Raw genomic sequence first — 115,343 nt, 5'->3', positions numbered from 1 at the left:
CCGGGGCTCAGAATCTGGCGGCCCCGCACCCGGAAGGTGCGCCCGGCCACATCGGCCGTTACGGTAGTGTTTGAGACTTCACAATCGGGGTAAAACGCGGCCAGAAAGCGGCGCGTGATGATGTCGTACACCTGCTGCTCGGTGCCGTGCAGGCTATTGGCACTAGCTCCGGTCGGGATGATGGCGTGGTGGTCCGTCACCTTCTGGTTGTTGAACACCTTGGTGCTCTTGCGGATTTTGCCGCCCGCCAGCAGCGGGGCCGCCAGGGCCGCGTGCACTCCGCCCAGCCCACGCAGGATGCCGGGAATTTTGGGGTACTGGTCGTCGGGCAGGAAGGTGGTGTCCACGCGGGGGTAGCTCACCACTTTCTTCTCGTAAAGGCCCTGCACGGTTTTGAGCGTGTCCTCGGCCGAGAGGCCCAACTGGTTGTTGCACTGCACCTGCAGGGAGGTCAGGTCGAACAGCGCGGGCGGACTCTCCAGCGCCTTCTTGATTTCCACGTTCGTCACCGTGAGGGGCTGGCCGGTTACCTGGACCAGGGCCGCGTCGGCTTCCTCCTGGGTCACGAAGTAGCCGCGGGCCTTCAGGCGGGCTTTTTCGTCGGGCTCGTCGTCGTCCTTGCCTTTTTTCACCACGGCCACGTGGCTGAACATGGTGCCGCGGTACTCGGTGCGCAGCACCCAGTAGGGCTCGGGCCGGAAGTTCTGGATTTCGTGGTGCCGGTCTACCAGCAGGGCCAGCGTGGGCGTCTGCACCCGCCCGATGCTGAGCACCTGCCGCTGCCCGGGTGCGTACTTGAGCGTGAACAAGCGGGTGGCGTTCAGGCCCAGCAGCCAGTCGCCCACGGCGCGGCTTTTGCCGGCCTGGTAGAGTGAGTCGAACTCCGAGCCCTCGCGCAGGTTCTGGAAGCCCTGGCGGATGGCTTCTTCGGTGAGGGAGGAAATCCAGAGGCGCTTGGTGGGCTTGCGGTACTTGGCTTCCAGCAGCACCCAGCGCTGAATCACCTCCCCCTCCTGCCCGGCGTCGCCGCAGTTAATAACTTCCTCGGCCGAGGCCAGCAGGTTTTTAATCACGTTGAACTGCCGCACTACGCCGTCGTCGCGGCGCATGAGCTTGATGCCGAACGTATCGGGCAACATGGGCAAATCGTGAATGCTCCAGCGCTTCCACTCGGGGCGGTAGTCCTCAGGCTCGCGCAGCTGGCAGAAGTGGCCGAACGTCCAGGTTACCTGGTAGCCGTTGCCCTCGAAGTAGCCGTCCATTTTGCGGTTGGCACCCAGCACCTGGGCAATTTCGCGGGCCACGCTGGGCTTTTCGGCAATGCAAACTTTCACTCGTTGTTTCTCTCAAGTGGATGATACTACTGGAATAAAGCCAGTGGAGAATCAACAAAGATACAGCGCAGAAAGGTCGGAATGCAGCGAGGATATGCCCTACCGTGCAGCAGTTTTGGGCACCATCCGCACCGTAGCTACGCACCGAAACCCTAGCCAGGATTGCGGACCTTGATACAACTGCCGGGAACGCACCGTAATCTGCCGCACCGACGACCGAAACGAGCCACCTTTTGCTACTCCTTTGACTGCCGTTAGCTCAGCCACGTTGCCAATAATGTTGTACAGTTTGTTTGCAGTTGGCGGATGATTGTAGATGTATTCCGTGAAAAACTGCCGATACGCGGCACAGAAGAATGGCTGGCCATTCTTCTCTGAAATGAAGTTTTCCAGCAACGTGTAGGGAAGCCGAAATACAGCCTTACCCTTGGGTAAAACCAGAGCAGTCAGGCAGGAATCCAAGGCCTTTTCCTTGCGCAGTTGCAGAGGTTTGAAGCTGGATTTGGAAGACGGTGGCACCAGCTGTAACGGTTCAGTACCGATTGGCAAGCCACCAGCCGCAGCCTGCTCCCATTCGGCTTCCGTGGGCAGGCGATATTCGGCCAATACAGTGAAATTGCGCAGCTCCGGGTACTTCCGCTGGAACTCCGCTGACTGGAAATAGCCAGCGTTGACCATGTTGCTCCGCCAACGGCAATACGCTACAGCCTGCTCGTAACTCACGCCTACTAATGGGTAGTACCGAAAGCCTGGGTACCTGAAATAGTAAGCCGTGAATGGGCCTGATGCGTGGCCATCAATTTCTCTGTCATTTGTATCCCACACGGTAGAATCAGGAATTTGACTTCTATAGAAAGCATCCGAGGAATCTTGCCGAATATGATGCAAATATTCCAGCCTGTGAATATTGGCTAGCTCTGCCTCATCCATATAGAGGTTATCGGATACCGGTACACATCCTGGAGGCTCAGGCAATATCCTTGATTTACGCTGGGCCTCCGCCCAAATTGAAGACAGCAAGCATAATAGTACTACTGACAAACTACGCATTAACATACTTCGAATAAGAATAAACACGCAATCCATAACCGCCTACGGAATCAACAAAGATAACGGGGAGAAAAGTCCGGTGCACTGGACCCTTCTCCCCGTTAATTGGCGCCAGGGCCCGTTGTAGCCGCGCTACTGCTTCACCGTTTCAGGAGCAATGCGAGTGGGCGTTTGCTGGCCGCTGACGATACCGGCGGCGGCCCGGGCAATGCCGGTAATAACGGCCGTCATGTTGGGCAGGTCCAGGGTTTCCACCTCATCATCCACGGAGTGATACTTCTTATCAGTCGGAATCTGGTCGGTGCTGATGGTGTGGGCCGGTACGCCCAGACGGGCCAGAGTGGCGTTATCGGAGCGATAGAACAGGTTTTGCTCGGGATAAGGGTCGGGCTCAAAGCGGAACACCGTGCCCTTGGCATTGTCCTGGAGCATTTTGCCGAAGTCGGAGCGGTCAAAACCGGTGATAAAGGCCGTGTTGGGACCAAACTTGGCCTGCTTGCCAATCATTTCAATATTGAACATGGCCACCACGTTTTTGGGGTCAAGCTGCTTGGAAAAATGACGCGCCCCAAAGCCCCCGATTTCCTCAGCCGTGAAGGCCACGAACACCAGCGGGCGGGCGTTGTCATTCTTTTTCTTGAAATGCTCAGCCAGGGCTACCACGGCGGTAGTACCGCTGGCGTCGTCGTCGGCACCGTTGGCAATGGAGTCGCCGGCCACGGCGGGCAGGAAGCCCAGGTGGTCGTAGTGCCCACTGAACACTACCTGCTCGGCGGTGCGGGCGGCATCCTTACCGGGCAGTACGCCCACCACGTTGCGCAGCTCCACGGTGCGGATGGTGGTAGTGGCGGCCACCTGAAACTTGAGAGGCATAGCTGCTGGCGGAGCCAGAATGAGCAGGGTGGTAAACGGCGCCGGCTTTTCGGCCCGCAACCCGCCGCGCTTTACATAGCCTGCCACCCGGTTGAAAGCGGCCGCCTGCACGGGGTCAATCAATACGATGGTATTTTCCTTAGGATCTAGCAGCGGGCGGATTTCCTTCATCAGGTTGTCCTGGGGGCCGATGGTTACCACCCGGGCCGCCGGCTCGTCGGCCTCCGTCCAGTTCAGATGGGGCTGGCCGGAAATCAGCAGCAGCTTATCGGGGGCTACCTTGGTGCCGTTAATGGACACGAAGGCAGCCGCGGTGCGGGCCTCGTAGGCCGGAAATGGCTGCATAAAGCTTGATAGGCCCGGCAGTGGCTCCAGGCCAATACGCTGGAACTCGGCGGCCAGAAACTCAGCGGCTTTAACGCTACCGGGCTTGCCAGTGGCACGGCCCTGCATATCGTCAGCAGCCAGGGCGCGCACAACCCGCTCTACCGTAGCCGCCGATACGCCGGAAGCAGCGGATGAAACAGTAGCCGGTTTTTTCTGAGCGTAAGCGTAAGCACTAAATAGAGCGAGGAACAGAACGAAGGGGGGGAATTTTCGCATACCGCAAAATAACCATTTTGTTCTGTACGCGGTACAATTTGCGTGCCCATTCGGCACCTGTTTTCGCAGGTGCTTCTGTTTATTACTTTTCGCACGTCCTATGCGCTCCATATTTGCCGTACTCCTGGGTTTGGCCGCCTGCCAAACCACCGCTCCTACTACCGAAAATTCCGGAACAGCAGCAGCGCCTGCTACTCCAGCCGCCGAGCTCCGGGCAACCAAATGGGTGCTCCACTCGCTCAACAGTCAGCCAGTTGCGCCCTCTGCTACTCAGCAGCCCTACCTACAGCTTTCTGCCACGGAGGCCCAGGCAGAGGGACTGGGTGGTTGCAACCGGTTTCGGGGGCCCGCTGAAGTAGCGGCTCCTAATCAGCTGCGCTTTGGACCACTATTAAGCACCAAAATGGCCTGCCCCGATCTGGCCACCGAATCCGGTTTTATGGGTGCGTTGCAGGCTACCCGGACCTACCGCATCAGCGGCGACACGCTACGCTTGTATTCGGAAACGGGCACTACTCCTGCTGCCGAGCTGCACCGCAGCCGCTAGCTTGCCAGAAAAAGATCAGGGGCCGCTTCCCTCAAAGAGAAACGGCCCCTGGCTTGTGCAAGGGAGTTGTCTATTTCGCGTCGACGGTGGCCAATACAGCCACCCATTCTTCTTCTGCCTTAGCTGAGCTTGCACCCGGAGCCGCTTTCAATGCCTGAGCCAGCTCGGGGGCGGCTGCCTGCATAGCTTTCAGCGTCAGCTTCACCGGCACCAGTCGTGCATCCGGACGCAGCAGGAAATAGTTGCTCTTGTCATCAATCTGGTCATATTGCTCGCCACTGCTATACGGGCCCTGGTAATTGGCCTTGCGCAGCTGCTTGATGTGGCGCTTAAGCAAGGTGTACTTGCCACTGTGCAGCACCTCCACATATTCTGAGCGGAGGGCGGCCTCCGGTGCTTCCAGAAACCGCCGAAACGTGCGCAACCGTATTCCGGTAGCGTTTATGGCAGGTTCCTCCAGCTGGAAGCTGGCCAGTTTCCGGTCGTCCAGCAGCAGCGAGTCCCGACGGTTCAGCGGCAGCATCATTAGCCGATGGTTCAGCACATCGTATTTAAGCGGCACCGGCGCCATAGGTACTCCGTTGGTCATTTGCAGGCGGCCCGGCAGCCAGCGTTTATCCAGGTAGGGCGAACCAATGGTGCCGTAGGCCCCACTCCGTGGCACCACGGTGGCGGCGCCAGTGGTAAGCGCATCCAGATTTGCCTGCGCAGCGGCCCCCACCTGTCCGATAGGTGCCTGCTGAGCTTGGGCTGTAGCGGCCAGCAGGATAGCTAGCCCACTCAACGAAATACGAATAGTCATCACAAGAAAAAGTAGTTTCTGATCTAAACTATCACTTTCCGGTCAGAATTCAGTAGTGTCAGCTCAGGGTGAGCACCAGATCATCGGCGTTTACCAAGCTGCCTTCGCCCAGACTTACGGCCTGCACGGTGGTATCGTCGGGGGCGGTGATGGTGGTTTCCATCTTCATGGCCTCAATGATGAACAGCGGCTCGTTTTTGCGCACCTGCTGGCCGCTTTCTACCAGCACTTTCGAGAGCATACCCTGGAGCGGAGCGCCCAGTTGGCGGGGGTTGCTTTTGTCGGCTTTGGGGTTGAGCACCCGCTTCACTTCTACCGACGTGTCGCGGATTTCCAGGTTGCGGGTCTGTCCGTTGAGAGTGAAGAAGATGGTGCGGCAGCCATCTTCGTTTACCGGCCCGATGCTCTGCAGGCCCACAATGATGCTCTTGCCCCGGGCAATGTCGATGATGGTTTCCTCGCCAGGCTGCAGGCCGTAGTAGAACACCCGCGTAGGCACCACCGCTACGTCGCCGTACTCTTCGCGGTGCTGCCAGTACTGCTCGAACACCTTGGGGTACAGCAGCCACGACAGCACGTCGGTGAACTTGCCGCGGCGCCCGAATTTCTGCTCGAATTTCCCTTCTTCGGCCTCGAAATCAACGGGAGCCAAGTGCTCGTTGGGCCGGTCGGTAAAGGGCTGCTCGTCCTTGAGAATCACCTGCTGTACCTCCCGGGGCCAGCCGCCTTCGGGCTGCCCGATGTCGCCGCGGAACAGCTCCCGCACCGACTCGGGGAAGTTGAGCGTGTGGCCCTTCTCCAGCACGTCGCGGGTGGTGAGGTTGTTGCTGACCAGGAACAGGGCCATGTCCCCCACCACTTTCGACGAGGGCGTCACCTTCACAATATCTCCGAACAGCTGGTTGACCTCGGCAAAGGTGGTTTTCACAGTTTCAAACTTATCCAGCAGGCCCAGCGAAGCCGCCTGGGGCCGCAGGTTGGAGTACTGCCCGCCCGGAATTTCGTGCTGGAACACCTCCGAGGTGCCCGCCTTCAGCCCCGACTCGAAGGGGTAGTAATACTCGCGCACGGTTTCCCAGTAGTTGCTGAACTCGTTAAGCGACTCCTGGTTGAACTCCCGGTGGCGCTCCTGCCCGCGCAGCATCTCTACCACGGCGTTGAAGTTGGGCTGGGATGTAAGGCCCGACAGGGCACCCAGGGCCACGTCAATTACGTCCACGCCGGCTTCCACGGCCTTCAGGTAGGTAGCGGGCTGCAGGGAGCTGGTGTCGTGGGTGTGCAGGTGAATGGGCAGCTTGATGGTGTCGCGCAGGGCGGTTATCAGCTCAGTGGCGGCGTAGGGCTTGAGCAGCCCGGCCATGTCCTTGATGCACAGAATGTGGGCCCCGGCATCCTCAATCTGCCGGGCCAGGCGCAGGTAGTAGTTGAGGTTGTACTTCTGGTTGCGCCTGGGGTCCAGGATGTCGCCGGTGTAGCAGATGCAGGCCTCGGCCAGCCGGTCGGTGCGGTTACGCACGAACCCGATGCAGGCCTCCATGCCCTTCATCCAATTCAGCGAGTCGAAGATGCGGAACACGTCGATGCCGGTTTCGGCGGCCTGCTCCACAAACCGCTCCGTCAGGTTGTCGGGGTAGGCTTTGTAGCCCACGCCGTTGGCCCCCCGAATCAGCATCTGCAGCAAAATATTGGGCACGGCGGCCCGCAGCTTGGCCAGCCGCTCCCAAGGGTCTTCGTGCAGGAAACGCAAAGCCACATCAAACGTAGCTCCACCCCAGCATTCCAACGAGAAAGTTTGGGGGTGCTGATGAGCGTACCGCTCGGCCACCTTCAACATATCAAAAGTGCGCATGCGGGTAGCCAGCAGGCTCTGGTGGGCATCGCGCAGCGTCGTGTCGGTGTAATGAATCTGCGGGTCGGCGCGCAGCCACTTGGCAAATTCGTCGGGGCCCAGCTCGGTAAGTTTGTCCTTGGTGCCGGGCGGCGGGGGCGTGCTGGGGTCGAAGTGCGGGAGGCGGGGCTTGCGCAGCTCCCGCTTGGGGTCCAGGAGGCCGCGCACGTCGGGGTTGCCGTTCACAATCACGTCGCCCAGGAAGCTGAGCACCTTGGTGGCCCGGTCCTGGCGGGGCTTGAACTTGAACAGCTCCTGGTGGTCTTTGATGAAGTCCACGTTGGCCTCGCCGGCCATGAACACCGGGTGGGCAATGATGTTCTGCAAAAACTGAATGTTGGTGCTCACCCCGCGCACCCGGAACTCGTCGAGGGTGCGGGCCATCTTCTGGGCTGCGCCTTCCAGCGTGGGCGCGTGGGCCGACACTTTCACCAGAAGGGAGTCAAAGAATGGCGACACCTTCACCCCGGTATACACCGAGCCCTGGTCGAGCCGGATGCCGAAGCCGCCCGCCGAGCGGTAGGCCGTAATAGTGCCATAGTCGGGCTTGAAATCCTGCTCAGGGTCCTCGGTGGTAATGCGGCACTGGATGGCGTAGCCCATCTTTAGCGGCGTACTATCCGGCCCCAGCCCGATTTCGGCGTCTTGGAGGCGGCGGCCGTCGGCAATATGCAGCTGGGTTTTGATGAGGTCCACGCCGGTTATCATCTCCGTCACGGTGTGCTCCACCTGAATGCGCGGGTTCACCTCAATAAAGTAGATGCGGTCCTGCTCGGGGTTCACCAGGAATTCCACGGTGCCCACGTTGTTGTAGTTCACGGCCCGGCCCAGGCGCAGGGCGTACTCGTACAGCAGGTGGCGCAGGTGGTCAGGCAGGTGCAGCGACGGGGCTACTTCCACCACTTTCTGGTAACGGCGCTGCACCGAGCAGTCCCGCTCATACAGGTGGGTGAGGCCGCCGTGGTTGTCGGCCACCAGTTGCACCTCAATGTGCTTGGGCCGCTCCACAAACTTCTCCAGAAACACGGTATCATCTCCGAAGGCTTTGAGGGCCTCATTGCGGGCCTCAAAAAAGCCGCGCTCCAGCTGCTCATCGTCCCGAATTACGCGCATACCGCGCCCCCCGCCCCCACTGGCCGCCTTCAGCATCACGGGGTAGCCGATGCGGTGGGCTTCCTCCAGGGCCACGTTGAGGTCGGTCAGGTCCTGTTCACTGCTCTCGATGATGGGCACCTGGCACTCCACAGCCACCCGCTTGGCGGCCACCTTGTCGCCGAGGGCTTCCATCACCTCGGGGCGCGGCCCCACGAAAATGAGGCCTTCCTCGCGGCAGCGCCGGGCCAGGGTGGCGTTTTCGCTCAGGAAGCCGTAACCGGGGTGAATGGCGTCGGCCCCGTTCTCCTTGGCCGTACGGATGATGCTTTCAATATCGAGGTAGGGCTTGAGCGGCTCATCGTCGCGGCCCACTTGGTAGGCTTCGTCGGCTTTGTAGCGGTGCAGCGAATACCGGTCTTCGTAGGTGTAGATGGCAACCGTTTGAATGCCCAACTCGGTGGCGGCACGCAGCACGCGAATGGCAATTTCGCCCCGGTTGGCGACCAGCAGTTTGCGGATGTTCATCAGTTTCAGGAGAAGAGGAAAAGTGGAACAGAGAGGCGGTGCAAGCTACGCAACGGGGCGGGATTCGTTAGCGAATTTTTGCTGAAAGATATTTTTTCGCAGAAAACAAGGTTTGTAAAAAGTTGATGATAGGGCGGTTGTAGAGACGCGACACTTCGCGTCTTATCGTTGCTGAGGTTGTTTATGCAGAGCGGATTAGGCTTTTTCTGGAGGGTGGCAGGAGTAGCGGCGTCGCACGAAGGGAAGTCCAGGCAAGGCTGTTCAACGGGAAGACGCGAAGTGTCGCGTCTCTACACTCAGTTTTCCTGGTTGATGAGGTTGACGACCAGCTTCACCATCACGTCCTTATCCTCAGGCTTGCTCTCGGCAATAAGGAGGGTGAGAGCTACCAGGGCGTTGTCGGCAAGGCGGCGGGAGCCGTCGGGTTTGTAGAGGCAGTGATTTTTGTCCATGAACCACACAAACAGGAAGGCTGCAATGCGCTTGTTCCCATCCGAGAAGGAGTGGTTCTTTACCACGAAATAGAGCAGGTTGGCTGCCTTTTCTTCCGCGCTGGGGTACAGTTCTACGCCGTCAAAGCTCTGGTAAATGGTGCGTACCGAGCTTTGAAACGACTCATCTTTTTCTCGCCCAAACAGCACGCTGCCGCCGAATTGTCGGCGCAGGCCGTCCACGGCTTGCAGGGCGGCTTCGTAGGTTAGCTCGAAGGGCGTATCGGGCGTGGTACCGGTAATGCGCAGGCGCTGATGGTCGTACTGGTCGAGCACGTCGAGGGCGCGGGCGTAGTCGCTGAGCACGCGCAACAGGGCGGTGGTCTGGTCGGGTGTTAGCTCCTGGTTTTCGAGTAGCTCGCCTTGCAGCCGCAATAGGCGTTTTAACTCTGTGAAGTGGCGGGCGTCTTCGCGCAGGCGCTTCTCATTCAGCGCGTAGCCCTGCACCAGATACTGCCGCAGCACCCCAGTGGCCCACTGCCGGAACTGCGTGCCCTGCCGGGAGTTCACGCGGTAGCCCACGGAGATGATAACGTCGAGGTTGTAGTAGTCGGCCGGGCGGCCGTCCTTCTTTTTCTTACCTCCCGGACTTCTATGCATTTTTTGCATAGAAGTCGTTTCCAGCTTCTCAGCCGCGAAAACAGGAAAGTCAACAGCACTTCGCACGCAGTCGGATTCGACCAACTCACCTGTTTGAAAAATTGTGCGCAAGTGGCGGCTGATTACACTTTGGTCACGACCAAACAGCGCCACCATCTGGGCCTGGGTGAGCCAGAGGGTTTCGTTTTGCAGCTGCACTTCCAGCTGCGCATGGCCGTTGGCGGACTGATAAAGCAAAATATCCTGGGTAGGCTCCATAAAGGAAATAACGGGGTAAAACGAGCAGCAACTCAGCAATATGCAGAATCAGCCCCGGGAAGCCAAGCCGACTTCGGAACTGGCTACGAAACCCAATGCCCAAAACTTTCCCGGCAAAGTTCAGTTGTGATGCCACCTGCTCACCTCTCAACCTCATGCATGGAATTCGCCGATAAGAACATCCTTATTGTGGGCGCTTCTTCGGGCATTGGTCTGGCCACGGCCCGGCTGCTGCACACGCTCAATGCCCACCTCTTCACCGCCTCCCGCCACCACTCGCCCGAGCTGGCCGAATTGGGCACCACCTTCGTGGAGCTGGACGTAACCCAGCCCGTAGGCACGGTCCTCGACGGCCTGCCGGAGGTGCTGCACGGCGTGGTGTACTGCCCCGGCTCCATCAAGCTGCGGCCTTTTGAGCGGATTCCGGCGGAGGACTTTCGGGCTGATTTGGAGCTGAATGTGCTGGGCGCGGTGCAGGTGCTGCAAGCCTGCATGAAGCGGCTGAAGAAAGCTAACGGCGCGTCGGTGGTGCTGTTCAGCACCGTGGCGGCCGATACGGGCATGGCCTTTCACGCCAGTATTGCCACCGCCAAAGCCGCCGTGGAGGGCCTCACCCGCGCCCTGGCTGCCGAGTACGCCGCCAGCGGTGTTCGGGTAAACTGCGTGGCCCCATCCCTCACCAACACGCCCCTGGCCGCCGCCCTGCTCAATACCCCCGAAAAAGCCGAAGCCAGTGCCAAGCGCCACCCACTCCAGCGCATCGGCGAGCCGCAGGACTTGGCCTACATGACCTCTTTCCTCCTCTCCGACCATGGCTCCTTCGTCACGGGCCAGGTACTGCCCGTAGATGGGGGTATGGGGCGGTTGAAATGAGTTCTTAGACCGTAAGAAGTGATAAGTGAGACTATCTGCTGGCGACGAAAAGTCTAGCAGAACGTAGTCTCACTTCTCATGTCCCCCCTTCTCACTTCTATACCATGAAAATCACGCTCTTCTGGCACCGGCGCGACCTGCGCCTGCACGATAACGCCGGCCTAGCGGCGGCTTTGCAAAGCGGCTACCCGGTGGTGCCACTGTTTATTTATGACCGGGAAATTCTGGATTTGCTACCCAGCCGCCGTGACGCCCGCGTTACGTTTATCTACGACCAGGTAGAGCGGCTGGGGCAGGAAACAGCGCAGGCCGGCGGCAATTTTCTGGCGTTCTACGGCCGGCCGCTGGGAGTTTTCGAGCAACTCCTGACGCAGTATGAAGTAGCCGCCATCTACACCAACGAGGACTACGAGCCCTACGCCGCGGAGCGCGACACAGCCGTGGCGGCACTGGCCCAGCGGCACAGCGCCACCTTTCAGGCCCTGAAAGACCAGGTAATTTTTGCCAAAAACGAGCTACTGGGTAAAAGCGGCAAGCCGGCGCGTACGTTCGGTTCCTACCGCAAAGCCTGGCTGGAGAAGCTGCAAGACTCGGATTTGCAGCCGCATCCGTCGAAGGAGCTGTTCACTGCCGAGCGGCTGGCACGGCTGCCGGAGGCCCCAGCCCGCCCCACGTTGGCCGCAATGGGCTTCGAGGAGTTTCGCCAGGAGGTGCCCGCCAACGAACTGCCGGCCGAGGCGCTGGTGCGCAACTACCATCTCACCCGCAATACTCCCGGCCGCGTGGACAGCAGCACGCGCCGCTCGGTACACCTGCGCTTCGGCACCCTGAGCGTGCGGGAGCTCATGCGCCAGGCCCAGGCCCTCAACCCCAAGCTGCTGGCCGAGCTCATCTGGCGCGACTATTTCATGATGCTGCTCTGGCACTACCCTATCACGGCCACCGAAAGCTTCGAGCCCCGTCTGCGCCAGGTACCTTACCGCAACAATGAGGCAGAATTTACCGCTTGGTGCGAGGGCCGCACCGGCTACCCACTGGTAGATGCCGGCATGCGCGAGTTAAATGCCACCGGCTACCTGCCCAACCGGGCCCGCATTGCGGCGGCTGGTTTTCTGGTAAAGCACCTGCTCATCGACTGGCGCTGGGGCGACCGGTACTTTGCCGACAAGCTCCTCGACTACGATATGAGCCAGAACGTGGGCAACTGGCAGTGGATGGCCGGCATCGGCGTAGTAGCCGCGCCCTGGTTCCGTGTGTACAGCCCTCAAAGCCAGCTGGAGAGCTACGACCCCGACTACACCTATGTGAAGCGCTGGGTGCCCGAGTTTGGTACCGCTACTTACCCTGCCCCTATCGTAGACCATAAGTTTGCCCGCCAGCGGGCCATTGACACGTTGCGGGCCGCCTACCGGGCCGCGGCGGAGTAGGTTTCACGCAGGGTCTCGCAGTGGGTGGCGCAGGGTCTCGCAGTGGACCGTTGAACGACACTGCGAGACCCTACGCCACCCACTGCGAAACCCTGCGTGAAATACCATTGTTATACCTGCACTATGGAACAGCAACCACCCGTGGCCCCCGAAACGGCCGCCTCGCCGAAAGCCCGCATCAAGCAAGCCTACCTCGACTACGTGCTGCGCAAAGGCCATCCGCCGATATCGGTGTTCAAGCTCACGCAGAAGCTGGGCCTGGCCGAGAAGGAATTCTATGCCAGCTACGCCAATTTTGAGGCCATCGACCGGGAAATCTGGGCCGACTTTGGCCGCGAGGCCCGCGCTACAGCAGCCTGTGAGCCAGTGTGGGAAGAGTACGGTAGCCGCGAAAAGTTGCTGGGTTACTACTATACCTTACTCGAAATCCTGAAGCGCAACCGTAGCTACGCCCTGCAGAGTCTGCGCCGTTCCTTGCACCGTATGCCCGGCCTTTCACCCCGCGTCCTCGACGATTTCCGCCAGGAGTTTGAGGTATTTGTGGCTGAGCTATTGCGCGAAGGCCGGCGCACGGAGGAGGTAGCCAGCCGCCATTTCCTGCAGGATGGCTATCCGCGTTTTTTCTGGCAGCAGCAGCTGTTCCTGCTCGGCTTCTTCGCCAAAGATGATACCGTGGATTTTGAGCGCACCGACGCCGCCGTTGAAAAAGCCGTCACCCTGAGCTTCGATCTGGTAGGCCGCAACACGCTGGATTCGGCCGTGGATTTTGTGCGGTTTCTGGTGCGGTGGTAAGTAGGATAAAGGATGAGGGATAAAGGATTGATTAAAAAACACAAGCTTCTATTCTCAGACTACAGAAGGCCGACGGGCTGCGTGCAAATGGGCACAAAGCTGGCAAGTTGTTAATGGTTTGCCAATTACTGGGTCTCCCTCAGCCTTTTATCCCTAATCCTTCTTCCCTTCCATGTCCGATTCCACTCCCAAGCCACTTTCCTCCCTGCCCACCACCAAAGTGGCCCGCGCCGCGCGTTTCGCCAAAACCAGCCTTAACGTGGGAGCTAACTACGTGAAGCACTACGCCAAGCGGGCCGTGGGCGCCGAAAGCTCTGCCGCCGACCTGCACGCCGCCAATGCTGCGGAACTCTACGGTACGCTCAGTGAAATGAAAGGCTCGGTGCTGAAAGTGGCTCAGATGCTGGCCATGGAAAAGAACATCCTGCCCACGGCCTACGCCGACCAGTTTGCCCAGGCCCAGTACCAGACGCCGCCGCTGTCGGGCCCGCTGGTGGTGAAGACGTTTCGAGAGGCGTTTGGCAAGTCGCCGTTTGAAGTATTCGATGCGTTTGACATTGAAGCCCGGCAAGCGGCCAGCATTGGGCAAGTGCATTTCGCTCGAAAAGGCGGTAAAGAGCTGGCCGTGAAGGTGCAATACCCCGGCGTGGCCGACAGCATCCGCTCCGATATCCGGCTGGTGAAGCCTATTGCCCTGCGCGTGCTGGGCCTTGATGAAGCCACCGTGCGGCCCTACCTGCTGGAAGTGGAAACGCGCCTGCTCGAAGAAACCGACTACGCCCTGGAGCTGCGCCGCGGCCAGCAGATTGCCCAAGCCTGCGCCGGACTGGCCCATTTGCAGTTTCCGCAATACTACCCCGCGCTGTCGGCGGCCCGCATCCTTACCATGGACTGGCTACCCGGCCAGCACCTCAAGGAATTTCTGGCTACCAACCCGCCGCAGGCCGTGCGCAACCAGCTGGGTCAGGCTCTCTGGGACTTCTACATGTTTCAGCTCAACGAGCTGCGGCAAGTACACGCCGATCCGCATCCCGGCAACTTCCTGCTCTCCGCTGCCGATGGTGGCACCGTGGGCGTGCTGGATTTTGGCTGCGTGAAGGAAATTCCGGCCGATGTGCACCGCCTGTTCACGGCCCTACTCGCGCCCGAAACCCTCGCCAACCCTGCCCAGCTGGCCGCCTTGCTGGAAGAAGGCGGCGTCCTGCGCCCCGAGGATACCTCAGCCCGCCGTGAGTTTTACGTCAGCACCATGCGCGCTTCGCTGGAGCTGGTGGGCCGCCCCTTCCGCCAGTCCACCTTCGACTTCGGCGACCCGGCCTACATGCAAAGCCTCTACGCCCTCGGCGACGACCTGATGCAGCAACCCGAGTTACGGCAGCAACGAGAGCCCCGCGGCTCCGAGCATTTTATCTACCTCAACCGCACGTACGTGGGCCTATACGCACTACTTACGGAATTGCGAGCCGACATTCGGACCAGCTAAGGGGCTGTTAACATTAAGAATCAGACTGCTGTACTCAGCGGTGTAGAAGCATTTCTACCACTGACCAGCTCAACCGGAAAACATCCGAGTGTTAGCACAGTTTAAAGCATTCCAGCAGTATGTGTGTAGGTACACGACTACTACTGGAATGCTTCATTTTTTTCCCCTCTCTACCTCCATGAAAAAACTCTGGACTTTGTGTGCCGCGCTGCTGAGCGTACTTTCCGTGGCTTCGGCCCAGACTTCGATGAGCTGCTGCACCAAGCCCGCTGCTGGTCAGAACGCTACTGAAGTATTCGCCATGCTGGCTTCCAACGAAGATTTTTCGGGTGGCCACGATGCCCCGTTGCCTTTTACGTATGCTGGTGAAGGCAGCATGATTGAATTCAAGACCACCGACGGGCAGACCGGTAAAGCTTTCGAAATCAAAAGCAACACCAAATCGGATAAGTATCTCCTGGTTATTCATGAGTGGTGGGGCCTGAATGATTACATCAAACAGGAAGCGGCCCGCTTCGCCAAAGAGTTACCCGGCGTCAATGTCATTGCCCTCGACCTCTACGATGGACAGGTAGCCACCGACGCCGACCAGGCCGGCAAGCTGATGCAGGGCGTGAAAACCGAGCGGGCTCAGGCCATCATCAAAGGAGCCCTGCAATACGCCGGTCCCAACGCCCAGATTGCCAGCATCGGCTGGTGCTTCGGCGGCGGCTGGAGCATTCAGACGGCCCTGCTGGCTGGCTCCAAGGCCAAAGCCTGCGTGGCTTACTATGGAATGCCCGAGAAAGACGTAGCCAAGCTCAAGACCTTGAACACCAGCGTGCTGTTCGTATTCGCCAAGCAGGATAAATGGATTAATCAGGAAGTTGTTGACCAGTTCCGCAAGGACATGGCCGCGGCTAAAAAAGACCTGACGGTAAAAACCTACGACGCCGACCACGCCTTCGCCAACCCCTCTAATCCCAAGTACAACAAGCCTTTCGCCGACGATGCCCACGCCGCCTCGGTAGCCTACATCAAGAAAAACCTGAAACTGAAATAAAGCACGGACGCAACCCGATTTTACGGGGTGCACGGATTCACTTGGGCATCCTTCGGCCCAGATACAAAAAAGGCTGCCCACTGCATGGGCAGCCTTTTTTTCGTGTCGGTACCAACGGTTACAGAAACGCGGCGCTTTGCGCCTCTACACCCCTTTCTGACTTTTCAGACTGCCGGGAATCTATTACCTTATTGGCTCCCACTAACGCTGCTGCCATGTCCACCGCTCTTGTTTCCCCGGTTCAGCGGCTGCTGAACGAGTATGCCGAAAGTCACCAGAACCCCACCAATAAGCTGGTACACTGGGTGTGCGTGCCGCTGATTATGTTTTCGATTTTGGGGCTGCTGTGGTCGGTTCCGGTACCGGCGGCGGTGCGGGCCGTTAGCCCATGGCTGAACTGGGCCACGCTGGTAATGGTACTGGCTGTGGTGTATTACGTGCGCTTGTCGGGGCGGCTGGCGGTGGGCATGGTGCTGGTGTGGCTGGCCATGGCCCTGGCTCTGCGGGTAGTACAGGCGCAGGCGGCGCTGCCGCTATGGGCCGTGTGCGTCATTGTGTTTGTGCTGGCCTGGGTGGGACAGTTCTGGGGCCATCAGGTAGAAGGCAAAAAACCGTCGTTTCTGAAAGACCTGCAGTTTTTGCTGATCGGGCCGCTGTGGCTGCTGCATTTCGTGTACCGCCGCCTCGGCTGGCGGTATTGATAGTTTATTGGATGAACTAGAACGTCATGCAGAGCCTGCGAGGAATCTCGCGTGCTACTGTTGTTAAATCGTTGAACGATAACCGCTTCGTAGCCCAGGGTTTAAACGCTGGGCCATATGAAGCAAAGTCAGCACGCGAGATGCTTCGGCTACGCCTCTGCATGACGTTCAAGCTTGTCCATCACCTCATCCCCTAAAACCTACTCCAGCAGCCGGGCCTGTAGCTGCGCCAGGCTTTCCGGGAGTTGCTGCATATCATGCAGCACGAAGTAGAGGTCCTGAAATTTGTCTTTCTCAAAAGGCGTACCCAGCACGCCATCGAGGCTGAAAGGCAGGCGGGTAGGCGCTTCGCTGAGGCTGAATTTCACCTCACCGTGCGAGGACAGCAAGCCGGCCCCGTAGATGCGCAGGCCATCGGGCTGCTGCACCAGCCCAAACTCGGCCGTGAACCAGTACAGGCGCGTAAACTGCTCCAGGGTGCCGGGCCAGCGCTGGCCGTGGTGCACTGCTGCCGCGCCCAGCGCCTGCAGAAAGCCGGCAAACCTGGCATCCGTCAGCAACGGCACGTGACCGAATACGTCATGGAACATGTCGGGCTCCTCCAGGTAATCGAGCTGCTCCAGGGTGCGCAGCCAAGTAGTAGCGGGGAATTTGCGGTCGGCTAGTAGCTGGAAAAACACAGCGTCGTCCACGATGCCCGGCACTACCACCAACTCCCAACCCGTTAGCTCCCGCAGGCGCGGGTTCACCTCCCGAAAGTCAGGAATAGCGTCGCGAGTGAAACCGACGCGGCGCACACCTTCCAGAAAGGCATCGGCGGCGCGACCGGGTAGCAGGGTCATCTGCCGGTCGAAGAGTAGTTGCCACACGTGCTGGTCGGCGGGGGTGTAATCGGCATATACCTGCGTGAGCAGCGGCAGAGCAACGGGAGCAACGGGAGCAGGAACAGACTGCATATCAAAATCAGAAAAAAGTGGAAAAAGAAAAAGCCTGCCTCCGCAGGAAGCGGAAGCAGGCTTGAAAAGACGCTGGGGAGGGTGAAGTGCTAAGCTCAGTTCCTCGCGTACGCCACGGCCGCTCCACTCCGGAGGGGAGCGTAATAGGTAGCAGCGTAATAATAGCGGGACGTGAGCAGCATGTAGGGCAAAGGTAAACGAGTTTTTGGATTTCGGAATAATGAAAGAACGTCATTCCTAGCGGAGCGAGGAATGACGGTTTACTCAACCGGCTCCAACTCCCAGCCGCTCGACAGCAGCGCCGCCAGTTCGGCTACGCTTTCGGTGAGCTGCTCCCAGCTGTTGAGCACAAAGTACTGTTCCTGCAGGTGCGCCTCACTATAGGGCGTGTGCAGCACAGTGGCCAGATCAAAGGGAAAGCGCCGCGAGACGTCGCCGATGCAGTGGTGAATTTCGCCCGATGAGGAGAGCAGGCCGGCTCCGTACATGCGCGTCTGGCCGTGCTCCTCTACCAGCCCAAACTGCACCGTAAAGCCATACAGGCGCTCCAGCCGGGCCAGGGCCACGGCATCATCAAGGTGCTGGGCGGCCACCTGCCCCAGGAAATGCAGGAAGTCCGCAAAGGCGCTGTCCATCAGCAACGGAGCATGGCCGAATACGCCGTGAAACAAATCGGGCTCCTCAATGAAGTCGAACTGTGCCATGGAACGAATCCAGACGGTAGCCGGGAACTTGCGCTGCGCCAGTAAACCAAAGAAATCGGCATCGTTAAGCATACCCCGTACCGGCTCCAGCTGCCAGCCGGTAGCCTTATACAGGCGTTGGCTTACTTCTTCAAAATTAGGAATAGCGTTCCGGTGAAACCCTACAGCGCCCAGCCCTTTCCCGAAGGCCGTGCAGGCACGTTTATGCAGCAAAGCCGTTTGGCGGTCGAACAATACCTTCCAAACCAGCTGATCCTGGGTAGTGTACCGGTCGTAGTGTTGCTGTTCCATATAATCAGGCAGAAAAAAAGCCCGTTTCCTTGTCGGAAGCGGGCTCTTGTGTGGTTTCAGAGGAGAAGCATCTGCGTAACAACTAGCTTCCATGACCGCAAAAGAGCCCTACCCCGTCCTGGACGGGACGATTAATCAGGTAGAAGCATTTCGCGGAGTTGCTAAGCATGATGATACAAATATAGAACACTTACGGAATATTCAACTATTCATCATACCTTAATTTTTTAAGGCCAATTTTAACTATACCATTCAATATTTAACAATACCCCCTCTTAATCATGGGGGCATTATCACATAAAATATGTTTTAAATCAACCTAGGCCCCTCTAAAAAACATACACGATATAAATACACTAGTTAAGCAAACACATTGTTATATAGCTGCATCAGGAAGCAAGTGTCTCTAGATTGTGCAGCCTGTTACCTGAGTTAAAAAGGTGTTTCAGGCAGAACCGCTAATGACTTACCACCAGCAGGTTACAGCTTTCCGTTGGGTTCATACGTCATACTCAGGTTTGTGTCGCCGGTGACTTTGAGGTACACATTAGCTTGCTGGGCAGAAGGATTAAGCAGCAAGGCAGTAGAGCCCGCCATAAACCGTATAGTACCCCGGGCTCCAGGTGCCAGGGTAGCTTTGCCGAAAATACCGCCTCCCCGGGGACGCTCTTTGATTTCGATGGGTACTTTGCCAACGTTACGGGCTTCCACCCGGAAGCCTCCTAACTGCCCGCCGCCCAGCGCAAACTGTTTGCCCGGCTCAATGAACAGATTGGAAGTGATTCCCGCCCAGCAGGCGGTAGCAACAAGCAGACAGGTGAGGCAAGTGACAGCCGCAGCCGGACGATGAAACAGGAAAGCAAACATGGTATGGGGGCTTGAAGTGAATGATGCTTCAAAGAAACAGCCCCCTATAATTCGAAACGCCTCAATTTACGGGCTGGCACGCCTCAACTTATCGTTTGGCACTCCCCCAATGCCACCGACGAGGCAAGCGCAATTCTGGCACCGGGCGGCACTATTCCTGGCGGGCAGCCTCGCTGGGCGTCTGACCCCGTAGCTTCTTGAATACGCGGTTAAAGGTAGATTTAGAGTTAAATCCCGCCTCCAACGCTACTGCCAGCAGTGTGTAATGACGAAACTGCGGGTCACGTAGACGACGCTCGGCCTCCCGCACCCGGTATTCGTTAATAAAGTCGTTGAAATTCTGGCCGCAACCCGTATTAATGACCTTCGACAGCCAGGAGGTGTTGGTACGCAGTTGAGCCGCCAGTTCGCCCAGCGTTAGTTCGGGTTCCAGATACGGACGGGCTGTGTGCATGTGTGCGAGCAGGCGGGTAGTCCAGCGAACCACTTCTCCGTCGGGTTCCAGTACAGGATCAGCCAATGTTTCCACAGGCAGGGCGTCGGTGTGGAGGTCGGTGGCTACCGGGGGAGGCACTGGCGCATCTGCCGTTCCAGCCTCGAGGGCTGTTGCCTGCCCAACCACTACCTGAAGCGGGTGGGCAGTAATATCGGGGGCGAAAGTAGCCGGGCCAAAAGTGGCCGGCGCTGGGGCGGGCTGGAAGCGCAAGGCGGCAAGGCGGTAGCCTGTCAGCAGCCCCGAGATACTGAGGTAATAGATCAAAAGGCCGGTGAACAGGTAGTCATACCAGTTCTGCACGTAGTTGAGGGGCGCAACGAAGATGTTAATCAGGCCGAATACCAGCGTGACGCTGGTGCCCACCACCACGGCCACCAGCACATTGCGCAGCCATCGAAACCGGAGCTGCTCGGTATCGGAGAAATTGTCGTTGAGGTAGCGGGCGTAGGCGCGGTAGGCCCGCAGGGTGTGCACCGCGTAAACCAGCACCGAGAGGTAGCCCAACGTATCGGCCAGCAGCCCGATGGGTTGATAATCGGCCCAGGCGGCCAAGGGGCCCTTCGTGCCGAAGTGAGCAGGCAGCGGCCGTCCTTGCAGCCCATGCCACCAGCCAATGTCGTAGGCAAATACCACTCCGTGCCACGCCACCACAGCCAGCGCCGGCGCAAAGTGCCTCCAGTCCCGCGGCTCCAACCGAAACTCATGGTTGGTAATGCTGCGAAAATAAAAGTACAGCACCGGCCCAACTGCCAGCCAGTTGCTGAATGGCCAATAGAACATGAACGTGCTACGGGCGTCGTGGGAGTCGTACCAGCCGGCAAAGCCCAGCATCCATTGCGCCAGCCGCGAGGCAAACAGCAAGAGCAGCAACGCCAGCCAGCCATCGGCCGCCGCGTCTTCGCGCCGCCGCCGCGCCCATAGCACGGCCGCCACGATAATGCCTTGCAGGAAAAACGGCAGCAGCAGGCCGCTATAGATGTTGAAGCCGAAGAACATATTGGCAAGGTAATAGTGGATCGGACTTTTACTATGTTCAAAAAGCTAGTTCCCCTCCTTGGAAAGGAGGGGCTAGGGGTAGTTGACCTTGCGTTAGAACGGTTTTTAGAACTAGCTCTAGCATCGTTCCAGCGTTCATCAACCACCCCTAACCCCTCCTTTCCAAGGAGGGGAACTAGCTTTTAGTTTACCTTCTACTCCAGCTCCTGGCGCAGCTTGTACACCCGGCGCAGGTTGCGGATCAGGCGCTCTGACTCCTGGAAGTTCAAGGTCTGGGCGCCGTCGGAGGCAGCTTCTTCGGGCTTCTCGTGGGCTTCATAGATGATGCCATCGGCCCCGGCCATGACGCCGGCCAGGGCCATGGTGGGCACGTACTCCCGAATGCCGATGCCATGCGAGGGGTCCACGATGACGGGCAGGTGGGTCTTCTCCTTCAAGATGGGTACGGCATTCAAATCCAGGGTATTGCGTGAGGCCGTCTCAAAGGTGCGGATGCCCCGCTCGCAAAGAATCAGCTTCTCGTTGCCGCCCGAAAACACGTACTCCGCCGACGACAGCAGCTCCTCAATGGTACCGGAAATGCCGCGCTTGATCATCACGGGCTTGTCTACACCGCCCAGGGCATCGAGCAGGTTGAAGTTCTGGGTGTTGCGCGCGCCCACCTGAAACACGTCCACGTAGTCGTGCATCTCCTCCACCTGCGACACCTGCATGACCTCCGTCACAATCTTGATGCCCCGCTGCCGGGCCATGCGGTGGAAATCCTTCAGGCCTTCCATGCCCAGCCCGCGGAAGGCATAAGGCGACGAGCGGGGCTTGAACACGCCCCCGCGCATGATGCGCACGTCGTTGTCCACGAGGTGCTGCATAATCAGCTCCATCTGCTTTTCGCTCTCAATGCTGCACGGGCCGGCGGCCAGCGTAAGGCTACCCTCCCCAATGCGCACCCCGTCACCAAGGTCGAGCACCGTGGGGCGCACGCGCCACTTGCGGCTCACCAGCTTGTAGTCGTCGGAAACGCGGTGGATATCGAGGATACCGGGCAGCTGACCTATACTGCGCAGGTCTACCTCGGTTTTGCCAATGGCCACCAGGTAGTGGGCGCGTTGGGTTTTCACCTCCGTGGCCTTGTATTTCAGCTCCTGAATCCGGGCTTCAATGGTTTGCTTGGCGGCTTCGGTGATGTGGGGGTCGAGTTGGATAATCATGTTCTGGCGTTGGTTCCCGCAGAGGACGCAGAGGTTTCCGCAGAGGGCGCAGAAGAACGACCTCCGCGTCCTCTGCGGAAACCTCTGCGTCCTCTGCGGGAAACTTTATTTGAGTACAGAAGAAACAAACTGCGAAGCCGCCGCCGGAGCGTCGTCCACACCATCCAGGGCGCGTATCAGCGCGGAGCCGATGATGGCACCTTCGGCATACTGACAGGCGCGTTGGAAGGAGGCCCGGTCGGAAATGCCGAAGCCGATGAGGCGGGGGTTGCGCAGGTGCATGGCCTCAATGCGCTGGAAATAGGCTTCCTGTACGCCCTCAGCCTGGGTATTGGCCCCGCCCGTAGTGCCGGGCCCCGAAACCAGGTACAGGAACGAATCCGTCAGCTCATCGATGCGGCGGATACGCTCCGGGGCAGTTTGCGGGGTAATGAGGAACACCGGCCGCAGGTTGTGGCGGCGGAAGATGTCCTGGTACTGCTCCACGTAGTCATCCAGGGGCAAATCGGGCAGGATGATGCCATCAGCACCGGCCGCGGCGGCCTCCCGGCAGAAGTTATCTACCCCGAACTGCATCACCGGGTTGAGGTAGCCCATCAGCAGAATCGGCGTCTCGGGCACATCCTGGCGGATGCCGCGTAGCTGCTCGAACAGCACCCGCAGGTTCATGCCGTTGGCCAGGGCCACGGTACTGCTCTGCTGAATCACCGGCCCGTCGGCCAGCGGGTCCGAAAACGGCATCCCGATTTCGATAAGGTCGGCCCCAGCAGCGGATAATGCCTTGAGGATGGGTACCGTATCGTGCAGGCGCGGGTAGCCGGCGGTGAAGTAGATGTTCAGCAGGTTTTTCTGCTTTTTATCGAAGGCGTCTTTGATTCGGTTGGTCATGTCACGTGATATTGTCTGTCATGCTGAGCGAAGGCGGAGCCGCAGTCGAAGCATCTCTACCGCTTTGTCTACAAGTAGAAATTAGCCAGAGGTAGAGATGCTTCGACAAGCGGACGCCAGATCAAGCATGACAATGCCATTGCCTTACATAATAGCGTCAGCGTACTTGATGTAGGTTTCCAGGTCCTTGTCGCCGCGGCCGGAAAGGTTGATGACCACCACATCGTCGGGGCCGGCACCGAGCTGGTCGAGGGCAGCCAGGGCGTGGGCGGTTTCCAGGGCCGGAATGATGCCTTCGAGGCGGCTGCATTCGGCCACGGCTTTCAGGGCCGCTTCGTCTTCAATGCTGATAAAGCGGGCCCGCTTGGAATCGGCCAGGAAAGCGTGTAGCGGCCCGATACCGGGGTAGTCGAGGCCGGCGGAAATAGAATACGGCTCGGTAATCTGCCCGTCCTCATCCTGCATGAGCAGCGTGCGGCTGCCGTGGATGATGCCCGGCGTACCCAGCACCGACGTGGCGGCCGAGTGGCCCGAATGCACACCATGTCCGGCCGCTTCCACGGCCACTAGCTGTACGGAAGGCTCTTCCAGGAAGTGGTAGAACGCGCCGGCTGCATTGGAGCCGCCGCCCACGCAGGCCACCACGTACTGGGGCAGCTCGGAGCCGGTTTTCGCCAGCAGCTGCTTGCGCATCTCCTCACTGATAACGGCCTGCAGGCGCGCCACCAAATCGGGGTACGGGTGCGGCCCTACCACCGAGCCGATGATGTAATGCGTATCGACGGGGTTGCTGATCCAGTCACGGATGGCCTCGTTGGTAGCGTCTTTGAGGGTGCGGCTGCCGCTCATGGCCGCCCGCACCTCAGCTCCCAGCAGGCGCATACGGTATACATTGGGCTTTTGGCGCTCCATATCCACCTCACCCATATAAACAATGCACTGCATACCCATGAGGGCGCACACCGTGGCCGTGGCCACGCCATGCTGCCCGGCGCCGGTTTCGGCAATGATGCGCGTTTTGCCCAGGCGCTTGGCCAGCAAAATCTGCCCCACGGTATTGTTCACCTTGTGGGCCCCGGTGTGGCAGAGGTCCTCGCGCTTGAGGTAAATACGGGTGTTATATTTGGCCGACAGGCGTTTGGCCTCAAACAGCGGCGTGGGTCGGCCCACGTAGTCGCGCAGCAGTTGCTGGTATTCCTGCTGAAATCCGGGGTCGGCCAGAATGTCCAGGTACTGCTGCCGCAGCTCCTCCACATTGGGATACAGCATTTCGGGAATAAACGCGCCCCCGAACTGGCCGTAGTAGCCGCGCTCTGTGGGCTGTTGGTAGGTTGGTATCATCTGGGTTTTTCGCTGAGGTTCGGTGAAGGTTGCGCTGAGATTCACACAGCAGATGCTGTGCGGACCTCAGCGAAAATGTATCCTTATAACAAGCTGTTCGTCATAACGTCTGACAGTGGCAGCTTGCGGGATTCCAGCCCGGTTTCGGCCAGCCAGTCCAGATACCGCTGCACCTTGGCGGGGCTCATGTGGCCCCAGCTGGCGGCGCTGCCGTAATAGCCGGCCGTAACCTTCTGGCTTTCGAGCAGAAAGGCTGCGTTCCGGTCGGCGGCTGGTACTACCTTTTGCAGCAGTGCCGCGGCCTCTTCCGGGTTGTCTTTGGCGTACATAAACCCCTGCCCGGATACCCGCAGAAACTTCCGGTACGTGTCTGCGTGGGCCAGCATCCGCTTTTGCGAGGCCATGATGACGGGCGAATAGCCGTAGGGAATCCCATAGTCAGCCAGGCGGAAGCGGGTCAGAGCCAGGCCCTGCTGCCTGGCCTGCACGCCTTCCCAGTTGTCGAAAATCCAGGTGGCATCGGCCTGTTGCTGCAGCAGCGTGTTCCAGATACCCAGCTTTTCCGGGTAAGTGATAGTCAGCCGGCCGGCAGCGCCGTCATTCTCCAGCATTTTCTCCACTATCCGGTCCTCGTAGCGGGCCTGATAAGAGGCGTATATTTTCCCTGCCAGGTCCTTGGGCGACTGAATATCCGGGCGCATGAGCGTTACAATGCTGCTCAGATCTTCCGTCAGCAGAGCGGCCACGGCAATGGCATCGAACGGCTGGTGCTTGGTACGGTAGCTGATGATACTTTCAAGCGGGCAAAGGGCAAAGTCAGCCTGCCCCAGCTCCACCTTTTTGGCCGGGGTTACGGCGTAGTTGTCGGCCTCCGGCGTCAGGAGCTCCACCTTAAGGCCATGCTGCGTATACCAGCCCAGCTGCTGGGCCACTACAAACCCCGTGTGGTTGGTGTTTATCGTCCAGTCCAGCGCAATTTTTATGTCGCTCATAGCTTCCGGGTGACTGTCATGGCTACAATCCATCTGTATATGATTCTTGGTTCTTGGGGTTTAGCGCCCTGAAAAACCGGCCGAGCTGCCCGGCGTCTTTTACACCGGGCGCCGTTTCGAAACGGCTGTTCAGGTCCAGGGCAAACAGGCCGGGCAAAGACAGGCCGGGCAGGGCCACAGCGTGTTCGGGCCCGATACCACCGGCCAGAAAGTAGGGCACCGGCAGGGTGTACCCCTGCAACAGCTCCCAACGGAAAGCCGTGCCATTGCCCCCGGGCTGAGCCCCGGCCGCGTCGAACAGGAAGTAGTCTACGCAGCCCACGTACGGCTCAAGCCGGGTGAAATCAAACTCTTCGCCTACGGCAAAGGCTTTTATTACAGCCACCCCGGTCATGCGCAAGGCCAGGCAAACATCCGCCGACTCCTGGCCGTGCAGCTGTACCACATCCAGGCCGTATTCCTGCACGTTGTCCAGCACAGCAGCGGGCTGCTCATCTACAAACACGCCTACCCGCCGGATGGCCGCCGGCAGAGCCCGTACGGCAGCAGCCGGTAGCCGGCCCCCCACGTACCGTTTCGACTGCGGATAGAAGATAAATCCCAGAAAATCGGGCTGCAGGGCCGCCACCGCTTGCAGGCTGTCGGCATCGGCCATTCCGCAGACTTTAAGATAAGGCGTGTGGTGGGGTTTGATGGACATGGTGGGCTAGTGCTAGCTTTCCTTCTTGGAAGGGAGGGGGTAGTTGATTTTTAGAGTGAGATACCAGAGCTAGCAGTTGTTCTAACGGCGGCCAGCCACCCCCACCCTTTTCTTTCAAAAGAGAGGCTGGGAATGGTTTTTCGGCCCTTACAACAACGTTACCGCCTCAGTGGCGCGGAGCTGCTGCACCAGCGCGGCGCAGGCTTTTTCGGGCCGGGAGTGGCGCATGAAGGTTTCACCCATCAGGAAGCCACGGTAGCCTACGGCGCGCAGGGCTTCGATGTCGGCGGCAGTGCTCAGGCCACTTTCGGTCACCTTCACGTACTCATCAGGAATGCGCTGGGCCAGCTCCCCGGAAGTGTCCAAGCTCACGGAAAAGTCGTGAAGGTTGCGGTTGTTCACGCCCACCAGGCTCACGGCGTCGGGGTGCAGGGTCTTATCCAACTCCTCGGCATTGTGTATTTCCAGCAGCACCTCCAGGCCCAGGCTTTTGGCCAGGCGGCCCAGGCGCAACACTTCTTCCCCGCTGAGCACGGCCGCAATCAGCAGCACGGCATCGGCCCCCAGACTCTTGGCCTCGATAACCTGGTACTCATCCACCACGAAATCCTTGCGCAGAATAGGGCAGAAATTAAAGCGCCGGGCCGTGGTCAGGTCCTCATTTTTACCGCCGAAAAACTCGGTATCCGTTAGTACCGACAGGGCCGAGGCTCCGGCTTGCATGTAGCCCAGCGTGGTGCGCTCCACCGGCGCGTGGGCGTTAATGATGCCCTTGCTGGGGGATTTGCGCTTGAATTCGGCAATGATGCCGCTGAGGTCGTCGCGTAGCAGGTAGCGGCGCAGGCTCAACGGCTGAGCCGGCATATAGAGGCTTTTTTCCAGCAGCTTCACCGGCACTAGGCTCTGGCGCGTGGCTACTTCCTGGCGCTTGTGGGCAATGATGGTATCGAGAATGGTCATTTTTTTGAGCTGTTAGCTACTGGTTATTGGCTAGTAGCTGTTTTGAAAATCGTATGTCATCCTGAGCGGAGCGAAGGACCAGATGCAGTCCGCACGAAGCGTAGCAACAAGGGTCGTTCTGATTGTTATAAAGCCCTTTGTCGCCGCTTGATTCGCGGAATGCTCAGGACGACAGGACTCGTTGTTTACTGACTTCAGATGGCGGCCACCAGTTCCTGTAGCGCCCGCCGGGCCCGGCCGGAATCGAGCGACTCGCGGGCGGCAGCCAGACTGTCGGCAAAAGTGAAGGTGGGTTCCAGGCAGTTGATGGCCAGGGCGGCATTGGCCGTTACCACGTCGCGCTGGGCCCGGGTGGCGTGGCCTTCCAGTACTGCCACAAACAGCTGCGCCGACTCCTGGGGGGTACGGCCCCCGGCCAACTCTTCGGGGCGGGTGGCGGTCAGGCCCAAATCGGAGGCTGCTACCACCCGCTCTCCGGCCTGGTTGGCCAGCTTGGCAGCGGCCGTCAGCGACAACTCGTCGTACCCATCCAGGGCGTGTACCACGGTGTAGCGCATGGTAGTCTGCTGGAGCAGATAGTGGTAAAGGCGCAGCAGCTCCAGACTGAAAGTGCCCGCTACCTGAAAGTTGGGGCGGGCCGGGTTGACAAGCGGCCCCAAAATGTTGAAGAAAGTACGCACGCCCAACTCCCGACGCACCGGTCCGGCGTGGCGCATAGCCGGGTGGAAGGCCGGCGCGTGCAAAAAGCAGATACCGGCTCGCTCCAGCTGCCGCTGCAGCACATCGTTGCCCACTCCAAACTCCACGCCCAACTGCGCCAGCACATCCGAGGAGCCGCACACCGACGACACGCCGATATTGCCGTGCTTGGTTACTTTATACCCGGCCCCAGCCACCACAAAGCACGCCAGCGTACTGATATTGAGCGTGTCTTTGCCGTCGCCGCCGGTACCCACAATATCTACGGTGTCGTGCGTGCCCAGCCCGGGGTTGCGGCTCAGGCTCAGCAGCGCCTCGCGGAAGCCGGCCAGTTCCGGCACCGATATCGGCCGCATCCGGTACACACTCATGAAAGCGGCCATTTCGGCGGCATTGGCTTCACCTTGCCCGATGCGCAGCATGGCTTCCCGGGCCTCGGCGTGGGTTAACAGCTGCTGCTCAAACAATTGATTTAAAATCTGTTTCACGATTACAGACGATTGACCCCACCCCCACCCCAACCCAAAAGATGCCGCGCATCAAGCGGGGTGGGCTTAAGTTACTTTCACAACGAATCAGGTTGTAGAGAGCCGGTGAGGTCAAGCAGGTAAATGAGGAATGTGTGTCGTTGTGGTGCTATCCTAAGCCCCTCTCTTTTGGATTCCGCGCATCAAGCGGTGCGGGTTGGGGTGGGGTCGCTCAGCCAGTTCTGCAGCATCCGGTGGCCGTGTTCCGTCAGAATAGATTCCGGATGAAACTGCACTCCCCGCACATCGTATTCCCGATGCCGGAAGGCCAGTACCTGTCCGTTATCATCTACGGCAGTTACTTCTACCGCGGCCGGTACCGACTCGGGCCGTACACTCCAGGAGTGGTAGCGTCCTACCCGAAACGTATCCGGCAACCCCTCAAACAGCTTATCGGCAGCTACTACGTGGGCTTCCGTGGCCAGCCCGTGCAGCACATCGGGCAGGTTGTACAGCTCCCCCCCGAAACTCTCGGCCAGCCCCTGGTGACCCAGACATACGCCCAGTATACGCTTACTGGATGCAAAATGCCGGATAATTTCTGGCATCAGGCCTGCTTCGGCAGGCAGTCCAGGGCCGGGGGAAAGTAGCACCGCGTCATAGGCCGCTACCTCTTCCAGCGCCAGCTTATCGTTCCGGATTACAGTAACATTGTCGGTGTGCCCCAGCTCCCGCAGCACCTGCACGAGGTTGTAAGTAAAGGAGTCGTAATTGTCAAGAACCAGAATATTCATTGGATGGCAATTGTTGGTTGCTGGTTGGTAGTTGTTGGTTGGTAGTTGTTGGTTGCTAGTTGCTGGTTGTTGGTTGTTCGTTGCTGGTTGTCAGGACGACACTATCAACCAGCAACTAACAACTACCAACCAGTACCTTCTCTACACTTGTTCCGCTTCCTGCAGGGCTTTGCGCAGGGCCGCCAGCTTGTGGTGTACTTCGTTGAGTTCGGAGTGGATATCGGAGGCGGCTACTACGCCGGCCCCGGCCTGGAAGTACAGCTGCCCGGCCGTGCTCAGGAACGAGCGAATCATGATGGCGTGGTTAAAGTCGCCGTTGAAGCCCAGGTAGCCAATGGCGCCGCCGTAGTAGCCCCGGGCCGTAGGTTCCAGCTCATCAATCAGCTGCATGGCGCGGTGCTTGGGCGCCCCCGAAAGCGTTCCGGCCGGGAAGGTATCGGCCACCACCTGCAAGGGACTGGCCGTGGGCGTGAGGCGGGCCGTCACCTCGCTCACCAGATGAATGACATGGGAGTAGTACTGGATTTCGCGGAATACCTTCACCTCCACCTGGTCGCCGTGCCGGGCCAGGTCGTTGCGGGCCAGATCTACCAGCATTACGTGCTCGGCGTTTTCCTTGGGGTCGTCGGCCAGCTTCTGGGCCAGGGCGGCATCCTCGGCATCGTGGCCGGTGCGCCGGAACGTGCCGGCAATGGGGTACAGGCTGGCCTGACGGTTTTTGATGAGCAGCTGCGTTTCGGGCGAGGAGCCGAAAATCTTGAATGAGCCGTAATCGAAGTAGAACAGATACGGCGAGGGGTTGATGGAGCGCAGGGCGCGGTACACATTAAACTCGTCGCCCGAAAACCCCTGCTGGAAGCGGCGGGAAAGCACAATCTGAAATACGTTGCCGCGCCGGCAGTGCTCCTGCCCCTGGGCCAGCACCCGCAGAAACTCCTCGTCGGTTTGGTTGGTGCGCTCCTCCCCCACCGTCCGGAACTTAAAATCAGGCAGCGAGGGGTTACGGATCAGGTTTACCAGCCGCGTCAGGCCGCTTTCATCCACTGCCTCGCCGGCCAGCGTGTGCTCAAATACGTACAGCTCGTTACGGAAATGGTTGATGGCAATAACGTAGCGGTAGGTGCAGTACAGCATATCCGGCACCTCCCCCACCGGCTGTTTGGCCGGGTTCAGCGTGAGGTCCTCAAAAGCCTGCACGGCCTCATAGCCCAGGTACCCGAACAAACCGCCCGTGATAAACTCGTGGCCGGTGTCCTCGGTCTGGAAGCTGGCGGCAAACTCCTGCAGCCGCTCCAGGGCCTGCCGGGGGCTGTCCAGCTGCTCCTCGTGAGTGGTATCGTCGGGTAGCGTAAGGGTCAGGTCCCGCCCGCGCAGCTCGAAGCGGGCCAGCGGATCAAACGCCAGGTAGCTGAAAGCATTCTGCTGCCCGTGGTAGTCGGAGCTTTCCAGCAGCAGACAGTTGGGGTACCGGTCGCGCAGGCGCAGGTAGAGGCCCACGGGCGTCACGGTATCGGCCAGAACGCGCAGATGGCGGGTAGAAAGCTGAAAGGTTTGCATAAGGCAGCTGGTTGTGGAGGTGAAAGCCAGCGCCGGGCCATAAAAAAAGCCCGGCGGGCGGCCGGGCTTTTGCGTCGTTGCGAAGAAAGGTTAATCAGATGACCTTACTGCACGCACAGGCTGTCCCGTCCGGAGTTTCCGTAGGGCCACCACCACGCTTGCAGGTTCATCGAAACAGTCATTGCCAGAAAAGAAATTGGGCGTTGAACGGTGCAAATGTACACCGGGTTCGGTAGGGCGCAAGAAAAGCCCCAAATTTTTTATCAGCCGCTTGGCCTGGCTATTCCTTGATGAAGGCCTGCGTACCCTGCTGCTTGCCGGTAGTCACCCGCAGCTGGTACAGGCCCTTGGCTAAGCCCCCTACGTTCAGGAAACCGCCGGCTTTCAGCTTTTCCTTTAGTACTACCCGGCCACTCTGGTCCAGCACTTCCACGCGGGCGTCGCGGGCATCGGAGGGCAGCTGCAGGGTCAGCCGGTCTTTGGCCGGGTTGGGGTAGGCGCTGAACGCCAGCTCTACGGCTTTGCGGGTGCCGGTGGGTACGGCCGGCCGGCTCAGCCACTGGTACGCGGCCGAAAATTCCCGCTTCCAGAACCACTCGGCGTGCTGCCCGTCGGTGGGGGTGCTCAGGCTCAGGTTGGCCGCCGGTACCCCGCCCCGGGCCAGCGAGTCGCGCATGGCCTGCATGAGGGGCACCATGGATTGGCTTTCCTGGGTGCCGCTCACGAAGTAAAACCGGGTGGCCGGGTTGGCCGGGTGCTGCCGCACGTACTGAAACAGCGGCTGCTGGGCAAACCAGTAGGCTGGTGAAAATACCCCCACTTTGCTGTATACCTGCGGATATTTCAGGGCTGCGTAGGTTGAAATGAGCCCGCCCATGCTGCTGCCCGCAATACCAGTAAACTCCCGCCCGGTGAGGGTGCGGTAAGTCTGGTCGATGTAGGGCTTGAGCGTCTGCACCATAAAGTCCACGTACTGGTCGCCCTGCCCACCCCCGTACTGGGGATTGTTCCAGGGCGAGAGTTCATTCAGCCGCTCACTGCCGCCGTTGTCCACGGCCACCACAATGGAGCCGGTGGCATCCAGCCCCTGCTGTTGCAGCTGGCTCAGGGTTTCATCCACGCCCCACTCGCCCGAAAAGCTGGTGCAGGCGTCAAACACGTTCTGCCCATCGTGCATATACAGTACCGGGTAGCGCTTGGCCGGAGCCGTAGCGTAGTCGTTGGGCAAATACACCCAGATGCGGCGCGTACGCCCCAGCTGCGGCATCTGAAAGGCCGTGCTCATAATACTCACGTTGGGCTGTAGAGCCGTGCTCTGGCAGGTATTTCCACCCCCACCTAGGTCTTTCCAGTTCAGCACCTGCAGGTTTACTGTGGCCGGACCGCTGCCAATAGTATAGCTCCGGTTGCTGATGTCGTTATTCTGAGCGTCCGACTCTACTGTTGCCCAGGAGCCCCGGGTAAACTTAAATTCTACCGTACCAGTCACGGAAGCCGGCAACGTGAGCTGGTAGCTGCCATCGGCTGCTTTGGTAAGCGCATGTGGGGCATTGCCGGGGTTCCAGTTGTTGAACGAGCCGGCCATATACAAGGTGGCCACGGCCGGGGTAGCAGCCGGCACAGCTGTCAGACGGAAGGTGGTTTGTGCCTGCACGTTGGCACACATCAGGGCCGCCATGCAGCCGAGCAATACGCATTTCATAAAGAACACCAGGAGGAAAGAATACAGCAAGCTACCAACATTTTGGGTAGTGTACTGCCGTCGGTTGGCATTTGCCCGCGCTCTGGAGCCGCGGGTCCGATTATCGGATAAAGTCAACCTGTATTTTTCCGGGAAAATTCAGAAAAAAGGAAGAGCGGTTTTGCCTACGAGGAGGTAAGTAAGCCCTCACAGAATGCAGCCAGCAGGAACTTTTTTACCCCACCTCCCAGCACGTTGCCGAGCCGCTCAACGATGGTAACTTATCCCTAAAATATATACAAAAAGACACACACCCCATTGACCATTTGCTTCCACTATTCCCGATACTTTATTGATGCCAGCTGTTGTTGTATTTGCATGGCTCCTTAATCCTTATCCTACTGTCAACTGATTCTAACCCCTCCAAAAACAGCCTGATTTACTTCATTTCGGCTCCTACCACATCAACACACTATCAATTGCATCAGCTTTACCGGAAACTGCAGATTTACCGAAATACATATAACAACCGAGGGAAGCACGCCCTAACCTATCAATATAGCATTACCAATTATCAATTCAGGCGCCCCTTTTTGCAACCACCCGGAAGTGCCCGTTTACAACCTCAGGTACTAATATACCCCTCTACCTGTACTCTCTGGCAGCGCATTTCGAGGTGGTCAGGGGGCGCAAAACGAACCTTACTTCGTCCTGCTTCCACCCTTCCGTCGCAAAGTCCAATTATAACGAAACCGACTTCGGGGTTTCTATCCATTGTATTTGTACAACCGAACCCTTTAACTTGCGGTGTTTCTTCATGATTTGGTGATGTTGAACTCGGCTGAGGCTGGTAGTGTAGAATGGGTTACTCACCCAGCACGTTGCTTGTTTCCCGTTGCTTAGGACCACTGAATTCCCACTCCGGTTTGTCCGGAAAAATCCATTTCAACCCCCTAACTCTTTTTCAATGAAACACCCCTATCTAGCGAAACTGGCGCTGCCCCTTCTCTGCGCAGGTGTAAGCGTGAGCAGCGCATACGCGCAGGGAATTGGAACGGTAAGCGGCCGCGTGCTGGACGAGAAAGGCGAAGGCATGCCTGGCGTAACCGTTATTATTGAGGGCACCAACCTGGGTGGCTCCACTAATTCCGATGGTTCCTTCTCTATTCAGAATGTTCCTTCCGGACCGCACACCCTGGTTATGTCGTTTGTGGGCTACACCACGCAGCGCCAGAGCATTTCGGTAACGGCCGGCCAGAACACGGCCGTAAGTAACCTCACCCTGTCGGAAAACACCACGCTGCTGAACGAGGCCGTGGTTATCGGCTACGGTACCCAGCGCAAGCAGGATGTAACCGGCGCCGTGGAGCAGGTATCAACCAAGCAATTCGTACAGGGCCAGATTACCAACCCCGAGCAGCTGGTGCAGGGCAAGGTGGCGGGCCTGCAGATTACCACCAATAGTGGTGCTCCTGGCGCTGGCTCCAATATCCGTATCCGGGGTGGTGCTTCGCTGAACGCCTCTAACGACCCGCTGGTGGTTATCGACGGGGTGCCGGTAGATAACCGGGGCCTGTCGGGTACCTCCAACCCGCTCTCGTTGATTAACCCCAACGATATTGAGAGTGTAACCGTGCTGAAAGACGCCTCGTCGACGGCAATTTACGGCTCGCGTGCCTCGAACGGTGTTATTCTGGTAACTACCAAAAAGGGCCTGCAGGGCGACAAGTTCAGCGTAAACGTAAGCTCGCAGAATTCGGTGTCGGAAGCCCGTGACTACGTGGACGTGCTGAACGGCTCTGAGTTCCGTGCCGTGGTAAATGGTATCGGTAATGCCAGCCAGAAAGCCCTGCTAGGCAACTCCAGCACCGACTGGCAGCGCGAGATTTACCGCACTGCCCAAACGACTGATAACAACGTGAGCTTAACCGGCTCTATTGGCGCTGTTCCGTACCGCCTGTCGGGTGGGTACTTGGATCAGGAAGGTCTGCTGCTTAAAAACGACCTGAAGCGCTACACCTCTTCGCTGAGCCTGACCCCGGTACTGCTGAACGGCAACCTGAAGGTGGATGTGAACGTGAAGGGCTCCTGGGTTGATAACAACTTCTCGGGGCAGGGTGCCATTGGCTCCGCGGCCAACGCCAACCCTACGCTGCCGGTATTTAATAACAGCCCGTTCGGTGGCTACACCGAAGTGCTGGCTACCGACGGCTCGGGTCAGCTAAATACCCTGGGTGTTCGGAACCCGCTGGGCCTCATCAACCAGCGCCGCGACCGGAGCACCGTGAAGCGGGGTTTGGGTAACATCCAGCTGGATTACAAGCTGCCCTTCCTGGAAGGTCTGCGGGCTAACCTGAACTTGGGTGCCGACCTGCAGCAAGGCCGTGGTACGGTATTCGTGCCCGACTACGCCGCTTCTGACTATTTCCGGCAGGTGCAGGTGAATGGCGTTACCTATCGGGGTGGCCTCAACAACCAGTACGCTCAGGACAAAGTCAACAAGCTGATGGAGGCTTATCTTGCCTACGACCGTCAGCTGGGCATTGGCCGCTTTAACCTGATAGCAGGTCATTCTTACCAGAGCTTCCGCGACAAGAACTACGTTTTCTCGGATAATCTGGCCGATGGCACTATCCTGACGGCCGCGTCGTCGCTGCTGAATAATGAGAACTACCGGGACCCGCGTTACGTGCTGGTTTCGTTCTTCGGCCGGGCCAACTATAACATCAACGACAAGTACCTGCTGACGGCTACATTCCGGGCCGACGGCTCTTCCCGCTTCTCCGAGGATAACCGCTGGGGTTACTTCCCTTCGGCTTCGGCAGCCTGGCGGATCAAGGGTGAGGATTTCCTGAAAAACAGCACCGCCATTTCCGAGTTGAAACTGCGTCTGGGCTACGGACAGACTGGTCAGCAGGATATCGGGGACCTATACCCCTACCTGGCTCGCTACACTTACTCCGAAAACACGGCCCAGTACCAGATTGGTGGCAACTTCTCCAATACGCTACGTGCTGCAGCCTACGACGAGAACATTAAGTGGGAAACGACGGAAACCTTTAACGCCGGTTTGGACTACGGTTTCCTCGATGGCCGCCTCTACGGTGCCGTGGATGTGTACCAGCGGAAAACCACTGACCTGCTGAATACCGTACCTCTGCCAGCGCTGTCCAACTTGTCCAACGTACTGACCACCAACGTCGGCTCACTGGAGAACAAGGGGGTAGAAGCTTCGCTGAACGTAGACGTGGCCCGCTCGGAGAAATTTAATTGGACGCTGAACGCCAACATGACGGCGTACCGCATCAAAATTACCCAGCTCAGCAACTCTTCTAACCCCGAGTACGTGGGTGACTTGACTGGGGATGCTATTGCCGGCGGGGTCGGCAACCGGGTTCAGATCAACACGGTAGGCTATACGCCCTTCAGCTACTACGTGTACCAGCAGGTATATGGCACTGATGGTAAGCCGCTTGAAGGAGTATATGTTGACCGTAACGGCGACGGAACTGTTGACTCAAAAGACTTGTATCGGTATAAGTCCCGGACTCCTACGGCAAGCTTTGGTTTCGGTTCTAATCTGTCCTACGGCAAGGCTAGCTTAGCCTTCACTTTGCGCTCCAACATCGGCAACTACGTGTATAACAACGTTCGTTCGCAGGCCTTTTTCCCGGCCGGTGGCTCCAACGGGGTTATCAGCAACCTGAACCGTGACTTCCTCACGACGGGCTTCACGACCGCACAGTACTTCTCGGATTACTATGTGGAAAACGCTTCGTTCTTGCGCATGGAAAACCTGACGCTGGGCTACAACTTCGGTAACATCTACAACGACAAGGCTAATCTGCGTTTGTCACTGGCAGCTCAAAACCTGTTTGTGATTACCAAATACAAAGGCCTTGATCCGGAAGTGTTCAGTGGCCTTGATAACAACATTTATCCGCGCCCGCGCACCATTACGCTCGGTCTGAACATCGGCTTCTAACATCCCACCCCATGAAAAACAAATTCACTCGCACCCTGGCTACTGCCCTGTTTGCGGTTAGCCTGCTCCCGTTCAGCTCGTGCATTAAGGACCTGGATCAAACGCCTTCCTACGAGTTGACAACAGACAACGTGTACAAGGATCCGGCCCGCGTGAAAGAAGTGCTGGCCCGTTTGTACGCCACCCTGGCCGTTAGCGGCCAGACGGGTCCGGCTGGCCAGCCGGATATTTCCGGTATCGACGAGGGTTTCTCCAACTACATCCGTCAGTACTGGATGGCGCAGGAGATTACCACCGACGAAGCTATTCTGGGCTGGGCCGATGGTAACCTGCCCGACTATAACAAGCTGACCTGGAACGCCAACAACGAGTTTGTGCGGGCCATGTACGACCGGATCTTTTACCAGATTTCGCTCTGCAACGAGTTTGTGCGTCAGACTACGGATGCCAAACTAGGCGACTATGGCTACAGCAGCGCCGAGCAAACCAATGTAAAGCAGTACCGTGCTGAAGCTCGGTTCCTGCGCGCCCTGAGCTATTACCACGCGCTGGACATGTTCGGCAACGTACCTTTTGCCACGGAAACATTCACGGTGGGCAAAGACAAACCGCAGCGTATTGAGCGTGCCGCCCTGTTCAACTACATCGAGAGCGAGCTGAAAGCCATTGAAGGAGACCTGGCCGCGCCCCGCACCAATGAGTTTGGCCGGGCCGACCAGGCTGCTGCCTGGACCCTGCTCACCAAGCTCTACCTGAACTCCAACGTATACAATGGTTCGAACCACAACACCGACGCCATTACCTACGCCAACAAAGTTCTGAACGCCGGCTACACGCTCACGCCGAACTACGCCAACCTGTTCAAAGCGGATAACAGCTCCGTAGCTGCTTCGGAAATCATTTTCCCGGTGCGTTTTGATGGTGTGCATACCAAATCTTATGGGGGCATGACGTTCATCATCCACGCGGCAGTAGGCGGCTCTATGTCGGCTACCGATTTCGGTATCGACGGCGGCTGGGGTGGTACCCGTACCAAGAAAAACCTGGTGAACCTATTCCCCAACGCTGCTACGGGCACCAGCCCCGACAAGCGTGCCATGTTCTACACGGCTGGTCAGACGTTGGAAATCAACGACCTGCCCACCTTTACTGACGGTTACGCTATTACCAAGTTCAAGAACGTGTCCTCTACGAACGCGCCGGGTTCCAACCCTACGTTCCCGGACACCGACTTCCCCATGTTCCGCCTGGCCGACGTGCAGCTGATGTACGCTGAAGCAGTAGTACGCGGGGGCACTGGTGGTAGCACTACCACGGCCCTGGGCTACATTAATGCGCTGCGTCAGCGGGCCTACGGCAACACCTCAGGCAACATTACTGCCGCCGACCTGAATCTGAACCTGATTCTGGACGAGCGGGGCCGTGAGCTGTACTGGGAAGGCCACCGCCGGACCGACCTGATCCGCTTTGGTAAATACACCACGGGCTACAACTGGCCTTTCAAAGGCGGGGTGCGTGTAGGTGCCGATGTACCGGCTACGCGGGCTCTCTTCCCCATTCCGACTACGGATTTGACGGCTAATCCCAACCTGCAGCAAAACGCTGGTTATTAATCTGCTGAAAACTGAACCGGAACCCAGCATCCTTGGTTTCCGGTTCAGTTTCGCAGAATCCCATCAACCCCACCTCATTACATTCCCAATATGTCACACTGGCTTACTCGCGTTTCCGGGCTTTGCCTGACTACTGCCGTACTGCTCACTTCCTGCGAAAAGGAGGGTGACCAGGTTACGCTGCAGCAAAGCGGTACCACTACGGTTGCTACTACGGCCAGCACACTGATGCTGAACGATGCCAACGCCGCTTCCAACGTTACCACCATTAGCTGGGCACCTGCTTCCTACGGGTACGCATCTGCTCCCTCCTACGTACTGCAGTTCGATACAAAAGCTGGCAATTTTACCAGTTCGAAAATGCAGGAAGTAAACGTAGGAACTGCTACCAGCAAAACCTTTACCGGCGCTGAGCTCAACGCACTGCTGCTGCAACTGGGTCTGCCTACTACCGGCACCAGCAGCGACGTGGTTGTGCGCGTGAAAACGGTGCTGAGCTCGAAGGTGAATGCTCCTTTCTCGGCTCCAATCAACATGAAGGTTACGCCGTACAAGGTTGTCATCAACTATCCTTCGCTCTACGTGCCGGGTAACCATCAGGGCTGGAACCCTGCTACTGCTCCCACGGTAGGCGCTTTCAACAGCAACAACAACCAACTGTACGAAGGGTACGTGAACTTCGGAGCAGCCTCGCCCGAATTCAAATTCACTTCTGTACCAGCCTGGAGTGGCACTAACTACGGCAATGGCAACGGTGGCAAGCTTTCCACCGATGGAGGCGCCGGCAACCTTACGGTGCCAACTACTGGCTATTACCTGCTCAAGGCGGATGTAGGTGCCCTCACCTGGTCAGCTACGAAAACTACCTGGGGTGTTATTGGCTCGGCTACGCCCAATGGCTGGAATTCGGATACTCCGCTTACCTACGATGCTACTACCGGCGTATGGAGCGCCCGGGTAGCCCTGACGGTTGGTGAAATTAAATTCCGTGCTAACAGTGACTGGACCATCAACTTCGGTGATGGTTTCAATGGCGCTACTCCCAAAGTAGCTCCGGACGGTGTTCTGGATTACGGTGGAGACAACTTGCCCATCACAACGGCTGGCACCTATACTGTAACGCTTGATTTGAGCAAGCCCGGTAACTACGCTTACTCGGTGAAGTAACAGCACCTAGCTTCATAAAAAAGGGTCCGGCACAAGTGCCGGACCCTTTTTTATGCCCCAGATATGGGCGCTAGTATACAGCAAGCTGTCCGGCCGTAACCTGGTCGCCTACCTGTAGCTTCACGAAGTAGGAACCGGCTTTCAGGGTAGGCAGAGGCTGTACTTGTGCTCCGCTCCGGCGGCCGAGTGCCAGGCTCTGCACGCGCTGCCCCAGCGAGTTGAATACTTCCAGCGACACGTTTTGCTGGCCCGAAGGTACCAGATACGTTACCTGGGCATTGCCTGCGCTGGGGTTGGGATATACAGCAAACCGCAGCGCCTCTGCTACCTCCCGGTTGGCCAGCACACCAGTTCCTACCACGTAAGCCAAGGCCTGCGTACCAGCAATGTTGCGGAAGTTGGGGTCGGCACCCAAAGCAGTGGTTTGGCCACTGATGGGAGGAATTACGTCGGAGGTAAATACCCCGTCACCGTCGGTATAGGCCGCAAACAAATCGACGCGGGAGCCTACCGTAACCGGGGAAGTAAGCGTACCAAGCACCGACAGCGGAATCTCCACTTCCCAGCCGGTATTGGTAGTGTTGGCCGCCAGGCTGGGGGTGTTGTTGTAGGCGAGCTTGGCTCCCGAGAAATCAGTGGAAGCAGCGGCCGTAACTACGCCACCCGTCTTACTGCCCTGCCCCAGGTACGTATCGTTGGGGGCAGTGCCTACGTAGCTGGCCCGGCTGAAATATACGTCGCCGGCACCAGGCCCGATGGATACGCGCAGGCCAAAGTCCACTTCCATATCCATGGTAGGCTTGTGCTTGAGAGGCGAGAAACCGTCGCCACTGCCAGGTAGCTGGGTGCCGGCGGCTACGCCCGTCCGGCCCGGCACGTTCAGGTACATTACAAACGCTTTGTAAGGCCCGGAGGTAGCCGCTTCGCCGGAGCCTACCAGCATCAGATTGAGCGTGGTGGCTGTGTAGCCCACGTACAGTGCCTTAATGCCCCGGTCCGCATCGGAATGGGTGCCAGTGTAGGAAGATGCCAACTGGTATTTCCCGATACCGGTACCGATTTCCGTGGCCGATGCGGTACCGTCGACGGTAAATTGTGCCTGGGCAGGCAGGCTGGCCGCAGCGGCCAAAGCAAATGCGGCGAGAGTAAGCTGTTTCTTCATACGGTAAAAAAGTTAAGATGAATAATGGCCGGTGAGGTTGCGGGCCACTTATCAGGTGGCTGTCATCCTTCACCAAGCTGTTGCTGAATGTACGCAGGGAAGTGGTTTATGGCCAATAGCTTATTAAGTACTTACTCACAACTGTTCAGCGGATGATTCTATTTTAGCGAATATCCGCTTGAATTCACCGGGAATTTGTTGGTTGAGGCATGTTTTCAGCGGTGTTCTGATGAGCAGCCGCATTTTTTTGTGCCAAAATCTTTTCCGTGTTTCGCTCTTCATAAGTGCGAACTTGCACATCGACTGGCTCTAGGGGCGGGTGGTAGCAGTTTTTTTCCTTCATCTTTTTCTGTTTGATATGATTTTGATTGCCGACGGCGGCTCCACCAAAACCAACTGGTGCCAACTGACCGATACCGGGCAGCGCGTGTATTTCAATACCGAAGGCTACAACCCGTATTTCATTGATACGCCCGGTATTGTGGCATCGATGGACAAAAACCTCCCCGACGACCTGCCACGGGCTGATGTGCAGGGCGTATACTTCTACGGGGCCGGGGTTTCGGGACCAGAAAAGGCGGAGGTAATTGCTGCCGCCATGCGGGAGGTATTTCCCAATGCAACACGGGTAGAAATTACGGAGGATTTGCTGGCCGCCGCCCGCGCCCTGCTAGGACACTCAGCTGGCTTTGCGGCTATACTGGGTACGGGTACCAACTCCTGCCTCTACGATGGTGAGAAAATCATTCATAACGTAGATTCTCTGGCCTATTTTCTGGGCGACGAGGGTAGCGGCGCGTATCTGGGCAAAATGCTCCTGCGTGACTACCTGCGCGGGCAGATGCCCGCCGAACTACTGGAGGCCATGCGCGACGATTATAAAGCCGGTACCCGGGAGGACGTGCTGGACCGCCTCTACAACCAGCCCCTGCCCAACCGGTACCTGGCCAGTTTTGCCAAGTTTGCCTACGACCACAACAACAGCAGCTACTGCCGCCAGCTGGTGGTAGAGAGCTTCCAGGCCTTCTTCCGCAACCTGGTAACCCACTACCCCAACTACCAGAACTACACGTTCAACTGCATTGGGTCGGTGGGCTATAATTTTCGGGATGCTCTCACGCAGGTGGCGCACGAAAATGGCATGGAAGTCGGCAAAATCATCCGCTCCCCCATCGACGACCTTGTTTCCTACCACGAAGGGTCCTAGTACCCGCAAGGGATACAACAAAAAACCCCGCAACAGCTGTTGCGGGGTTTTTTGTTGTATCCCTTGCGGGTACTAGGCCGGAAAGCTTTCGGCTAGTGTTGAACCACTAACCGGATAGTTTGCTGCTGCTGGCCGGTGTTCAGGCGTACCATGTACACTCCATTGCTCAGATTATCGAGCGGCAACTCCAGCGCTTTGGCACCGGCTGCCTGCCGCACGGCGGGCAGGGTTTTCACAGTAGCTCCCAGCAGATTCAGAATGGATACCTGTACGGTAGCCGCCTGGGGCAGCTGGTAGCTAAGCTGGGCCGTGGTACCGGCAGGATTAGGCCAGGCAGCCAGCTGCAATACGGCCGCGGCAGCCTGCTGCTGACGGGTCCCTAATACCAGCTGGTCCTTTTTCAGGCGGGTAGTGGTGTATACCGCGTATTCGCCCGGCTGCAGCGTGAGCGGAGCCGTGGTGCTGGTTACCGTAATGGAGTCGCCGGTGAGGTAGTTGTACCATTTGCCGGTGCGCTGAAACTCGGGGTTTACACTGGTGCTCGTCACGTCGAAGTTACCTACTACGGTTACGTTCTGAGTAGCATTGCTCAGGTGAATGGTTTTACCAGCTCCGGTCAGGCTCTGGGTATACGTAGTGGGATTTTCAAACACCGGATCCACTTTCTTAAGCGCAATCAGGTAGCGGTAGGTGTTGTAGAGCTTGGCGCGGCCAGGCACTGTCTGGTAGTTCCACAAAATAGGCTTGTTGCCTACACGGCCGTTCTGGTCGATGCTGATGTCGTAGCCCAGCTCCCCAAACTGCCATACCATTTTAGGGCCGGGCACGGTGAAGAAGAAGGCAGCGGTTAGCTCCTGCCGGGCCAGTGCCGTGTTCAGATTTTTCACCGAGTACGAACCCGACATATTGCCGTACTGCAGGTTTTTGAACATCAGGCGCTCCTCATCGTGGCTTTCCATGTAAGTAACCAGGTTGGGCTGCTGCCAGCCCCGGGCGCCATAATAGCCACCGCTGAAGTTGGAATTGGCCAGATAGCCCATGGTGGCCTCGTTGTAGCTGTGGTTCATGTTGCCCCACAACATCATGCCCATATTCGACAGCGCAATTTCCTCCGAGTTATCGGCAAAGTGCTCCAGAATGGGATACATGGTGGGGTCAACGGCAATCATGGTATTGTAGTAGTCCTGCCAGATGTTGATGCGCGACTGGTCAAACTGCCCCCAGGCACCTACGTCGGTAGGCGTGTTGCGCTGAGTGAAGCCTTTGCTCAGGTCGAAGCGGTAGCCATCTACGTGATACTCGCGCAGCCAGTGCTCCATAACGCGCTTGGAATAATAGCGCGTGAAGGGGCTTTCGTGGTTGAAGTCGTAGCCCACATTGAAGGGGTGGGTGGCATCGGCATTAAACCAGGGCGAGTTGGCCGTAGGCTTGCCGGTAGCTGCATCGAAGTACATCTGCACCATGGGGTTCTGACCAAAGGCATGGTTGAGCACCACGTCCAGTACCACGGCCATACCACGGCGGTGCGCGGCATCAATAAAACGCTTGAACTCGTCTTTGGGTCCGTAGTACTTGTCGGGAGCAAAGTGGAAGGACGGGTTGTAGCCCCAGCTTTCATTGCCCTCAAACTCATTCACGGGCATCAGCTCAATGCAGTTCACACCCAGGCGCTGGAGGTAGCCCAGCGTATCGCGCAGGGTCTGGTAGTCGTGACGGGCAATAAAGTCGCGCAGGTGCAGCTCGTAGATAACCAGGTCGGTGCGCTTGGGCTTCTGGAAGTTGGTTACCTGCCAGGCGTAAGTGCTCTGGTTGGTTTGCAGCACCGATACAATACCGGTGGTTTTGCCGGTCGGGTAGGCCTTCAGGTTGGGGTACGTAACGGCCGGAATGAAAGAGTCGTTGTTGGGGTCCAGCACCTTTTCCGCGTACGGATCAGCTACGCGCAGGCTGCCATCCACCAGGTACTGGTAGGCGTATTCGCGGCCGGGGGTGAGGCCGTTAATCTGCACCCACCAGTTATTGCCGTCGGGGGTTTTATTCAGATAGGCGGCATTGTCGGGCTGCCAGTTGTTGAACTCGCCAATGGCATACACGAACTGCTTGCCGGGGGCCGTGAGGTTCAGAAGTACCGAGGTACCGCCGTTCAGGTAAGTTACGCCATCCTTGGCACCAGCCGGCAGAGCAGCTACCGTTACTGCGGGCCGCACTACGTATACAATGGAATCGGTGGCGGTAACACCAGCGTTGGTAGCCGAAAAGCGCACCACGTTGCGGCCCGTCTGCGAAATGGTAGCCGTTGTGCTGAGCGAAGTGCCCGTCTGCTGGGCCAGAGTGGTACCGTTAAGGGCAAATTTCAGGTCAGCCGAAGCCGAGGCTTCCCCCGTAAGGCTTACTTGCGTACCAGTGGCTACAAACTGCGCCCCGGTTACGGAAGGCGAGGTGATACGGGCGGTGAGAGCACCCTGAGCTACATCAATAAAGATGTCGCCGCCGGCGGCCGTGCGGCCTACAATAGTACCAGCCCCGTTGCGGAACAGGATGGCAATCCGCTGAATAGTTTCGCCGGCGGGTACATTGTACCACTGCCGTACACTGGGCGTAATGGCCAGTGTATACACGTTGGGATTAGTGGCGCTACGAGTGAGCTTCACCGAGGGGTCGGGGGCGTTGAAGTTGGTGAACTTCACGTGCTTCCAATCGGAGGGGCTGGTGCTCAGATTGGTGATGACGCCGGTGTGGGCATATACGTCGCCGCTGAAGTTGGCTAGTGCTGCATTGCCCTGGGTGGCGTCAAAGGTAATGGTTACCGCGTCGGTGTCGCGGAAGAAGGTGGGCTGCGTGGTCACCACCTGCGCCCGCAAAACCGGCGTTGCGGCCAGCATTGCCACCAGACTCAATAAAAGTCGAAGTGCTTTCATGAAAAAAAGGAGTTGGGAATTTGAAAAATGGATGAGCAACTTTGGTTCCCTATTGATCATATCGAGAATAAAACTCGCACTATAGATGCAAGGGGGCATTAAAGATACGGTAAGTACTCACGTACCGGCAAGTCAACAGCGGCTTTTCTTGTAGATTTAAGCCCTTTTTAATTCCAGTTAGTTTCTCTTGTCATGCAGTCGTCGGGCTTCTCTTTATTCGCGTGGCGGCTTCCCATCTGGCTGGGGTTGCTGCTAGCCTGCTGGTTGCCGCCCCGGCCAGGGCAGGGACAACCGCCAACAGTGGCCCGAGCAGCCGCTAATACAGCCCCTGCCGGCATTGGCTTCCCTTCCGATACTGTCCGCTCCGGATCCAACTCCCTCTCCCACCGACTGCCGGTGCTGGCCGGTGGACTGGCGGTATCGTACTCGGCCACAATGTATTTACTCAGCCAGGGCTGGTACACGGGGGAGCGGAGCCGGTTTCACTGGTTCGATGACTCGCATGAGTGGAAGCAGATGGATAAAGCGGGCCACTTCTGGGGCGCGTTTCACGAAAGCCGGGGTGCCGTGGACATGCTGCGCTGGGCCGGTGTGCCCGACCGTCGCGCTATCTGGTACGGAGGCTTCGTGGGCTTTCTGCTGCAAAGCCCCATTGAATTGCTCGACGGCCGCGACCCGCAGTACGGAGCCTCGGCCACCGATCTGGCCGCGAACTTCCTGGGCTCGGCCGGTTTAATCGGGCAGCAGCTGGCCTGGGGCGAGGTCCGCCTCATGCCCAAATACTCCTTTCATACTACCCGCTATTCGGACCTGCGCCCCAACGTGCTGGGCCGCAGCCTGGCCGAAAAGCACCTGAAGGATTATAATGGGCAGACCTACTGGCTCTGCGCCGACGTGGGGGCCTGGCTGCCGGCTACTTCGCGCTGGCCCCGCTGGCTGCAGCCAGCCGTCGGTTACGGCGCTCAGCAGATGGTGTATAATGATGTCGACGCCAACGCGGCCCTGGGCCTGCGCCCCTACCGGCAGTACTACCTCAGCTTCGATGTGGACCTGCGCCGCATCCCGACCCGCAGCAAGCTGCTGAAACGGGTGTTTTACGTGGCGAGCATCTTTCACCTGCCCGCCCCCGCCCTGGAATGGAATCCGCGGCGTGGTTTTGTAGCGCACGGGTTGTACTACTAACCTAATCCGGTCATCGGCAAACCCCGTACAGCCTGTTTCAGCGCGGGCCCGTTTTGCCCGCTACCTTTGTTTTCCTTTCCACCCGCATTTTTTAGTTAGTTGATATGAACGTTGGAGACCGTGTACGCCTGCTCACCGGGCGCGAAGAAGGCATTGTTACCCGCCTGCTCAGCGACGAGCTGGTGGAAGTAGCCATTGATAATGATTTCACCATTCCGGTGCTGCGCCGCGAAGTGGTAGTGGTAGCGGCCGAGGAAACCAAAGCCTTTGGGCAGAGCGCCGCTGCCGTGGCCTCCGAGAAGAAAGCTGCCGCTACCGGCGCGGCCCACGCGGCCCGGGCCGCCAAAGCCTCGGGCAAGCTGGCCCCCACTCCTGCCCCCGTCAAAACCGAAGGCCCCACCCCGGTGAAAGCCGATAAAACCGTGGCTCCGCCGGTGCAGAAAGGCCTCTACTTGGCCCTCACGCACCAGTCGCCGGAGCTGCTGGCTTTGCACCTGGTCAACCACACCGACCGGGACGTGCTCTATACCTTCGGGGAGGAGCGCCAGGGTAAATACCGGGGGTTGAAGGGCGAGAAGCTGGCCGCCAAAACCGTTAGCGCCCCGCTGGGCCACTGGCACCTCAAGGATTTCGACCAGTGGCCAGCGGCCGTGGTGCAGCTGCTGCCCTTCCAGCTGAACGGCGCCGAAGCCTACGAGTTGCTCACCAAGCGGCTGCAATTCAAGGCCGCTAGCTTCTACACCAGCCGCCAGCCCAACGTGCCGGTGCTGCAGCGCGAGGCCTACCTGTTCCAGCTGGATGAGAAGCCCGCTGCCCCGGCAGTTATTGCCCCCGAAAAGCTGGCCGAAACGCTCAAAGCCCAGCTCAGCGGTAACGCCCCCGCCAAGCCTGCCGCCGTGGCCCCGGCCCCCGAGCCCGCCAAAGCCCTGGTAGCCCCGCCCCACGAGGTGGACCTGCACCTGGAAACCCTGATGCCCGAAGGTGCCGAGGGCCTGAGCAATACGGCCATCCTCAAGCTCCAGCTCGAAGCTTTTGAGGACACCCTGAGCCGCGCCCTGGCCACCAACATGCACGAAATCGTGTTCATCCACGGCTCCGGCAACGGTACCCTGCGCAAGGAGCTGCACAAGCTGCTCAGCCGCAACCGGGACATCAAGTTCTTCGAGGACTCCCGCAAGGAGAAGTTTGGCTACGGCGCCACGCTGGTGCGGTTGAAGTAAAGTAACTGAACTACCATGCCGAGCGAAGCGAGGAATCTGGATTATCCAATTAGGATAACCTCCGATTCCTCGCTTCGCTCGGCATGACAGCTTATTAGTTTATTTGGTACTCGACTTACACACTTTTTGTCTTATGTTCAGAACAACCTATTTTCTACTCATTTGTGTATCAATAGTGGGTTGCAACAAAGAATTGCAGTTGGCCAAGGAGAAGAAAAGAGTACTTATTCCAACATTCAGCAGATATTTCCGAAATGCCTTACGGCCAGAATACGTTTTCGTGAAAAATCTGTGTGTGTGCCGTCCGAAGTCATTCAAACAGTTCTCTACACAATACTCCCAGCTTTACATACAGCCACTGAAACGCCCGCTCGTTACTGTACTTGAAATTGAGCCATTATCTGTTACTTCTCGTTGTTCAGGTTTATACTATTTCTTCCACACTACTATGTACTTACCAAAATGGAAGGGAAACCCCGTTTTTAGGTTCAATGCTTTTGTCATTTCCAGGGAAGGGAACCTCACCATTCTGTCATCGGATAGTTTGAAAAACCAACGGTTAGTTGACTCTTTTCGGGGTACTACCCTATATGATAGTTTACTACGCCATCCAGAAGTTATAAGAACTGGTGAAGTAGCTATTGAGTGGCAGTAAGACCGAACTCAGCGCAACCCTGCGTTTCAACCCGCTACTTTAGCGGCTGAAACCAGTTCCGTTCCATGAAATTTCCCGCGCTTCTCGCCGCTACACTTCTCCCCCTCGCCCTGGCGGCTCAGCAGCTGCCCGTGCCGCGTAATCTGCAGGCCACCTACGCCAAAGGCACCCGCTCGGTAACCGGCCAGCCCGGCCCCAACTACTGGCAGAACTCGGCTGATTATAAGCTGAAGGTAAGTTTTGACCCGACTACCCGACTGGTGAAGGGCACGGCCGATATTGCCTACCACAACCAGAGCCCCGACTCGCTGCGGCAGCTGTGGTTCAAGCTCTACCCGAACCTCTACAAGAAAGGCGCCCCCCGCGCCAGCGGCATGAGCCCCGAGGACGTGGGCGAGGGCATGAAGCTGGAGAAGCTGACCATCAACGGTCAGCCCCTGGACGTGGCCAAGCTCAAGGCCGATTTCACCAACCTGACGGTGCCCCTGCGCCGAGCCATTGGGGCGAAGCAGACGGCCCAGATTTCCGTCAGCTACTCCTACACGCTCAACAAAGGCTCCCACATGCGCACCGGCGAGGTGGAGCCGGGGGCCGATTTTGTGGCCTACTTCTTCCCCCGCGTGGCCGTGTACGACGATATCGACGGCTGGAACCGCCACCCCTACATCGGCAGCCAGGAGTTCTACAACGACTTCGCCAACTTTTCGGTGGACGTAACCGTGCCCCGCCACTTTGTGGTGTGGGCCACCGGCGACCTGACCAACGCCGACAAAGTGCTGGGTAAGAAGTACGCCCAGCGCCTGCGCGAAGCCGAAACCAAGGACGGCATCATCTCTATCATCACCACCACCGACCTCAAAGCCAAGGACCTAACGGCCCCCGCCGCCCAGAATACCTGGCACTTCGAGGCCAAAAACGTGACGGACTTCGCCTTTGCCACCACCGACCATTACGTGTGGCAGGCCAGCAGCCTGGTAGTGGACCCCGTCACCAAGCGCCGCACCCGCGTGGATGCCGTGTACAACCCCGAGCACAAGGACTACGAGGAAGTGGTACACTTCGCCCGTAAAACGGTGGAGGCCATGAGCTACACCTTCCCTAAGTGGCCCTTCCCCTACCCGCACGAAACCATCTTCGACGGGCTGGACCAGATGGAGTACCCGATGATGGTGAACGACAACCCCACCAGCACCCGCGAGGACGCCATTACGCTCACCGACCACGAGATTTTCCACACGATGTTCCCGTTCTACATGGGCATCAACGAAACCAAGTACGGCTGGATGGATGAGGGCTGGGCCACCATTGGCGAGTGGCTGATTTCGGGCATCATCGACCCCAAGCTGGACGACGACTACGGCATTGCCCCCTACGCCGCCGCTGCCGATACCGAGGTGGACCTGCCCATCGTCACGCTCAGCACCCAGCAGACGGGTACGCCGTTCTTCCTCAACTCCTACCCCAAACCGGGCCTGGGCTACCTCTACGTGAAGGATTTGCTGGGCGACGAGCTGTTCACGAAGGCCCTGCACACCTACATCCGCCAGTGGAACGGTAAGCATCCTATGCCCTACGACTTCTTCAACTCGATGAACGCCGGGGCCGGCCGCAACCTCAACTGGTTCTGGCAGCGCTGGTTTTTCGACGGCGGCTACCCCGACCTGGCCATCCAGCAGGTCACCAAAACGTCGGCTGGTTACGATGTAGTAGTAGAAGCCAAAGGTACCAAACCCGTCCCCGTGGACCTCACCGTAACCTACCAGGACAACTCTACCGAGAAGCTGCACCGCACCATAGCCGTGTGGGAACAGGGCGCGAAAACCGTAACCGTGCCCCTAGCCACCACCAAAGCCGTGAAGCAGCTGAAGCTAGGTGCCACCCTCGTGCCCGACAGCTACCCCAAGGATAATGTGTGGGAGGGGAAGTAGAGTTTGCTCAAAAGAGTAATTGACACTACGTGCACCATATTCATTATTAAGAATTGTCTAGCATTCATATTACTGCTTTTGCTGGTTGGCTGCACAGGTATGATGCCTCGCAACAGTCAGTATCATGTGATGAGCACTGCTGATTGTGGACAAATCCCAAAGCTTCCTTCTACAAACACACTAGGCAAACCTCACCTCGTTTCAGGATTCATCCATCATAAAACAGAGCGTATTGCGGATGCTCAAATTCAACTCACAGGAAGCGACATAATAGTGCATAGTGACTTATATGGACGCTACCAAATCAATGCTCCATCAAACGGGATACTCGTGGTAACCACGCTCAGCTACAACTGCAAACAAGTGCTAGTGCCTGAGCATGACACCCTGAATATTGAGTTGATGGAAAGTATGTAAACAGTATTCCCCTACCTTTGCCCGTAGTGATGGGTCGCCCCACCGCGGCGCTTCAAGGCGACGAGGAAAGTCCGGGCAACGCAGAGCACCCTGCTTCCTAACGGGAAGGACTGGGCGGCGTAAAGCTTCTCAGGACAGCCAGTGCCACAGAAAAGTACCGCCAGGCGGTGAAGTTGTGAAAGGTGAAGTTGTGAATTTCACAATCTCACCACTTCACAATTTCACCTTTGGTAAGGGTGAAAAGGTGCGGTAAGAGCGCACCAGCGGCTGGGTGACCAGTCCGGCTGGGTAAACCTCAGGGGTTGAAAGACCAAATAAGCCAGTACGCGGTCCTTCGGGGGCGCACCGGGCGGCTCGTCCGGCGCTGGCGGGTAGGTTGATGGAGCCCGCGCGCGAGTTCGGGCCTAGATAAATGGTGGGGCCGCGTGCTTTCGGGCGGGCGGACAAAACCCGGCTTACAGACTCATCACGCCACTTCAAATGGCCGCCGCATCTTCGGGTGCGGCGGCCGTTTCGGTTGCTGCCGGTTTCCGATTGTAGAATAAAGCCAGGTTTAATTCCCCTCCTTGGAAAGGAGGGGCCAGGGGTGGTTGATGAGTGTCAGAAAGATTCTAGAGCTAGCCTTAAACGCTGTTCTAACGCAAGATCGACCACCCCGGCCCCTCCTTTCCGAGGAGGGGAATTAAACCTAGCTCTAATTTATAGTATCCCGAAAATCGGGTTAAATAGTGTTATTTCGCATACACAAACGTTTGCATAATGTCTGATCTGATACGAGTGGTACCCAGCGCCCCCCGCCGCTGGCCGCTGGCACTGGCTAGCTTCGGCTGGCTGCTGGCGCTGCTGATTTCCCTGCCCGCCATTGCCCAGAAAGCCCCGCCCAAAACCGCCGACGTGTACGTGGATGGGGCCGGGGTACTGCGCTGGCAGGGCTCGAAGGAGGAAGTGGCCCTGTTCGGTGTCAACTATACCACGCCCTTCGCTCACTCCTACCGGGCCCACCGCCGCCTGGGCGTGTCGCCCGAGCAGGGCATCGACCAGGATGTGTACCACCTCTCCCGGCTGGGTATTGATGCGTTCCGGGTGCACGTCTGGGACGTGGAAATCAGTGATACGCTGGGCAACGTGCTGGAGAATGAGCACCTGCGCCTGCTCGATTACCTCTTGCAGCGGCTCAAGCAGCGCGGCATCAAAACCGTGCTGACGCCCATTGCCTACTGGGGCAACGGCTACCCCGAGCCCGATACGGCCCAGACCGGCTTCTCGGCCATCTACCCCAAGGCCCGGGCCTACAACAACCCGCGCGCCATCCGGGCTCAGGAAAACTACCTCCGGCAGTTCCTCAACCACCGCAACCAGTACACCGGCCTGCTCCTGCGCGACGACCCTGACATCATTGCCTACGAGGTGTGCAACGAGCCCCACTACCGCCAGCCCGAGGCCGAAGTGAGCGAGTTCGTGCAACGCATGGTGGCGGCCATGCGCGCCACGGGCTATAAGAAACCTATCTTTTACAACCTCGCCGAAAGCCCGGCCGTAGCCAACGCCATTCTGGGCAGCCCGGTACAGGGCTTCACGTTTCAGTGGTACCCGTCGGCGCTGGTGAATGGGCACACGCTGCGCGGCAACCTGCTGCCACTGGTGCAGCAGTACCCGATTCCGTACGCCCAAGACCCACGCTTTGCCGGCAAGCCCCGGCTGGTGTACGAGTTTGAGTCGGCTGATATTCTGCAGCCGGTGATGTACCCGCTGATGGCCCGTAGCTTCCGCAGCGCCGGCTTCCAGTGGGCCACCCAGTTTGCCTACGACCCGCTGACCCTGGCCTATGCCAACACCGAATACCAGACGCACTACCTGAATTTGACCTACACGCCCGCCAAGGCCATCAGCCTGCTGATTGCGGGCAAGGTGTTCCGGCGGGTAAAGCGCAATCAGCCCTTCGCCACGTACCCCCAGGATTCCACGTTTGAGGACTTCCGGGTGAGCTACCGCAACGGCCTGAGCGAGCTGAATACGCCCGAGGAGTTCTACTATACCAGCACCACCACTACCGCCCCGCGCAAGCCCGCCGCTTTGCGCCGCGTAGCCGGCACGGGCTCCTCCCCGCTGGTGCAGTACCAGGGCACGGGGGCTTATTTCCTCGACCGGCTGGCCCCCGGCGTGTGGCGGCTGGAGGTGATGCCCGATGCCATTCCGGTGCGCGACCCGTTCGCCAAAACCTCCCTGCGGCAGCCCGTCACCCGCATCAGCTGGAACACCCAGCCCTTGCGCCTTGAATTGCCGGGCTTAGGCACTGATTTCACAGTCCGCGGATTGAATGAGGGCAACACGTTTCAGGACCAAGCCAGCGGCGGCACGGTGGCGCTGCGGCCGGGCGCGTACGTGGTAGCAGCCCGGGGCAAAAGCACGGCGGCGTACACCGCACAAACTCAGCTGGGCGCTATCAAGCTGGGCGAATTCGTGGCCCCGGCCGCTACGAATTTACCTACTCAGGTGATGCACACGCCGCCCGCGCAACTGCCTGCCGGGCAACCGGCCTTGCTGCGGGCCACCGTGGCCGGCGCGGAACCTACCGATTCGGTGCTGCTGATTGCCCAGCATTTTTACGGCCCGACGCGCACCATACCCATGCGCCGCCCCACGCTCACCACCGCCGAAGCCACCGTACCCGCCGAGCTGCTCTACCCCGGGCTGCTGCGCTACTGGGTGGTGGTGAAGCATAGCCAACAAACCACCACCTTCCCCGGCGGCTTTGCCGGCAGCCCCCGCGACTGGGACTACGCCCCGCAGGACCATTGGGAAACCCCTATTGTAACCACCGGAGCCCCATTGCCCTTGTTTGAGGCGGCCCAGGACCAGCAGCGGGTAGAAACTGGCGGCGTCAATGGTTCTGGCTGGTCTGATTACGTGACCACCGGCAGCGGCCGGCTGGCCCTGCGCCTGCTCCAGGCGCCTACGCCCGCCAGCCCCCCGGCCTTCTTCGATCCGCAGGCCCCGGTGGCTTTTCTACGGGCCTACTTCGGCGACCGGCTGGCGGCGCGGGCCACTGAGGCCGGCAACTTCCGGGAGCTGGTACTACGCGCCCGCCGCGGCGGCGGGGCCGGCCCGGTCCGCCTCGTTCTCACTACCCGCGACGCGGCGGCCTACGCCACGGAAGTGACCGTAGGACCGGAGCTGCAGGAAATCCGGGTGCCGCTAACGGCGTTCCGGCCAGCGCAGCAGGTGCTGCTGCCGCGCCCCTACCCCAGCTTTCTGCCGATGACGTTCCGCGCCGACGGCCCCCCCATCCTACCACTGGCCCAGGCGGAGGTATTGCAGATTCTGCTGGCTCCCGCCGCCGCGTCAGCCACCTCGGAGCGGCCGTATCTGGATGTTGAATCGGTGGAGCTGCGGTAGGCTTGATGAGGACCTATGTAGAAAGCACGTCCTGCTGAGCTTGCCGAAGCATCTCTGCCGCTTCGTTGAATAAATCAGACGAAACGGCAGAGATGCTTCGGCAAGCTCAGCAGGACGTTCATCAGGGTATCGTTAGCCGGAACGCTCGGCTCACTCAACCCTGCAATTCGACGGCACGTTTTGTACCTTTCGCATTCTACACCTCCCTCTTTTCTATGCCCCGCATTCTCATTATCGACGACGAAAAGGCCATTCGGCACACGCTGAAAGAAATTCTGGAATACGAGAGCTACCAGGTAGACCAGGCCGAGGACGGCCCCAGCGGCCTGGATATGCTCATCAGGGACAAGTACGACGTGGTGCTCTGCGACGTAAAAATGCCCAAGATGGACGGCATTGAGGTGCTGGAGCGGGCCCGCATTCTGGCCCCCGGGGCCACGTTTATCATGGTATCGGCCCACGGCAACGTGGAAATGGCCGTGGACGCCACCAAGAAGGGAGCCTACGATTTCCTGCAAAAGCCCCCAGACCTGAACCGCCTGCTGGTAACCGTGCGCAACGCCCTCGACCATAGCAAGCTTGCCACCGAAACCACCAAGCTCAGCACCGAGAACAAGACGCTCAAGAAAAAGCTGGCCAAGAACTCGGAAATGATTGGCGACTCCGAGGCGCTGTCGGCCGTGCGCAAGGCCATTGAGAAGGTAGCCCCCACCGATGCCCGCGTGCTCATCACCGGTCCCAACGGGGCGGGCAAGGAGATGGTGGCCCGGCAGCTGCACGAGCTCAGCAACCGCGCCAGTGGCCCGTTGGTGGAAGTGAACTGCGCCGCCATTCCCTCGGAACTGATTGAGTCGGAGCTGTTCGGGCACGAGAAAGGCTCCTTTACCTCGGCCGTGAAGCAGCGCATCGGCAAGTTCGAGCAGGCCGACGGCGGCACGCTGTTTCTGGACGAAATCGGCGACATGAGCCTTTCGGCCCAGGCCAAGGTGCTGCGGGCCCTGCAGGAAAACAAGATTACCCGCGTGGGCGGCGAAAAGGAAATTTCGGTGAACGTGCGCGTGCTGGCCGCCACCAACAAGAATCTGCTCCAGGAAATTGCCGACAAAAACTTCCGCGAGGACCTCTACCACCGCCTGTCCGTCATCCTGATTCAGGTGCCCGCTCTCAACGACCGGCGCGACGACATCCCGGCCCTCATCGAGAAGTTCCTCAAAGACATTGCCCAGGACTACGGCAACAAACCCAAGAAAGTGGATGCCGCGGCCCTGAAGTATCTGCAAAGCCTCGACTGGCGCGGCAATATCCGGGAGTTGCGCAACGTGGTGGAGCGCCTCGTGATTATGAGCGACGACACCATTACGGAGTCCGACGCCCGGGCCTTTGCCGGTAAGTAGCCGCCATAGGTTGTACCCCGAAGTTGTTCTACAGGCTAAAAGAAGCTATACCCCGGAGCTGTGCTCCGGGGTATAGCTTCTTTTAGCCTGTAGAACAACTATCCGCCAAGCTCATTCGGTTTTCTGCACGCGCAGGGCCTCGGTGTGGTTGTCGTAGTGCAGGTGCAGCAGGTAGAGGCCGGCGGGGAGGTGAGCGGTGGAAAGCTGCCACTCGTTGGGGCCGGTGCGGGCCGGGCGGGCGTAGGTGGCTACCTGCCGGCCCAAGCCGTCGAAAAGCGTAAGTGTGGCCATTTGGGAGCGGGCAGCCTGGCAGCGCACCGTGAGCTGCTGCTGAAATGGCACCGGGAAAGCCGCCGTAGTAGCCGCCGCGGCCTGGGGCCGGCTGCTGAGTAGCTGAGCAAACGTGCGCAACGAGCCCCAGTCTTCGGCGGGGCCGCCGGGCGTAGTGGGCGCTTTGTGGTAGCCGAGCAGTTGGGTTTGGTAACAGCCGTATACACTGCCACTTTCCCGACTGGTTTCTCCCAGACCTGCAGCTAACTGTCTTCTACCACCTGCATCTACTATTGTACTTAACCACAGGCTATCGGGATGAGCGGTTTCCCGGTATGGTTGCAGAAACTCATGCTTCTGCCCCAGCCGGCCGTTGTAGCTGGTGCGGTAGGCGGGGCCAGTGTAGTATCCGAAAGTTACAGGAGAATATTGCAGATAGCCGTTTGTCAGCTCGTTGCCTACGCCGTTGCCATAGGCGCCAACGGCGTAGGATGCGCTGACTATCAGTGTCAAGGTGCGGGGCGGTTCTAGGGTGGTACCGGCTTGCTGATTGCAGAACTGAATGGGCGCCGAGGCCATGCCGTAGGCCCGCCGTAGGGTGCGCGTCCGGATAGTGTACGTTACCGAATCCTGGGTGCGGCTGAGGGTGCGCGTGAGCACACTGTCCCGCTGCCAGGATTCGGTGCAGAGGCTACCAAAATTTGTCGACTCCTGGGAGTGGCGCAGAAAAACGTCGCCGGGCTGGTAGTTATGAATGGCCCGCATTCCGAAAACAGTTTCCGGGAAGTTGCGGACGGGGGCCGCGCTGAGGGTGAGGCGGCGGGCCCGGCCCCGGCCCAGGTAGGCGGCGGGAGCCGGCCCCGCGAGCCAGCCGTACCGCTTGCTGCACTGCACGGTCTGCCCGTCCGACAGCTGAATTGTCACCACCGAATCGGGCTGCCCGAGCACCGGTACCACACCGCGGGCCGTAACGCGAGCCATAAGGCCGGTGGGCGTGGCCGGCCAGTCCTGGCCCAGCGGGTGCCGCAGCCGCAGGGTGAGCGTGCGGCCCGCCGCGCCTTCCAGCACGTACACGCCCGCCCGCGCGGCGGCCTGGGGCACCCGCACCCGGTCGCCGAACAAAAAGTTGGGCCGGCGGCTGCACTCACTCGTGGTTGCGGTGCGCCACTGCGCAAACTGCCAGTTGAGGGCGTACACCGAGTCGGGGCCGGCGGTGGGCTGGGCGCTGAGCCGAACGGTGTGGGTGGTGTCGGCGGGGGTAGCGGCCTCCGCCAGCTGGTAGGTGAGGCCGGGCCGAAACAGCGGCCAGTACGGCGCATTCTGGGCCCGCAAACCTAGCGGCGCCAGCAGCAGCGCCCACATGTACACGTATTTCATACTAAGTAGTTTGGATAAGTGACTAACCTCCCACCGCACCACCCGGCGCGCCGCGGAATACCTCTTGCGTGAGGTGCAGGAAGGTAAACAACTAACGGCAAGTTGCCAGCACCCAGCGGGAAATAGTGTCTGCCGACGGGCTGTTTTGGAGCACTTTGCGTAGAGAAGTTCCCGCACTGGTTACTCGCCTCACTTCCACCGCTCCCCACAGACAGCGGCTAGGCGCACTACCGGCCACTACCCACTCGGTAGCACTCCGAACTACCGATTTTTCGCTCACTACAGCTGCGCACATGAATTCTTTTTTCAACGACTTACTTGGCCTGGATGCCACTACCCAAACCCTCACCATTGGTCAGGGCTGCGCGCGGGCGGTGCTGGTGTTTTTTGTAGCAATACTTCTGTTACGGCTGGCGGGCCGGCGCACGGTGGCCGGCAACAGCGCAATGGAATTGGTTGTGAAATTTATGTTCGGGGCCTTGCTGAGCCGGGTCATTCTGGCCGATGCGCCGATGGGCCTGACGTTTGCCGCCGCCGCCGCCCTGGTGCTGGTGCAGCGGGTGGTAGCCTACGCCGTGTACTTCTCGCCGTCCCTGCGCAAGCTCATCAAAGGCACCGATTCGCTGCTGGTCCAGAATGGCGTGGTCAATAAGCGGGAGCTAACCCGGGCCAGCATCAGCGAAGAAGACATGCAAGCCGGCGTACGAGCCGCCGCCAACCTCGACGATTTGCAGCAGGTTCAGGCCGTGCGCCTGGAACACGACGGCAATATTACCGTGGTGAAGAAAGAAGAGGAATAAGAGTTAGTTGAAACCTCTTTTGTTTCACTGAAGCTGTTTAGAAAATCAATCAGACCGTCATGCTGAGCTTGTCGAAGCATCTCTACCGCTTCGTTGTAATGATAATTGATTAGCCAGAGGTAGAGATGCTTCGACAAGCTCAGCATGACGGTCTTTTGACTTTCTAAACAGCTTCACTGCTTATAAGCTTTTCTGACTAATAATATCCCTACTATCAGACCAACTAATCCCCTGCCATAGCCCAAAATATATCGGCAAAAAGAGAAGTACCATTATTAGACCAATAGCTGATATAGGTAAAAGATAATGCCCCAACAAATGCCCCTGCTAACCCACCAAGACATTGCATAACTACTAATACAAACTTTCTGTCTTTTTCAGCGTCGTACATAGTATTGAAATTTGGCGCGTATGAAGCTGCTTCGAAGACGGTTTACCGCTCCCAAAATTGTTATGGAACGAAATTACAGCATCTGCGGCATCCTCTCATCTCTATCATCTGTAGTTCATGCCATCTGATTACAGCCGCGCACGTCGGAGTTGTCGAGGCGGCCCAGCACTTCAAAGGAGCCATCGGGGTGCAGGCGGGCCAAGTCTTTGGTTTCGATGAAGGCGCAGCTGTCCACGTTGGCCAAGTCGATGACGTTGAGGGCTCCGGCGGCGCGGGTTTCACTTGCTGAAAATGGGTCGGATGGGTCGCGCAGCAGAATGCGTAGCTGGGGCGGAGCGTGGAAACGCCCGTCGCCGAAGCTGTAGGCCTGGCCCAGCAGCTCCGTCATGCCGTACTCGGAGTGGATGCCGGCCGGCCCGAAGGCTTGCTGCAGCTCAGCGTGCAGCTCCTCCCGAATCATCTCGCGGCGGCGACCCTTCATGCCGCCGGTTTCCAGCACCGTGAGGCCGTGCAGCTCGGGCCGACCGGCGTAGGCGGCGGCAAAGTCCAGCAGAGCGTAGCTCACCCCCAGCAGCAGCACCCGGCGGCCGGGCGTCAGTTTTGCCTGCGCCAGTGCCGCCAGCAAAGCGTCATGGTCGCGCAGAAAAAACGCCGGCTGCTTCTGTCCCGACTGTTGGGAAAAGTACTCCACCATTGCCACCAGGGAAGAGTTGCCTTGTTCCAGATACGAAGGCAGCAGCGCCAGAAACGTCCAGCCGGTGAGCGGGCCATAGAACTGCTCGAAGATGCGGGCCGCGTGCTGCCGGTACAGCTGCGGGTCGCGCACCTGATGCTGGCTGCGGCTCTGGCGGGTGGTGCCACTGCTCAGGAAGGTTTCCTGGGGGCTCCACTCGGCGGCATCGGTGCGCACGTCCTGGGTTTTGAAGAACTCAATGGGCAGAAACGGAATATCCTCCAGCCGCTGCACCTGCTCCGGCCGCTGGCCCAGGGCCGCCAGGTAGGCCGCATAGGGCGCGCAGTACCGGGCCTGGTAACGAAACAATTCCAAAGCAGCGGCGGGGGCAGTATCAGCCGTTAACGCAGGTAACTGACGCAGATAGTCGTCGCGGAAACTCATTCGGGGAGGTTAGGGTTAGCGGAATATAGAACAATGTGGGCGGCGCTTCGTTCGTTCAGATGTTGTACCTTCCCACCCCGGCAGGAGCAGGCTTCCCAACCGTTTTTTTAGCTTTTGTATGATCTTACCTCGTACGCTTCGCACTACTCTGCTGCTGGCGGCCACCGGATTGGCGGTCGGCTCCTGCATCAGTCCTCCAGAGTATCCCGACACGCCGGAAATTGAGTTTAAGCGCATCACTCAGGAGCGGATTACGGATGCCACAGGCACCTATGATAAGGTGGTAATTATCGTTGCCTACAAGGACGGGGACGGTGACCTGGGCCTGCGCTCCACCGATACCAGTCCGCCCTTCAACGTTACCAAGCCCGACAACACGCTTAACCCCGACGGGTACAATTACATCTGCCGGCTGCAGGTACGGGATGCTGGCGGCAACTTTCAGGATATCGTCTTCTCACCCAACGACCCAGGGTATGATGGCCGCTACCCCCGCCTTACGCCCGATGATCAGGGCGACCGGAAAGCTCCCCTGAAAGGCGACATCGACTATACGCTGCAGCTGTTCAAGAACTCGGTGCTTAGAACAGGCACTGTACTTCGTTTCAAGATCAAAATCAAGGACCGGGCCCTGCACGTCAGCAATGAGGTTGTTACCGACGCCCTCACGCTTCAGCCCTAACGGTACCGGAAACTTTCAGCAAAAGAGGTGGTCTGCTCATCCTACGATGAGTAGACCACCTCTTTTAGTGTACAAGCAACGGCTAGTAGATGGCCGGGAACCGCTTGGGGTCGGCCTCCTGCATTATTTCGTACACGGCATCAAACACATCCTCGGCGTTGGGCTTCGAGAAATAGTCGCCGTCGGAACCATAGGGTGGGCGGTGGGCCTGGGCTGAGAGGCAACGAGGCTGGGAGTCGAGGAAGCGGTAAGCCTGCTGCTCGTCGAGCACTTGCTGCAGCATGTAGGCGGTGGCTCCCCCGGGCACGTCCTCATCGGCAAACAGTACGCGGTTGGTGCGCTGCAACGAATCGGCAATGACGTGGTCCACGTCGAAGGGCAGCAGCGTCTGCACGTCGATTACCTCCACCGAAATGCCGGCGTCGGCCAGCTGCCGGGCAGCGTCCAGTACAATGCGGCACATTGAGCCGTAGGTTACAATGGTCAGGTCGTCGCCTTTTTTCAGGGTTTCGGGCTGGCCCAGAGGCAGCGTGAACTCCCCGATGTTCTGCGGAATCCGCTCCTTGAGGCGGTAGCCGTTAAGGCACTCAATTACAATGGCCGGCTCATCGGAGCGTAGCAGCGTGTTGTAGAAGCCCGCGGCCTGGGTCATGTTGCGCGGCACGCACAGGTGCATCCCGCGGATGGCCCCGAGAATCATCTGGATGGGCGAGCCGGAGTGCCAGATGCCTTCGAGGCGGTGGCCCCGGGTGCGCACAATCAGCGGAGCCTTCTGGCCGCCCTTGGTGCGGTACTGCAGGCAGGCCACGTCGTCAGAGAGAATCTGGATGGCGTAGAGCAGGTAGTCGAGGTACTGAATTTCGGTGATGGGGCGCAGGCCGCGCATGGCCGCCCCTATGCCCTGCCCCACAATAGTGCACTCCCGGATGCCGGTATCCGTCACGCGCAGCTCCCCGAACTTCTCCTGCAGGCCGGCAAAGGCCTGGTTCACGTCGCCGATGCGGCCCACGTCTTCCCCAATGGCGAAAATGCGCGGGTCGCGCTGGAAGTTGGCGTCGAAGCAGGCCTGCAGCACCTCACGGCCGTCCACCTGAGGGGCGTCGGCGGCGAAGGTGGCTTTCACTTCTTCGATGTTGCCAATGGCCTCTTCGCTCTGGCTGAACAGGTAGGAGTTGTAACGGTCGGCGTTTTCGGCCAGGGCCTGCTCCAGCCAGTTCTGCAGGTCGCGGCGGGCGGCGCTGCGGGTGCCGCGCACGGCCCGCAAGGCGCGGCGCACGGTGCGCACCAAATCGGCCCGGATGGGAGCCGGGTTGTGCTCCAGGGGCTCTACCAGTTCGTGCAGCTGGTTTTCGGTGCCGGTTTCCTTCACCAGGCGGTTCAGCAGGGCCACTACCTCGGCGGCTTCCTGCTTGATGGGGTTGAAAAACTCGTTCCAGGCGGCCGTGCGGGCCACTTTCACGGTTTCCTTGGCCTCATTCTCAATCTGCGTCAGCTCCTGCTCCGTGGCATGGCCTTCCAGCAGCAGCCACTCGCGCATTTTGCGCAGGCAGTCGTGCTCCTCTTCCCAGCTCAGGCGGTCCTTGCTCTTGTACCGCTCGTGGGAGCCTGAGGTGCTGTGGCCCTGGGGCTGGGTTACTTCCTGCACGTGAATAAGCACGGGCACGTGCTGGGCGCGACACACCTCGGCGGCCCGCTGATAGGTGTCGATGAGGGCGGCATAGTCCCAGCCGCGCACCCGGAAAATCTCAAAGCCGTCTTGGCCCTCGCCTTCGCGCTGGAAGCCTTTCAGAATCTCCGAAATGTTCTGCTTGGTGGTCTGGTACTCGGCGGGCACCGAAATGCCATAGTGGTCGTCCCAGACGCTGATGAGCATCGGAATCTGGAGCACACCGGCAGCGTTGATGGCCTCGAAGAACATGCCCTCGGAAGTGCTGGCGTTGCCGATGGTGCCAAACGCCACCTCGTTGCCGTTCACCGAAAACTGACTGTACTGGTGCAGCTCGGGGTTTTGGCGGTAAAGCTTGGAAGCGTAGGCCAGGCCTACGAGGCGGGGCATCTGGCCGCCGGTGGGCGAAATATCAGCGGAGGAATTTTTGCTTTGGGCCAGGTTTTTAAAGTTGCCGTCCTCATCGAGGTGGCGGGTACCGAAGTGGCCGTTCATGGCGCGGCCGGCGGTGCTGGGCTCGGCCTCCACATCGGGGTGGGCGTAGAGTTGGGCAAAATACTGCTGCAGCGTCAGCTCCCCAATGGCGAGCATAAACGTCTGGTCACGGTAGTAGCCCGCACGCCAGTCGCCGGCCCGGAAGGCGCGGGCCATGGCCAGCTGGGGCACTTCTTTGCCGTCGCCGAAGATGCCGAACTTGGCCTTGCCCATGAATACTTCCTTACGGCCGGCCAGGGACGCATGACGGCTTTCCCAGCCCAGGCGGTAGTCGCGGAGCAGGTCTTCTTTGCTGAGAGAGGCGACGCTGTATTGCACGTCGGCGGCAGTTTCGGCAGTGGACATAAAAACTGGAGTAGTAGCGGGCGGGTGGATGAGAAACCGGAATGCGTGAAGGGGGTGGGAATGTACCCGTCCGGTTAACAGGCCCCCAAAAGTACGGATTTGCGGCTGATGCGGTAGTAGCTGGTTTGTGGCTATCTTTGGGATGGTCATGCTGTCATCCTGAGGCGGTAGCCGAAGGACCCTATCCCTGTTGAACGGCTACCGTTAGGGCAACTCGTTCTGACGTGAGAAGGTGCTTCGGCTACCGCCTCAGGATGACAAACTGCCTGTTTTCAGCTTCAGACTTGTAACTCCTTCCAGCCATGAAATACATCTTCACTTTCCTCCTCACCCTGCTGACCGCCGCGGCTACTCAGGCCCAGGGCGTACTCACCTTCGAAAAAGAGCTGCACGATTTCGGCAGCGTGCCCGAAGGCACTATGGCCACGCACGAGTTCCGCTTCAAGAATACCGGCAACCAGCCCATCATTATTGCCAACGTACAGGCCAGCTGCGGCTGTACTACCCCCGACTGGACCAAAACGCCCGTGCTGCCGGGTAAAACCGGTATTGTAAAGGCCGTATACAGCAGCGCCGGCCGGCCCGGCATCTTCAATAAAACCGTAACGGTAACCAGCAACGCCACTACGCCCAGCACGGTGCTCACCATTAAGGGCAACGTGCTGAATAAGGAGCAGATGAAATCCTCGCTCACCCCCGCCCAGATTGCCCAGTCGCCGCGCCTGAGCCTGGACCGTACGGTACATAATTTTGGCAAGATGGAAGCCGGCCAGACGCCCTCGGCCCGTTTTACGGTGAAGAACACGGGCAAGCAGGACCTGGTACTGGGTGCCATTACCTCCCAGTGCTACTGCGTGGGCTACAAAAACGTGCCCTCCCCTATTAAGCCCGGGCAGTCGGCCACCATTGATCTGGTGTACGGGCAGCGCAAGCTGGGTGCCCAGACCGAGCCTGTGGTAATTACCAGCAACGACATTACCGGCGACGCCAAGCTGACGCTGAAAGCCATTGTAGTACAGGATCTGAACGCCGGCAGCATGGTGAAGGAAAGCGGCGCCAGTGTACCGTTTAAGTGATTTGGGCAACAGGTGACAGGCAATAAAAAGCTGCTGTCATCCGAAGTAAACCGAAGGGCCTGTTTTCAGCTGAACGAGACGTTGTAATACGCTTCGTTCAGCTGAAAACAGGCCCTTCGCTTTGCTCCGGATGAGCATGACTTTTCCTGCTCCGCGTTTGTCGGTGTTACAACTTCCCCCCCACCCGTCACCTGTTACCTCTTTCGCCTTATCTTTGCCCCGCCTTACCCGGGCAATCCTCATCCACCCCATTTTCACACCCGCTTCGAGCCATGCTAATCGGCGTACCGAAAGAAATTAAGAACAACGAAAACCGCGTGGGCCTGACGCCCGCCGGCGTAGCTGAATTCCGTAAGCACGGCCACGAAGTGTACGTGCAGGCCACGGCCGGCAACGGCAGCGGCTTCTCGGACGCCGAGTATGAGCAGGCGGGTGCTACGGTGCTGCCTACCATCGAGGACGTGTACGCCAAGGCGGAAATGATTGTGAAGGTGAAGGAGCCGATTGCCTCGGAGTATCCGCTTATCAAGGAAAACCAGCTGTTGTTCACGTACTTCCACTTTGCCTCGGGCGAGGAGCTGACCCACGCCATGATTGAGCGCAAAGCCGTGTGCCTAGCCTACGAAACCGTAGAGCTGCCCACCCGCGCCCTGCCTCTGCTCATTCCGATGAGCGAAGTAGCCGGCCGTATGGCTCCGCAGGAAGGTGCCAAGTACCTGGAGAAACCTCTGAAAGGCCGCGGCATTCTGCTGGGTGGCGTACCCGGCGTGAAGCCCGCCGAAGTGCTGGTACTGGGTGCCGGCATCGTGGGCACGCAGGCGGCCAAAATTGCCGCTGGTCTGGGTGCCAAAGTAACCGTAATGGACATCAGCCTGAACCGCCTGCGCGAGCTGGACGACTTCATGCCCAAGAACGTGGTGACGCAGTACTCCAACGAGTACAACATCCGCGAAGCCATCAAAACCGCCGACCTCATCATTGGCGCGGTGCTGATTCCGGGTGCCAAGGCTCCCCACCTCATCACCCGCGACATGCTCAAGACCATGCGTCCCGGCACCGTGCTGGTGGACGTGGCCGTGGACCAGGGTGGCTGCATTGAAACCTGCAAGCCCACCACCCACGAAAACCCCACCTTCATCATCGACGACATTGTGCACTACTGCGTGGCCAACATGCCGGGTGCCGTACCGTACACCTCTACTCTGGCCCTGACCAACGCCACGCTGCCCTACGCCGTGAAGCTGGCCAACCTGGGCTGGCAGGAAGCCTGCCGCCGCGACGAGGCCCTGCGCCTCGGCCTGAACGTAGTGCACGGCAAAGTGGTGTACAAAGGCGTAGCCGACGCCTGGGGCCTACCCCTGGAATCGGTTGAGTCAGTAATGGAAGAGGCTGCCGTCAATTAAATATTAAAAATTGCGAATTAAGAATTGAGCATTCCGGCGGCCTTTGGGCGTTGGAATGCTCAATTCTTATTTTTTAAGACAGCCTACCTTGTATTGCACGAGGGCAGCAACGAGCAGCAGATGCTTAAAGAAGCTGCCACTATCCTGAATGGATTGGGTAGAACGTTTTCCGATTCTTAATTTTTAATTCTCAATTTTTAATTGAAATGAAAGGCATCCTTTACACCGGCGGCGAGCTGACCGATTTGGTGACATTTGCCAAGCTGCCGGGCTACCTGCAGGCGTTTCTGCGTGAGCAGAACGGCGTGGTGGCGTACTTCGGCGGACTGCACATCCGGGGCTGCGTATCGGCTCCCGGCTGGCACTCCCTGGCCACTGTATGGCAGGGCGAGCGGGCGTTGTGGCGCACCTACGCTGAAGTCCAAAAGGCCGACATTCCCTTCGCCCAGGACTGCGCGGGTAACCAGTTTTTGCTGCGCGGGGATGCCGTGCTGTGGCTGGACACCGAAACCGGCGAGCTGGCCGACCTGGAAGTGGATTTTAAGCACTTCCTGTTTGGGGTGGAAAAATTTCCGCTGGATGCCTTAGGCATGGAGCCGCTGCGGGCGTTTCAGCAGGCGGGCGGCGTGCTGCAGCCGGGGCAGCTGCTGAGTCTGTATCCGCCGCTGTGCATTGCCACCCAGGGCCAATCCAAACCCAACGCCAAGGCCGTATCGGTAACGGAGCGGCTGGCGTGGCTGGCCGAGTTTCACCGCCAAATCAAGGACCTGCCCGACGGGCAGCAGGTGCGGCTGCAACCTTTGTAGCCGGCTGGGTCTTTCCGCCGCTTTCTTCTCCCGCTCTGAATCTGTTGGGGGGCTCGGCCTCCCGTATCTGACGTATGCCCTCCGAGTTTCTGCGCCTGCTGGTTCGTCGGTTTTCTTTGCTGCTGGGCGTGTACCTCTTGCTGCGCCTAGGTTTCTACTTATTCAACCAAGCGGCTTTCCAGGCCACGCCCGGCGAGGTTGCTCTAGCCTTCTGGCACGGCTTCCGGTTTGATATTGCGGGCCTGCTGCTGCTGAATCTGCCGTGGCTGGTGCTGAGCCTGGTGCCCAGCCGCCACCAGCTGTGGCAGCGTATGCTGCGGGTGGTGTGGCTGCTGCTCAACAGCCTGGGTGTGGCCCTCAACCTGATTGACGTGGAGTATTTCCGCTTCATCGGACGGCGCACCAGCAACGAGCTGCTCACTATCGGCGACGATGTACGCCGGCAGGCGGGGCAGTTGCTGTTGCAATACTGGTTTTTGCTGGTACCGTTCGGGGTGCTGCTGGCGGCGCTGTGGTACCTGTACCCGATGCCCCGGCCAGCCAACCCAACTCCCACGCCGGTTCACCGTGCTACGGCAGGTCTGCGCTACCTGGGGCAGGTGCTGGTACTGGGCGGGCTGGTGGTACTGGGCATTCGGGGCGGGGTGCAGCTTAAGCCCCTGCGCACCGGACACGCCTTCATGCAGACGCCCCCAGTGCTGGGCCACGTGGCCCTGAACAGCACGTTTACTTTCCTCAAAAGCCTGGGAGCCCAAACCCTGGAGCGGCGGGAGTTTTTTACTTCCCCTGACTCGCTGCGGCGGGCGTTGGCCCCACTGCCGCCCCGCCCCCGCCCCGGTGCCCCCCGCGACAACGTGGTGGTACTGCTGCTGGAGAGCTTCGCCTCCGAGTACATTGGCTTTGAAAACAGCGGGCAGGGCTACACTCCGTTTTTCGATTCGCTGGCAACCAAGGGGCTGTTTTTCCGGGACCATTATGCCAACGGCCGCCGCTCCATTGAGGCCTTACCGGCCGTGCTGGCGGGGTTGCCTTCCCTGAACGAGCATCCATTCATTACCTCCACTTTTCAGACGGATGAGCTGCACGGCCTGGGCGAATTGCTGGGCCGCCAGGGCTACACTACCTCCGTGTTTCATGGGGCCCAGAACGGTACAATGGGGTTTAACACCTTCAGCGGCATTGCCGGGGTGCAGCGCTATTACGGGCTGAATGAATATCCTGGTGCCAGCCAGAGTCCGGATTTTGACGGGCACTGGGGCATTGCCGATGAGCCTTACCTGCAGTACTTCGCCCGGCAGCTAAGTCAGCAGCAGCAGCCTTTTTTTTCCACGGTGTTCACGCTCAGCTCCCACGAGCCGTTTGAGGTACCCCGGCAGTACGCGGGCCGCTTTCCGGCGGGCACGCTTCCCATCCACGGCGTAATCGGGTACACCGATTTTGCGCTGCGCCAGTTTTTCAAAACGGCCAGCCGGCAGCCCTGGTACCGCAATACCTTGTTCATTCTGCTGGCCGACCACACCTCCCAGTCGGAGCGGGCCGACTACCAGAACACGCTGGGCAACTACAAAACCCCCCTGCTGCTGTTTCACCCGGGCCGCGCACTGCCCCCCGCCGATGTGCACCGCATCACCCAGCAGGCCGACGTGCCAGCCACGGTGCTGGATTTGCTGAACATTCCGGCCGGCCACCAGCTGCTGCCCTTTGGCTACTCGGTATTTGACACCCGGAACTCGGGGCGGGCGTTTTTCCTGAGTGGGGGGTCCCTGTTTCTGGTGCATCACGATGCCGTAACCGAGCTTACCGCCAACAATACCGTTCACCTCTACCCCTACCGTACCCACCAGCTGCCCGACGCGCCCTGGCCCCACCCCGACCCGCAAAAAGCACAGCAGTATGGCAAGGAGCTGAAAGCAGCCACCCAGTTTTTCACCGACGGCCTGCTCGATAATACACTGTACCGCTAGCCCGGCCCGGCGGAGGGCTCCTGCGTATTCAACTGCGACTGGATGGCGCGGATTTCCTCGGTATCAATCGGCTTGTGAATGAGGCCGGAGACCAGGTCGTATTCTTTGGATTTCTCCAGGTCGGACAGGGCGAGGGAGGAAGTGAGAATGTAGATGTGGCAGCGGCCCAGCAGCTTGTCCTCATAGGGAGCCAGCGCATCCAGAAACTGCCAGCCATTCATCACCGGCATGTTCAGATCCAGAAACACAACCTGTGGCGGCGGCTCTTTCTCCTGCACCAGCCGCTGCAGCGCCTGGCTGGCCGATTGAAACGTATGAATGACGGTGGAAAACTCTTCGGCCCGCAACAGCTGCTCGGTCAGGTAGATGCTAAGGGAATCATCGTCGATGAGGTAGGTTTTCAGCTGCATATAACTAGAACCGGAGCGTAAACTGCGTACCTACCCCCACCACACTCTGCACGGCAATCTGCCCGTGCATCGACTCTACGTGGGCCTTCACCAGAAACAAGCCAATGCCTCGCCCCGGCTTATCCGAGTGAAAACGCCGGTACAGCTGAAACACGTCACCCTGGTGCTGGTCGAAACCGGAGCCATTGTCGCGTATAGTAATTTCGGTGTGCTGGTCGGATGTAGATGTAGTCTGTATCTCTATCAGCAGGGAGCGGGCGTCGGAGCGGTATTTGATGGCGTTGGACACAAGGTTGTGAAAGATACTGTGAAAGTAGGCGCGGTTTCCCAGTATCCGCAACCCTTCCGGAATTTCACAACGCAACTCTCCGCCACACTCCTCCAGTTGTTGCTGCAGCCCCACCAGCGCCTGCCGGCACACCTGGCTCACGGTAACCGGCTCAGTGCGGCCGCTGTCTTGCTGGTCCCGGATGGAGAGGATGCTGTTCACATCGGTCAGCACCGCATCCAGCAACTGGATGCTGGTGCTCAGATGGCGCAGCGACTCCTCGAACACCGCTGAGTTCCGGTCAATGCGAGACAGCAAATCAGCATACCCGAGAGCGTTGGCCAACGGGGCCCGCAGGTTGTGCGAGATGATATAGGTGAATTGCTGTAGATCGGCGTTCTGCTTAATCAGCCTGTCCGTTAGCCGGCGCTGCTGTTCTTCTGCTTCTTTTCGGTCCGAAATATCCTGCATGGCCCCAATCATGCGAATGGGCTGCCCCTGCGCATCCCGCAGAAAATAACCCCGGTCGAATACCACTGCCCAGGAGCCATCGGCCCGGCGGAAGTGGTACTCCTGCTGCCAGAACTCGTTGGCGGTCCGGAAAGCGGTATGGCGCAGGCCTTCCACTACACGGTGGTGCTCAGCGGGCTCCACGTAGTCGGCCCACTTACTGAACGGGGTGGGATTCGTTTCCAGCCTATGACCAAACAATTGCTCAAATCCCTCTCCCCAATACAGCGTATCGGCCGCAATATTCCAGTCATAAATGGCATCCGTAGTGGCCTTAATGGCATACTGAAACCGCTCATTGCTGAGTTGCAGCCGAGCCTCAGTTTCCTTTTGCCGGGTAAGGTCGTGTACAATACCCACCAGCTGGCAACTCCGGACCGGGCCCTCAATAAACAGGGGAGTAATGTGGACTTCCCCAATTTTGCGGCCATTGGGATATTCCGAAACTTCCTGCCACATCACTGGCTGTCGGCTACGTAAGGCCCGCTGATAGTACTGCTGTACCTGAGTAAGGGCGGGCTCCGGAATTACATCGGTAACCAGCCGCCCTATTACCTGCGTGGCTGGCAGGCCGGTCGTTTTTTCGAAGGCTTGGTTGACAAAAACAAACCGGAATCGGCGTCCTTCTTCCTCGGCAGCCAACACAAAGGCAACATCGGTCATTGTGTTGAAGATGATGGACAGGTGCCGCTCCTGCTCTAGCAGTTCCTGGGCGGGCGTGGTAGGTGTTAGTACTCTGGCCACCGCATAAAGCAGGCAGGGCTGTGCCACCGCTCGGGGCAGGGCCAGCAAGCTGAAACTGACCAGCAACGCCTCCCCAGGCACCTCTAGCCAAGCTTCGTATTCCGTGGGTGTACCGGTGGCGGCCTGGGCTACTGCCATTGGAGCGGTAAGCGCCTTGTACGGGGTTGCCAGGTCAGCCAGGGCGCGACCCAGCAGCTCGCCAGCGGGCTGGCGCACCAACTGAGCCAGCCCGGCCGTAACAAGCCGAATGGTGCCGGCTGCATCCAGCAACAAGGCCGGTTCTGGACTCTGCGCAAACTCCACATTTCCCAGCAGCATATCCGAGTTATTCATAAGCAGGGGCCGGAGCAGGCTTGAAGGGAAAAAAAGGCCGCCCCGCCTACACAGCTACCAGCGGGCGGAACACCTGAGGGACATCCTTCTAAAGAACACAATTTGCCGCAATTCTCCCACCACCCGAGCGGGCAGCCTGCCTTACCCTTTCAGCCCTGGGTTATAAACCGGTACTTCGGCTAACTGCTCGTTGGTACGCTGCTCGAAGTTGACGCGCCAGCAGAAATGCTGCAGCCCGTTGGTGAGCAGCAGCAGCGGGGCCCCGATGGTTTGGTTATAGGTGGCAGCCTGCATGGCTACGGCCGCCGTAATGGGCACCGTGGGCCGCTTGCATTCTACCAGCAGCAGGGGCCGGCCGTTGCTATCCAGGGCCACCAGATCGGTACGTTTTTGCCGCTGGTTGTACTGGTGGGCCCGTTCCAGGCTGAGCAGGCCCTTGGGGTAGCGGCGGTGGTTGATGAGGTAGTGCACCACGTGCTGACGCACCCACTCCTCGGGCGTCAGCACCACGTTCCGGCGGCGCAGCACGTCCCAGATTAGCAAATTTTCGCCGGATTGTATAACTTTGCAGTCGAAAGGCGGCAGGTTCAACTCTTGCATCACCTCCAAAGGTACGGCCCTGGGCAGTCAACTCCCGCTTTTCGCCCCGTACCGTCGCACCCTGTTCGCTGGGTTCCGACGGTTTTTTTGTACCCGGCAAACTGGTGAATTGTCAGAGGCCTGAAGTGTTAGCCGGCTTGTCGAAGCCGAGTCCTTCAACCAACCAATCATCCACCAGCTCAGCCCTCTACTCCACTCAACAATCTAACCATCCAGTCATATGAAAACCAAAGCCGACATCGTTGAGAACTGGTTACCCCGCTACACCGGTGTGCCCCTGGACGAATTCGGGCAGTACATTCTGCTCACCAACTTTGTCAACTACGTGCACATGTTCGCCGAGCAGTTTGGGGTGGAAACCCGCGGCCTCGACAAGCCCATGCAAACAGCTACGGCCAATGGCATTACCATCATCAACTTCGGGATGGGTTCCCCCATGGCCGCAACCGTAATGGATCTGCTTTCAGCCATCAAGCCCAAAGCTGCCTTGTTCCTGGGAAAATGCGGGGGCCTGAAAAATAAAACCAAGCTCGGCGACCTGATCCTGCCCATTGCGGCCATCCGGGGCGAGGGTACTTCCGACGACTATCTGCCGGCCGAAATACCAGCCCTGCCTTCTTTCCGTTTGCAGCGGGCCGTGAGCAGCATGATTAAGAAGCACGAGAAAGATTACTGGACCGGCACCGTGTACACCACCAACCGCCGTGTGTGGGAGCACGACGAAAATTTCAAGGAATATCTGCGGCAGATCCGGGCCATGGCGGTAGATATGGAAACAGCTACTATTTTCACCGTGGGCTTTGTGAATGAGATTCCACACGGTGCCCTGCTGCTGGTGAGCGACAACCCCATGACGCCGGAAGGCGTGAAAACATCAGAAAGCGACAAGAAGGTAACGGCTGACTTTGTCAACTCTCACCTGCAGATTGGAATTGAATCGTTGCTGGAGCTGAAAAACTCCGGAGAATCGGTGAAGCACATGCGCTTCGAATAAGGCATTCTCTGCCGCGTGCAGGGTCTGGGTTTCCTAGTATATAGTGAAGCTCAGGCCCTTTGTATTTCCAACCCAGCCCTGCGTATGCCCGAAGTCCCCTCCCCGCCTTACCTGCGCATCCGCTACGAAGGCCGCCGGCGCACCCTGCTGGGTGAGTGGCAACGCTCCGTAATGCCCTTTGAGCTGCACCAGGGCTATGCCCAGCTGCTGACAACCGCCACCGAGTACCAGTGCTGCTATTGGCTCATTGACATTACCCGGCGGCTGTCGCCGCTTGGGGCCGCCGATGTATCGTGGCTGACTGAGGAGTACTTCCCGCAGCTGCAGCCCTGCCTGGGTAACCCCGTATACCTGGCCTATGTAATGGCTCCCTACCAGCTGGCTGGTATGCTGGCTATGCCATATACGCCCCAGCAGCCCGAAAGCCCGGGCCTGCCCTATTATTTCCAGCGCTTCACCGATGAGGAAAGTGCCCGCCACTGGCTGAAAAAGTGCGCCCGCAAAGCCCGCGCCAGTCAGATGCGGTGAATGCGGGCGGGCTGTGTACTTTCGCAGCATGACTTCTTCGCTCTTGCGCAGCTGGCGGCCCGTTGTGGCCCTGGCAGCGGCAGTATTTGCTCTGGCCGGCTGCCACTCTACCTCCCGCCAACCCGCCGATTTGCTGGTGTATAACGCCACGGTGTATACCGTAGACTCGGCTTTTAGCACGGCCCAGGCCTTTGCCGTGAAAGACGGCCGATTTGTGGCAGTTGGCACTGCCGAAGAAATCCGGGCTGCCTACCAGGCCCGGCGGGAGGTAGATGCCCAGGGACAGTTCGTGTATCCGGGGTTTTACGATGCGCACTGCCACTTCTACCGCTACGCCCTGGGCCTGCGCGATGCCGATCTGGTAGGCACCAGCTCGTGGGCAGAGGTGATTGAGAAGCTGCAGCAGCATCGTCGGCAGTACCCGCAGGCAGCCTGGCTCACGGGCCGGGGCTGGGACCAGAACGACTGGCCCGGCAAGCAGTTCCCGACCAAAGACACCCTGGATGCTCTGTTTCCCAACACACCCGTCTTCCTCATCCGGGTTGACGGTCACGCGGCCCTCGTCAACCAGAAGGCCCTGGACCTGGCCGGCGTTACGGCCCGCACTCCTATCAGCGGGGGCACCATTACCAAGGATGTGCGTGGCCGGCTCACGGGGCTACTGGTTGATAATGCCGTGCGGCTGGTGGCAGGCAACATTCCGGAACCCAGTGCAGCCGAGGCCGAAGCGGCCCTCCTGGAGGCCCAGAAGCGTTGCGTGGCCGTAGGACTCACCAGCCTCGCCGATGCCGGGCTCGACAAAGCCAACATCGACCGAATGGCTGCTCTGCAAGCGCAGGGCAAGCTCAAGCTCCGGCTTTACGCCATGCTGGCCCCCACCCAGGAAAACAAGGATTACTACCTGAAAAACGGGCCGGTATTCCAGGACCGGCTTACCGTGTGCTCTTTCAAAGTGTACGCCGATGGAGCCCTGGGCTCCCGGGGGGCCTGCCTGATGCACCCCTACGCTGACCGCCCCCGGGAAACCGGTTTTTTGCTTTCCTCCGTAGCCGATTTCCGCAACCTGGCCAAGCAGCTGGCAGCCAGCAAGTTTCAAATGAACACACATGCCATCGGCGACTCGTCCAACCGTCTGCTGCTGGATATTTACGGGGAGGCGCTGCAGGGCCAAATGGACCGGCGCTGGCGTATTGAGCACGCCCAGGTAGTGAGCCGGACCGATGTACCGAAGTTTGGGCAATATGGTATTGTGCCTTCGGTGCAGCCCACACATGCTACGTCCGATATGTACTGGGCCGGGGAGCGGCTTGGGGCAGAGCGCCTACGAACCGCATATGCCTACAACGACCTGCGTAAGCAGTATGGGCAGGTGGCGCTGGGCTCCGATTTTCCGGTGGAAGACATCAATCCGCTGTTCGGCTTTCATGCGGCGGTAGCCCGGCAGGATGCCAAGAACTACCCCGCGGGCGGTTTCCAGATGGAAAACGCCCTAAGCCGGGAAGATGCGTTGCGGGGCATGACGGTTTGGGCAGCCCACGCCGCTTTCGAGGACAAGCAGAAAGGCAGCATCCGCCCTGGTATGGTGGCCGACTTTGTGGTGCTGACCACTGATCTGCTGAAAGCCCCTAAGGAAACCTTGCGTACCGCCCGGGTGCAACAAACCTGGATTGCCGGAGAGCAACTCTTTTCGCGGGGGAAATAAGTAAAGCCTACTCCAGCACAAGACGCCGCATTACCCGGTCTGCTCCGGCATATTCTACCTGCAGGCAGTAAAGGCCAGCCGGCAAACCGGCCAAGGGGAGTTGAAGCGAGGTAGCCGGTTGCTCCAGCGTGCGCACTGTCCGACCCAGCGCATCCAGCAGCTGTACCCGCCGGGGCCGGCTGCTGGCATCCAGCTCCAGCCAGAGCACCTCATGCGCCGGCACCGGCCAGGCAGCCGTGCGGGCTTCCGCTACCGAGGGTTGCACCCGCAGCACATTAGCATCGAGCAGGCGTACCAACCCAACGGCACTTGGTGCTGTGGTACCCGTAAGGGCAGCGCCAGCCACCAGAATAGCCCCATCCGGCTGTACCAAAAACCGCTGGATTGTTCCTCCGATAGTTGCAGTAAAGCTGGTATCGAAGCTGCCGTTGGGCAGTAGCCGCTCTGCCCCGTTGGCCTGGGCAACCAGCAAGCGTCCGTTTGGCTGCAGCGCCAGCGCCCTGACGGTACCTGCGTTCTGCACGGTAAATGTTCGGGGATAAAGAAAGGCCGGATCAAGAGCCCCGCTGGGTAAGTAGCGACGCAGGAAGGGGTTGCCATTGCCATTTTGGAACATGCCGCCCGCATAGATCCGGCCACTCGCATCCAGCTCCAAAGCATTCAGCTCCGAGGTAAAGGTGCTTTCCAGAGCACTGAAGCTACCATCCAGGGTGCCATCGGGCCGCAGCCGACCCAACAGCAGTGCCTGGCGGTAAGAGGGGCCGTTGCCTCCCAGCACCATATGCCCGTCGGGCTGTAGTCGAATGGTGCGCGGAGACGTATCGGGAGTAGGCAGGGCGAATCGAAAGCCAGGGTCATCCTGACCGGTACTGCCACTTAGCCGCACCAGATATTGCTCGGGCTGGCCCGCACCACGCAGGTTGAACCGGCCCAGCACCAGTACGTTGCCATCGGGCTGTAGGAGTACTTTGCTCACGCCGCCTGCGGCGTAAGCAGGCGGCGTGTATGGCACAAACGAGGCGTCGAGTACTCCGGAAGGCTCCAGGCGCCCCAGGTAAGTTCTGGCGGAGCCCGCCAGCGTAGTGAAGCTCCCTCCCACCACCAGACGACCATCGGGTTGCAAAGCCAGTGAAGTAACCGGACCATCTGTCCGGACGGTATTCGTAAACGCCACATCAACGGTACCATCGGCCTCTAGCCGAGCCAGCCCGGAAGCGGCTACCCCATTAATGGCCGTAAAATTTCCGCCGATAACGTACCTCCCATCCGCCTGCCGCACCACATCCTGGATGGTTGCAGGTACTGGTACTCCGTTTTGGAGCATCGTGGCCTGCACAGGCCGAAAAGCTGGGTCGAGCTGAGTGGTCTGGGCACGGGCGGGCAAACATACCAGCAGCATGGCGGCACCCACGGCCGCGTAACCAACGAACAACGTATGGACTGGGAGCATAAGAAAATAGATATCAGAGCTTGTATTATCCTGAAATATACACGTTTATCTAACTACAATACATTCCCTGTTTTTTTACATCCAGCCCTGCTCATCGGCGCTGGGGCCGTACATGGCGGGCAGCGGAATATCCAGCAGGCGCAGGTACACCGACAGCTGCCCGCGGTGATGTATGCTGTGGTTGAGGCCCATAATGCGGATGGCGGTGGCCTTAGGGCGTTCCAGCAGTGTCTGCTCGCCGCGGTGCAGGCGGAAGCTGCCGGTTAGCTGCTCGTCGTCAGAATCCTGCAGGGCCTGGCGCAGGCTCGCGCTGTACTGGTCGAAGCGCTGCAGCAGTTCCTCCAGGCTGGTGGGTGTGGGGCCCGGTTTGGGGCCGTTGGGGTCAAGGAAGTCGCGGGAGGCGTGCTGCACGAACAGCTGCTTGAACGCCAGCAGATTCACAATATGCGTGGCCAGCTGCCAGAGCTTCATGCTTTTGGGGTGGGGCTGGAAGTCGGCCTTCTCGTAGGGCACCCGCTCCAGGAGCTTGCGGGTGGTAGCCAGCTCGTGGTCGAGCTCAGCGAGAATGTTTTGCTGAAGGGAGGAAGTGTGCATGCGCAACTGAAATTGAATAGAAAAACCCACGAGCACCGGGGCAGCCGGTGCTCGTGGGCAAGTACTGAAATTTATGGCTAGCTGCCAGCGGCACCTGGCAGCCGTTAATTCCCGCTAAGTCCTTCGGCCAGCTTTGGATCGGCTCCGTGCACCTCGTCGCGCAGCTTTTTCCCGCGTAGCGTAAGCAGAAAAATTAACCCTAGCACGAAAAAGACAATCAGCGACAAAATGCTGTTACGCATAGAACCCGTTATCTGAGCAATAACGCCAAACACCGCTGTTCCAATTACGATACTCAACTTCTCGGTTACATCGAAAAAGCTGAAAAAAGCGGCCGTATTGGGCGTATTTTCCGGGATAATCTTGGAATACGTGCTGCGGGAAAGGCTCTGGATAGCCCCCATGGTGAGGCCGATAACTGAGGCCAGGGCATAGAAGCTCCAGCCCGCCTGCACGTAGTAGCCCGCCACGCAAATCAGCATCCAGATAAATACCGACCAGCTTAGGGCGCGGGTATTACCGATGCGCTCCGAGAGTTTGGCAAAGAGGTAGGCACCCAGAATACCAACCAGCTGCAATAGCAAAATCGTCAGGATCAGGGCCGAGCTTTCCAGCTTCAGCTCCTCGTCGCCGAAGATGGTAGCCACGTACATCACCGTTTGTACGCCCATATTGTAGGTGAAGTAGGCCAACAGGAACCGTTTGAGGTTGGGCAGATGCTTAAGTTGGTCCCAAACCTTACCCAGTTCCCGAAAGCCGTTCAGCAGCCACCCCGAGTCGTCGGCGGCACCAGCGGGGCGGCCGGGGTCGGGAGGTAGCGTGAAAAAGGGAATCTGCGCAAAACCAGCCCACCACAGGCCCGTAAGCAGGAACGCCAACCGGGTGGCGAACCCCTCTTCCAGCCCGATTTTATCGTGCCCCATAATCAGCCCCAGGCAAATAACCAGCAGCAGCACCGAGCCAACATAGCCCATCGAGAAGCCCCGCGCCGACAATGAATCGTACTTTTCCTCGGACGCAATGAGCGGCAAATAGGAGTTGTAGAACACGATGGAGCCGGAGAAGCCTACCGTGGCGGAAATGAAGATAAAGGTGCTGGCCGTGAAGGTATCGGGAGTGAAGAAAAACAGCGCAGCGCAGGAGGCCGCCCCGAGGTAGCAGAAAATCTGCATGAACAGTTTCTTGCGACCCGAGAAATCAGCCAACGACGTGAGGAAAGGGCTAATCAGGGCAATGAGCAGGAAGGCAACCGATATGGCGTAGGTCAGCAGTGAGGAGCCCGGCACCTGGAAGCCCAGGAAATCCACTGGACTTTTGCCACTGTCCGTGCCCGTTACCTGCTTCACCATGGCGCCCCAGTAAATGGGAAAGATGGAGCTGGTAATCACCAAGGGATACACCGAGTTGGCCCAGTCGTAAAAGGTCCAGCCGCGCGTAATGCGCTTGTCATCCTTGGGAATATTTTCGAAGCCCACTTCGGGCGGGGTTACGGCGGCGGTGGCGTCGCTCATACAAGGAGGGGATTGAGGTAGAGTGCGAGCAAGATAACGCAAATCCGGCGCGGCCGTTGCCGGGTTTCCAGACTGTGGCGGGGTAAGCTAGTGCGTGGCTGCCTGGGAAGTTGCCAGCAGGGCCGCGTACTGCTCGGGCGTATCCACATCCACGGCACCCAGCGGAAACGGCACGGATGCTACCAGGGCGGCGTGCCGGCGCAGCAGCTGCCCCGCTCCGGCTTCGGCCGGCAGCGCCTGCAGCAGCGGCAGCGCCCCGGCGGCGAAGTACACCGGCACCCCCTGGGTATTGGCGTAGGCCGAAGCCACAATGGGCTGGCCGGTGCGGTGGTGCGTAGCGCGCAGCTCCGCTAGCAGCCCGGACGTTACGAAAGGCTGGTCGCAGAGTAGTATCGTTACGGCCGTGGGAGGTTGCGGCCGGGTTTCAAGAAAGTTGAGGCCGGTTTGGATGGATGCTCCCATACCAGCGGTCCAGTTGGGGTTGTGGACCGCCTGCACCGGCAGGCCCGCCAGCTCCGGCAAGAGCTCGGTGTGCAGCGCGCCCGTTACTACCACTACCGCCCCCCCGGACGCCGCCGCTGCGGCCGTTTCGGCGGCGCGGCGCAGCAGCGTCCGGCCCTGGTAGGGCAGCAACTGCTTAGGCTGGCCGAGGCGGGTAGAGGAACCAGCGGCAAGCAGGATAATGGCGTCGGACATGACGAGGACTTATGGCGTGAAGTGTTTGCTTCACGTGCTGCAGGCAGTACTACAGAGTAAGGCAGCCAACCTGATGCCGGCCGGGCCGCACGTGTTGCTACGCAGAGCAGGTGCCTCGCGCTATAGGCCGCACACGGCATCTACCCTGCCCTCCGGTACCAGCGGTGCGGTGGCGCGCAGAGGTGGGTGAATCGGGTGGGGCGAGTCGCGCAGGAAGCCAGCCGGGCGGCCCGTCAGCACCGCCTGAATTTCAGCAATGATAGATAGGGCAATTTCCTCCGGTGTTTCGCCTCCCAGGTTCAGTCCCACCGGGCTGTAGATGCGGCCCTGCAGCTGCGCGGCGGCGTCGGGAGTTTCTTGGTGAAGGTCTTCCAGCAGCCGCTCGTACTTTTTGCGGGGACCTAACAGCCCGATGTAGCGCGTAGAAGCGTCCGGCAGCAAATGGCGGAGCACTTCCAGGTCGTAGTAGTAGTTGTGGGTCATGAGCAGCGTCAGGCTTCCGTCGTACGGCTGCTCCTTCACTTGCGCCAGCGTCAGGACTTCTACGGTTGTGGCCTCGGGGAAGCGGGCAGGCTGGGCCTGGGCGGGGCGGCCATCGGCCACCCGCACCTGCCAGCCGAGGCCGGCCGCCAGGCGTACCAGCGGCTGCACGTCGTTGCCGGCGCCATACACCGTAAGGCGTACCGGAGGGCGCAGTATTTCCAGACTCACCCGAACGGCATCGTAATGGTGCGTAGCCGGTTGGCCGGCCGCCAACGTATCCTGGCACGCCGCCAGCAACTGCGGATACAATCCCGCCTGTGAGGATACGGTTCCGTTGAAGGTACCGTCGGGCAGTAAGGCCAAGCGCTGGCCCACCACTACTCCGGAGGCCGGCCCGGCGGTGGCAAACACGGTGGCAATTACGGCTGGTGAGGTTGCCTGCGCCGCCCAGCGGCGCAACAGCTCCATGGGGTTGTTGGGGTCCTGAAAGTCCAGGGGTTCCAGCAATATCTGCACGATGCCCTGGCAGCCCAGGGCGGCCCCGAATTGCAGGTCGTCGTCGGGGTCAGTAGAGTCGTAGGTAACTACCGTGGGGCGGCCCTGCTGAATGGTGCGGCGGGCCCGCTGGCGGGCGTCGCCTTCTAGGCACCCCCCGCTGATGGCCCCGGTCAGCTGGCCTTCATCCGTCACGAGCATCCGGGCCCCGGGCCGGCGGTAGGCCGAGCCGGCCACATCCACCACCGAGGCCAGGGCACAGGCCCGGCCCGCGGCGCGGTGCGCATCATAGGCAGTCAGCAGGCGTTGAAGTTCAGTCATGGTGCAAAGAGATACGGCAGCAAATTGGTAGCGTTGGCAAAAAGCTGTTATGCCGAGCGAAGCGGAGAATCTGGATTTAGCACTTACCGGCTGACCCAGGTTTTCCGCTTCACCCGGCATGACAGGTTTGCTACACCTGCATGGGTTTCGTGGCCAGCACTTTATCCGGCGTAATGGGCAGGCTGCGGATACGCTTGCCGGTGGCGTGGAACACGGCATTGGCCACGGCGGCGGCCACACCCACCATCGAAATTTCCCCGATACCCTTCACGCCCATGGCGTTGATGTAGGGGTCTTTTTCGTCGATGAACTCCACCGTCATGTCCGGAATATCCGCGTTGACGGGGATGTGGTAATCGGCCAGGGAGGCGTTGGTGTAGCGGGCGTAGTTCGGGTCGCGCACGGTGGTTTCCATCAGGGCCGAGCCGATGCCGAAGATGCTGCCCCCGATAATCTGGGAGCGGGCAGTTTTGGCGTTGAGGATGCGGCCGGCCCCATGCACGCTCACCCAGCGCGTTACGCGCACGGTACCCAGGTCAGGGTCCACCTTCACCTCGCAGAAGTGGGCCCCGAAGGAGTGCATGGAGTGGTTGCCGGCCTCGTCCTTTTTGGTGGGGTCGGCGTTGGCGGCGGCCTGGGCGTCTTCGTAGCCGCTGCCGTAGCGGCCCTGCCCGTTACCCTCCACGTCCGACATTTCGGCCCGCTTCATCAGGTCGGCGTAGCTCTCACCTTTCTGCGGGTTCGATTTCAGCTGCAAGCGACCCTGCTTCACTTCCACGTCGGCGGCCTTGGCCCGGTACAGCGGCGACTTTTTATCCAGCACCGCTACTTTAATCAGCTTCTGCCACACATCCTGCGCCGCCATGTAGATGGACGAGGACACCGTGCCCGCCGCCACTGAGCCGCCCGAGTTGGGAGCCGTGGGCAGCTTGGTGTCGCCCAGCTCGAAGCGCACCTTGTCGGGCGCAATCCAGAGCGAGTCGGCGGCTACCTGGGTCATTACGGTGTACGTGCCGGTGCCCAGGTCGGTAGCCCCGGTTTGCACCAGGGCGTGGCCGTCGGCGTAAAGGCGCACCCGGGCCGTACCCTGGTTGTTGTGCACCGGATAGCTGGCCGTTGCCATGCCCCAGCCCACCAGCAGGCGGCCGTCGCGGGTCTGGCCGGCTTTGGGGTTGCGCTTGCTCCAGCCAAACAGCTCAGCGCCGCGCTGGTAGCACTGCTTCAGGCTTTTGCTGCTCCAGGCCTGGCCAGTGCTGGGGTCCTTCTCGGCGTAGTTGCGCAGCCGGATTTCCAGCGGATCGAGGCCCAGCTGGTAGGCCAGGTCGTCCATTGAGCACTCGAGGGCGAACGAGCCCGGGGCTTCGCCGGGGGCCCGCGTAAACGTGGAGGTCATCACGTTAGCCCGGGCCAGCTGGTAGGTCGCCTCGAAGTTAGGGCACTCGTAAAGGATGTTGATGATCTTGCTGTTGGGCTCCGCGTAGTTGTCCCAGGGCGAGGTGGTGGAGGTTTTTTCGTGAATGAGGGCCGTGAGCTTCCCGTCCCGGGTGGCCCCGAGTTTCAGGGTCTGGGTCTGGTCTTCGCGGTGGCCCATGCTGGTAAACATCTGGGGGCGCGTGAGGGCCAGCTTCACCGGCCGGCCTACCGCCCGGGCGGCCTGCACCGTGAGTACGGTGTGGGGCCAGCTGGAGCCCTTGCAACCGAAGCCACCTCCGAGGTACTTGGTCACGACCCGCACCTGCTCGGCCGACAGCCCCAGCATCGTACTGAGGGCCTTCTGAGTGCGCGTTACACCCTGGGTGGCATCGTACACGGTGAGGCGGTCGGGGGCTTCCCAGTGGGCGGTGGTGGCCCCGGGCTCCATGGGGTTGTGGTGGTTGATGGCGTGGTCGTAGGTGTGCGTGAGTTGCACCGGCGCGGCGGCAAAGGCCTGCTGGGGGTTGCCGCGCACGGTACGGGCCTTGGTTTTGCCGTCCTGTACCTTTTCGGGGTCGAACAGCTGGGCCTTCTTATCCTCGTAGGAAGCAATGGGAGCCTCGGCCGTCACCTGAATTTTCAGCAGCGCCGCCGCGTGCTGGGCGCGCTCCAGCGTATCGGCCACCACCAGGGCCACTGGCTGGCCAGCGTAGTGAACTACATCCGAGGTGAGCGGCATAAAGCCCATGGGGGCCCCAATGGCTTTTTTACCCTCGGGGTCGTTGGGGGTTTTGGCCAGCTTGGGCAGGTTCTGGTGCGTGAGCACGGCCAGCACGCCCGGCTGCTTCAGGGCCATGCTGGCGTCGATGCTCTGGATGCGGCCCTTGGCCACGTCGCTGGTGCGCAGTACGGCGTGGCAGAGCCCGGGCAGGTTGTTGAATTCGGCAGAATAGCGGGCTTGGCCGGTTACTTTGGCCCGGCCATCTACCCGGTCCAGGGGTTGCCCTACCGACCCGGCCTGGGGGTTGGTTTCGAAGAAGCTTTGTTCTGTAAAATCCATGGTTGCAAGACGTCAGTGGTTAGGCTACTTTCAGCAGGGCCTGCACCAGGGTGTTCTGGGCCAGCTCCACCTTGAAGCCGTTATGCTCGCGGGGCTGGGCACCACGTAATGCGGCCGCGGCGGCGGCCCGGAAAGTGGCTTCCGTGGCCGGCTGCCCTACCAGGGCTTTTTCCGCCTCCGGACTGCGCCAGGGCGTGGTTCCTACCCCGCCCAGGGCCACCCGGGCCGAGCGGATGGTGCCGCCCTGCACCTCCAGCCCCACGGCGGCCGAAGCCAGGGCGTATGCGTAGCTGGCCCGCTCCCGCACCTTCAGGTAGGTGGAGCGGCGGGCGTGGGCAGTAGCCGGAATCAGCACCGAGACAATCAGTTCCCCGGGCTCCAGCACCGTTTCCTTCTGGGGGGTGTTGCCTGGCAGCAGGTAGAACTCCGTAACGGGTACCCGGCGCTGCTTGCCCTTGGCGTTTTCCAGCGTCAGCACGGCATCCAGGGCCGCCAGGGCCACCGACAAGTCGCCGGGATAGGCCGTGGCAATGCAGGACTCGGAGGTTCCCAGGATAGCCAGGTTGTGGTTGTCGCCCTGCAGGGCGGGGCAGCCTGAGCCGGGCACGCGCTTGTTGCAGGGAAACGCCGCGTCGCGGAAGTAGCCGCAACGGGTGCGCTGCAGAATATTGCCCCCGATGCTGGCCATGTTGCGCAGCTGGGGCGAGGCCGCCAGCAAGAGCGACTCCGACACGGCCGGAAACTGCTCCTTCACCAGCGGGTGTTCACCCACGTCGCTCATGCGTTCCATGGCCCCAATGCGCAGTCCGTCCTTGGTCTGCTCAATGCCCTTGAAGGGCAGCATATTGATGTCTACCAGCTGCGGATGCTCCTCTAAGTTGGCTTTCATCAGGTCCAGCAGCGTGGTGCCGCCGGCAATGTAGGCAGCAGCCGGCTGGTCCTTGCGGATGCCGGTGGCTTCCTTGGCCGTACTGGCCTGGGTATAGCTGAAGTTGTTCACTTTGTTGAGTGTTGAGAGTTGAATGATGAGTTATGAATTGCGTTTGGCTGAGTGCAGAATTGCCCATGGGCAATTCTGCACTCAGCACGCATCATTCAACTTTTGCCAGCTACTTCCCGCACGGCGGCCACAATGTTGGGGTAGGCCCCGCAGCGGCAGAGGTTGCCGCTCATCCACTCCCGGCACTGCTCGTCGGTGGTGGCGTGGCCCTCCTGCACGCAGGCTACCCCGCTTAGTATCTGGCCGGGGGTGCAGTAGCCGCACTGGAAGCCGTCGTGCTTGAGAAAGGCTTCCTGCATAGGGTGGAGCTTATCACCCTGAGCCAGGCCCTCAATGGTGGTAATTTGCTTGCCCTGGTGCATCACGGCCAGCGTGAGGCAGCTGTTGATGCGCTTGCCATCTACCAGCACGGTGCAGGCCCCGCACTGGCCATGGTCGCAGCCTTTCTTGGTGCCGGTCAGGTCCAGGTACTCGCGCAGCGCGTCCAGCAGCGTCACCCGGGGCTCGGCCTGCACGGTGCGGACGGCCCCGTTCACGTTCAGCCGCAGCGTGCTGACGCCCTCTACCGTTTTGGAATACGCCGCCAGCCGCTCGGCCTGCGATACGATGGGTGGAGCCAGGGCCAGGCCCAAAATGCCACCCGCCTGTTTCATAAACGAGCGACGGGTACCGTCCTCGGGGCGGGGCGTGGGCTGCGGCCCATCCAAAGATTCAGGAGAAGATGCTGTTGCCATAACCGGGAGTTGAAGTAAAAGTCTGCACCACATATCCGCCTCTACTCCAAATAACTATTCGCGGGCAGACCAACGGGTTTGGCCGGAACACACCATCCTGGTTTAGTAGCTGACAGCAGCGTTATACCTTCGTGTACGGCGGTGTGTCAGCATTGTTGAGGTAGGTACACGCTTTTGCGCCGCGCATGGCTATATAGCCATGCTCAACCAGCCAAAGCAACGCTGATGCCTATTCTCAGCCCTGTTACAACAGGTTCCTGCCCGGTGAAGGAATGCACCACTTTGTGTTTTCCCTACGGGCCGCTTCACAAATGCCATTCACGGCATAGACGTGACACGTTGCGGCTCTGCGGCGCATGTACGCCTGGGAGGGCGCGGTTGGGTCAACTCTGCTGGGCTGATCTGCGGCAACTACTAACAAACATTAGTTTGCAGGTAATTTCTGCTTACATTAGCACCTGCTAATTGATCATCCTGCTATGCTGACCACTCGCAAAACCAACCGTCGGCAACTCATCCTCGACGAAGCCGCCAAGCTATTCAAGCAGAAGGGGTTTGGCGGCACTTCCATGCGCGACCTGGCCCGGGAAGTGGGTATGGAAGCGGCCAGCATGTACAACCACATCAAGAGCAAGGACGAAATCCTGGACTTGATCTGTACCCGCATTGCCCACACCTACATTTCCCAGCTGGCCGAAATTGAGCAGACTGACGCCAGCTACGCCGACAAGGTAAAGGCTCTGATCCGGCTGCACATCCGGCTGATGATTGAGGACGGCGCGGCCGTATCCGTGGCCAACCACGACTGGAAATATCTGCCCGAGCCCCAGCTCACAGAGTTCAAGCAGGCCCGCAAAGACTACGAAAAAGGCTTCGCGCAGCTGATTGAGAAAGGCATTGCGGCCGGCGAGTTTCAGCCCGTGAACGTGTCGGTGGCCCTGTTTACCATCCTCTCGGCGGTACGTTGGGTGGAGCTCTGGTACCGCCCCGGCCGGGAGCTGTCGGCCGAGGAACTCGAAGACCACATCATCACCATGCTGCTCACCGGCCTGGCTAAATGAGTTATTAGTTGCTCGTTGTTAGTTGTCAGTTCGTGCTGGCCCTGCTCTAACAACCAGCAACTAACAACAGACAACTAGAATTACATGAGTCGTTTTCACACAGTACGAGTTAAGAGCATTACCCGCGAAACGCCGGACTGCGTGAGCGTGGCCCTGGACGTGCCCGCTGAGTTGCGGGAGACGTTCCGGTTCACGCAGGGGCAGTACCTCACCTTCCGCCGCCACCTGAACGGGGAGGAAGTGCGCCGCTCCTACTCCATCTGCAGCAGCCCCCTGGACAATGAGTGGCGCGTGGCCATCAAGCAGGTACCGGAGGGCCGGTTTTCTACCCACGCCGTGCAGCAGCTGCGCGTGGGTGAGGAGCTGGAGGTGATGCCACCGATGGGCCACTTCACCACCGAGCTGCACCCCGAAAACCAGAAGCTGTACGTAGCGTTTGCCGCCGGCTCAGGCATTACGCCGGTAATGTCCATTGTGAAAACGATTCTGCTCACGGAGCCCGGCAGCCAGGTGTACTTGGTGTACGGCAACCGGGGCCGCAACTCCATCATTTTCAAGGAGCAGATTGAGGCACTGAAAAATCGGTTTGTGGACCGCCTCAGCGTGTATCACATCCTAAGCCGGGAGCACGGGGAGGCCGATTTGTTTTTCGGCCGCATCGATAAGCAGAAGGCCCAGCAGTTTCTGCAGAAAATCATTCCGCCCCAGGAAATCGACGAGGCCTTCATCTGCGGACCCGAGGAAATGATTCTGGGCGTGAAGGAAGCCCTAACGGAAGCCGGCGTGGCCCCGGAGAAGGTGCACTTCGAAATGTTCACCTCCGCCGAAGGTGCCAAACGCAAAGCCGAGCGCCAGGCCCAGCGCCCCAGCGGTGAGGACGACAAACAAAGCGTAGTGACCGTACAGCTGGAAGGCACCAAGTACCCGCTGCCCATGTCCTACTACGGCGACACCATTCTGGATGCCCTGCTGGAGCGCGGCGTGGATGCCCCCTATTCCTGCAAAAACGGCATGTGCAGCACCTGCCGCTGCCGCGTAACGGAAGGCACCGTGGAAATGGACGTGAACTACTCCCTCTCCGAAACGGAAGTAGCCAAAGGCTACGTGCTCAGCTGCCAGGCCCGCCCTACTTCCGAGAAGGTGAGCGTGGATTTCGACCAGTAAAGTATTAAAAGAACGTCATTCCGAGCGCAGCCGAGGAATCTCGCGTGCTGATGTTGTAGTGGTAATCTGATTACACCTAGCGAGATTCCTCGGCTGCGCTCGGAATGACGTTCTATGAGTGCGAGCTAATGCTTGCTCTTAAATATTTTCTCTACATTTAACTAACGATTGTTAGTTACTCTTTGTTGAAGAAGCATGGAAACGCTAGAACTCACCCAGGAAGAACAGTTTCAGGCCCGTATTGACGAGGACATCCGCATTGAGCCCAAGGATTGGATGCCCGAAGCCTACCGCAAAACCCTGATCCGACAGATTTCCCAGCACGCGCACTCCGAGCTGGTTGGGATGCTGCCCGAGGGCAACTGGATTACCCGTGCCCCTTCGCTCAAGCGCAAATCTATTCTGCTGGCCAAGGTGCAGGACGAAGCCGGCCACGGCCTCTACCTCTACTCGGCCGCCGAAACCCTGGGAGCCTCGCGCGACCAAATGCTGGCCGACCTGCACTCGGGCAAAGCCAAGTACAGCAGCATCTTCAACTACCCCACCCTGAGCTGGGCCGACATGGGCACCATCGGCTGGCTGGTAGATGGCGCGGCCATTCTGAACCAGGTGCCACTGTGCCGTACCAGCTACGGCCCCTATGCCCGCGCCATGGTGCGCGTGTGCAAGGAGGAAAGCTTCCACCAGCGCCAGGGCTTCGAAATCATGCAGACGCTGTGCGAAGGCGCGACCGAGCAGAAAGCCATGGCCCAGGAAGCCCTCAACCGCTGGTGGTGGCCCACGCTGATGATGTTCGGCCCCGCCGACGCCGACTCGCCCAACACCGAGCAGAGCATGAAGTGGCGCATCAAGCGCTTCACCAACGACGAGCTGCGCCAGAAATTCGTGGATATGATGGTGCCCCAGGCCGAGTTCCTGGGCCTCACCGTACCCGACGACAAGCTACAGTGGAACGAAGCCAAACAGGGCTACGACTTCGGCGACGTGGACTGGGCCGAGTTCTGGGACGTGGTAAAAGGCAACGGCCCCTGCTCCCGGGAACGGCTGCAGGCCCGCGTGGATGCCTGGGACCAAGGTGCCTGGGTACGCGAAGCCGCCCTGGCCCACGCCGAGAAGCGCAAGCAGCGCGCCGCATAAGGACCTCACCCCCTAGCCCCCTCTCCTTGGGGAGCGGGGGGACTAATTCTAGCTTTAGCTTCTTCTCCAAAACCTTAACACCTTTTCTTCCTAGCTAAGACGGTTTCTAGTTGCTAAAAAGCTAGAGCTAGTTCCCCCTCTCCCCAAGGAGAGGGGGCCAGGAGGTGAGGTTTGTACCTCGTATGTCTCAGAAAGAATGGCCGCTGTGGGAAGTTTTCATCCGCAGCAAGCAGGGCCTCGACCATAAGCACGTGGGCAGCCTGCACGCCGCCGACGCCGAAATGGCCATCCAGAACGCCCGCGACGTGTACACCCGCCGCCTCGAAGGCGTGAGCATCTGGGTGGTGGAAAGCAAGCACGTGCACGCCTCCAACCCCGACGACTCGGCCGCTTTCTACGAGCCGGCCAATGACAAAATCTACCGCCACCCCACGTTCTACACGGTGCCGGACTCCATCAAGCACATGTAACCGGCGGGCCACTATGCAAGATTCCCACACCATTGTAGTGCCCGACGTGACGCCCGAGCTGCGGCAGCAGCTATTCGAGTATGTGCTGCAGCTGGCCGACACCAGCCTCATTCTGGCCCACCGCCTGAGCGAGTGGTGCGGGCACGGTCCCATTCTGGAGCAGGATTTGGCCATGGCCAACATTTCCCTCGACCTGTTGGGCGAGGCGCGCAGCTACTACCAGTACGCGGCCGAGCTGGAAGGCCGGGGCCGCACCGAGGACGACTTGGCCTATCTGCGCAATGCGGTGGAGTACCGCAACGTGCTGCTGGCCGAGCAGCCCAACGGCGACTTCGCCCACACCATTGTGCGGCAGTTTATCTATGATGCGTTCCACTACCACCTGCTGCTGCACCTGCAAACCGGCCCTGATAAGCAGCTGGCCGCCATTGCCGAAAAATCGGTAAAGGAAGCGGCCTACCACGTGAAGTGGAGCGCCGAATGGATTATCCGCCTAGGTGATGGGACCGAGGAGAGCCGCCACCGCGTGGAAGCCGCCATCAACGCCCTCTGGCGTTATTCGGGCGAACTGACTACGCCTTCGGCCACCGAGCAGGTCTTGCAGGCCGCCGGTTTCCTGCCCGATTATGCGGCCATTCAGCAGCAGATTGACCAGCACGTGGAGCGGGTATTTGTCGAGGCTACGTTGCCTGTTCCGCAGGGCGTATTTATGCAGAAAGGCGGCAAAATCGGCCGCCACTCCGAGCACCTGGGCTACCTGCTGGCGGAGCTGCAGTACCTGCAACGTACTTACCCCGGCTTGCAATGGTAGAGCATGCAACGGCACCCACCGAGGAGCGCATCTGGCAGCTGCTGGAGGAGGTTTCTGACCCCGAGGTGCCAGTGCTCAGCATTCTGGACTTGGGCATTGTGCGCGGGGTAGAGCTGCGTGGCGACGAGGTGCACGTGACCATCACGCCCACCTACTCCGGCTGCCCGGCCATGAACACCATTGCCACCGATATCCGGTTGCGGCTGCTGGCCGAGGGTATTACCAAACTCCACATCCACAACCAGCTCAGCCCAGCCTGGACGACGGCGTGGATGTCGGAGGCCGGCAAACAGAAGCTGGAAGCCTACGGCATTGCTCCGCCCCAGGACGCCACCGGCCACGTGTTTAACCTCTTCGGGCAGGAGCCCGTGCTGCGCTGCCCGCACTGCAAATCCACTAACACCCGGCTTGTTAGCCAGTTCGGCTCCACCGCCTGCAAAGCGCATTACCAGTGCAACGACTGCCTGGAGCCCTTTGACTACTTCAAATGCCATTGACCTCACCCCCTAGCCCCCTCTCCTCGGGGAGAGGGGGAATTAGTTTCTAGTGATTCTCAACCCTAATCCACTCGCCCCCAAGCTAGCTCTACTTTCTAGAAATATAAAAGCTAGAGCTGGTTCCCCCTCTCCCCGAGGAGAGGGGGCTAGGGGGTGAGGTCCCACCCACATGACCGACTCTCTTCATTTCTCCCTTGACGGAGGCGTAGCAACCATCCGCTTCAACCGGCCGCAGGTATTCAACAGCGTAAATAAGGACGTGGCCCTAGCCCTGCAGCAGCACCTGCGCGAGTGCCAGCAGGACCCAGCGGTGCGTGCCGTGCTGCTCACCGGCACCGGCAAAGCCTTCTGTGCCGGCCAGGACCTGGCCGAAATTACCGGCCCCAACGCCCCCGAGGTGGCCGACATCGTGGAGAAGCACTACAACCCCATCGTGGAGCTGATCCGGGCCTTGGACAAGCCGGTGGTAGCGGCCGTGAATGGCGTGGCCGCCGGCGCGGGGGCCAACCTGGCCCTGGCCTGTGATGTGGTGGTGGCGAAGGAGTCGGCCTCGTTTATTCAGGCGTTCAGCAAAATCGGGCTGATTCCGGATAGCGCCGGCACCTACTTCCTGCCCCGCCTCATTGGCATGCAGCGGGCTTCGGCCCTGATGATGACCGGCGACAAGGTATCGGCCCAGGAAGCGGTGCAGATGGGCATGATCTACAAAACCTTCCCCGACGACACCTTCGAGAAGGAAGCCGACACCCTGGCCCGCAAGCTGGCCGCCATGCCCACCAAGGGTCTGGCCTACACCAAGCAGCTGCTCAACCAGAGCTTCGGCAACGACCTCACCCGCCAGCTGCGCGCCGAGGGCGACTACCAGCTCCGCGCCGGCAGCACCGCCGACTACAAAGAAGGCGTAGCCGCTTTTCTGGAAAAACGCCAGCCCACGTTCACCGGCAATTAGTTGTCAGTTGCTGGTTGTCAGTTGTCAGGTGCATACTGCCTCTCACGATTGAAAGCCACGAACAACTGACAACCAACAACTGACAACTACATGATAACCATCGGAATAATTGGCAGCGGGGCCATGGGGGCGGGTATTGCGCAGGTGGTGGCCCAGGCCGGGCACACGGTGCGCCTGCTCGACCAGAACACGGCCGCCCTGGACCGGGCCGTGGCCAGCATCCGCGGCGGCTTGCAGAAGCTGGCGGAGAAACGCAAGCTCACCCCGGAAGCGGCCGAAGCCGCCGCCGCCCGCGTGCAGCCCACCACCGAGCTCGGCCAGTTTGCCGACTGCGGACTGGTGCTGGAAGCCATTGTGGAAGACCTGGGCGTGAAGCAGCAGCTGTTTCGGGAAGTGGAGCTGGTGGTTTCGGCCGACTGCGTGCTGGCGTCCAACACGTCGTCGTTGTCCATTGCCAGCATTGCGGCGGCCTGCCAGCAGCCCGAGCGGTTTATTGGCATCCACTTCTTCAACCCCGCCCCGCTAATGCAGTTGGTGGAGGTAATTCCGGCCGTGCAGACGCGCGCCGGGCTGGCCGAGGAAATCCGCCAGCTGGTGCAGCGCTGGGGCAAGCTGCCGGTGCTGTGCAAGGACACGCCGGGCTTCATTGTGAACCGCATTGCCCGGCCCTTCTACGGCGAGGCCATCCGGCTGCTGGAAGAAGGCGTGGCCGACGCCGCCACCATCGACTGGGCCCTCACTGAGCTGGGCGGCTTCCGCATGGGGCCGTTTCAGTTGATGGATTTCATCGGCCACGACGTGAACTACCGCGTCACGGAATCGGTGTTTACTTCCTTCTTCTTCGACCCGCGCTACAAGCCCAGCTTCACCCAGAAGCGCCTGTTTGAGGCCGGCTACTACGGCCGCAAATCGGGCCGCGGCTTTTATGACTACCGGGACGGAGCCACGCTGCCCGAGCCCACCCGCGACGAGGCGCTGGGCCGCCGCATTGTGCAGCGCGTGCTGGCCATGCTCATCAACGAAGCCGCCGACGCCCTGCACCTGCGCGTCGCCTCGGCCCCCGACCTGGAGCTGGCCATGACCAAGGGCGTAAACTACCCCAAGGGCCTGCTACAGTGGGCCGACGAGCTGGGCCCCGCCACCGTGCTGACCACTCTCGACGCGCTGTACGAGGAATACCACGAAGACCGGTACCGCGCCAGCCCGCTGCTGCGCCGACTGGTGAAAGCCCATCAACCCTTCCTGCAGCATGAGCCAGCCGACGCCCGCTGAGCTGGTGGCCCGCGCCGAGGCTGTGAAAGACCGGATGCTGGAGCACGATGCCTTTAGCCACTGGCTGGGGCTGGCGGTAACGGACATGGCCCCCGGCTACTGCCGCCTGCAGTTTCGGGTGCGCCCCGAAATGCTCAACGGCTTCGGCATTCTGCACGGGGGCGTGGCCTTCGCTGCTGCCGATTCAGCTTTTGCCTTCGCCTGCAACAGCCACGGCCGCCAAAGCGTGGCCCTGAGCGTCACCATCGACTACCTGGAGCCCGGCCGCTCCGATGACCTGATTACGGTGGAAGCCCGCGAGGAAAGCCTCCGCCACAAAGTGGGCGTGTACCAGCTGCGCCTCACCAACCAGCACGGCACCCTCCTGGCCCTGTTCAAAGGCACCGCTTACCGCACCAGTACGGAGCACCTTACCCCCTACCCTCTCCTTGGGGAGAGGGGGGACTAGCTTCTTAGATTCTAATTCTAACATTGCCCTCTCCCACTCTTAACCGCCTCATTCACCACCGCTAGAAAATCTAGATTCTAAAAACTAGAAGCTAGTCCCCCCTCTCCCCGAGGAGAGGGGGCTAGGGGGTGAGGTCCCTCCCAACCACATGACCACTCTCGAAAACTACACCCTCGGCCGCTGGCACGCCGGCTCGGGCGACCAACAGGAACTCTACGACGCCTCCACCGGCGAAGTCATTGCGCTGGCCCACCCCGAGGGCTACGATTTTGCCTCCATCCTCGACTACGGCCGCCGCGTGGGCAACCCCGCGCTGCGCAAGCTCACCTTTCACGAGCGGGGCCGCATGCTCAAGGCCCTGGCATTTTACCTGCAGGAGCGCAAGGAGCAGTTCTACGAGCTGAGCTACCGCAGCGGCGCCACCCGCGCTGATTCCTGGATTGACATTGAGGGCGGCATCGGCAACCTGTTTGCCAACGCCTCGCTGCGCCGCAAATTTCCCGACAAGCCGTTCTACGTGGAGGGCGAGCCGGTGGGCCTGAGCAAGGGCGGCACCTTCATGGCCCAGCACCTGCTGGTGCCCCGCGAGGGCGTGGCCGTGCATATCAACGCCTACAACTTCCCCATTTGGGGGATGCTGGAGAAAATTGCGGTGAACCTGCTGGCCGGTATGCCCGCCGTGGTGAAGCCCGCCGTGCCCACCGCCTACCTCACCGAGGCCGTGGTGCGCGAAATCATCAAATCCGGCATTCTGCCCGAGGGCGCGCTGCAGCTGGTAGTGGGCTCGGGCCAGGGTATTCTCGACCACGTGACCTACCAGGACGTGGTAACCTTCACCGGTTCGGCCGCCACCGGCCGCAAGCTGCGCGCCCACCCGCGCATCGTGGAGGAGGCTGTGCCCTTCACCATGGAGGCCGACTCGCTGAACGCCGCCGTGCTGGGCCTGGATGCCAAGCCGGGCACCCCGGAGTTCGACCTGTTTGTGAAGGAAGTGCGCAAGGAAATGACGGCCAAGTGCGGGCAGAAGTGCACCGCCATCCGCCGCATCATCGTGCCCTCAACCCTGCTGGAAGACGTACAGATTGCCTTAGGCAAGGCCCTGAGCCAAACCACCGTGGGGCACCCGCTAGCCGAGGGCGTGCGCATGGGCGCGCTGGCCGGCCGGGAGCAGGCCGCCATCCTGCGCGACAAAGTGCGCCGCCTGGCCGAGCGCACCCCCATCGTATACGGCGACCTGGACACGGTGAACATCCTGGGCCAGGAGCGCGGGGCCGATGCCGCCAAGGGCGCGTTCATCTCCCCCATTCTGCTGCTCAACGAGCGGCCCTTCGAGCACCTCGACTCACACGAGGTGGAAGCCTTCGGGCCCGTAGCCACGCTGATGCCCTACAAGGATACCGCCGAAGCCGTGCGCCTGACTAACCTGGGCCGGGGCTCATTGGTAACCAGCATTGCCACCAACAGCGCCGAGGTAGCCCAGGAGTTTGTGCTGGGCGCGGCTACGCACCACGGCCGCATTCTGGTGCTCAACGAGGAAATGGCCAAGGAAAGTACCGGCCACGGCTCCCCCCTGCCCATGCTCATCCACGGCGGCCCCGGCCGCGCGGGCGGCGGGCAGGAAATGGGCGGCATCCGCGGGGTGGAGCACTTCATGCAGCGTGTGGCTTTGCAAGGCTCGCCCAGCATGATTACGGCCATTACGCAGGTGTACCAGCCCAAGGCCAAGCAAATCGAGAAGGACAAACACCCTTTCCAGCACTACTTCGAGGAGCTGGAAATCGGGCAGGCCTACGTGACGCACAAGCACACCGTCACGGAGGCGGACATCACCAACTTCGCGCAGGTTTCGGGCGACAATTTCTACGCCCACGTGGATGAAACCTCGCTGGAGGGCACGCTCTTCACCGGCCGCGTGGCCCACGGCTACTACATCCTGAGCAAGGCCGCCGGCATGTTCGTGGACCCGCGCAAGGGCCCGGTACTGCTCAACTACGGCCTCGATGAATGCCGCTTCACCAAACCCGTGTACCCCGGCACCACCATCGGCGTCACGCTCACGGTGAAGGAGAAAATCGGCCAGGAGAAGCGCGACGAAACTGACGTAGCCAAGGGCATCGTGCGCTGGCTGGTGGAAGTAACCGACCAAACCTGCGAAACCGTAGCCGTAGCCACCATTCTCACCATGGTGAAAAAGAAAAACCAGGAATAGATTTCTCGCAGAGGGACGCACAGAGGCTGGCAGAGGAACACCTTTCCTTTACCTGCGCGCATCCCTCTGCGGACCTCTGCGAGAAAACTCAATCAGCTCATATGACAACAGGAACCGTTACCACCCACACCACCCCGGAAGGCATCAGCACCATCAGCTTCTTCCACCCTTCGCACAACTCCCTGCCCGGTGCCCTGCTCACCCAGTTGGCCGCCACCATCACCCAAACCAGCCAGGACCCGGCCACCAAAGTCATCATTTTGCAAAGTGAGGGTGAAAAAACTTTCTGCGCCGGAGCCAGCTTCGATGAGCTGATTGCCATTGAGGATGAGGCGCGGGGGCTGGAGTTTTTTTCGGGTTTTGCCAAAGTGATTAATGCCTGCCGCACCTCGCCCAAAATCATCATCGGGCGGGTGCAGGGCAAGGCCATTGGCGGCGGCGTGGGCGTGGCAGCGGCCACCGACTACTGCTTTGCTACCTCCCAGGCCTCAGTGAAACTAAGCGAGCTGGTGGTGGGTATCGGGCCGTTTGTGGTGGGGCCAGTGGTGGAGCGCAAGATTGGCCGGGCCGCCTACGGGCAGCTGGCCCTGGACGCCGGCGAGTTCCGCAGCGCCACCTGGGCTCAGGAGAAAGGCCTGTACGCCACCGTTGTTGATTCCATTGGCGCCCTGGATGCAGCCGTAGCAGCTTTTGCCGCTAAACTGGCCGCCTACAACCCTGAGGCCCTCACGGAATTGAAGCAGGTGCTCTGGGCCGGCACCGAGCACTGGGATACCCTGCTCACGGAGCGCGCCGCCATCAGTGGCCGCCTGGTATTATCCGACTTCACCCGCCAGGCCATTCAGAAGTTCAAAGCTAGCTAGCCCCGGCAGTAGCTGCGTACCCCTACCTGATACCGGCCTCTCCTGTTCTGGGGAGGCCGGCTTTTTTTATATCCGTATAGCCGCCGCCCGGCACGCGCGGCCTGCTTAGCCGAGGCCGGAGGCTGGAGCCAGGGAGCAACAGATTTGGGCCGGAAGCAACCCGGAAGCCGGCAAGCCCGTCGTAGTACTGGAACCACGTATTGCTGCCTCGGGCAAGTGAGCTCACCCAGAGTTGGCTCACCCATCTGGTAGTTCTGAAGCCGGGGCCGGAAACCCGGAAAGCAGCCGGACCCTCTTGTTTTTTTGCTACTCTACTTCCTTTCCCGATTATGGCCACCAACCACGAGCCGGATGTGCCGGCCAACCACAACGAAGACCGCCGCACCTTTCTCAAACAATCGTCCTTGCTTACGGCCCTGGCTCTGGTGCCCGGTCCGGTGGTATCGGCCGCGGAAGCCAAGCTGGACGAGCGGGTGGCCGAGGCCATTGAGCAAGTGCCCCTGAGCCTGAAAGTCAACGGCAAAAAGCTGAAGCTGAAAGTGGAGCCCCGCACCACCCTGCTGGACCTGCTGCGCGAAAACCTGCACCTCACCGGCACCAAAAAAGGCTGCGACTACGGCCAGTGCGGCGCCTGCACCGTGCACGTGGATGGCCAGCGCGTGAACAGTTGCCTGAGTTTTGCCGTGATGCACGACGGCCAGGAAATTACCACCATTGAGGGCCTGGCCGATGGCGACAAGCTCCACCCCATGCAGGAGGCCTTCGTGAAGCACGACGGCTTCCAGTGTGGCTACTGCACCCCCGGCCAGATTATGTCGGCCGTGGCCTGCGTGCGTGAGGGCCACGCCGGCTCGGAAGAAGAAATCCGGGAGTACATGAGCGGTAATATCTGCCGGTGCGGGGCCTATCCCAACATTGTGGCCGCTATTCAGGACGTGAAGCAAGGAGGACAAAAGGTATAGGCAATTCTGAATGATGAGTGCTGAATGCTGAGTTTGGGCACGCTCTTTCCGCCTTTATGCTCATTCAGTCTGTCAATTCAGCATTCCTAATTCCTAATTCAGCATTCAAGCAGATGAACCAGTTCCAGTACGTGCGCGCTACCAAGCCGCAAGCCGCCATTGAGGCGGTAGCCAAGGACCCCAACGCCCGCTTTATTGCCGGCGGCACCAACCTCGTGGACCTGATGAAGCGCGGCGTGATGACCCCGCAGAAACTAGTGGACATCAACCGCCTGGATCTGCGCAAAATTGAGCGCCAGAACAACGCCCTGCGCATTGGAGCACTAGCCCTCAACTCCACCGTAGCCGACGACAGGCAGGTGCGGGAGCGGCACCCGCTGCTGGCGCTGGCCCTCAACGCCGGGGCCTCGCCGCAGCTTCGCAACATGGCTACGGTAGGCGGTAACATGCTGCAGCGCACCCGCTGCCCCTATTTTTACGATACGGCCCTGCCCTGCAACAAGCGCCAGCCCGGCTCCGGCTGCGGGGCTTTGGAGGGCATCAACCGCATGCACGCCATCTTCGGCTTCTCTGATAAGTGCATTGCCGTGCACCCTTCTGATATGAGTGTGGCCCTGGTAGCCCTGGATGCCACCGTGCAGGTGAGCGGCCCCAAAGGCAACCGCAGCATCCCCTTCGCCGACTTTCACCGCCTGCCCGGCGACACCCCCGAAAAGGACACCAACCTGGAGCCCGGCGAATTGATTACGGCCGTGGATATTCCGGATGGTCCGTTTACCAAGCATGTACACTACCAGAAAGTGCGGGAGCGGGCCAGCTACGCTTTTGCCCTGCTTTCAGTAGCGGCGGCCCTGGATATTGACAATGGCACCATTAAAGCGGCGCGGCTGGCCATGGGCGGGGTGGCCCACAAGCCCTGGCGCCTCACGGCGGCCGAGCAGGCGCTGATAGGCAAGCCCGCCACCGAGGCAATCTTCCGGCAGGCCGCCACCGTGGCCATGCAGGGCGCCAAAGCCTTCAAACACAATGAATACAAGCTGCGCCTGGGCCCGAACATCATTGTGCAGGCCCTGAAAACGGCCGCGGCCGCCTAACCCCCACCAAGTATGAACGCCCCAGAAAAGAAAATCGGCGCGCCCATGAACCGGGTGGACGGCCGCCAGAAGGTAACCGGCGCGGCCAAATACGCAGCTGAGTATGATCTGCCTAACATGGCCTACGCCGTGCTGGTGGGTAGCACTATTGCTAAGGGCCGCCTCAGCAGCATCGACACGAAAGCCGCTGAGCGGGCTCCCGGTGTGCTGGCCGTTATTACCCACCTCAATGCGCCCAAAGCCCCCGGCGCCAAGCCTGCGGGCAAAGACCCCTCCCAGCCGCAAACGGTGGGTAGCGCCCTGCAGGTGTTCCTAGACGACAACATCCGCTTCAACGACCAGCCCATTGCCGTGGTGGTGGCCGATACGCTGGAGCGGGCCCGCTTTGCGGCGCGGCTGGTAAAGGCCCAGTACGCCCCGGAAAAGCACCAGACCAACCTGGAGGCCAACAAAGCCAATGCCTTCCTGCCCACCCAGGCCAAGAAAAACCCGAAGTCGGGGGCAGCGGACTACCAGCGCGGGCAGGTAGATGCCTACAAAACCGGCGCCCTGAAGCTGGAAGCCGAGTACGTGATACCCACCGAGGTGCACCACCCCATGGAGCTGCAAGCCATTACGGCCCACTGGGAAGCCCCCGACCGGCTCACGCTCTACGACAAAACCCAGGGTACCATGGCCACCCGCCGCGACTTTGCCCGGCAGTGGGGTCTGCCCGAGGCGAACGTGAAAGTTATTGCCACCTACGTAGGTGGCGCCTTCGGCAACGCCCTGCACAGCTGGCCCCACGAGTCGGCGGCTATCATTGCCGCCAAGGTGGTGAACCGCCCCGTGAAGTTAATGCTGACCCGGGAGCAGATGTTTACGATGGTAGGGTACCGCCCCTACACCTGGCAGAAAATTGGGATGAGCGCCACGGCCGACGGCAAAATTACGGCCATTACCCATGAAAGCATCGGCCAGACGTCCACCTATGAGGAGTTCGTGGAAGCCACCCTGGGCCAGACTAAGATGATGTACGAGTCGCCGAACCTGACGACGCGCTACCGGCTGGCGGCCCTGGATGTGGGCTCCCCCATCTGGATGCGCGGCCCTGGCGAGGCCACCGGGGCCTTTGCCCTGGAGTCGGCCATGGATGAAATGGCTTTCCTGCTGAATCTGGACCCCCTGGAGTTTCGTCTGCGCAACTATACCAATCAGGACCCCGAGAAAAACCGCCCCTGGAGCAGCAAATTCCTGAAGGAGTGCTACCAGGCAGGGGCCGAGCGGGTAGGCTGGAATAAGCGCCAGCTCAAGCCCGGCGCCCTGCGCGACGGAGAGTGGCTGATTGGGTACGGCATGGGCGTGGGCACCTTCGGGGCACACCGGGGCTCCTCTAAAGCCAGCGCCCAGCTGTTGCCCAACGGCACCGTGCTGCTGCAAAGCGCCGTTACGGACATTGGCCCCGGCACTGGCACGGCCATGACCCAGATTGCGGCCGACACCCTGGGCCTGGCCCCCGGTAGAATTCGCTTTGAGTGGGGCAACTCCGACTTTGCCCAAGCGCCCACCCAGGGCGGCTCGGCCATTGTAAACACCGTGGGCCCGGCCGTGCAGGAGGCCTGCCTGGCCCTGAAAGACAAGCTGCGTGAACTGGCGGCTGGCGGCAACAGTGCCTTTGCCTCTGCCAAAAAGGAGGACGTGGTGCTTGCCGATACCCACCTCACCCTGACTGGCAACCCCACCGCCCGCGCCCCCTACACCGACCTGGTAAAGCAGGCCGGCGGCACGGCCGTCACCGTGGAGTCTAAACCCAGCGGTGAAGGCCAGAAGGTTTCGATGTACTCGTTTTCGGTGCATTTTGCCGAGGTACGGGTGCACGAGCTAACCGGCGAGGTGCGGGTAAGCAAGTTGATTTCCTGCGCCGACGCCGGCACCATCATCAACGAGAAAACCGCCGGCAACCAGATGAAAGGCGGGGCTGTGGGAGGCATCGGCATGGCCCTGATGGAGCACGCCATTATCGACGACCGGTTTGGCCGCTACGTCACCAAGGACCTGGCCGATTACCACGTACCCGTGCACGCCGACTCCCCGGCCGTGGAGGTGTTTTTCGTGAACAAGCCCGACCCCTACGTTAATCAGCTGGGCACCAAAGGCATCGGCGAAATTGCCACCATCGGCGTAGCCCCGGCCATTGCCAATGCCGTATTCAACGCCACCGGCAAGCGGGTGCGGGAGCTGCCCATCACCCCGGATAAGCTGGTGTAAGGCAAGCTGCGTGAACAGCAAATAAACCAGCCCGTCATTCCTCGGCTCCGCTCGGAATGACGGGCTTTGTAGCAGCAAAACCATTCCTGTACACAAGCCCTAAGCCGTCATGCTCAGCATGACGGCTTTTGTATGCACCTGACATGCGCTCCAGGTGGCCCGGACTTTCTAACTTGCCGCTCCACCCAACTATCCCGCTGTGCCTGCTGCCGATAACCGCCCCCAATCTTCCATCCTTATCGTTTACACTGGCGGCACCGTTGGGATGAGCTACAACAAGCGCGGTGAGCTGGTACCAATGAACTTCGAGCAGATTCGGAAGAAGATGCCCGAGCTGCGCCAGCTGAACATGCAGGTGGACGTGACTAACCTCGGCGACCCCATCGACTCCAGCAACGTAACGGCCCAGGACTGGCTACGGCTGGCCGCACTTATCGGGGAGAACTACGCGCAGTATGACGGGTTTGTGGTGCTGCACGGGACTGATACCATGGCTTACTCGGCGGCGGCCCTGAGCTTCCTGCTGGAAAACCTGGGCAAAGCGGTAGTATTCACCGGGGCCCAGGTGCCCGTGGGCCGCATCCGCACCGATGCCCGCCGCAACCTGGTAACGGCCCTGGAAATGGCCGCCGCCCGCCATTCCGTAGCCGGTACCGTGCGCGTACCCGAGGTGTGCCTGTTCTTCAACGACCAGCTCATCCGGGGCAACCGGGCCAAAAAAGTGGAAAGCCAGCAGTACAACGCCTTCCGCAGCGAGAACTACCCGCCCCTGGCCGAAGCGGGCATCGAGCTGGAATTCAATGAGGAGCACATCCGGTTGTTGCCGGCCGCGCCGCTCAAGGTGCATCAGCAGCTGGAGGAAAACGTAGCCATTGTGCACTTGTTTCCGGGCCTTACGGAGCGGATGCTGCGCGCTCAGCTGGAGGCCCCCGGCCTGCGCGGAGCCGTGCTGCTCACCTACGGGGCCGGCAACGCCCCCACGGCCCCCTGGTTTTTGCAGGCCCTGCGCGCTGCCACCGAGCGGGGCGTGCTGCTGCTAAACGTGAGCCAGTGTGAGGAAGGCCGCGTGATGCAGGGCCGTTACGAAACCAGCGCCTACCTCACCGAAATGGGCATTGTGGGCGGGGCCGATATTACGGTGGAAGCCGCTATTACCAAGCTTATGTTTGTGCTGGCCCTCAACGAGAAACCTGCCCTCACGCGCCACCTGCTCACTCAGGACCTGCGCGGCGAAATCACAATAAACTGAGCAAAGGGCCACCGTCGGCTTGCGTATCCCGAAAATCGGGTGTTATTTTGCGCCACCTAACCGCATCCTTGATGCACACCCAGAGAGGTGTCCGAGTGGTTGAAGGAGCACGCCTGGAAAGTGTGTATGGGTCTAAAGCTCATCGTGGGTTCGAATCCCATCCTCTCTGCTAAGAGCCCGTTTGCAAGCCGCAAACGGGCTTTTTGTTTACCTCCCGGGCCGTAGCCGGGCCACATGGGCCGCTGCTTTCGGGTGTGGCCGGGCCTTTTCCGGCGCACCAAAATGGCGGGCGGCAGGCCTGCTACTGGGCCGCGGTGGCAGAATTGCCGTTTAAAGGGCCTATGAAACGACCCCACGTAATCTGCCACATGATGTCCTCCGTGGACGGAAGGATTCTGTCGGCCAACTGGCAGGATGAAAACCTGACCGAAACCTACGCCGGCTACTTCGAGAAATACCACGACACTTTTACCAGCCAGGCCTGGATGTGCGGGCGCATCACCATGGAGCGCGACTTCTCGGGCGGTGTGCAGCCTGACTTGCAGCCCGCCCCCCACCCCATTGCCCGGGAGCCTTTCGTTGGGGATGCCTCTGCCACTTCCTTCGCCGTGGCCGTGGATGCCCACGGGAAATTGGGCTGGAACAGCAACGCCACCGGCGGCGACCATATCGTGGAGGTGCTCACGGAGCAGGTCAGCGACGAATACCTATACTACTTACAGCGCCAGCGTATTTCCTACTTGTTCGCGGGCGGGAAGGAAATAGATTTTGCTTCGGCGCTGGAGCAGCTGGCCCGGCTGTTTCCCATTGAAACGCTGATGCTGGAAGGCGGCGGCCACCTGAACGGCTCCCTACTCAACGCCGGCCTGATTGACGAGCTGAGTCTGCTGGTGCTGCCCATTGCTGATGGCACGCCTCACTCGCCCACCACGTTTGAGGTGAGCGACTACCTGCAAAAAGGCCCGGCCACGCGCCTTCATCTAAAAGAGGTGCAACAGCTGGATAACGACGTCGTCTGGCTGAAATACCGCTTTTCGGGGGCGTAGTTGCCAGTCTCCTGAAACTGTCATTCCGAGCAACGCGAGAAATCTGGATTTCCCATTCAAGGGTTGACCCAGATTCCTCGCGTTGCTCGGAATGACAATGAAGCTGCTGGTGCGAATGAAGTTCAGCGAAGCCGGGTGCGCCATATCTACTCTGCCGGATTAGTTTTTGAGCCGCGCCGCTTCCCCAAACAGCTCCAGGGTGTTGCGAGTGGTGGCCTGGGCTACTTCGGCGGCGGTTACGCCCAGTATTTCGGCTACGCGGTAGGCTACCAGCGGAATATAGGCGGGCTCGTTGCGCTTGCCCCGGTGGGGCACGGGTGCCAGGTAGGGCGCATCGGTTTCCAGCAGCAGATGCTCCAGGCCCAGGCCGGGCAGCACTTTATCGAGGCCGCCGTTTTTGAACGTGGCTACCCCGCCAATGCCCAGCTTGAAACCCAGGCGGATAACTTCCTCGGCTTCCTCGCGGGTGCCCGAGAAGCAGTGGAACACCCCGCGCAGGGAGCCGTCCTGAGCGGCCGTGATAATGTCGGCGGCTTCGCGGAAGGCTTCGCGGGTGTGCAGCACCAGGGGCAGGTGGTGTTTTTTGGCCAGGGCCACCTGAATGCGCAGGGCTTCTTGCTGTTCCGCCAGCATGGTTTTGTCCCAGTAAAGGTCAATGCCACACTCCCCTACTGCCGCAAAGGGCCGCTGGCTGAGCCAGGTTTCCACCTCGTACAACTCCTTCTCAAACTGACGGGTAACGTGGCAGGGGTGCAGGCCCATCTGGGCGAAGCACTGGTTGGGGTAGCGGGCCTCCACTTCCAGCATGGCATCAATACTGGTGTGGTCGATGTTGGGCATGAAGATGGTTTCCACCCCGGCCTCGAAGGCCCGGAGCAGCAGCTCATCCTGGTCGGGCTTGAGCTGCTCGGAGTACACGTGCGCGTGCGAGTCAGAAAATTGCATGCTACAAAAGTGGTGAATTGTTAGATGGGCGAAGAGTGAAAACGCCGTCGTCCTTCATGTACCCATTGCAGGCCTGCAGCCAGCGCAACAGGGCTTCCGGGAAGGCTGCCGGTTGTCACCTGCTGTCAGTGCTGGCCGTATGGGGCAACTGGCTAATCGTGCAAGTGCTGATGTAGGGGAATAACCCGTGCTGCTATGACACGGCTTACCGCACCGCTCAGGAGGGCACTTTCACTTGCTCAGCGGTACTGCCGGCCCTTCCACTCAAACCCCAGCGGCAGCAAGCGGAACAGGCCCAGCCCCACCGTGAGCATCATCGTGTACAACTCAAAGAGAGGCAGCAGCTCCAGGGGCGGGCGGCGGCCTACCTGCCGAAAGCACTTGGTAGCCAGCCAGCCCTGCACTGCCAGCTTAGCCGCCCATACTCCCAGCACAGCCGGCCAGCCCGCCACCACGCCCAGTGCCAGCAGTAAGGGGTAAAATGAGCCGTATAAGGCCAGGCATACCTGCAGCCACCAGGGCAGCTGCTCTACCCCGTGCAGCCAGCGCCGCCGCTGGTGCAGCAGCTCGCCCCAGGTGTACATCGGCAGCGACTCGGCCAGTACCTCCGGGCGGAACAGGTTGCGGTAGCCAAAGCCCCGGTGCAAAATGGCTTTGAACAACTCAAAATCCTCGGTTACGGAAAACGGCAGAGCTTCATAGCCGCCGGTAGCCTCGTAGGCGGCGCGGGTAACCAGCATATTGTTGCCCATGGCCGTTACGGGACGGCCCAGGTCGGTTACCACCTGCACCAGGCCCAAGGAGAGCAGCCAATCCAGGCCCTGAAGCCGGTGAAACAGGCGGGGGCCGGTTACCAGCGTGAGGCCGGTTACGCTGCCAATACCCGACTGGGCCTCGGCCAGCAAGGCCCTGAGCCAGGTGGGCGGTACGGCAATATCAGCATCGGTAATACAGAAATACCCGGTAGTGGCAGCCCGGGCCAGATGGGCCAGCACGTTGGCTTTGCCCCGGGCCCGGCCCAGCGGCTGCGTAATGGGCACCACGCGGAACACACCACCGTAGCCCTGCATGGCAGCGGCGGCCACAGCAGCTGTATTATCGGTGGAGCCGTCGTCGCCGAGCAGTACTTCTACCAACTCCGGCGGGTACTGCACCCTTCGAATAGCAGCCAGGCACCGCCCGATGGCTGCTTCCTCATTGCGGGCCGCAATGAGAATACTCACCCGGGGCAATGGGTTCGGCAGCGACGACGCAGGCCGTTCCCGGCGCCCAAACAGCACGGTAGCCGTAAGCAACAGCCCAAACCAGCCCAGAAAACACAGCGCGAGAAAAATTAGCATGAGGTTCTACAGCTTGGCAAACCGGTACCCCAGCCCGGCGAAGTGGGCCAGGTAGCGGGGTAGCACGTACCGTAGGTTGCGGCTGGCCTTGAGGCTGTCGTGAAACACGATAATGGAGCCCGGCCGCGTAAGCCGGACGGCAGTAGCCAGGCACTGCTCGGGGGCGAAATCCGGGTCATAGTCGCAAGTCAGCACATCCCACATAATAATCTGGTGGGTGGTATTCAGCTGCCGGGCCAGGGCGCGGGTAATGCGGCCGTAGGGCGGGCGCAGCAGTGGCCGGGCTTCGGGCTGCAGCTGCTGCAGCAGGTGCTGGCAGCGGGCCACGTCGGCCAGGTACTCGGCTTCAGATCGGCTCCAGCCGCTGAGGTGGTGGTAGGTATGATTGGCCAGGCGGTGGCCGGCAGCCAGCACCTGCCGGGCCACCGCCGGGTGTTTGCGCACATTATCCCCCACGCAGAAGAACGTAGCCTGCGCCCCGAACCGCGCCAGCTGCTCCAGCACAAAAGGGGTTTCCTCCGGAATAGGCCCATCATCGAAGGTCAGGTACAGGGTAGGCGGCGTGGCAGGCGGCATAGTCCAGAGACACTCCGGAAACAGGCGCTGCACCAGGCCGGGCATGCGGTGTAGGTGCATGTCTCGTTGTTAGTTGCTGGTTGGTAGTTGTTAGTTGGCAGTTGGCAGTTGGTAGTTGGTAGTTGGTAGTTGACAGTTGTTAGTTGGCAGTTGTTAGTTGGTAGTTGGTAGTTGGTAGTTGGCAGTTGGCAGTTGGTAGTTGGTAGTTGGCAGTTGGTAGTTGTTAGCCGATAGGTTTTGTGTTTTCGCTAACAACCGCCAACCAACAACTAACAACCAGCAACTAACAACTAACAAAGCTCAGCGGCCCGCTCTACTTCGGCCCAGAGGCGACGGGCGCTTTCCGGCCAGGAAAACCGCTGCACGTTGCGTCGGCCCTGCTCAATGAGCTGCTGCCGGTACTCCGCCGATGCGTATATCCGGTGCAGGCCCTCGGTGATGGAGGAAACGGCAAACGGATCCACCAGGCAGGCCGCGCCGCCGGCTACTTCGGGCAGGGAGCTGCAGTTGGAAGTAAGTACCGGAGAGTCGCAGGCCTGGGCCTCGATGACGGGAATACCGAAGCCCTCGAAGTACGGCACGTAGCAGGTGGCCAGAGCGGCGGCGTACAGCTCTACCAGCTCCGCATCAGTGGCGCGGCCGGTGAGATGAACATCGTGGCGGTAGCGCAGCTGCTGGTACACCTCGAAGATGGGGCCGGCTTTCCAAGCCGTGCGGCCCACTATCAGCAGCTTGGTAGTGGCCCCGGTAGCCGTTTTGAACGCATCAAAAGCCCGCAGCAGATTCACCAGATTTTTGCGGGGCTGCAGGGCTCCAACAAACAGGAAGTAGTCTTTACCGGCGGCAAACCGCTCCCGGGTGGCCCGCTGCACCGTCGCCGGCTGGGGCCGAAAATGCGTATCGGCGGCGTTGTACACCACGCTGATGTTCCCCTCCGCAATGCCGTAGGTGCGCACAATATCCTGGCGGGTAGCTTCTGATACAGCCACCAACCGCTTAGAGGCGCGGGCAAACCGGGGGGTGAAATACTGATAGTAGCGCAGCACCAGCTTGCTTACGTCCTGGGGAAAGTGCTCGAAAGCCAGGTCGTGAAGCACGGTTACGCGGGGTACCCGGGTGCGCAGGGTGGTAAAGCCGTCGGGGCTGAGGAATACGGCCGGGCGGTGGCGGCGCAGCCACTGGGCCACGGCTCCCTCAAACCAGACCACCCACAGCAGCGGGTGCCGGGCTGGGGGCCGCAACACGTGCGGCACCACGTTCGGCCCCAGCAGATACCGCGCATCAAAGGCTCTGTCGAAGAGAAAATGAAACGTGTGCTCCGGTTGTTGCTGCACCATATGGCGCAGGGTTTCCAGCGTAAACCGCCCAATTCCCTCCAGCTTATCGCCAGGCAGCAGAAAGCGGACGTTGACGGCTATGTGCATGGAGTTGGGGTAGGAAGGGGTGAGAGGGTGTGAGGGGCTGACGTTGCCAAGGTAATCTAACGCCACCACGTGAGGTTCCTCGGCCAGCCTGGATTGACGCGCAGACGTGGCGTATTTCCTTTGCTCAGCTTAATGGGCTTTTGCGCGTACCATTGGCGCGTTTTACTGCTGCCCGGGTAGCTGTTTGTTGGTTCGCAGCGCCTGTAGCTCGGCCACCGACACTATACCCAGCGCGAATATCAGCACCAACAGCCAAACGCCCGCAATACTGGTTTCCAGCCACCACGGCAGGCCCGAGTAGGTGCGCAGCAGCTGCCAGCCTCCGCACAGCCCCAGAAACGCCAGTGCCAGCCGGCCCATTACCCCCCAGGGCAGCTGCACGCCGGTTCGGCGGGGCACCAGCCACACGTACCCCACCGATACAACTACGGCACATAGCAGCGTATTAAACGCTCCGGCCAAGGCCCCGTAGCGCGGCATCAGCAGAAAGTTGAGGCCCGTGTTGAGCACGATGCTACCCGTTACCAGCCAGGAAACCGGTTTTTCGTGGTCGGTGCTGGTGAGCAGCGTGCTATAGATGGCGAAAAAGGCATGGACCAGCACGTTCAGGAACAGCACCTGCAGGCACTGAGTCATGCGGAGCAGCTCGGCGGGGCTGCTGTGTTTAAACTGAAAGAACAGCAGCTCGCCCCTGAACAAGCCGAAACCCACTACCAGCAGCAGGGGCACCGTTACCACCCGCTGCCCGAACCACAGCAGCTCCTGCTGCTCACGGGTGCGGCCGGTGGCAAAAGCGAAACGGGCAAAAAACAGCGGCAGCACCGTCCAGAGGTACATCATCACGGCATCCACCCAGCGGTAGGCGGCGGCGTAGTAGCTGGCTTCCCGGGCCGACACGATCCGCTCCAGCATAAGCATGTCTATCCGCTCGTTGAGCCCATACACCAGCGTGATAAAGGCCAGCGGCAGGCTTTCCAGCAGCAGCTGCCGGGCCTGCTGCCAACGGGGCCGCAGGGCCACCCGGCCGTACAGCCGCCGGATAAGCGCCAGCAGCAGCAGAAAAGCAACCAGCACCGCCGCGGTGCGCGCACCTACGTACCGGTCCAGGGTGAGCCCCAGCGGCAGCAGCACCAGCACCAGGCCCAGCAGCAGCAGCCGCTCCAGCACCGACAGTACGGCATCGGTATTGAAACGCTGGTGGGCCTGCAGCACCCCGCGCAAAAACAGCGTGTACTGCGTAAGCAGCAGCCCCGCCGCCGTAATGGCCAGCAGCAGCAGCCAGTGCCCCCGGTAGCCCAGCAACCAGCCGGCTCCCATCGTCAGGAACAGGAAACCAAGGCCCAACCCCGCCCGGAGCGGCAGCAGCGTGGGGAAGAAATCGGTAAAATAGCCAGGGGAAGCAGCCAGACGCTTAGTAGTGAGTTGGGTAGTACCCAGATCGGAAACCGCCGCCACAATGGTGGCCAGCGTCAGGAGGGCAGTAAAGGTGCCAAACTGCTCATGCCCGATGCGGTCCTGCACCACATTTTCCAACACCACCCAGCCAGGTTTTACCAGCAGGTTGAGCAGGACTACAAAGCTGATGTTTCCGAGGAAGCGTTTGATAGGCTAGAATAGTAAGGAGCCTGAAGAAAGAACCCAACGGCAAGGTACCCAAGGCGCATTACCCGGCCACAGAAGCGTAAAACTACGGAAAAGACCGTGGGCGCAGCGGGGTAAAAGGGGCTAGGTGCGGGGGTTTTTCCTCTATATTTGCCTGCCGTCGACGTCTGACCTTTCCACTTTCTGGTCGCACGGTCTTATTTGCAGCATGTCGGAGCCGTCCTATTCCCTCCTGGGCCTGTGGCCTATCATAAACCGTTGGAAAAAACTAGTAGGCCTGGCCCTCGTGCTGGCTCTGGTAGCAAGCATAGTTGTAGCACTGTTGCTGCCCAACGTGTACAAATCAACGGCCGTATTCTTCCCGACCAACCCTCAAACCACCGACCCCGACCGCATTGCCACGGAAGGCAGCAAGCTGGAGCTGGGCGGCCGCACCGAGGACCTGGACCGCGTAATCACCATTGGCGAGTCGCAACCAGTGGCCGAACTGATTATCAAGCGCTTCCGCCTGCACCAGCACTACGCTACCGGCCCGGTCGGCGACGATGCCGCCGATGATGCCGCCCTGCGCAAGTTCAGCTCCAACCTGGATATTGTGCACAACGAGCGGGACGCCATTGAGCTGACGTTTTTTGACGAGGACAAGCAGCTGGCCGCCCGTATTGCCAATGCCCTGGTACAGGTTATTGACTCGGTGAATCAGCAGCTGACCCTGGAAAACCGCCGCAATGTGTTGGGCATCTACCAGCAACGGTATCAGTTTCTGAATAAAGAGTTTGAAACGTCGCGGCAGAAGCTGATTCAGGCCCGGCGGCACTACGGCATTTACGGGCTGGAGCAACAGTCGCGCTACCTGGCCCGGGAGATTATCAAAGTAGAGTCGGAGCTACGGCAGGCCGAGGGCGAAGGGGAAGGAGGCAAAGCGGCTGGCTTGCGCCGGGCTCTGCGGGGCCTCACCCGCTCGGAGGAAGGCAACGTCATCAACCTGGAAGACTATACCCGGGGCGTAGATTCGCTGAACCTGTTTACGGCCCGCATGACCGACCTGCAGGCTCGCCTGGTAAAGGCCCGGGGCGACTTTGAAACCGCCGATGTTGCCCTGAAAGGCAAACTTTCTTCGCTCTACCTCGTGCAGAAAGCCTATCCGGCCACCAAAAAGAGCAAGCCCATCCGCTGGCTGATTGTAGCCGGCTCAGTGTTCCTGACGCTGGCCCTCTCCATTGTGGTGATTACGCTGCTGGAACTCTGGCGGCGCACAACCCGCCGGCCGGCCGGCCCCGCCGCGCTGTGAACCAGCGGCTAGCTTCCTTGCTGCCCCAGGACCCGGCCCAGCGCACTTTTTTGGGCTTCGTGGGGTTATTGCTGCTCAGCGGAGCCACCGCCCTGCTGCTGGACACGCCCCTGGCATTGCTACCCGTAGCACTGGTGGTAGGCTTGCTGGTGGTGCTCACGGAATGGCGGCTGCTCTATTACCTGCTGTTCCTGACGCTGGCTTTCTCGCGGGAGTTGCCGCTGCCCGGCGGGTTCAGCATGGACGTGCCCTCCGAGCCCCTGCTGCTGGTGCTTACGGGCTGCCTGCTCGCTACCCTGCTCCTGCGGCAGGGGCATATAGCAGGACGGGAGTTGCGGCATCCGCTGGTAATTATTCTGCTGCTGATGCTGCTGTGGTCGGTGGTATCCGCCACGTTTTCCGTGGACACCACCAAGTCCGTCAAGTATCTGCTGGCTAAAACCTGGTACCTGGTACCGTTCGGGCTAGGGACGCTGCTGCTGGTACGCCGCCCCGCCGATGTGTGGCGACTGGCGGGCCTGTACGCCATCAGTGCGTCGCTTACAGTGCTTATTACGGCGGCCAAGCACGCAGCCCACGGCTTCAGCTTTGAGTCGGTGAATGAGGCGGTGCAGCCCTGGTACCGCAACCATGTTATTTACGCCACGGTGCTGGCCTTGCTCCTTCCCTTCGCTCTCTACAGCATCCGCAGTACGCGGGGCAAGGAGAAAACGGCCTGGTGGATAGCTGCGTGCATTCTGCTGTTTGGCCTGATTACGTCCTACACCCGGGCCTCGGTGCTGTCGTTGCCGGTGGCGGGGCTGTTTTACTACGTGGTGCGGCTTCGCCAGACGCGCCTGCTATTGCTGGCCGTGCTGGTAGCCGTGCTGACCGGGGCATCGTATTTTCTGAGCCAGAACAACTACATGCTGTACGCCCCTAACTTTGAGAAAACCGTGTTTAACGGGGAAAACTTCGAGAAGCATCTGGAGGCTACCTACAAGCTGCAGGACGTGTCGGGGATGGAGCGGGTGTACCGCTGGGTAGCGGCCGCCCGCATGGCCGCCGACAAGCCGCTGGTGGGCAGCGGGCCCAGCACATTCTACCCCGAATACAAGCGCTACACGGTGCGCAGCTTCCGCACCTACGTGAGCGAAAACCCGGAGAAATCAACCACGCACAACTACTTTCTGCTGGTGCTGGCAGAACAGGGCTTTCCGGGAGTTCTGCTGTTTATCACGCTGCTCTGCGCGGCCCTTATTACCATCGAAACGCTGTACCACCGCACCCGGCCCGGCACCCAGCCGCGCTACGTATTGCTGGCCTGCGGGATGAGCTTCGTCGTCATCGTATTTCACCTGCTGCTGAACGAGTTGGTGGAAGTCGACAAAATCGGCTCCTTCTTCTTTATCAACCTCTTCCTCCTTATCCGGGTCAGCAGTTGGACGAGAGGTGAAGTGGTGAAGTTGTGAAGTGGTGAAATTGTGAAATTGTGAAGTGGTGAAGTGGTGAGTGTGACGTCCCGCTTGCACTATCTGCGCGGGTTGAACGTCACACTCACCATTTCACCATTTCACAATTTCACCTTTACTTAAACCGGCAGCTGAGGATAGTCACGTCGTCGGCGAAGCGGGTGCCGTTGGTGTTGAAGGCCTCGATTTCGCGGAGCAGTTCCCGGTGTACGGTAGCCAGGGGGGCGTAGCGGTTGTGGTGCAGCACCCGGAGCACCCCTTCCTCCCCAAACTCCTCATGGTTGGCGTCAAATACTTCCGTCAGGCCGTCGGTGTAGGAAAGCAGCAGGGCCCGGGGCGGTACGGTTATACGCCCTACCTTCAGCATGGGCAGTTCGTCCATAACGCCCAGCATAATGGAGCCTTCCTTGAGTAGCTGTACCGGGCCGGCATCCGGAATCAGCAGCGGGTCGTTGTGGCCGGCATTCACGTACTCCAGCACGCGGGTGCGCCGGTCGTAGAGGCCGAAAAACACGGTAATGAATTTGTCGCCGCCGGCATTGCGGAAAATCAGGTTATTCAGCTCCTGGGCTACCGTGGCCAGATCAGCCTGCTGGCGCAGCAGGGTGCGTAGCCCGGCCTGGAAGTTCGACATCAGCAGCGAAGCCGCCACGCCCTTGCCCGATACATCGGCCACGCAGAACAGGAACCGATTGGCATCCAGGTCCACCACATCATAGTAGTCGCCACCCACGGCGGTATGGGGCACGTAGCTGGCCTGCACAGCCACGTGCGCATCATTGGGCAGCTTGCGCGGGAACAGCATCGTCTGCACTTCCTGGGCAATTTCTATTTCCTTGCGCATAGCCGCATCGGCAACGCGCTGCCGGGCCAGGCGACGGTTCTGAATGGCCCCAATGAGAATGTTGCTCAGGGTTTGCAGAAACTTGGTGGCCTCTTCGCTCACGTAATCATCGTGTACGTTGCCGCTGAACACGTACGCCAGCACTTCGCCATTCTGCACCACCGGAATGCTGGTTTCCAACGGTTCCCACTCCTTGCCCAGGCCCTGGAAGCTCCGGAGTGAGCAGGGCTGGCCGGTACAGTTATCCAGAATGGCCGCGGGCAGCGGCACTTTGCGAAAATCCGTGAGCCCTGCCCCGAAGGAAACCACGCATAGCCACTGCTGCTCCTCCTTCACGAACAGCACCAGCCGCCGGATGTTGAGCTGGCCGAGCAGGGTAAACTGAAAGATTTTATACAGCGAAGCCTCAGTGGGGTCGTGGTTAATGGCTTGGGTAATTTCCAGCAAGGCACCCAATTCCCGCTCTTTCAGAAACAAACGCTTTTCGGGGGTAGTATTTGGCATAGCGGGTGGAGTCATGAATGTTGAATTATGAGTGCTGAGTTACATAGGATGAAGTTGCAGACAGAAACCGACTAGCCGCAATTTCATAACTCATCATTCATAACTCAACACTCTATACAAGTGGGGTTTTAGGGTCGTAGGCGTCGCGGAGGCCATTGCCGAGCAGGTTAAAGCTTAGCACCAGCAAGCTGATGGCCAGCCCTGGCAGCAAGGTAAGCCAAAGGCCGGCTTCGGTGCCCAGCAGCTGAAAGCCTTCGTTTACCATGAGCCCCCAGGAAGGGGCAGGCGGCTGTACACCCAGCCCCAGGAAACTCAGACCGGCTTCCAAAAGAATAGCCGCCGCAAAATTACTGGTTGCCAGCACAATCAGCGGACCGGTCATATTGGGCAGCAGGTGCCGCCAGATCAGGCGGCTCTGGGACAGCCCCAGCACCCGGCCAGCTTCCACAAAGGTTTTCTCGCGCAGACTCAGCATCTGGCCGCGCACCACGCGGGCCACATCTACCCACATGGTGAGGCCCACGGCCACAAACGACGTCCAGACGCCTTTGCTATCCAGGGCCAGAGAAATGGCAATAACCAGCATAATGCCGGGAATGCTCCACACCACCGTCATCAGGCCCAGCAGCAGGCTATCTACCCAGCCGCCCACGTAGCCAGCCACCGCCCCAATGAGCATACCCAGCAGCACCGAAATGAGCACCGCCACCAGCCCAATGCCCAGGCTCACGCGGGTGCCCAGCAGCAGCCGGCTCAGCTCGTCGCGGCCGGCTTTGTCGGTGCCCAGCCAGTAGGTACGGTGCACAATGTTGTCCTGGGGTACGGTTGCGGCCAACTCGGCCGCCGTGCCGGTACGGCCCGCTACGGCCGTTAGCGGGTACGTTTGGGGGTGGTCGGCCAGGGCCGAGTGGTTCTGGTAGGGCTGGGTGTAGAGCGAATCGCCTTGCACCTGGTAGCTGGCAATGGGTATTTCCTGATACCGGGGCGCTTTACCCGCCCACCAGGTGCGCAGCGGATTACCGGCAACCCGTCCTGAATCAAGGAGGGGCAGGCGCAGGATGGTGGCGCTGAAGCCAGGCGCTTCCTTCTGGAGCTGCACCAGGCCGTTGTTGGCGCTGGGGGAATTATCGGGCAGTATCCAGTAGCCCAGCAGCGCCACCAGCGTACACAGCACAATAAAGCCCAGCCCCAGCATAGCCGGGGTATTGCGCAACAGCCGCTGCCGCACATAATAGCCGGGCGGGCGGGCCTGCGAGGATGCCACCGGTGCAACAGCAGTAGCCACGCTTCCTACCGGGAGTTATGTTGCAGCAGCCCTTCCTTGGAAGCCAGGAAGTAAGAGTCGCGCACAATGGCGCCAAACGAGCTTTCCTCGTAGGCCAGCTCCGTATCGGGGTCGGGCCAGAAGCTGCGCACCAGCCCCTGCTCCAGCAACAGGCGCAGGTGGCGCTCCAGCTGAGCGGGGGCAAAGCCGGTTTTCTGGCTCAGGTCGGGAAAGGAGGTGACGAAGTAGAGCTCGTCGAGAATATCAAATTCGGCGTCGGTCACGGAGGGCAGGGTTTTGGGCAAAGGTAGTACTCCGGGCGGGTTGTTCAGAGGCCAGAGCTGCTTACGGCACCAAGTTGTACGCAACTGCATCGGTGCTGGCAGGCGCTACTCCTTCCATCGAGCTGACGTAAAAGATAATCTGCTGAATTTCCTTGTCTGACAGCTGGAAGCTGGGCATTTGCTGCTGCTGGTACTGATTGAAAATCTTCACGGCGTACTCGTCGCCGCTGGCTACCAGCTTGCTGGAGTTTTTCACCCACGGAATAAGCCAGGCCATGGGGCGGCGCTTGGTGATGCCGGCCAGTGCCGGACCCACCACCACCTCGTTTATAGCGTGGCATTGGGCACAATTGCCTTTAAACAGCGCGTCGCCGGCGGCAACGGCGGCAGCATCGGCGCCAGGAGGCAACGAGGCTGCCTGTTTAACGGGCATATCGGTAAACTCGGTCTGGAGCGAGTCGACGGCCGCAACCGGTGGGGCTTCGGCCGGGGTTGGGTTGCTCAGGGTATCCCCCAGGATAACCAGACAAAAACAAATGGCCAGGGCTACCACAGCCAGTCCGGCCGGCATCAGAATTTCCAGCAGCTTCTTATGCATAGGTCTTTCAGGATAGAAAGTGAATTACCTATTGAAATACGGCCCGGAAGCTCACAATAGCAAGTGAAATCGGGGGTGATTTCAGCCTGTTTCGGGCCCGCGACTTCTGCTCCAGAAGCGCATTATGACTTCACCTGCCGGCCCTTCCACTCATACCTGCCGCGCAGGCCGGCCAACCCGGTAAGCAGGGCGTACGGAGCATAGGCCAGCTGCAGCACCGGCACCCACCACAGCCAGCGGCTTCGGCCCAGAAACCGGAGCACTGGCCGTAGCAGCAGGGCGTCGCCGAGCAGCTTACCCGCCCACACCCCTACTGCCACCCCAGCCGGTACGCCAGCAGTCAGCCAGAGCACTGCCCCCACTGGAAACGTGAGGTTGGCCAGCAGCACCAGCACCGCCAGCCGTTGCGGGGCGGAGGTCTGGTAGTGCCGCCACTTGCTGGCCCACCGCACCCGCTGCCGCAGCAGCCGGCCGAGTGTGGGTTGGGCTTCGGTCCGGACGATAGCCTGCTCCGCGCCCAGAAACCGGATGCTGCCGGGAAAGGCCGCATGAAGCTTGTGCAGCAGAAACTCATCGTCGCCGCTGGCTACGGCCTCGTTTCCCTGGAAGCCCTGCACGGCAAAGAAATCGGCACGACGGTAGGCCAGGTTGGCACCGTTGCACATGGTGGGTGCTCCCCGGCCGATGGAAGCCGCCCCCACCCCTACCAAACCAGCCAGCTCCAGCCCCTGCAGTGTAGCCAGCCACCCGTGCCCGGTCAGCAGCACGGGGCCGCTGATGAAGCGGGCCGCCGGGTGCCGGGCAATGCAGTGGGCGTAAGCCTGCACCCAGCCGGCGGGCAAACGGCAGTCGGCATCGGTGAGCAGCAGCCAGGGCGCTCGGGCAGCCTGTACGGCCGCCTGCACAGCCGCCTTTTTGCCGGTTGGGCTACCAGAAACTTCCGCCAATGGCAGTAGCCGCAGCGGGAAAGGGCTGGTGGCGGCTGCCCGCGTTACCACCTGCGCCGTGCTGTCGGTGGAGTGGTCATCCACGAGTAGCACCTCGAAACCACCCGAAACCGGCAGCTGAGCCGCCAGGTCGTGGAGCAGCAGGGGCAGGTTGGCGGCTTCATTGCGGGCGGCAATGATGATGGTAATAGCCGGGGCTTCCGCATGGGTTGCAGATGCCGGCTGAGGTAGCGCAACGTGAGCAGACGGCTGGTTGCCGGCCGCTACCTGTTGCTGCCAGGCCCGCCGGAACTGCAGCATCCTCCCCAGGTAGGCCCCCGCCACCCCCAGCAGCCCCACCGACGCTATCCAGCCCATTCCGCTCATACGGCCTCGGCTGCTTCCGGCCGGCTCTGCTTGCGTTTGCGCAACACCTTGAGCCGCAGTACAAACACCAACCCAATGGCACTGGGCACCGCAATATTCAGCACCCATAAACTCAAACTGGCACTAAGCACCGGCAGCACCGGCTCACCCAGCAGTCCAAATAAATGGGTGGCCGACAGCTCCCGCACGCCCACATCGGCCAGGGCATTAAGCGAGGGTACCAGGGACTTCAGCAGAAACGTACCCGCAATGGCCGCCGTAGCCGGCCCGGCCGAGGCCTGCACCCCGTAGGCCAGCAGCAGCAACCCAAACTGCGCGCAGAAAACCGCGTACCGCAGCCCCGAAATCAGCAGCGCGTCGGTCAGAATCCGGGCCGGGTAGGTGGGCATGATGGTGAGGAAGCGGCTGAACCGGCGCAACGGCTTCACGGCCTGAACGGCCGCCACCAGCAGCTCCGAGTGATACAGCGGCAGCAGCACGGCGGCATTCAGCACCACAGTAAGGGCCACCACGCCCAGCTGCGCCGCCGGGTAGCCCGGCAGATAAAACCGCAGCAGAAAATACAGCAGCCCCACCGTACCGGCCGCCACCGTGGCCACCAGCTGGCAGTAGCGCCCCAGAAACACGGCCCCCAGCGCATCCAGCCGCCGACTTTTCAGTTCCATGATGCGGCCGGCATAGTCGCCTACGCGGTTGGGAGTTACGAACCCCAGCGTGAGGCCTACCAGCACCGCCCGGAAGCTCCGCCGAAACGACACCGGCTCCAGGTGCCGGGCCAGCCGCCACCATTTCCAGGCTTCCAGCCCCCAGTTGAGCGGCATCAGCAGTAAGGCGGCCAGCACCGGCCCCCGCCCCTGCCCGCTCAGCGTGCGGGTGAGCAGGCCGCGCCAGGCCGCTGCCGTGGCGGCATCGGCCACCACGGAGTGCCACAGCAGCCCCAGCGTGAGCAGTGTAATAGCTAGCTTACCCGCCACAATCCAGCCTTTGTACCGGGCCGGGGCCGATGGTTCGGCGGTTTGGGCGTAGCTTTGAGGCTTCAACTGAGGCAAAGTGGCGGATGGTTGCGTAACTTCGGCAAGTTAGCCTTTATGGCTGGTAGCTATTCGTTGCTGACTTTCTGCGAATACAGAAAGTACTCTTCTTTTTCATAGCTATCAGCCAATAGCCATTAGCTAACAGCTACCAATATGATTCTGCCCCTCGCCTCTTCCTCTGAGCTACTGCCCAAAGTAATTATGGGCGTGGACCCCGGCACCAACCTGATGGGGTACGCCGTAATTGAGGTGCAGGGCCAGCACGCGCGCCTGTTGGAATATGATGTGATTGATATGCGCAAGCTGGGTACCAACCACGCCCTCAAGCTCAAGCGCATTTTTGAGCGCATGACGGAGCTGATTGATGAGCACCTGCCCGATGAGTTGGCCATTGAAGCCCCGTTTTTTGGGGTGAACGTGCAGAGTATGCTCAAGCTGGGCCGGGCCCAGGGTGTAGCCATTGCCGCCTGCCTGGCCCGCCAGATTCCGTACGTGGAGTACGCCCCCACCAAGGTAAAGCAGAGCGTAACCGGCTCCGGCAACGCCAGCAAGGAACAGGTGGCCCACATGCTGCGCCAGACGCTGAAGCTCCCGCCCATCGAAGAAGCTCCCAAGTTCCTCGATGCCACCGATGCCTTGGCCGTGGCCATGTGCCACCACTACCAGAAGGGCAACAACGTGAAGGCCGGCGGCAAAAGCTGGGGCAAGTTCCTGGCCGATAACCCCGGCAAGCTCGCCGCCCCCGTAGCCGGCAAAAAGGCTCCGGCGGTAAGGAAGAAGCCGGCGGCGTAGGGCTTTTTTAAGGGGCGGTGGTCTAAATCGTGGTTTTGCTATCTTGTGTGATGCTACAGACTACCCTTACCTGTGCTAAATGTGGGAGCACAGCCTTGCGCAAAAATGGGCATAGCCACGGCCACGCCAAGTATTTGTG

At 60.0% G+C, this 115,343-nt stretch carries 93 protein-coding genes, 1 tRNA gene and 1 other RNA gene (1 of these 95 running past the window's edge); 47 read left to right on the top strand and 48 right to left on the bottom strand.

The window, feature by feature from the left end; translation table 11 throughout:
• The 3 genes from EI290_RS17000 to EI290_RS16990 all read right to left on the bottom strand — a co-directional run.
• Nucleotides 1-1,334 carry the 5' portion of a type IA DNA topoisomerase gene (locus tag EI290_RS17000; RefSeq protein ID WP_125432818.1) on the bottom strand. 1,210 nt of this gene lie to the left of the window's left edge, so the window shows 1,334 of its 2,544 coding nt (coding positions 1-1,334); the start codon lies at nucleotides 1,332-1,334; its stop codon lies beyond the left edge, outside the window.
• Between the two features lie 99 nt (nucleotides 1,335-1,433).
• Complete coding sequence (locus EI290_RS16995) at nucleotides 1,434-2,264, bottom strand: formylglycine-generating enzyme family protein (protein WP_185817049.1); 831 nt, start codon at nucleotides 2,262-2,264, stop codon at nucleotides 1,434-1,436.
• 252 nt (nucleotides 2,265-2,516) lie between these two features.
• Nucleotides 2,517-3,860: a M20/M25/M40 family metallo-hydrolase gene (locus tag EI290_RS16990; protein ID WP_125432814.1), complete on the bottom strand. Its 1,344-nt coding sequence runs from the start codon at nucleotides 3,858-3,860 to the stop codon at nucleotides 2,517-2,519.
• A gap of 100 nt (nucleotides 3,861-3,960) precedes the next feature.
• Between EI290_RS16990 and EI290_RS16985 the strand changes: the two genes are divergently transcribed.
• Nucleotides 3,961-4,407 (top strand): META domain-containing protein, encoded by a 447-nt coding sequence (locus EI290_RS16985; protein WP_125432812.1) that lies wholly within the window; start codon nucleotides 3,961-3,963, stop codon nucleotides 4,405-4,407.
• A gap of 70 nt (nucleotides 4,408-4,477) precedes the next feature.
• Here the strand turns inward: EI290_RS16985 and EI290_RS16980 are convergent, their stop codons facing one another.
• From EI290_RS16980 to rhuM, 3 genes are all read right to left on the bottom strand, one after another.
• On the bottom strand, nucleotides 4,478-5,209 hold the full coding sequence (locus EI290_RS16980; RefSeq protein WP_125432810.1) for a hypothetical protein: 732 nt from the start codon (nucleotides 5,207-5,209) through the stop codon (nucleotides 4,478-4,480).
• Between the two features lie 58 nt (nucleotides 5,210-5,267).
• Nucleotides 5,268-8,717, bottom strand: coding sequence for a pyruvate carboxylase (locus EI290_RS16975; RefSeq protein WP_125432808.1), 3,450 nt, complete (start codon nucleotides 8,715-8,717; stop codon nucleotides 5,268-5,270).
• A gap of 296 nt (nucleotides 8,718-9,013) precedes the next feature.
• Nucleotides 9,014-10,066, bottom strand: a complete 1,053-nt coding sequence (gene rhuM / locus EI290_RS16970) for a virulence protein RhuM/Fic/DOC family protein (protein WP_125432806.1) — start codon at nucleotides 10,064-10,066, stop codon at nucleotides 9,014-9,016.
• Between the two features lie 159 nt (nucleotides 10,067-10,225).
• On the opposite strand from rhuM, the gene EI290_RS16965 reads away from it, so the two are divergent.
• The 6 genes from EI290_RS16965 (at nucleotide 10,226) to EI290_RS16940 (ending at nucleotide 16,384) form a co-directional block, all read left to right on the top strand.
• The gene (locus tag EI290_RS16965; RefSeq protein WP_125432804.1) at nucleotides 10,226-10,939 is read left to right on the top strand and encodes an SDR family NAD(P)-dependent oxidoreductase; all 714 of its coding nucleotides are present in this window, start codon (nucleotides 10,226-10,228) and stop codon (nucleotides 10,937-10,939) included.
• Nucleotides 10,940-11,043: 104 nt separating this feature from the next.
• Nucleotides 11,044-12,366, top strand: coding sequence for a cryptochrome/photolyase family protein (locus tag EI290_RS16960; protein ID WP_125432802.1), 1,323 nt, complete (start codon nucleotides 11,044-11,046; stop codon nucleotides 12,364-12,366).
• A gap of 123 nt (nucleotides 12,367-12,489) precedes the next feature.
• The gene (locus EI290_RS16955; RefSeq protein ID WP_125432800.1) at nucleotides 12,490-13,158 is read left to right on the top strand and encodes a TetR family transcriptional regulator C-terminal domain-containing protein; all 669 of its coding nucleotides are present in this window, start codon (nucleotides 12,490-12,492) and stop codon (nucleotides 13,156-13,158) included.
• A gap of 172 nt (nucleotides 13,159-13,330) precedes the next feature.
• Nucleotides 13,331-14,641, top strand: coding sequence for an ABC1 kinase family protein (locus EI290_RS16950; RefSeq protein WP_125432798.1), 1,311 nt, complete (start codon nucleotides 13,331-13,333; stop codon nucleotides 14,639-14,641).
• A 178-nt stretch (nucleotides 14,642-14,819) separates the two neighbouring features.
• Nucleotides 14,820-15,683: a dienelactone hydrolase family protein gene (locus EI290_RS16945; protein ID WP_185817048.1), complete on the top strand. Its 864-nt coding sequence runs from the start codon at nucleotides 14,820-14,822 to the stop codon at nucleotides 15,681-15,683.
• A gap of 215 nt (nucleotides 15,684-15,898) precedes the next feature.
• A complete protein-coding gene (locus EI290_RS16940; protein WP_125432796.1) occupies nucleotides 15,899-16,384 on the top strand; it encodes an Mpo1 family 2-hydroxy fatty acid dioxygenase in 486 nt (161 codons plus the stop codon).
• 200 nt (nucleotides 16,385-16,584) lie between these two features.
• Here the strand turns inward: EI290_RS16940 and phhA are convergent, their stop codons facing one another.
• From phhA to EI290_RS16870, 14 genes are all read right to left on the bottom strand, one after another.
• On the bottom strand, nucleotides 16,585-17,340 hold the full coding sequence (gene phhA / locus EI290_RS16935) for a phenylalanine 4-monooxygenase (RefSeq protein ID WP_125432794.1): 756 nt from the start codon (nucleotides 17,338-17,340) through the stop codon (nucleotides 16,585-16,587).
• A 260-nt stretch (nucleotides 17,341-17,600) separates the two neighbouring features.
• Entirely contained in the window at nucleotides 17,601-18,335 is a 735-nt protein-coding gene (locus tag EI290_RS16930; protein WP_246008985.1) for a phenylalanine 4-monooxygenase, read from the bottom strand.
• Nucleotides 18,336-18,815: 480 nt separating this feature from the next.
• Entirely contained in the window at nucleotides 18,816-19,202 is a 387-nt protein-coding gene (locus tag EI290_RS16925; protein ID WP_125432792.1) for a hypothetical protein, read from the bottom strand.
• Between the two features lie 151 nt (nucleotides 19,203-19,353).
• Complete coding sequence (locus tag EI290_RS16920) at nucleotides 19,354-20,694, bottom strand: helix-turn-helix domain-containing protein (protein ID WP_125432790.1); 1,341 nt, start codon at nucleotides 20,692-20,694, stop codon at nucleotides 19,354-19,356.
• 194 nt (nucleotides 20,695-20,888) lie between these two features.
• A complete protein-coding gene (aroF, locus tag EI290_RS16915) occupies nucleotides 20,889-21,902 on the bottom strand; it encodes a 3-deoxy-7-phosphoheptulonate synthase (protein WP_125432788.1) in 1,014 nt (337 codons plus the stop codon).
• Between the two features lie 105 nt (nucleotides 21,903-22,007).
• Nucleotides 22,008-22,790: a tryptophan synthase subunit alpha gene (trpA, locus tag EI290_RS16910; protein ID WP_125432786.1), complete on the bottom strand. Its 783-nt coding sequence runs from the start codon at nucleotides 22,788-22,790 to the stop codon at nucleotides 22,008-22,010.
• A 144-nt stretch (nucleotides 22,791-22,934) separates the two neighbouring features.
• Complete coding sequence (gene trpB / locus EI290_RS16905) at nucleotides 22,935-24,131, bottom strand: tryptophan synthase subunit beta (protein ID WP_125432784.1); 1,197 nt, start codon at nucleotides 24,129-24,131, stop codon at nucleotides 22,935-22,937.
• Between the two features lie 83 nt (nucleotides 24,132-24,214).
• A complete protein-coding gene (locus EI290_RS16900) occupies nucleotides 24,215-25,123 on the bottom strand; it encodes an ABC transporter substrate-binding protein (protein WP_125432782.1) in 909 nt (302 codons plus the stop codon).
• A gap of 22 nt (nucleotides 25,124-25,145) precedes the next feature.
• Nucleotides 25,146-25,823 carry a phosphoribosylanthranilate isomerase gene (locus tag EI290_RS16895; protein ID WP_125432780.1) on the bottom strand — a complete coding sequence of 226 codons (678 nt, stop codon included), beginning with the start codon at nucleotides 25,821-25,823 and terminating at the stop codon, nucleotides 25,146-25,148.
• Between the two features lie 147 nt (nucleotides 25,824-25,970).
• Nucleotides 25,971-26,783, bottom strand: coding sequence for an indole-3-glycerol phosphate synthase TrpC (gene trpC / locus EI290_RS16890; RefSeq protein WP_125432778.1), 813 nt, complete (start codon nucleotides 26,781-26,783; stop codon nucleotides 25,971-25,973).
• Nucleotides 26,784-26,977: 194 nt separating this feature from the next.
• The gene (gene trpD / locus EI290_RS16885; protein WP_125432776.1) at nucleotides 26,978-27,970 is read right to left on the bottom strand and encodes an anthranilate phosphoribosyltransferase; all 993 of its coding nucleotides are present in this window, start codon (nucleotides 27,968-27,970) and stop codon (nucleotides 26,978-26,980) included.
• Nucleotides 27,971-28,152: 182 nt separating this feature from the next.
• Entirely contained in the window at nucleotides 28,153-28,743 is a 591-nt protein-coding gene (locus EI290_RS16880; RefSeq protein ID WP_125432774.1) for an anthranilate synthase component II, read from the bottom strand.
• Between the two features lie 141 nt (nucleotides 28,744-28,884).
• On the bottom strand, nucleotides 28,885-30,300 hold the full coding sequence (locus EI290_RS16875) for an anthranilate synthase component I family protein (RefSeq protein WP_125432772.1): 1,416 nt from the start codon (nucleotides 30,298-30,300) through the stop codon (nucleotides 28,885-28,887).
• Nucleotides 30,301-30,580: 280 nt separating this feature from the next.
• Nucleotides 30,581-32,002 carry an alpha/beta hydrolase-fold protein gene (locus tag EI290_RS16870; RefSeq protein ID WP_125432770.1) on the bottom strand — a complete coding sequence of 474 codons (1,422 nt, stop codon included), beginning with the start codon at nucleotides 32,000-32,002 and terminating at the stop codon, nucleotides 30,581-30,583.
• 946 nt (nucleotides 32,003-32,948) lie between these two features.
• On the opposite strand from EI290_RS16870, the gene EI290_RS16865 reads away from it, so the two are divergent.
• The 3 genes from EI290_RS16865 to EI290_RS16855 all read left to right on the top strand — a co-directional run bounded on the left by EI290_RS16865 (nucleotide 32,949) and on the right by EI290_RS16855 (nucleotide 38,746).
• Nucleotides 32,949-35,966 carry a SusC/RagA family TonB-linked outer membrane protein gene (locus EI290_RS16865; protein ID WP_125432768.1) on the top strand — a complete coding sequence of 1,006 codons (3,018 nt, stop codon included), beginning with the start codon at nucleotides 32,949-32,951 and terminating at the stop codon, nucleotides 35,964-35,966.
• Nucleotides 35,967-35,977: 11 nt separating this feature from the next.
• Complete coding sequence (locus EI290_RS16860; RefSeq protein ID WP_125432766.1) at nucleotides 35,978-37,579, top strand: RagB/SusD family nutrient uptake outer membrane protein; 1,602 nt, start codon at nucleotides 35,978-35,980, stop codon at nucleotides 37,577-37,579.
• Nucleotides 37,580-37,669: 90 nt separating this feature from the next.
• Nucleotides 37,670-38,746 (top strand): SusE domain-containing protein, encoded by a 1,077-nt coding sequence (locus tag EI290_RS16855; protein ID WP_125432764.1) that lies wholly within the window; start codon nucleotides 37,670-37,672, stop codon nucleotides 38,744-38,746.
• Between the two features lie 70 nt (nucleotides 38,747-38,816).
• Here EI290_RS16855 and EI290_RS16850 read toward each other — a convergent pair whose 3' ends face one another.
• A complete protein-coding gene (locus EI290_RS16850; protein WP_125432762.1) occupies nucleotides 38,817-39,908 on the bottom strand; it encodes a T9SS type A sorting domain-containing protein in 1,092 nt (363 codons plus the stop codon).
• 358 nt (nucleotides 39,909-40,266) lie between these two features.
• Between EI290_RS16850 and EI290_RS16845 the strand changes: the two genes are divergently transcribed.
• Complete coding sequence (locus EI290_RS16845; RefSeq protein WP_125432760.1) at nucleotides 40,267-41,115, top strand: N-acetylglucosamine kinase; 849 nt, start codon at nucleotides 40,267-40,269, stop codon at nucleotides 41,113-41,115.
• A 92-nt stretch (nucleotides 41,116-41,207) separates the two neighbouring features.
• On the opposite strand, the gene EI290_RS16840 is transcribed toward EI290_RS16845, so the two are convergent.
• Nucleotides 41,208-44,033: an alpha-amylase family glycosyl hydrolase gene (locus EI290_RS16840; protein WP_185817047.1), complete on the bottom strand. Its 2,826-nt coding sequence runs from the start codon at nucleotides 44,031-44,033 to the stop codon at nucleotides 41,208-41,210.
• Nucleotides 44,034-44,333: 300 nt separating this feature from the next.
• Here EI290_RS16840 and EI290_RS16835 point away from each other — a divergent pair, with 300 nt between their 5' ends.
• From EI290_RS16835 to EI290_RS16805, 7 genes are all read left to right on the top strand, one after another.
• Nucleotides 44,334-45,215, top strand: a complete 882-nt coding sequence (locus EI290_RS16835) for a DUF2279 domain-containing protein (protein ID WP_246008984.1) — start codon at nucleotides 44,334-44,336, stop codon at nucleotides 45,213-45,215.
• A gap of 104 nt (nucleotides 45,216-45,319) precedes the next feature.
• Nucleotides 45,320-46,435 (top strand): Smr/MutS family protein, encoded by a 1,116-nt coding sequence (locus tag EI290_RS16830; RefSeq protein WP_125432758.1) that lies wholly within the window; start codon nucleotides 45,320-45,322, stop codon nucleotides 46,433-46,435.
• A 720-nt stretch (nucleotides 46,436-47,155) separates the two neighbouring features.
• Entirely contained in the window at nucleotides 47,156-49,018 is a 1,863-nt protein-coding gene (locus EI290_RS16825) for a M1 family metallopeptidase (protein WP_125432756.1), read from the top strand.
• 99 nt (nucleotides 49,019-49,117) lie between these two features.
• Complete coding sequence (locus tag EI290_RS16820; protein WP_125432754.1) at nucleotides 49,118-49,435, top strand: hypothetical protein; 318 nt, start codon at nucleotides 49,118-49,120, stop codon at nucleotides 49,433-49,435.
• 26 nt (nucleotides 49,436-49,461) lie between these two features.
• An RNA gene (gene rnpB / locus EI290_RS16815) (RNase P RNA component class A) lies at nucleotides 49,462-49,909 on the top strand.
• 285 nt (nucleotides 49,910-50,194) lie between these two features.
• Nucleotides 50,195-52,831: a cellulase family glycosylhydrolase gene (locus tag EI290_RS16810; protein ID WP_125432752.1), complete on the top strand. Its 2,637-nt coding sequence runs from the start codon at nucleotides 50,195-50,197 to the stop codon at nucleotides 52,829-52,831.
• 215 nt (nucleotides 52,832-53,046) lie between these two features.
• Nucleotides 53,047-54,225, top strand: coding sequence for a sigma-54-dependent transcriptional regulator (locus EI290_RS16805; protein WP_125432750.1), 1,179 nt, complete (start codon nucleotides 53,047-53,049; stop codon nucleotides 54,223-54,225).
• 111 nt (nucleotides 54,226-54,336) lie between these two features.
• Here EI290_RS16805 and EI290_RS16800 read toward each other — a convergent pair whose 3' ends face one another.
• Complete coding sequence (locus EI290_RS16800; RefSeq protein WP_125432748.1) at nucleotides 54,337-55,872, bottom strand: T9SS type A sorting domain-containing protein; 1,536 nt, start codon at nucleotides 55,870-55,872, stop codon at nucleotides 54,337-54,339.
• Nucleotides 55,873-56,165: 293 nt separating this feature from the next.
• Here EI290_RS16800 and EI290_RS16795 point away from each other — a divergent pair, with 293 nt between their 5' ends.
• Nucleotides 56,166-56,672: a DUF421 domain-containing protein gene (locus tag EI290_RS16795; protein WP_125432746.1), complete on the top strand. Its 507-nt coding sequence runs from the start codon at nucleotides 56,166-56,168 to the stop codon at nucleotides 56,670-56,672.
• Nucleotides 56,673-56,895: 223 nt separating this feature from the next.
• Here the strand turns inward: EI290_RS16795 and EI290_RS22495 are convergent, their stop codons facing one another.
• Both EI290_RS22495 and EI290_RS16790 read right to left on the bottom strand, forming a co-directional pair.
• Nucleotides 56,896-57,063, bottom strand: a complete 168-nt coding sequence (locus EI290_RS22495) for a hypothetical protein (protein ID WP_185817046.1) — start codon at nucleotides 57,061-57,063, stop codon at nucleotides 56,896-56,898.
• 115 nt (nucleotides 57,064-57,178) lie between these two features.
• A complete protein-coding gene (locus EI290_RS16790; RefSeq protein WP_125432744.1) occupies nucleotides 57,179-58,180 on the bottom strand; it encodes an acyl-CoA synthetase family protein in 1,002 nt (333 codons plus the stop codon).
• A 118-nt stretch (nucleotides 58,181-58,298) separates the two neighbouring features.
• Between EI290_RS16790 and EI290_RS16785 the strand changes: the two genes are divergently transcribed.
• The gene (locus EI290_RS16785; RefSeq protein WP_125432742.1) at nucleotides 58,299-58,862 is read left to right on the top strand and encodes a hypothetical protein; all 564 of its coding nucleotides are present in this window, start codon (nucleotides 58,299-58,301) and stop codon (nucleotides 58,860-58,862) included.
• 82 nt (nucleotides 58,863-58,944) lie between these two features.
• Here EI290_RS16785 and EI290_RS16780 read toward each other — a convergent pair whose 3' ends face one another.
• Nucleotides 58,945-61,368 (bottom strand): alpha-ketoacid dehydrogenase subunit alpha/beta, encoded by a 2,424-nt coding sequence (locus EI290_RS16780; RefSeq protein WP_125432740.1) that lies wholly within the window; start codon nucleotides 61,366-61,368, stop codon nucleotides 58,945-58,947.
• Nucleotides 61,369-61,670: 302 nt separating this feature from the next.
• Here EI290_RS16780 and EI290_RS16775 point away from each other — a divergent pair, with 302 nt between their 5' ends.
• The 4 genes from EI290_RS16775 (at nucleotide 61,671) to EI290_RS16760 (ending at nucleotide 66,617) form a co-directional block, all read left to right on the top strand.
• A complete protein-coding gene (locus EI290_RS16775) occupies nucleotides 61,671-62,444 on the top strand; it encodes a DUF1573 domain-containing protein (RefSeq protein WP_125432738.1) in 774 nt (257 codons plus the stop codon).
• A 272-nt stretch (nucleotides 62,445-62,716) separates the two neighbouring features.
• Complete coding sequence (gene ald, locus EI290_RS16770) at nucleotides 62,717-63,847, top strand: alanine dehydrogenase (RefSeq protein WP_125432736.1); 1,131 nt, start codon at nucleotides 62,717-62,719, stop codon at nucleotides 63,845-63,847.
• Nucleotides 63,848-64,053: 206 nt separating this feature from the next.
• Nucleotides 64,054-64,653, top strand: coding sequence for an SMI1/KNR4 family protein (locus tag EI290_RS16765; RefSeq protein ID WP_125432734.1), 600 nt, complete (start codon nucleotides 64,054-64,056; stop codon nucleotides 64,651-64,653).
• A 74-nt stretch (nucleotides 64,654-64,727) separates the two neighbouring features.
• A complete protein-coding gene (locus EI290_RS16760; protein WP_125432732.1) occupies nucleotides 64,728-66,617 on the top strand; it encodes an LTA synthase family protein in 1,890 nt (629 codons plus the stop codon).
• Here the strand turns inward: EI290_RS16760 and EI290_RS16755 are convergent.
• The 3 genes from EI290_RS16755 to EI290_RS16745 all read right to left on the bottom strand — a co-directional run bounded on the left by EI290_RS16755 (nucleotide 66,614) and on the right by EI290_RS16745 (nucleotide 69,425).
• Nucleotides 66,614-67,027: a response regulator gene (locus tag EI290_RS16755; protein WP_125432730.1), complete on the bottom strand. Its 414-nt coding sequence runs from the start codon at nucleotides 67,025-67,027 to the stop codon at nucleotides 66,614-66,616. The genes EI290_RS16760 and EI290_RS16755 overlap by 4 nt on opposite strands.
• A gap of 4 nt (nucleotides 67,028-67,031) precedes the next feature.
• Nucleotides 67,032-68,882, bottom strand: a complete 1,851-nt coding sequence (locus EI290_RS16750) for a PAS domain-containing sensor histidine kinase (RefSeq protein WP_125432728.1) — start codon at nucleotides 68,880-68,882, stop codon at nucleotides 67,032-67,034.
• 141 nt (nucleotides 68,883-69,023) lie between these two features.
• A complete protein-coding gene (locus EI290_RS16745; protein WP_317127478.1) occupies nucleotides 69,024-69,425 on the bottom strand; it encodes a type I restriction enzyme HsdR N-terminal domain-containing protein in 402 nt (133 codons plus the stop codon).
• A 277-nt stretch (nucleotides 69,426-69,702) separates the two neighbouring features.
• Between EI290_RS16745 and EI290_RS16740 the strand changes: the two genes are divergently transcribed.
• The 3 genes from EI290_RS16740 (at nucleotide 69,703) to EI290_RS16730 (ending at nucleotide 72,706) form a co-directional block, all read left to right on the top strand.
• Nucleotides 69,703-70,476 (top strand): AMP nucleosidase, encoded by a 774-nt coding sequence (locus EI290_RS16740; RefSeq protein ID WP_125432724.1) that lies wholly within the window; start codon nucleotides 69,703-69,705, stop codon nucleotides 70,474-70,476.
• Between the two features lie 84 nt (nucleotides 70,477-70,560).
• Nucleotides 70,561-71,004, top strand: a complete 444-nt coding sequence (locus EI290_RS16735) for a hypothetical protein (protein WP_125432722.1) — start codon at nucleotides 70,561-70,563, stop codon at nucleotides 71,002-71,004.
• 28 nt (nucleotides 71,005-71,032) lie between these two features.
• Nucleotides 71,033-72,706, top strand: a complete 1,674-nt coding sequence (locus EI290_RS16730; protein ID WP_125432720.1) for an amidohydrolase — start codon at nucleotides 71,033-71,035, stop codon at nucleotides 72,704-72,706.
• A 7-nt stretch (nucleotides 72,707-72,713) separates the two neighbouring features.
• Here EI290_RS16730 and EI290_RS16725 read toward each other — a convergent pair whose 3' ends face one another.
• The 8 genes from EI290_RS16725 to EI290_RS16690 all read right to left on the bottom strand — a co-directional run bounded on the left by EI290_RS16725 (nucleotide 72,714) and on the right by EI290_RS16690 (nucleotide 82,463).
• On the bottom strand, nucleotides 72,714-74,156 hold the full coding sequence (locus EI290_RS16725) for a delta-60 repeat domain-containing protein (protein WP_125432719.1): 1,443 nt from the start codon (nucleotides 74,154-74,156) through the stop codon (nucleotides 72,714-72,716).
• Nucleotides 74,157-74,231: 75 nt separating this feature from the next.
• The gene (locus tag EI290_RS16720) at nucleotides 74,232-74,750 is read right to left on the bottom strand and encodes a DinB family protein (protein ID WP_125432717.1); all 519 of its coding nucleotides are present in this window, start codon (nucleotides 74,748-74,750) and stop codon (nucleotides 74,232-74,234) included.
• Between the two features lie 104 nt (nucleotides 74,751-74,854).
• Nucleotides 74,855-76,261: an MFS transporter gene (locus EI290_RS16715; RefSeq protein ID WP_125432715.1), complete on the bottom strand. Its 1,407-nt coding sequence runs from the start codon at nucleotides 76,259-76,261 to the stop codon at nucleotides 74,855-74,857.
• Nucleotides 76,262-76,348: 87 nt separating this feature from the next.
• Nucleotides 76,349-76,957: a nucleotidyltransferase family protein gene (locus EI290_RS16710; RefSeq protein ID WP_125432713.1), complete on the bottom strand. Its 609-nt coding sequence runs from the start codon at nucleotides 76,955-76,957 to the stop codon at nucleotides 76,349-76,351.
• Between the two features lie 120 nt (nucleotides 76,958-77,077).
• Nucleotides 77,078-78,256, bottom strand: coding sequence for an XdhC family protein (locus EI290_RS16705; RefSeq protein WP_185817045.1), 1,179 nt, complete (start codon nucleotides 78,254-78,256; stop codon nucleotides 77,078-77,080).
• A 130-nt stretch (nucleotides 78,257-78,386) separates the two neighbouring features.
• Complete coding sequence (locus EI290_RS16700; protein WP_125432709.1) at nucleotides 78,387-80,729, bottom strand: xanthine dehydrogenase family protein molybdopterin-binding subunit; 2,343 nt, start codon at nucleotides 80,727-80,729, stop codon at nucleotides 78,387-78,389.
• A gap of 19 nt (nucleotides 80,730-80,748) precedes the next feature.
• A complete protein-coding gene (locus tag EI290_RS16695; RefSeq protein WP_125432707.1) occupies nucleotides 80,749-81,729 on the bottom strand; it encodes an FAD binding domain-containing protein in 981 nt (326 codons plus the stop codon).
• 95 nt (nucleotides 81,730-81,824) lie between these two features.
• Nucleotides 81,825-82,463, bottom strand: a complete 639-nt coding sequence (locus tag EI290_RS16690; RefSeq protein ID WP_125432705.1) for a (2Fe-2S)-binding protein — start codon at nucleotides 82,461-82,463, stop codon at nucleotides 81,825-81,827.
• A gap of 479 nt (nucleotides 82,464-82,942) precedes the next feature.
• Here EI290_RS16690 and EI290_RS16685 point away from each other — a divergent pair, with 479 nt between their 5' ends.
• From EI290_RS16685 to EI290_RS16605, 17 genes are all read left to right on the top strand, one after another.
• Nucleotides 82,943-83,524, top strand: coding sequence for a TetR/AcrR family transcriptional regulator (locus EI290_RS16685; RefSeq protein WP_125432703.1), 582 nt, complete (start codon nucleotides 82,943-82,945; stop codon nucleotides 83,522-83,524).
• Nucleotides 83,525-83,608: 84 nt separating this feature from the next.
• Nucleotides 83,609-84,688: a 1,2-phenylacetyl-CoA epoxidase subunit PaaE gene (gene paaE / locus EI290_RS16680; RefSeq protein ID WP_125432701.1), complete on the top strand. Its 1,080-nt coding sequence runs from the start codon at nucleotides 83,609-83,611 to the stop codon at nucleotides 84,686-84,688.
• A 195-nt stretch (nucleotides 84,689-84,883) separates the two neighbouring features.
• On the top strand, nucleotides 84,884-85,825 hold the full coding sequence (gene paaA / locus EI290_RS16675) for a 1,2-phenylacetyl-CoA epoxidase subunit PaaA (protein ID WP_125432699.1): 942 nt from the start codon (nucleotides 84,884-84,886) through the stop codon (nucleotides 85,823-85,825).
• Between the two features lie 182 nt (nucleotides 85,826-86,007).
• A complete protein-coding gene (gene paaB, locus EI290_RS16670) occupies nucleotides 86,008-86,295 on the top strand; it encodes a 1,2-phenylacetyl-CoA epoxidase subunit PaaB (RefSeq protein WP_125432697.1) in 288 nt (95 codons plus the stop codon).
• Nucleotides 86,296-86,308: 13 nt separating this feature from the next.
• On the top strand, nucleotides 86,309-87,106 hold the full coding sequence (gene paaC / locus EI290_RS16665) for a 1,2-phenylacetyl-CoA epoxidase subunit PaaC (RefSeq protein ID WP_125432695.1): 798 nt from the start codon (nucleotides 86,309-86,311) through the stop codon (nucleotides 87,104-87,106).
• A complete protein-coding gene (gene paaD, locus EI290_RS16660) occupies nucleotides 87,100-87,603 on the top strand; it encodes a 1,2-phenylacetyl-CoA epoxidase subunit PaaD (protein ID WP_125432693.1) in 504 nt (167 codons plus the stop codon). Before paaC ends, paaD begins: the two co-directional genes overlap by 7 nt.
• 169 nt (nucleotides 87,604-87,772) lie before the next feature.
• On the top strand, nucleotides 87,773-88,552 hold the full coding sequence (locus EI290_RS16655; protein WP_125432691.1) for an enoyl-CoA hydratase-related protein: 780 nt from the start codon (nucleotides 87,773-87,775) through the stop codon (nucleotides 88,550-88,552).
• Nucleotides 88,553-88,642: 90 nt separating this feature from the next.
• On the top strand, nucleotides 88,643-89,824 hold the full coding sequence (locus EI290_RS16650; RefSeq protein ID WP_185817044.1) for a 3-hydroxyacyl-CoA dehydrogenase NAD-binding domain-containing protein: 1,182 nt from the start codon (nucleotides 88,643-88,645) through the stop codon (nucleotides 89,822-89,824).
• Nucleotides 89,802-90,272, top strand: a complete 471-nt coding sequence (gene paaI, locus EI290_RS16645; RefSeq protein ID WP_125432689.1) for a hydroxyphenylacetyl-CoA thioesterase PaaI — start codon at nucleotides 89,802-89,804, stop codon at nucleotides 90,270-90,272. Before EI290_RS16650 ends, paaI begins: the two co-directional genes overlap by 23 nt.
• Nucleotides 90,273-90,420: 148 nt before the next feature.
• The gene (gene paaZ / locus EI290_RS16640; protein WP_125432687.1) at nucleotides 90,421-92,481 is read left to right on the top strand and encodes a phenylacetic acid degradation bifunctional protein PaaZ; all 2,061 of its coding nucleotides are present in this window, start codon (nucleotides 90,421-90,423) and stop codon (nucleotides 92,479-92,481) included.
• A gap of 101 nt (nucleotides 92,482-92,582) precedes the next feature.
• Nucleotides 92,583-93,344, top strand: coding sequence for an enoyl-CoA hydratase/isomerase family protein (locus tag EI290_RS16635; protein ID WP_125432685.1), 762 nt, complete (start codon nucleotides 92,583-92,585; stop codon nucleotides 93,342-93,344).
• Between the two features lie 329 nt (nucleotides 93,345-93,673).
• Complete coding sequence (locus tag EI290_RS16630; protein WP_125432683.1) at nucleotides 93,674-94,306, top strand: (2Fe-2S)-binding protein; 633 nt, start codon at nucleotides 93,674-93,676, stop codon at nucleotides 94,304-94,306.
• A 113-nt stretch (nucleotides 94,307-94,419) separates the two neighbouring features.
• A complete protein-coding gene (locus EI290_RS16625) occupies nucleotides 94,420-95,400 on the top strand; it encodes an FAD binding domain-containing protein (protein WP_125432681.1) in 981 nt (326 codons plus the stop codon).
• Between the two features lie 12 nt (nucleotides 95,401-95,412).
• Nucleotides 95,413-97,647, top strand: a complete 2,235-nt coding sequence (locus tag EI290_RS16620) for a xanthine dehydrogenase family protein molybdopterin-binding subunit (protein WP_125432679.1) — start codon at nucleotides 95,413-95,415, stop codon at nucleotides 97,645-97,647.
• Nucleotides 97,648-97,846: 199 nt separating this feature from the next.
• Nucleotides 97,847-98,896 (top strand): asparaginase, encoded by a 1,050-nt coding sequence (locus EI290_RS16615; RefSeq protein WP_246008983.1) that lies wholly within the window; start codon nucleotides 97,847-97,849, stop codon nucleotides 98,894-98,896.
• An 81-nt stretch (nucleotides 98,897-98,977) separates the two neighbouring features.
• A tRNA-Ser gene (locus EI290_RS16610) sits at nucleotides 98,978-99,065 on the top strand.
• 172 nt (nucleotides 99,066-99,237) lie between these two features.
• A complete protein-coding gene (locus EI290_RS16605; protein ID WP_125432677.1) occupies nucleotides 99,238-99,942 on the top strand; it encodes a dihydrofolate reductase family protein in 705 nt (234 codons plus the stop codon).
• Between the two features lie 159 nt (nucleotides 99,943-100,101).
• Here EI290_RS16605 and EI290_RS16600 read toward each other — a convergent pair whose 3' ends face one another.
• From EI290_RS16600 to EI290_RS16575, 5 genes are all read right to left on the bottom strand, one after another.
• The gene (locus tag EI290_RS16600; protein WP_125432675.1) at nucleotides 100,102-100,887 is read right to left on the bottom strand and encodes a TatD family hydrolase; all 786 of its coding nucleotides are present in this window, start codon (nucleotides 100,885-100,887) and stop codon (nucleotides 100,102-100,104) included.
• A 239-nt stretch (nucleotides 100,888-101,126) separates the two neighbouring features.
• Entirely contained in the window at nucleotides 101,127-102,227 is a 1,101-nt protein-coding gene (locus EI290_RS16595) for a glycosyltransferase (protein ID WP_125432673.1), read from the bottom strand.
• 6 nt (nucleotides 102,228-102,233) lie between these two features.
• On the bottom strand, nucleotides 102,234-102,863 hold the full coding sequence (locus tag EI290_RS16590; protein ID WP_246008982.1) for a polysaccharide deacetylase family protein: 630 nt from the start codon (nucleotides 102,861-102,863) through the stop codon (nucleotides 102,234-102,236).
• Nucleotides 102,864-103,093: 230 nt separating this feature from the next.
• Complete coding sequence (locus EI290_RS16580; protein ID WP_125432671.1) at nucleotides 103,094-104,227, bottom strand: glycosyltransferase family 4 protein; 1,134 nt, start codon at nucleotides 104,225-104,227, stop codon at nucleotides 103,094-103,096.
• A 162-nt stretch (nucleotides 104,228-104,389) separates the two neighbouring features.
• Nucleotides 104,390-105,811 carry an oligosaccharide flippase family protein gene (locus tag EI290_RS16575; RefSeq protein WP_262706465.1) on the bottom strand — a complete coding sequence of 474 codons (1,422 nt, stop codon included), beginning with the start codon at nucleotides 105,809-105,811 and terminating at the stop codon, nucleotides 104,390-104,392.
• Between the two features lie 226 nt (nucleotides 105,812-106,037).
• On the opposite strand from EI290_RS16575, the gene EI290_RS16570 reads away from it, so the two are divergent.
• Both EI290_RS16570 and EI290_RS16565 read left to right on the top strand, forming a co-directional pair.
• Nucleotides 106,038-107,120 carry a GumC domain-containing protein gene (locus EI290_RS16570; protein ID WP_125432667.1) on the top strand — a complete coding sequence of 361 codons (1,083 nt, stop codon included), beginning with the start codon at nucleotides 106,038-106,040 and terminating at the stop codon, nucleotides 107,118-107,120.
• Nucleotides 107,117-108,571, top strand: a complete 1,455-nt coding sequence (locus tag EI290_RS16565; protein ID WP_125432665.1) for an O-antigen ligase family protein — start codon at nucleotides 107,117-107,119, stop codon at nucleotides 108,569-108,571. The genes EI290_RS16570 and EI290_RS16565 overlap by 4 nt, the downstream gene beginning before the upstream one ends.
• A gap of 115 nt (nucleotides 108,572-108,686) precedes the next feature.
• On the opposite strand, the gene EI290_RS16560 is transcribed toward EI290_RS16565, so the two are convergent.
• The 6 genes from EI290_RS16560 to EI290_RS16535 all read right to left on the bottom strand — a co-directional run bounded on the left by EI290_RS16560 (nucleotide 108,687) and on the right by EI290_RS16535 (nucleotide 114,418).
• A complete protein-coding gene (locus EI290_RS16560) occupies nucleotides 108,687-109,934 on the bottom strand; it encodes a PP2C family protein-serine/threonine phosphatase (protein WP_246008981.1) in 1,248 nt (415 codons plus the stop codon).
• A 97-nt stretch (nucleotides 109,935-110,031) separates the two neighbouring features.
• Nucleotides 110,032-111,204, bottom strand: coding sequence for an ABC transporter permease (locus EI290_RS16555; protein WP_125432661.1), 1,173 nt, complete (start codon nucleotides 111,202-111,204; stop codon nucleotides 110,032-110,034).
• Between the two features lie 5 nt (nucleotides 111,205-111,209).
• Nucleotides 111,210-111,467: an ArsR family transcriptional regulator gene (locus EI290_RS16550; protein ID WP_125432659.1), complete on the bottom strand. Its 258-nt coding sequence runs from the start codon at nucleotides 111,465-111,467 to the stop codon at nucleotides 111,210-111,212.
• A 61-nt stretch (nucleotides 111,468-111,528) separates the two neighbouring features.
• Nucleotides 111,529-112,065: a c-type cytochrome gene (locus tag EI290_RS16545; protein ID WP_246008980.1), complete on the bottom strand. Its 537-nt coding sequence runs from the start codon at nucleotides 112,063-112,065 to the stop codon at nucleotides 111,529-111,531.
• A gap of 122 nt (nucleotides 112,066-112,187) precedes the next feature.
• Nucleotides 112,188-113,369: a glycosyltransferase gene (locus EI290_RS16540; RefSeq protein ID WP_185817043.1), complete on the bottom strand. Its 1,182-nt coding sequence runs from the start codon at nucleotides 113,367-113,369 to the stop codon at nucleotides 112,188-112,190.
• Between the two features lie 5 nt (nucleotides 113,370-113,374).
• Nucleotides 113,375-114,418 (bottom strand): lysylphosphatidylglycerol synthase transmembrane domain-containing protein, encoded by a 1,044-nt coding sequence (locus EI290_RS16535; protein WP_246008979.1) that lies wholly within the window; start codon nucleotides 114,416-114,418, stop codon nucleotides 113,375-113,377.
• 147 nt (nucleotides 114,419-114,565) lie between these two features.
• Between EI290_RS16535 and ruvC the strand changes: the two genes are divergently transcribed.
• A complete protein-coding gene (gene ruvC, locus EI290_RS16530) occupies nucleotides 114,566-115,204 on the top strand; it encodes a crossover junction endodeoxyribonuclease RuvC (RefSeq protein WP_125432655.1) in 639 nt (212 codons plus the stop codon).
• Nucleotides 115,205-115,343 lie beyond the last annotated feature (139 nt).

This window comes from Hymenobacter metallilatus, from assembly GCF_003944705.1.
Taxonomy (GTDB): Bacteria; Bacteroidota; Bacteroidia; order Cytophagales; family Hymenobacteraceae; genus Hymenobacter; species Hymenobacter metallilatus.
The sequence above is the reverse complement of the archived record's forward strand: the minus strand, read 5'-3'. Positions and strand labels throughout refer to the sequence as shown.

Coding starts and splice junctions, on each gene's coding strand:
- EI290_RS16995 (WP_185817049.1), bottom strand. CDS start 2,264: ATGGATGAGGCAGAGCTAGCCAATATTCACAGGCTGGAATATTTGCAT.
- EI290_RS16990 (WP_125432814.1), bottom strand. CDS start 3,860: ATGCGAAAATTCCCCCCCTTCGTTCTGTTCCTCGCTCTATTTAGTGCT.
- EI290_RS16985 (WP_125432812.1), top strand. CDS start 3,961: ATGCGCTCCATATTTGCCGTACTCCTGGGTTTGGCCGCCTGCCAAACC.
- EI290_RS16980 (WP_125432810.1), bottom strand. CDS start 5,209: ATGACTATTCGTATTTCGTTGAGTGGGCTAGCTATCCTGCTGGCCGCT.
- EI290_RS16975 (WP_125432808.1), bottom strand. CDS start 8,717: ATGAACATCCGCAAACTGCTGGTCGCCAACCGGGGCGAAATTGCCATT.
- rhuM (WP_125432806.1), bottom strand. CDS start 10,066: ATGGAGCCTACCCAGGATATTTTGCTTTATCAGTCCGCCAACGGCCAT.
- EI290_RS16965 (WP_125432804.1), top strand. CDS start 10,226: ATGGAATTCGCCGATAAGAACATCCTTATTGTGGGCGCTTCTTCGGGC.
- EI290_RS16960 (WP_125432802.1), top strand. CDS start 11,044: ATGAAAATCACGCTCTTCTGGCACCGGCGCGACCTGCGCCTGCACGAT.
- EI290_RS16955 (WP_125432800.1), top strand. CDS start 12,490: ATGGAACAGCAACCACCCGTGGCCCCCGAAACGGCCGCCTCGCCGAAA.
- EI290_RS16950 (WP_125432798.1), top strand. CDS start 13,331: ATGTCCGATTCCACTCCCAAGCCACTTTCCTCCCTGCCCACCACCAAA.
- EI290_RS16945 (WP_185817048.1), top strand. CDS start 14,820: ATGAAAAAACTCTGGACTTTGTGTGCCGCGCTGCTGAGCGTACTTTCC.
- EI290_RS16940 (WP_125432796.1), top strand. CDS start 15,899: ATGTCCACCGCTCTTGTTTCCCCGGTTCAGCGGCTGCTGAACGAGTAT.
- phhA (WP_125432794.1), bottom strand. CDS start 17,340: ATGCAGTCTGTTCCTGCTCCCGTTGCTCCCGTTGCTCTGCCGCTGCTC.
- EI290_RS16930 (WP_246008985.1), bottom strand. CDS start 18,335: ATGGAACAGCAACACTACGACCGGTACACTACCCAGGATCAGCTGGTT.
- EI290_RS16925 (WP_125432792.1), bottom strand. CDS start 19,202: ATGTTTGCTTTCCTGTTTCATCGTCCGGCTGCGGCTGTCACTTGCCTC.
- EI290_RS16920 (WP_125432790.1), bottom strand. CDS start 20,694: ATGTTCTTCGGCTTCAACATCTATAGCGGCCTGCTGCTGCCGTTTTTC.
- aroF (WP_125432788.1), bottom strand. CDS start 21,902: ATGATTATCCAACTCGACCCCCACATCACCGAAGCCGCCAAGCAAACC.
- trpA (WP_125432786.1), bottom strand. CDS start 22,790: ATGACCAACCGAATCAAAGACGCCTTCGATAAAAAGCAGAAAAACCTG.
- trpB (WP_125432784.1), bottom strand. CDS start 24,131: ATGATACCAACCTACCAACAGCCCACAGAGCGCGGCTACTACGGCCAG.
- EI290_RS16900 (WP_125432782.1), bottom strand. CDS start 25,123: ATGAGCGACATAAAAATTGCGCTGGACTGGACGATAAACACCAACCAC.
- EI290_RS16895 (WP_125432780.1), bottom strand. CDS start 25,823: ATGTCCATCAAACCCCACCACACGCCTTATCTTAAAGTCTGCGGAATG.
- trpC (WP_125432778.1), bottom strand. CDS start 26,783: ATGACCATTCTCGATACCATCATTGCCCACAAGCGCCAGGAAGTAGCC.
- EI290_RS16880 (WP_125432774.1), bottom strand. CDS start 28,743: ATGAATATTCTGGTTCTTGACAATTACGACTCCTTTACTTACAACCTC.
- EI290_RS16875 (WP_125432772.1), bottom strand. CDS start 30,300: ATGCAAACCTTTCAGCTTTCTACCCGCCATCTGCGCGTTCTGGCCGAT.
- EI290_RS16870 (WP_125432770.1), bottom strand. CDS start 32,002: ATGAAATGCGTATTGCTCGGCTGCATGGCGGCCCTGATGTGTGCCAAC.
- EI290_RS16865 (WP_125432768.1), top strand. CDS start 32,949: ATGAAACACCCCTATCTAGCGAAACTGGCGCTGCCCCTTCTCTGCGCA.
- EI290_RS16860 (WP_125432766.1), top strand. CDS start 35,978: ATGAAAAACAAATTCACTCGCACCCTGGCTACTGCCCTGTTTGCGGTT.
- EI290_RS16855 (WP_125432764.1), top strand. CDS start 37,670: ATGTCACACTGGCTTACTCGCGTTTCCGGGCTTTGCCTGACTACTGCC.
- EI290_RS16850 (WP_125432762.1), bottom strand. CDS start 39,908: ATGAAGAAACAGCTTACTCTCGCCGCATTTGCTTTGGCCGCTGCGGCC.
- EI290_RS16845 (WP_125432760.1), top strand. CDS start 40,267: ATGATTTTGATTGCCGACGGCGGCTCCACCAAAACCAACTGGTGCCAA.
- EI290_RS16840 (WP_185817047.1), bottom strand. CDS start 44,033: ATGAAAGCACTTCGACTTTTATTGAGTCTGGTGGCAATGCTGGCCGCA.
- EI290_RS16830 (WP_125432758.1), top strand. CDS start 45,320: ATGAACGTTGGAGACCGTGTACGCCTGCTCACCGGGCGCGAAGAAGGC.
- EI290_RS16825 (WP_125432756.1), top strand. CDS start 47,156: ATGAAATTTCCCGCGCTTCTCGCCGCTACACTTCTCCCCCTCGCCCTG.
- EI290_RS16820 (WP_125432754.1), top strand. CDS start 49,118: ATGATGCCTCGCAACAGTCAGTATCATGTGATGAGCACTGCTGATTGT.
- EI290_RS16810 (WP_125432752.1), top strand. CDS start 50,195: ATGTCTGATCTGATACGAGTGGTACCCAGCGCCCCCCGCCGCTGGCCG.
- EI290_RS16805 (WP_125432750.1), top strand. CDS start 53,047: ATGCCCCGCATTCTCATTATCGACGACGAAAAGGCCATTCGGCACACG.
- EI290_RS16800 (WP_125432748.1), bottom strand. CDS start 55,872: ATGAAATACGTGTACATGTGGGCGCTGCTGCTGGCGCCGCTAGGTTTG.
- EI290_RS16795 (WP_125432746.1), top strand. CDS start 56,166: ATGAATTCTTTTTTCAACGACTTACTTGGCCTGGATGCCACTACCCAA.
- EI290_RS22495 (WP_185817046.1), bottom strand. CDS start 57,063: ATGTACGACGCTGAAAAAGACAGAAAGTTTGTATTAGTAGTTATGCAA.
- EI290_RS16790 (WP_125432744.1), bottom strand. CDS start 58,180: ATGAGTTTCCGCGACGACTATCTGCGTCAGTTACCTGCGTTAACGGCT.
- EI290_RS16785 (WP_125432742.1), top strand. CDS start 58,299: ATGATCTTACCTCGTACGCTTCGCACTACTCTGCTGCTGGCGGCCACC.
- EI290_RS16780 (WP_125432740.1), bottom strand. CDS start 61,368: ATGTCCACTGCCGAAACTGCCGCCGACGTGCAATACAGCGTCGCCTCT.
- EI290_RS16775 (WP_125432738.1), top strand. CDS start 61,671: ATGAAATACATCTTCACTTTCCTCCTCACCCTGCTGACCGCCGCGGCT.
- ald (WP_125432736.1), top strand. CDS start 62,717: ATGCTAATCGGCGTACCGAAAGAAATTAAGAACAACGAAAACCGCGTG.
- EI290_RS16765 (WP_125432734.1), top strand. CDS start 64,054: ATGAAAGGCATCCTTTACACCGGCGGCGAGCTGACCGATTTGGTGACA.
- EI290_RS16760 (WP_125432732.1), top strand. CDS start 64,728: ATGCCCTCCGAGTTTCTGCGCCTGCTGGTTCGTCGGTTTTCTTTGCTG.
- EI290_RS16755 (WP_125432730.1), bottom strand. CDS start 67,027: ATGCAGCTGAAAACCTACCTCATCGACGATGATTCCCTTAGCATCTAC.
- EI290_RS16750 (WP_125432728.1), bottom strand. CDS start 68,882: ATGAATAACTCGGATATGCTGCTGGGAAATGTGGAGTTTGCGCAGAGT.
- EI290_RS16740 (WP_125432724.1), top strand. CDS start 69,703: ATGAAAACCAAAGCCGACATCGTTGAGAACTGGTTACCCCGCTACACC.
- EI290_RS16735 (WP_125432722.1), top strand. CDS start 70,561: ATGCCCGAAGTCCCCTCCCCGCCTTACCTGCGCATCCGCTACGAAGGC.
- EI290_RS16730 (WP_125432720.1), top strand. CDS start 71,033: ATGACTTCTTCGCTCTTGCGCAGCTGGCGGCCCGTTGTGGCCCTGGCA.
- EI290_RS16725 (WP_125432719.1), bottom strand. CDS start 74,156: ATGCTCCCAGTCCATACGTTGTTCGTTGGTTACGCGGCCGTGGGTGCC.
- EI290_RS16720 (WP_125432717.1), bottom strand. CDS start 74,750: ATGCACACTTCCTCCCTTCAGCAAAACATTCTCGCTGAGCTCGACCAC.
- EI290_RS16715 (WP_125432715.1), bottom strand. CDS start 76,261: ATGAGCGACGCCACCGCCGCCGTAACCCCGCCCGAAGTGGGCTTCGAA.
- EI290_RS16710 (WP_125432713.1), bottom strand. CDS start 76,957: ATGTCCGACGCCATTATCCTGCTTGCCGCTGGTTCCTCTACCCGCCTC.
- EI290_RS16705 (WP_185817045.1), bottom strand. CDS start 78,256: ATGACTGAACTTCAACGCCTGCTGACTGCCTATGATGCGCACCGCGCC.
- EI290_RS16700 (WP_125432709.1), bottom strand. CDS start 80,729: ATGGATTTTACAGAACAAAGCTTCTTCGAAACCAACCCCCAGGCCGGG.
- EI290_RS16690 (WP_125432705.1), bottom strand. CDS start 82,463: ATGGCAACAGCATCTTCTCCTGAATCTTTGGATGGGCCGCAGCCCACG.
- EI290_RS16685 (WP_125432703.1), top strand. CDS start 82,943: ATGCTGACCACTCGCAAAACCAACCGTCGGCAACTCATCCTCGACGAA.
- paaE (WP_125432701.1), top strand. CDS start 83,609: ATGAGTCGTTTTCACACAGTACGAGTTAAGAGCATTACCCGCGAAACG.
- paaA (WP_125432699.1), top strand. CDS start 84,884: ATGGAAACGCTAGAACTCACCCAGGAAGAACAGTTTCAGGCCCGTATT.
- paaB (WP_125432697.1), top strand. CDS start 86,008: ATGTCTCAGAAAGAATGGCCGCTGTGGGAAGTTTTCATCCGCAGCAAG.
- paaC (WP_125432695.1), top strand. CDS start 86,309: ATGCAAGATTCCCACACCATTGTAGTGCCCGACGTGACGCCCGAGCTG.
- paaD (WP_125432693.1), top strand. CDS start 87,100: ATGGTAGAGCATGCAACGGCACCCACCGAGGAGCGCATCTGGCAGCTG.
- EI290_RS16655 (WP_125432691.1), top strand. CDS start 87,773: ATGACCGACTCTCTTCATTTCTCCCTTGACGGAGGCGTAGCAACCATC.
- EI290_RS16650 (WP_185817044.1), top strand. CDS start 88,643: ATGATAACCATCGGAATAATTGGCAGCGGGGCCATGGGGGCGGGTATT.
- paaI (WP_125432689.1), top strand. CDS start 89,802: ATGAGCCAGCCGACGCCCGCTGAGCTGGTGGCCCGCGCCGAGGCTGTG.
- paaZ (WP_125432687.1), top strand. CDS start 90,421: ATGACCACTCTCGAAAACTACACCCTCGGCCGCTGGCACGCCGGCTCG.
- EI290_RS16635 (WP_125432685.1), top strand. CDS start 92,583: ATGACAACAGGAACCGTTACCACCCACACCACCCCGGAAGGCATCAGC.
- EI290_RS16630 (WP_125432683.1), top strand. CDS start 93,674: ATGGCCACCAACCACGAGCCGGATGTGCCGGCCAACCACAACGAAGAC.
- EI290_RS16625 (WP_125432681.1), top strand. CDS start 94,420: ATGAACCAGTTCCAGTACGTGCGCGCTACCAAGCCGCAAGCCGCCATT.
- EI290_RS16620 (WP_125432679.1), top strand. CDS start 95,413: ATGAACGCCCCAGAAAAGAAAATCGGCGCGCCCATGAACCGGGTGGAC.
- EI290_RS16605 (WP_125432677.1), top strand. CDS start 99,238: ATGAAACGACCCCACGTAATCTGCCACATGATGTCCTCCGTGGACGGA.
- EI290_RS16600 (WP_125432675.1), bottom strand. CDS start 100,887: ATGCAATTTTCTGACTCGCACGCGCACGTGTACTCCGAGCAGCTCAAG.
- EI290_RS16595 (WP_125432673.1), bottom strand. CDS start 102,227: ATGCTAATTTTTCTCGCGCTGTGTTTTCTGGGCTGGTTTGGGCTGTTG.
- EI290_RS16590 (WP_246008982.1), bottom strand. CDS start 102,863: ATGCACCTACACCGCATGCCCGGCCTGGTGCAGCGCCTGTTTCCGGAG.
- EI290_RS16580 (WP_125432671.1), bottom strand. CDS start 104,227: ATGCACATAGCCGTCAACGTCCGCTTTCTGCTGCCTGGCGATAAGCTG.
- EI290_RS16570 (WP_125432667.1), top strand. CDS start 106,038: ATGTCGGAGCCGTCCTATTCCCTCCTGGGCCTGTGGCCTATCATAAAC.
- EI290_RS16560 (WP_246008981.1), bottom strand. CDS start 109,934: ATGACTCCACCCGCTATGCCAAATACTACCCCCGAAAAGCGTTTGTTT.
- EI290_RS16545 (WP_246008980.1), bottom strand. CDS start 112,065: ATGCATAAGAAGCTGCTGGAAATTCTGATGCCGGCCGGACTGGCTGTG.
- EI290_RS16540 (WP_185817043.1), bottom strand. CDS start 113,369: ATGGGCTGGATAGCGTCGGTGGGGCTGCTGGGGGTGGCGGGGGCCTAC.
- ruvC (WP_125432655.1), top strand. CDS start 114,566: ATGATTCTGCCCCTCGCCTCTTCCTCTGAGCTACTGCCCAAAGTAATT.